The 115,343-nt window shown below is 46.7% G+C and carries 99 protein-coding genes and 1 tRNA gene (1 of these 100 only partly in view); 46 read left to right on the forward strand and 54 right to left on the reverse strand.

Going from position 1 to position 115,343, the window contains the following annotated elements; translation table 11 throughout:
- Positions 1-209 carry the end of a hypothetical protein gene (locus P3C17_RS10610; protein WP_300929417.1) on the forward strand. The gene continues 331 nt to the left of window position 1, outside the view, so only the last 209 of its 540 coding nucleotides appear in the window; its start codon lies off the left edge, out of view; its stop codon occupies positions 207-209.
- Positions 210-323: 114 nt separating this feature from the next.
- Complete coding sequence (locus P3C17_RS10615; RefSeq protein WP_300929418.1) at positions 324-929, forward strand: outer membrane beta-barrel protein; 606 nt, start codon at positions 324-326, stop codon at positions 927-929.
- Positions 930-1,000: 71 nt separating this feature from the next.
- On the opposite strand, the gene bktB is transcribed toward P3C17_RS10615, so the two are convergent.
- Positions 1,001-2,185, reverse strand: coding sequence for a beta-ketothiolase BktB (gene bktB, locus P3C17_RS10620; RefSeq protein WP_300929419.1), 1,185 nt, complete (start codon positions 2,183-2,185; stop codon positions 1,001-1,003).
- A 163-nt stretch (positions 2,186-2,348) separates the two neighbouring features.
- On the opposite strand from bktB, the gene P3C17_RS10625 reads away from it, so the two are divergent.
- Complete coding sequence (locus tag P3C17_RS10625) at positions 2,349-2,768, forward strand: hypothetical protein (protein ID WP_300929420.1); 420 nt, start codon at positions 2,349-2,351, stop codon at positions 2,766-2,768.
- A 13-nt stretch (positions 2,769-2,781) separates the two neighbouring features.
- On the opposite strand, the gene P3C17_RS10630 is transcribed toward P3C17_RS10625, so the two are convergent.
- Both P3C17_RS10630 and P3C17_RS10635 read right to left on the reverse strand, forming a co-directional pair.
- Positions 2,782-3,231 (reverse strand): hypothetical protein, encoded by a 450-nt coding sequence (locus P3C17_RS10630; protein ID WP_300929421.1) that lies wholly within the window; start codon positions 3,229-3,231, stop codon positions 2,782-2,784.
- Between the two features lie 356 nt (positions 3,232-3,587).
- Positions 3,588-6,566 carry an ExeM/NucH family extracellular endonuclease gene (locus P3C17_RS10635; RefSeq protein ID WP_300929422.1) on the reverse strand — a complete coding sequence of 993 codons (2,979 nt, stop codon included), beginning with the start codon at positions 6,564-6,566 and terminating at the stop codon, positions 3,588-3,590.
- Between the two features lie 288 nt (positions 6,567-6,854).
- Between P3C17_RS10635 and P3C17_RS10640 the strand changes: the two genes are divergently transcribed.
- From P3C17_RS10640 to P3C17_RS10650, 3 genes are all read left to right on the forward strand, one after another.
- Positions 6,855-7,088 carry a hypothetical protein gene (locus P3C17_RS10640; protein WP_300929423.1) on the forward strand — a complete coding sequence of 78 codons (234 nt, stop codon included), beginning with the start codon at positions 6,855-6,857 and terminating at the stop codon, positions 7,086-7,088.
- Positions 7,089-7,356: 268 nt separating this feature from the next.
- Positions 7,357-8,037: a response regulator transcription factor gene (locus P3C17_RS10645; RefSeq protein ID WP_300929424.1), complete on the forward strand. Its 681-nt coding sequence runs from the start codon at positions 7,357-7,359 to the stop codon at positions 8,035-8,037.
- Positions 8,012-9,361, forward strand: coding sequence for an ATP-binding protein (locus tag P3C17_RS10650; RefSeq protein WP_300929425.1), 1,350 nt, complete (start codon positions 8,012-8,014; stop codon positions 9,359-9,361). Before P3C17_RS10645 ends, P3C17_RS10650 begins: the two co-directional genes overlap by 26 nt.
- A 1-nt stretch (position 9,362) precedes the next feature.
- Here P3C17_RS10650 and P3C17_RS10655 read toward each other — a convergent pair whose 3' ends face one another.
- A complete protein-coding gene (locus P3C17_RS10655; protein ID WP_300929426.1) occupies positions 9,363-10,100 on the reverse strand; it encodes a hypothetical protein in 738 nt (245 codons plus the stop codon).
- A 184-nt stretch (positions 10,101-10,284) separates the two neighbouring features.
- On the opposite strand from P3C17_RS10655, the gene P3C17_RS10660 reads away from it, so the two are divergent.
- The 5 genes from P3C17_RS10660 (at position 10,285) to P3C17_RS10680 (ending at position 21,399) form a co-directional block, all read left to right on the forward strand.
- Positions 10,285-11,250 (forward strand): ATP-binding cassette domain-containing protein, encoded by a 966-nt coding sequence (locus tag P3C17_RS10660; protein WP_300929427.1) that lies wholly within the window; start codon positions 10,285-10,287, stop codon positions 11,248-11,250.
- A complete protein-coding gene (locus P3C17_RS10665; protein WP_300929428.1) occupies positions 11,247-12,416 on the forward strand; it encodes an ABC transporter permease in 1,170 nt (389 codons plus the stop codon). The genes P3C17_RS10660 and P3C17_RS10665 overlap by 4 nt, the downstream gene beginning before the upstream one ends.
- A 113-nt stretch (positions 12,417-12,529) precedes the next feature.
- The gene (locus tag P3C17_RS10670; RefSeq protein WP_300929429.1) at positions 12,530-14,239 is read left to right on the forward strand and encodes an autotransporter assembly complex family protein; all 1,710 of its coding nucleotides are present in this window, start codon (positions 12,530-12,532) and stop codon (positions 14,237-14,239) included.
- Positions 14,236-17,997: a translocation/assembly module TamB domain-containing protein gene (locus P3C17_RS10675; protein ID WP_300929430.1), complete on the forward strand. Its 3,762-nt coding sequence runs from the start codon at positions 14,236-14,238 to the stop codon at positions 17,995-17,997. Before P3C17_RS10670 ends, P3C17_RS10675 begins: the two co-directional genes overlap by 4 nt.
- 153 nt (positions 17,998-18,150) lie before the next feature.
- On the forward strand, positions 18,151-21,399 hold the full coding sequence (locus P3C17_RS10680; RefSeq protein ID WP_300929431.1) for a S41 family peptidase: 3,249 nt from the start codon (positions 18,151-18,153) through the stop codon (positions 21,397-21,399).
- A gap of 440 nt (positions 21,400-21,839) precedes the next feature.
- Here P3C17_RS10680 and P3C17_RS10685 read toward each other — a convergent pair whose 3' ends face one another.
- From P3C17_RS10685 to P3C17_RS10695, 3 genes are read right to left on the reverse strand one after another with little or no spacing between them, the layout of a single operon-like run.
- Complete coding sequence (locus P3C17_RS10685) at positions 21,840-22,613, reverse strand: methyltransferase domain-containing protein (RefSeq protein ID WP_300929432.1); 774 nt, start codon at positions 22,611-22,613, stop codon at positions 21,840-21,842.
- Between the two features lie 26 nt (positions 22,614-22,639).
- The gene (locus P3C17_RS10690; RefSeq protein ID WP_300929433.1) at positions 22,640-23,404 is read right to left on the reverse strand and encodes a Nif3-like dinuclear metal center hexameric protein; all 765 of its coding nucleotides are present in this window, start codon (positions 23,402-23,404) and stop codon (positions 22,640-22,642) included.
- Positions 23,397-24,674, reverse strand: coding sequence for a glycosyltransferase (locus P3C17_RS10695; RefSeq protein WP_300929434.1), 1,278 nt, complete (start codon positions 24,672-24,674; stop codon positions 23,397-23,399). The genes P3C17_RS10690 and P3C17_RS10695 overlap by 8 nt, the downstream gene beginning before the upstream one ends.
- Before the next feature lie 137 nt (positions 24,675-24,811).
- Here P3C17_RS10695 and P3C17_RS10700 point away from each other — a divergent pair, with 137 nt between their 5' ends.
- A complete protein-coding gene (locus P3C17_RS10700; RefSeq protein WP_300929435.1) occupies positions 24,812-25,465 on the forward strand; it encodes a hemolysin III family protein in 654 nt (217 codons plus the stop codon).
- On the opposite strand, the gene P3C17_RS10705 is transcribed toward P3C17_RS10700, so the two are convergent.
- Positions 25,462-28,671, reverse strand: a complete 3,210-nt coding sequence (locus P3C17_RS10705; protein WP_300929436.1) for a sensor histidine kinase — start codon at positions 28,669-28,671, stop codon at positions 25,462-25,464. The two genes, P3C17_RS10700 and P3C17_RS10705, sit on opposite strands and share 4 nt — an antisense overlap.
- Positions 28,672-28,963: 292 nt before the next feature.
- Here P3C17_RS10705 and trxB point away from each other — a divergent pair, with 292 nt between their 5' ends.
- From trxB to infA, 4 genes are all read left to right on the forward strand, one after another.
- A complete protein-coding gene (gene trxB, locus P3C17_RS10710) occupies positions 28,964-29,920 on the forward strand; it encodes a thioredoxin-disulfide reductase (protein WP_008899359.1) in 957 nt (318 codons plus the stop codon).
- Positions 29,921-29,946: 26 nt separating this feature from the next.
- Positions 29,947-30,660, forward strand: a complete 714-nt coding sequence (gene aat, locus P3C17_RS10715; protein WP_300929437.1) for a leucyl/phenylalanyl-tRNA--protein transferase — start codon at positions 29,947-29,949, stop codon at positions 30,658-30,660.
- A 1-nt stretch (position 30,661) separates the two neighbouring features.
- On the forward strand, positions 30,662-31,375 hold the full coding sequence (locus P3C17_RS10720) for an arginyltransferase (RefSeq protein WP_300929438.1): 714 nt from the start codon (positions 30,662-30,664) through the stop codon (positions 31,373-31,375).
- A 95-nt stretch (positions 31,376-31,470) separates the two neighbouring features.
- A complete protein-coding gene (gene infA / locus P3C17_RS10725) occupies positions 31,471-31,689 on the forward strand; it encodes a translation initiation factor IF-1 (protein ID WP_008610216.1) in 219 nt (72 codons plus the stop codon).
- A 100-nt stretch (positions 31,690-31,789) separates the two neighbouring features.
- Here infA and clpA read toward each other — a convergent pair whose 3' ends face one another.
- Both clpA and clpS read right to left on the reverse strand, forming a co-directional pair.
- Positions 31,790-34,045 carry an ATP-dependent Clp protease ATP-binding subunit ClpA gene (gene clpA, locus P3C17_RS10730; protein ID WP_300929439.1) on the reverse strand — a complete coding sequence of 752 codons (2,256 nt, stop codon included), beginning with the start codon at positions 34,043-34,045 and terminating at the stop codon, positions 31,790-31,792.
- Between the two features lie 48 nt (positions 34,046-34,093).
- Positions 34,094-34,414, reverse strand: coding sequence for an ATP-dependent Clp protease adapter ClpS (clpS, locus tag P3C17_RS10735; RefSeq protein ID WP_233006877.1), 321 nt, complete (start codon positions 34,412-34,414; stop codon positions 34,094-34,096).
- Positions 34,415-34,668: 254 nt separating this feature from the next.
- Here clpS and cspD point away from each other — a divergent pair, with 254 nt between their 5' ends.
- On the forward strand, positions 34,669-34,890 hold the full coding sequence (gene cspD / locus P3C17_RS10740) for a cold shock domain-containing protein CspD (RefSeq protein ID WP_300929440.1): 222 nt from the start codon (positions 34,669-34,671) through the stop codon (positions 34,888-34,890).
- Between the two features lie 189 nt (positions 34,891-35,079).
- Here the strand turns inward: cspD and P3C17_RS10745 are convergent, their stop codons facing one another.
- Positions 35,080-37,302, reverse strand: a complete 2,223-nt coding sequence (locus P3C17_RS10745; protein ID WP_300929441.1) for an NADP-dependent isocitrate dehydrogenase — start codon at positions 37,300-37,302, stop codon at positions 35,080-35,082.
- Between the two features lie 385 nt (positions 37,303-37,687).
- On the opposite strand from P3C17_RS10745, the gene P3C17_RS10750 reads away from it, so the two are divergent.
- The 5 genes from P3C17_RS10750 to P3C17_RS10770 all read left to right on the forward strand — a co-directional run bounded on the left by P3C17_RS10750 (position 37,688) and on the right by P3C17_RS10770 (position 42,601).
- A complete protein-coding gene (locus P3C17_RS10750; RefSeq protein WP_300929442.1) occupies positions 37,688-38,155 on the forward strand; it encodes an NUDIX domain-containing protein in 468 nt (155 codons plus the stop codon).
- 100 nt (positions 38,156-38,255) lie between these two features.
- Complete coding sequence (gene mnmA / locus P3C17_RS10755) at positions 38,256-39,356, forward strand: tRNA 2-thiouridine(34) synthase MnmA (RefSeq protein WP_264346505.1); 1,101 nt, start codon at positions 38,256-38,258, stop codon at positions 39,354-39,356.
- A 3-nt stretch (positions 39,357-39,359) separates the two neighbouring features.
- Positions 39,360-39,998, forward strand: coding sequence for a high frequency lysogenization protein HflD (gene hflD, locus P3C17_RS10760; protein ID WP_300929443.1), 639 nt, complete (start codon positions 39,360-39,362; stop codon positions 39,996-39,998).
- 9 nt (positions 39,999-40,007) lie between these two features.
- The gene (gene purB / locus P3C17_RS10765; protein WP_300929444.1) at positions 40,008-41,378 is read left to right on the forward strand and encodes an adenylosuccinate lyase; all 1,371 of its coding nucleotides are present in this window, start codon (positions 40,008-40,010) and stop codon (positions 41,376-41,378) included.
- A 68-nt stretch (positions 41,379-41,446) separates the two neighbouring features.
- Positions 41,447-42,601: a cupin domain-containing protein gene (locus P3C17_RS10770; RefSeq protein ID WP_300929445.1), complete on the forward strand. Its 1,155-nt coding sequence runs from the start codon at positions 41,447-41,449 to the stop codon at positions 42,599-42,601.
- A 97-nt stretch (positions 42,602-42,698) separates the two neighbouring features.
- On the opposite strand, the gene P3C17_RS10775 is transcribed toward P3C17_RS10770, so the two are convergent.
- Positions 42,699-43,121, reverse strand: coding sequence for a DUF4826 family protein (locus tag P3C17_RS10775; protein WP_300929446.1), 423 nt, complete (start codon positions 43,119-43,121; stop codon positions 42,699-42,701).
- 70 nt (positions 43,122-43,191) lie between these two features.
- On the opposite strand from P3C17_RS10775, the gene P3C17_RS10780 reads away from it, so the two are divergent.
- Positions 43,192-44,376: a Glu/Leu/Phe/Val dehydrogenase gene (locus P3C17_RS10780; RefSeq protein WP_300929447.1), complete on the forward strand. Its 1,185-nt coding sequence runs from the start codon at positions 43,192-43,194 to the stop codon at positions 44,374-44,376.
- Positions 44,377-44,499: 123 nt separating this feature from the next.
- Here the strand turns inward: P3C17_RS10780 and P3C17_RS10785 are convergent, their stop codons facing one another.
- Positions 44,500-45,213, reverse strand: coding sequence for a hypothetical protein (locus P3C17_RS10785; protein ID WP_300929448.1), 714 nt, complete (start codon positions 45,211-45,213; stop codon positions 44,500-44,502).
- 196 nt (positions 45,214-45,409) lie between these two features.
- Between P3C17_RS10785 and wecC the strand changes: the two genes are divergently transcribed.
- A complete protein-coding gene (gene wecC, locus P3C17_RS10790) occupies positions 45,410-46,642 on the forward strand; it encodes a UDP-N-acetyl-D-mannosamine dehydrogenase (RefSeq protein WP_300929449.1) in 1,233 nt (410 codons plus the stop codon).
- A gap of 87 nt (positions 46,643-46,729) precedes the next feature.
- Here wecC and P3C17_RS10795 read toward each other — a convergent pair whose 3' ends face one another.
- The 7 genes from P3C17_RS10795 to P3C17_RS10825 form a co-directional block, all read right to left on the reverse strand.
- Positions 46,730-47,584 carry a hypothetical protein gene (locus tag P3C17_RS10795; protein ID WP_300929450.1) on the reverse strand — a complete coding sequence of 285 codons (855 nt, stop codon included), beginning with the start codon at positions 47,582-47,584 and terminating at the stop codon, positions 46,730-46,732.
- A 61-nt stretch (positions 47,585-47,645) separates the two neighbouring features.
- Complete coding sequence (locus P3C17_RS10800; protein WP_300929451.1) at positions 47,646-48,911, reverse strand: hypothetical protein; 1,266 nt, start codon at positions 48,909-48,911, stop codon at positions 47,646-47,648.
- Complete coding sequence (locus P3C17_RS10805) at positions 48,898-50,190, reverse strand: O-antigen ligase family protein (RefSeq protein WP_300929452.1); 1,293 nt, start codon at positions 50,188-50,190, stop codon at positions 48,898-48,900. The genes P3C17_RS10800 and P3C17_RS10805 overlap by 14 nt, the downstream gene beginning before the upstream one ends.
- Positions 50,190-50,900, reverse strand: coding sequence for a hypothetical protein (locus tag P3C17_RS10810; RefSeq protein WP_300929453.1), 711 nt, complete (start codon positions 50,898-50,900; stop codon positions 50,190-50,192). Before P3C17_RS10810 ends, P3C17_RS10805 begins: the two co-directional genes overlap by 1 nt.
- Positions 50,897-51,802 carry a glycosyltransferase gene (locus P3C17_RS10815; protein ID WP_300929454.1) on the reverse strand — a complete coding sequence of 302 codons (906 nt, stop codon included), beginning with the start codon at positions 51,800-51,802 and terminating at the stop codon, positions 50,897-50,899. The genes P3C17_RS10810 and P3C17_RS10815 overlap by 4 nt, the downstream gene beginning before the upstream one ends.
- Before the next feature lie 30 nt (positions 51,803-51,832).
- The gene (locus P3C17_RS10820; RefSeq protein ID WP_300929455.1) at positions 51,833-52,558 is read right to left on the reverse strand and encodes a WecB/TagA/CpsF family glycosyltransferase; all 726 of its coding nucleotides are present in this window, start codon (positions 52,556-52,558) and stop codon (positions 51,833-51,835) included.
- Positions 52,559-52,590: 32 nt separating this feature from the next.
- The gene (locus P3C17_RS10825) at positions 52,591-53,634 is read right to left on the reverse strand and encodes a glycosyltransferase family 4 protein (protein ID WP_300929456.1); all 1,044 of its coding nucleotides are present in this window, start codon (positions 53,632-53,634) and stop codon (positions 52,591-52,593) included.
- 305 nt (positions 53,635-53,939) lie between these two features.
- Here P3C17_RS10825 and wecA point away from each other — a divergent pair, with 305 nt between their 5' ends.
- Genes wecA through P3C17_RS10845 form a run of 4 tightly spaced genes read left to right on the forward strand, consistent with a single transcriptional unit; the run spans position 53,940 to position 58,521 of the window.
- Complete coding sequence (wecA, locus tag P3C17_RS10830) at positions 53,940-55,007, forward strand: UDP-N-acetylglucosamine--undecaprenyl-phosphate N-acetylglucosaminephosphotransferase (protein ID WP_300929457.1); 1,068 nt, start codon at positions 53,940-53,942, stop codon at positions 55,005-55,007.
- Positions 55,000-56,316 (forward strand): flippase, encoded by a 1,317-nt coding sequence (locus P3C17_RS10835; RefSeq protein ID WP_300929458.1) that lies wholly within the window; start codon positions 55,000-55,002, stop codon positions 56,314-56,316. The genes wecA and P3C17_RS10835 overlap by 8 nt, the downstream gene beginning before the upstream one ends.
- Complete coding sequence (locus P3C17_RS10840) at positions 56,313-57,350, forward strand: nitroreductase family protein (RefSeq protein WP_300929459.1); 1,038 nt, start codon at positions 56,313-56,315, stop codon at positions 57,348-57,350. The genes P3C17_RS10835 and P3C17_RS10840 overlap by 4 nt, the downstream gene beginning before the upstream one ends.
- Positions 57,343-58,521 (forward strand): polysaccharide pyruvyl transferase family protein, encoded by a 1,179-nt coding sequence (locus tag P3C17_RS10845; protein WP_300929460.1) that lies wholly within the window; start codon positions 57,343-57,345, stop codon positions 58,519-58,521. Before P3C17_RS10840 ends, P3C17_RS10845 begins: the two co-directional genes overlap by 8 nt.
- Before the next feature lie 66 nt (positions 58,522-58,587).
- Here P3C17_RS10845 and recD read toward each other — a convergent pair whose 3' ends face one another.
- The 8 genes from recD to P3C17_RS10885 form a co-directional block, all read right to left on the reverse strand.
- Complete coding sequence (gene recD, locus P3C17_RS10850) at positions 58,588-60,513, reverse strand: exodeoxyribonuclease V subunit alpha (RefSeq protein WP_300929461.1); 1,926 nt, start codon at positions 60,511-60,513, stop codon at positions 58,588-58,590.
- Positions 60,506-64,204 carry an exodeoxyribonuclease V subunit beta gene (gene recB / locus P3C17_RS10855; RefSeq protein WP_300929462.1) on the reverse strand — a complete coding sequence of 1,233 codons (3,699 nt, stop codon included), beginning with the start codon at positions 64,202-64,204 and terminating at the stop codon, positions 60,506-60,508. The genes recD and recB overlap by 8 nt, the downstream gene beginning before the upstream one ends.
- A complete protein-coding gene (recC, locus tag P3C17_RS10860; protein ID WP_300929463.1) occupies positions 64,201-67,683 on the reverse strand; it encodes an exodeoxyribonuclease V subunit gamma in 3,483 nt (1,160 codons plus the stop codon). The genes recB and recC overlap by 4 nt, the downstream gene beginning before the upstream one ends.
- 405 nt (positions 67,684-68,088) lie before the next feature.
- Positions 68,089-68,700, reverse strand: a complete 612-nt coding sequence (locus P3C17_RS10865) for a hypothetical protein (protein ID WP_300929464.1) — start codon at positions 68,698-68,700, stop codon at positions 68,089-68,091.
- Positions 68,701-68,887: 187 nt separating this feature from the next.
- Entirely contained in the window at positions 68,888-69,322 is a 435-nt protein-coding gene (locus P3C17_RS10870; protein ID WP_300929465.1) for a hypothetical protein, read from the reverse strand.
- A 179-nt stretch (positions 69,323-69,501) separates the two neighbouring features.
- Positions 69,502-70,323 (reverse strand): methyltransferase, encoded by an 822-nt coding sequence (locus tag P3C17_RS10875; RefSeq protein WP_300929466.1) that lies wholly within the window; start codon positions 70,321-70,323, stop codon positions 69,502-69,504.
- A gap of 196 nt (positions 70,324-70,519) precedes the next feature.
- Entirely contained in the window at positions 70,520-71,881 is a 1,362-nt protein-coding gene (locus tag P3C17_RS10880) for a hypothetical protein (RefSeq protein WP_300929467.1), read from the reverse strand.
- A 131-nt stretch (positions 71,882-72,012) separates the two neighbouring features.
- The gene (locus P3C17_RS10885; protein ID WP_300929468.1) at positions 72,013-74,337 is read right to left on the reverse strand and encodes a TonB-dependent receptor; all 2,325 of its coding nucleotides are present in this window, start codon (positions 74,335-74,337) and stop codon (positions 72,013-72,015) included.
- Positions 74,338-74,659: 322 nt separating this feature from the next.
- Here P3C17_RS10885 and P3C17_RS10890 point away from each other — a divergent pair, with 322 nt between their 5' ends.
- Complete coding sequence (locus P3C17_RS10890) at positions 74,660-75,463, forward strand: transporter substrate-binding domain-containing protein (protein WP_300929469.1); 804 nt, start codon at positions 74,660-74,662, stop codon at positions 75,461-75,463.
- 99 nt (positions 75,464-75,562) lie between these two features.
- On the opposite strand, the gene P3C17_RS10895 is transcribed toward P3C17_RS10890, so the two are convergent.
- The 3 genes from P3C17_RS10895 to P3C17_RS10905 all read right to left on the reverse strand — a co-directional run bounded on the left by P3C17_RS10895 (position 75,563) and on the right by P3C17_RS10905 (position 78,501).
- Positions 75,563-75,862: a YciI family protein gene (locus P3C17_RS10895; protein WP_233006836.1), complete on the reverse strand. Its 300-nt coding sequence runs from the start codon at positions 75,860-75,862 to the stop codon at positions 75,563-75,565.
- Positions 75,863-75,949: 87 nt separating this feature from the next.
- Positions 75,950-76,660, reverse strand: coding sequence for a DUF3581 family protein (locus P3C17_RS10900; RefSeq protein WP_300929470.1), 711 nt, complete (start codon positions 76,658-76,660; stop codon positions 75,950-75,952).
- Between the two features lie 74 nt (positions 76,661-76,734).
- The gene (locus P3C17_RS10905; protein ID WP_300929471.1) at positions 76,735-78,501 is read right to left on the reverse strand and encodes an EAL domain-containing protein; all 1,767 of its coding nucleotides are present in this window, start codon (positions 78,499-78,501) and stop codon (positions 76,735-76,737) included.
- 371 nt (positions 78,502-78,872) lie between these two features.
- Here P3C17_RS10905 and P3C17_RS10910 point away from each other — a divergent pair, with 371 nt between their 5' ends.
- The 3 genes from P3C17_RS10910 to P3C17_RS10920 all read left to right on the forward strand — a co-directional run bounded on the left by P3C17_RS10910 (position 78,873) and on the right by P3C17_RS10920 (position 80,646).
- Positions 78,873-79,385, forward strand: a complete 513-nt coding sequence (locus P3C17_RS10910) for a hypothetical protein (protein WP_300929472.1) — start codon at positions 78,873-78,875, stop codon at positions 79,383-79,385.
- 125 nt (positions 79,386-79,510) lie between these two features.
- A complete protein-coding gene (locus P3C17_RS10915) occupies positions 79,511-79,981 on the forward strand; it encodes a SulA-like leucine-rich domain-containing protein (RefSeq protein ID WP_300929473.1) in 471 nt (156 codons plus the stop codon).
- Between the two features lie 164 nt (positions 79,982-80,145).
- Complete coding sequence (locus tag P3C17_RS10920; RefSeq protein ID WP_300929474.1) at positions 80,146-80,646, forward strand: YchJ family metal-binding protein; 501 nt, start codon at positions 80,146-80,148, stop codon at positions 80,644-80,646.
- A gap of 7 nt (positions 80,647-80,653) precedes the next feature.
- Here the strand turns inward: P3C17_RS10920 and P3C17_RS10925 are convergent, their stop codons facing one another.
- Entirely contained in the window at positions 80,654-81,112 is a 459-nt protein-coding gene (locus P3C17_RS10925; RefSeq protein ID WP_300929475.1) for a VC2046/SO_2500 family protein, read from the reverse strand.
- 111 nt (positions 81,113-81,223) lie between these two features.
- On the opposite strand from P3C17_RS10925, the gene P3C17_RS10930 reads away from it, so the two are divergent.
- Both P3C17_RS10930 and P3C17_RS10935 read left to right on the forward strand, forming a co-directional pair.
- Positions 81,224-81,308, forward strand: a tRNA-Tyr gene (locus P3C17_RS10930).
- A gap of 103 nt (positions 81,309-81,411) precedes the next feature.
- On the forward strand, positions 81,412-83,100 hold the full coding sequence (locus P3C17_RS10935) for a tetratricopeptide repeat-containing response regulator (protein ID WP_300929476.1): 1,689 nt from the start codon (positions 81,412-81,414) through the stop codon (positions 83,098-83,100).
- A 32-nt stretch (positions 83,101-83,132) separates the two neighbouring features.
- Here the strand turns inward: P3C17_RS10935 and deoC are convergent, their stop codons facing one another.
- Together deoC and P3C17_RS10945 are read right to left on the reverse strand one after the other, a co-directional pair.
- On the reverse strand, positions 83,133-83,867 hold the full coding sequence (deoC, locus tag P3C17_RS10940) for a deoxyribose-phosphate aldolase (RefSeq protein ID WP_300929477.1): 735 nt from the start codon (positions 83,865-83,867) through the stop codon (positions 83,133-83,135).
- Positions 83,868-84,194: 327 nt separating this feature from the next.
- Positions 84,195-84,884 carry a SprT family zinc-dependent metalloprotease gene (locus P3C17_RS10945; RefSeq protein ID WP_300929478.1) on the reverse strand — a complete coding sequence of 230 codons (690 nt, stop codon included), beginning with the start codon at positions 84,882-84,884 and terminating at the stop codon, positions 84,195-84,197.
- Positions 84,885-85,021: 137 nt separating this feature from the next.
- Between P3C17_RS10945 and xthA the strand changes: the two genes are divergently transcribed.
- Together xthA and P3C17_RS10955 are read left to right on the forward strand one after the other, a co-directional pair.
- The gene (gene xthA, locus P3C17_RS10950) at positions 85,022-85,834 is read left to right on the forward strand and encodes an exodeoxyribonuclease III (RefSeq protein WP_008898205.1); all 813 of its coding nucleotides are present in this window, start codon (positions 85,022-85,024) and stop codon (positions 85,832-85,834) included.
- Positions 85,835-85,837: 3 nt separating this feature from the next.
- The gene (locus P3C17_RS10955; RefSeq protein WP_300929479.1) at positions 85,838-86,458 is read left to right on the forward strand and encodes an energy-coupling factor ABC transporter permease; all 621 of its coding nucleotides are present in this window, start codon (positions 85,838-85,840) and stop codon (positions 86,456-86,458) included.
- Positions 86,459-86,472: 14 nt separating this feature from the next.
- Here P3C17_RS10955 and yfbV read toward each other — a convergent pair whose 3' ends face one another.
- Complete coding sequence (gene yfbV / locus P3C17_RS10960) at positions 86,473-86,916, reverse strand: terminus macrodomain insulation protein YfbV (protein ID WP_008898203.1); 444 nt, start codon at positions 86,914-86,916, stop codon at positions 86,473-86,475.
- Positions 86,917-87,536: 620 nt separating this feature from the next.
- Between yfbV and P3C17_RS10965 the strand changes: the two genes are divergently transcribed.
- The 5 genes from P3C17_RS10965 to P3C17_RS10985 are packed head-to-tail and all read left to right on the forward strand — an operon-like array spanning position 87,537 to position 90,480.
- Complete coding sequence (locus P3C17_RS10965; protein ID WP_300929480.1) at positions 87,537-88,052, forward strand: PTS glucose transporter subunit IIA; 516 nt, start codon at positions 87,537-87,539, stop codon at positions 88,050-88,052.
- Positions 88,053-88,065: 13 nt separating this feature from the next.
- On the forward strand, positions 88,066-88,419 hold the full coding sequence (locus P3C17_RS10970) for an ArsC family reductase (RefSeq protein WP_300929481.1): 354 nt from the start codon (positions 88,066-88,068) through the stop codon (positions 88,417-88,419).
- Complete coding sequence (dapE, locus tag P3C17_RS10975) at positions 88,416-89,549, forward strand: succinyl-diaminopimelate desuccinylase (RefSeq protein WP_300929482.1); 1,134 nt, start codon at positions 88,416-88,418, stop codon at positions 89,547-89,549. Before P3C17_RS10970 ends, dapE begins: the two co-directional genes overlap by 4 nt.
- On the forward strand, positions 89,546-90,220 hold the full coding sequence (locus P3C17_RS10980; RefSeq protein WP_300929483.1) for a M15 family metallopeptidase: 675 nt from the start codon (positions 89,546-89,548) through the stop codon (positions 90,218-90,220). The genes dapE and P3C17_RS10980 overlap by 4 nt, the downstream gene beginning before the upstream one ends.
- 2 nt (positions 90,221-90,222) lie before the next feature.
- Positions 90,223-90,480, forward strand: coding sequence for a hypothetical protein (locus P3C17_RS10985; protein WP_300929484.1), 258 nt, complete (start codon positions 90,223-90,225; stop codon positions 90,478-90,480).
- Between the two features lie 18 nt (positions 90,481-90,498).
- Here P3C17_RS10985 and yejK read toward each other — a convergent pair whose 3' ends face one another.
- Positions 90,499-91,533: a nucleoid-associated protein YejK gene (yejK, locus tag P3C17_RS10990; RefSeq protein WP_300929485.1), complete on the reverse strand. Its 1,035-nt coding sequence runs from the start codon at positions 91,531-91,533 to the stop codon at positions 90,499-90,501.
- A gap of 71 nt (positions 91,534-91,604) precedes the next feature.
- Here yejK and P3C17_RS10995 point away from each other — a divergent pair, with 71 nt between their 5' ends.
- Both P3C17_RS10995 and P3C17_RS11000 read left to right on the forward strand, forming a co-directional pair.
- Positions 91,605-91,829 carry a DUF1414 domain-containing protein gene (locus tag P3C17_RS10995; protein ID WP_127021904.1) on the forward strand — a complete coding sequence of 75 codons (225 nt, stop codon included), beginning with the start codon at positions 91,605-91,607 and terminating at the stop codon, positions 91,827-91,829.
- Between the two features lie 4 nt (positions 91,830-91,833).
- Positions 91,834-93,342, forward strand: a complete 1,509-nt coding sequence (locus P3C17_RS11000; protein ID WP_300929486.1) for a DUF3413 domain-containing protein — start codon at positions 91,834-91,836, stop codon at positions 93,340-93,342.
- Positions 93,343-93,396: 54 nt separating this feature from the next.
- On the opposite strand, the gene P3C17_RS11005 is transcribed toward P3C17_RS11000, so the two are convergent.
- Complete coding sequence (locus P3C17_RS11005) at positions 93,397-93,696, reverse strand: hypothetical protein (protein WP_008898194.1); 300 nt, start codon at positions 93,694-93,696, stop codon at positions 93,397-93,399.
- Positions 93,696-94,064, reverse strand: a complete 369-nt coding sequence (locus tag P3C17_RS11010) for a DUF393 domain-containing protein (RefSeq protein ID WP_300929487.1) — start codon at positions 94,062-94,064, stop codon at positions 93,696-93,698. Before P3C17_RS11010 ends, P3C17_RS11005 begins: the two co-directional genes overlap by 1 nt.
- A 152-nt stretch (positions 94,065-94,216) precedes the next feature.
- Between P3C17_RS11010 and P3C17_RS11015 the strand changes: the two genes are divergently transcribed.
- From P3C17_RS11015 to P3C17_RS11025, 3 genes are all read left to right on the forward strand, one after another.
- Entirely contained in the window at positions 94,217-94,417 is a 201-nt protein-coding gene (locus P3C17_RS11015; RefSeq protein ID WP_127684533.1) for a DUF2061 domain-containing protein, read from the forward strand.
- Between the two features lie 91 nt (positions 94,418-94,508).
- On the forward strand, positions 94,509-95,075 hold the full coding sequence (locus P3C17_RS11020) for a YaeQ family protein (RefSeq protein ID WP_300929488.1): 567 nt from the start codon (positions 94,509-94,511) through the stop codon (positions 95,073-95,075).
- 4 nt (positions 95,076-95,079) lie between these two features.
- Positions 95,080-95,913, forward strand: a complete 834-nt coding sequence (locus tag P3C17_RS11025; RefSeq protein WP_300929489.1) for a S1-like domain-containing RNA-binding protein — start codon at positions 95,080-95,082, stop codon at positions 95,911-95,913.
- A gap of 161 nt (positions 95,914-96,074) precedes the next feature.
- On the opposite strand, the gene P3C17_RS11030 is transcribed toward P3C17_RS11025, so the two are convergent.
- From P3C17_RS11030 to dapA, 16 genes are all read right to left on the reverse strand, one after another.
- Positions 96,075-98,474: an EAL domain-containing protein gene (locus P3C17_RS11030; protein ID WP_300929490.1), complete on the reverse strand. Its 2,400-nt coding sequence runs from the start codon at positions 98,472-98,474 to the stop codon at positions 96,075-96,077.
- 65 nt (positions 98,475-98,539) lie between these two features.
- Positions 98,540-99,784 (reverse strand): cyclopropane-fatty-acyl-phospholipid synthase family protein, encoded by a 1,245-nt coding sequence (locus P3C17_RS11035; protein ID WP_300929491.1) that lies wholly within the window; start codon positions 99,782-99,784, stop codon positions 98,540-98,542.
- Entirely contained in the window at positions 99,781-100,530 is a 750-nt protein-coding gene (locus tag P3C17_RS11040; RefSeq protein ID WP_300929492.1) for a DUF1365 domain-containing protein, read from the reverse strand. Before P3C17_RS11040 ends, P3C17_RS11035 begins: the two co-directional genes overlap by 4 nt.
- Complete coding sequence (locus P3C17_RS11045) at positions 100,527-101,780, reverse strand: FAD-dependent oxidoreductase (protein ID WP_300929493.1); 1,254 nt, start codon at positions 101,778-101,780, stop codon at positions 100,527-100,529. The genes P3C17_RS11040 and P3C17_RS11045 overlap by 4 nt, the downstream gene beginning before the upstream one ends.
- The gene (locus P3C17_RS11050) at positions 101,781-102,230 is read right to left on the reverse strand and encodes a nuclear transport factor 2 family protein (RefSeq protein ID WP_300929494.1); all 450 of its coding nucleotides are present in this window, start codon (positions 102,228-102,230) and stop codon (positions 101,781-101,783) included. It lies immediately after the preceding gene.
- Positions 102,223-103,656 carry a deoxyribodipyrimidine photo-lyase gene (gene phrB, locus P3C17_RS11055; RefSeq protein WP_300929495.1) on the reverse strand — a complete coding sequence of 478 codons (1,434 nt, stop codon included), beginning with the start codon at positions 103,654-103,656 and terminating at the stop codon, positions 102,223-102,225. Before phrB ends, P3C17_RS11050 begins: the two co-directional genes overlap by 8 nt.
- Positions 103,656-104,597 carry a DUF523 and DUF1722 domain-containing protein gene (locus P3C17_RS11060; protein WP_300929496.1) on the reverse strand — a complete coding sequence of 314 codons (942 nt, stop codon included), beginning with the start codon at positions 104,595-104,597 and terminating at the stop codon, positions 103,656-103,658. Before P3C17_RS11060 ends, phrB begins: the two co-directional genes overlap by 1 nt.
- 197 nt (positions 104,598-104,794) lie before the next feature.
- Complete coding sequence (locus tag P3C17_RS11065; protein ID WP_300929497.1) at positions 104,795-106,381, reverse strand: S8 family serine peptidase; 1,587 nt, start codon at positions 106,379-106,381, stop codon at positions 104,795-104,797.
- A gap of 327 nt (positions 106,382-106,708) precedes the next feature.
- On the reverse strand, positions 106,709-107,005 hold the full coding sequence (gene ihfA, locus P3C17_RS11070) for an integration host factor subunit alpha (RefSeq protein ID WP_008898181.1): 297 nt from the start codon (positions 107,003-107,005) through the stop codon (positions 106,709-106,711).
- A gap of 2 nt (positions 107,006-107,007) precedes the next feature.
- Positions 107,008-109,395 (reverse strand): phenylalanine--tRNA ligase subunit beta, encoded by a 2,388-nt coding sequence (gene pheT, locus P3C17_RS11075; RefSeq protein ID WP_300929498.1) that lies wholly within the window; start codon positions 109,393-109,395, stop codon positions 107,008-107,010.
- Positions 109,396-109,408: 13 nt separating this feature from the next.
- A complete protein-coding gene (gene pheS, locus P3C17_RS11080) occupies positions 109,409-110,389 on the reverse strand; it encodes a phenylalanine--tRNA ligase subunit alpha (protein ID WP_127026486.1) in 981 nt (326 codons plus the stop codon).
- A gap of 172 nt (positions 110,390-110,561) precedes the next feature.
- A complete protein-coding gene (hda, locus tag P3C17_RS11085) occupies positions 110,562-111,260 on the reverse strand; it encodes a DnaA regulatory inactivator Hda (RefSeq protein WP_300929499.1) in 699 nt (232 codons plus the stop codon).
- An 8-nt stretch (positions 111,261-111,268) separates the two neighbouring features.
- Complete coding sequence (locus tag P3C17_RS11090) at positions 111,269-112,390, reverse strand: DUF2066 domain-containing protein (RefSeq protein ID WP_300929500.1); 1,122 nt, start codon at positions 112,388-112,390, stop codon at positions 111,269-111,271.
- A gap of 26 nt (positions 112,391-112,416) precedes the next feature.
- Positions 112,417-113,052 carry a YchE family NAAT transporter gene (locus P3C17_RS11095; protein WP_300929501.1) on the reverse strand — a complete coding sequence of 212 codons (636 nt, stop codon included), beginning with the start codon at positions 113,050-113,052 and terminating at the stop codon, positions 112,417-112,419.
- A 323-nt stretch (positions 113,053-113,375) separates the two neighbouring features.
- Positions 113,376-114,437: an outer membrane protein assembly factor BamC gene (gene bamC / locus P3C17_RS11100; RefSeq protein WP_300929502.1), complete on the reverse strand. Its 1,062-nt coding sequence runs from the start codon at positions 114,435-114,437 to the stop codon at positions 113,376-113,378.
- Between the two features lie 10 nt (positions 114,438-114,447).
- Positions 114,448-115,329, reverse strand: coding sequence for a 4-hydroxy-tetrahydrodipicolinate synthase (dapA, locus tag P3C17_RS11105; RefSeq protein WP_300929503.1), 882 nt, complete (start codon positions 115,327-115,329; stop codon positions 114,448-114,450).
- Between the last annotated feature and the right edge of the window lie 14 nt (positions 115,330-115,343).

Below are 115,343 nucleotides of genomic sequence, written 5' to 3' on the forward strand. Positions count from 1 at the left end.
TGAATGGCGCAGCTTCACGTCAAACCATTTGGTTTATCAGCGAAGGTAAAGCATCGGAAAAGTATTATTTCCAAACCCATATTCCGGTATGGCAAACAGGCCAGATCCTGTCACCTTTAACGGCAAAGGCCTATTGGAGACAAAACAAAAAAGCGTCAGAACAATCTTTAACTGCAGAAACACCAGAGCCACAACAAACGACCAACTAAGGTGGACAAAAAGCTTCAGGCTGCGCTCTGCCTGCCTGTTGCGATATTCATTCGTTTAGAAATACATAATTCAAAGTTCTGTGTAAGTCATTTATCAACAAAATAAGGATATTCATGAAAAGTCTTAGTGCTTTACTGATTGCATTACCATGTATCACGTTATCTCCCTTGGTCGCTGCCCATGCTGATGCATTAAATCTGACTGTCGATGTGGGCTCTGCGAAACAACAAGGCGACAGCTTCTCAGATCACGATACCTCTGTTGGCTTAACTCTGGGTTACGAGTTAACGTCTAACTGGTCACTGAATTTAAGCTATACAGATTTTGGCAAGGTATTTACAGGCCCTGGTACATTGGTCACTGAATCGGGCAACTATGATACTCAGCATTTTATCGATACCAAAGCTTTGGGCTTAACAGCTCAGTATCTGACAGATCCTTTGATGGCTGGTTGGGCTTTTGGTGCTCGTTTTGGCCTGATGCATGTAGACACAAAATTATCCTATGTTGCACCTGAACTCATGGGTGGTTTCAGTCACAGCAGATTAGATTCAGGCACTGCGCCACTAGTAGGAGCTTTGGCAACTTATAATCTTGCAGAAAAGCTGACTCTGATCGTCAGTGCTGATTATATGGCGGCTGACGTAGAAACTTCAGGACTTGGTGATGAAAAGATTAAAACCACACGCTTTGCTGTTGGTCTGAACTATCACTTCTGATGAGCCCCTGGAACCCCGGTTCAGAGCTTTTAGTCCCTTTGCGGACAAAAACTAAACCGGGGTTTCTTTTATCAGAGTCGTTCAATCAATAAAGCAATGCCCTGCCCGCCCCCTATACACATGGTGATCAGGCCATAACGCCCTGCCGTTCTTTGTAATTCAGCCAAAGCTTTTACCACTAAAATAGCCCCCGTAGCTCCAACCGGATGCCCAAGTGCTATAGCGCCCCCGTTTGGATTTACTTTAGTGCTGTCAAACCCCAAAGTCTGACAGACCGCCATCGCCTGTGAGGCAAAAGCTTCGTTGGATTCAATCACGTCCATCTGTTGCAGTGAAAGCCCGGTCTGACTCAATAACTTTTGCACTGCGGGTATAGGCCCAAGCCCCATCAGCGCAGGTTCCACGCCGGCAAAACTATAACCAATTAATCGGGCTGCGGCTTTTACACCAAGACGATTCGCTTCACTGGCACTGGTTAACACCAAAGCGGCCGCACCATCATTTAAACCTGAGGCATTACCCGCTGTGACCAGACCGTCCTTTTTAAATGCAGCTTTAAGGCGGCTTAAACTCTCCACTGTGGTATCAGGCCTGATATGTTCATCCTGTTTTACCCAGAGTTCGTTCTGACGGGACTGAACCACTACAGGCGCAATTTGTTCATCGAAGTAGCCTTGCTGCTGCGCATAAGCCGCACGGCGCTGACTTTCGCAGGCATAAGCATCCAGTTCACTGCGGCTAAAGCCGTATTGAGTCGCTATAGTTTCAGCAGTCAGGCCCATATGACCAGTGCCAAAAGGGTCGGACAAAATCCCTAAGGTTAAATCTGTCACTGCTGCATGACCAAGGCGTAAACCTCTGCGCACCGCAGGCAATAGATAAGCGCCATTGCTCATACTTTCAGCGCCACCGGCCAGAGCAATCTGGCTTTGGCCTAGTTGGATCAACTGAGCTGCAGAAATCACAGCTTGCAAGGCTGAGCCACATAACCTGTTGACATTAAATGCAGCACTGGTCACAGACAACCCAGAGTTCAGCGCTATATGACGGGCTAAATAAGCATCTGCTGTTGCTGTGGTAATAATATGGCCAAAAACCGCATGGTCAATTTGCTCTGCCACCACACCACTGCGATTGATGGTGGCTTTAGCTGCCACAGTCCCCAACTCTGCAGGACTTAACGAAGACAAAGCGCCGGCAAAACTGCCAATAGCAGTGCGTGCACCGCTAAGAATAACCACATCAGAAAGCTGCATACGGATCCCATACTAAACAGATAATTCACTAGCATTCATAGCAGCTTATCTTAGTTCTGTGTATTTCTGCCAGTTGCGACTGCCCTTTGCCTTGTGAGAACACTAAGGCTGTACCATAGTTATCTGCCTTACTGCACATCTGAAGACGGATCAGGAACAGAGCATGAGCTATCACGGACACTTTAAACTTTGGCAGGAAAATCAGCTGGTACTGGCCGAAATTTACGGCGCCTGGAGTATGGATACAGCACTGGATTACACAGCTCAGCTCAAACAGCTGGTTCAGTCAATGAATGGCCAGCCCTGGGCCAGAATAGTTTATTTAGATCAGTGGCAGTTAGGCACGCCGGATTTTGAGAACGTCATGAAAGAACTGGTGAGATGGTGTGTTTTGCATCAACTGCGCTATACAGCTTATGTGTTTCATTCAAACCTGCTGAAAGAGCATCAACTGGATAAATTTATCAACTCAGCTGACTACACTAACCAGAAAAAAATATTCACCCGGCCAAATGACGCCTTCGACTGGCTGGACAGTGTCGGCTTTCCCGCTGTTAGCCGCTCTTTTCAAAAGTGTTCCTGAGGCACGGCCTCTGCTATAACCTGTCCGCAGGGCCACATAGAGCCAGCGTTTTCATTTCCTGATCAGTGGCGCTGTCATTACATTCACCAATAATTCGCTCGTAACCATGTTCAAAATGACTGTCGAGTTCAAAGTAACCTTCTTTACAAAACTGTTTTGTTTCCATTAACTCAGCCAGTTCATCATACAAAGGACCTTCCCCCAGTTCTTTATCATAACGGTTGGCATTAGAAGGACGGCCTGGGCGTCTTTGCCTTTGTTGCTCTTCCGCTATGCGCTGCATCATCACTTTCTGCTCCATTTGCATAGGACGCCCTTTGCGATAGCTGAATTGCTTACTCTGATCCGGATGCACACAAGCTGTAAAAATCGCAGGAGCTGTTGAACGTCTGTGATCGGTTGACGAACATCCCACCAGCAAGCCCGCTGTGCTGATAAACACTATCCAATACTTTGCTTTCACCTGACTATCTTCCTTATATAAAGCCTGCTCACTCAGACAGAGGGTAAATGATGAGGTTCTTTGTAGCATAAAACTTTACTGACAGGCAGCACCATCAGCCGAATAGCCAAAAACCGCTTTTGAGTAGCACAAAATGTAAAACAATGGTCGGGAACCATTGTTAACAGCGGAGCGCAGCAACGCTGGCCTGAACAGGCATTTTGCAGGACAGCAAAATGTAAAACAATGGTCGGGAACCATTGTTAACAGCGGAGCGCAGCGACGCTGGCCTGAACAGGCATTTTGCAGGACAGCAAAATGTAAAACAGCCACCTGGTGGTGGCTGTTACTTTAGTTTAGTTCAGGGCTAAAATTCATTAACCAAATAACCAACCTAACACTTTGTTGATCACCGAAATCACCCATTGCAGCACAGTATTACTTTTGCCATCTTTCACTTCAATGACATAACTGACACTGGTGCTGACACCCAAAGAGTCTGTTGCTTTAATGCTGAAACGCAACTCCGGCTGATGTTTGGCATTCAGCTTCTTTTTCAGCGTTAACTGGCCATTTTTCAGCACCAGATACTTATCACCTTCAACCAGCTGGATTTTTTCAATCACAGCATTATTGCCTGTCGCTTGTGCCGTGACTGTCGCAAGCACAGTACCAGGCTTACTCTGATCAGAGATCACTGTAGCTAAGCCCTCAAGCGTAACCACTGGCAACTCAGGTAAATCATTCAGCTGTACTTCAATAGTGGCGGGTTCAGACACTAAACCAGATTCAGTTTGCACTGTTAAATCAAACCGCAGCACCTGACGGCTTTCAAAGTCTAAATCAGCACCAGCAGCCACCATCAACTGACCTGTAGAGCTGATGTTAAACCATGCAGCTTGTTCACCCGACAACTGATAATGGGCAATAGCCACTGCAGAACTGGTGACAATTTGCCCTACGACAGTGCCGGCTGCAGCCTGCTCGTCCAGCATAAACAACTGGTCCTGCACCACAGGTTTTGCAAAATGAACCGACATCACCATAGGGTCATGATCAGAGGAGCGGAACGGACCTGGCGCATAGAAGTTGGCTTTCGCTATGTCCGATTTATACTCTTCGTTGTAATCCAGAATGGCAGGTTCGTCGGCATTGATTGCCCATTCTGTCACTTCGGCCACCCGGCTTCTGATATCACCAGCGGCAAACACATGATCCAGACTGCCCGACTCACCATTAAACTGGTAAGAGCTGACTTTGTTGCCATGAGCCTGCTGGCTTAACTGCACATAACCGGCATCATTCATTGCCCGGATAGGGTCTTCCAGCATATAGGCATTAAAATCACCTACGATCACACTGTTGTCGGTTTCGACACCTGTAGGGTGACCTGCTAACCAGTTGTGCATGGCTTGTACAGCCTGCAGACGCACCGCATTCCAGCAGCCTTGTCCATCGCCTGAGTCCAGATTGGCCAGGTCGGATTTATTACTTGGACAACTGCCTTTGGAGCGTAAATGCACCACAGTGAAATTCAACAATTCAGCAGATTGCTCTACTTTAAAGCTTTGACTGATCAGCGCCCTGTTGCCGTAATCAAAAGGCACAGCAGTAGTTACAGCAGCCAGACCAGCCTGAGTCACTTTGTCTTTGCGATAGATAATTGCCGAGGTAATAGCGTCGGTTCCTACCTGTGGCATGGCAAAATCAACAAAAGCCCAGACATCAGCCCCCGCTTCTTCATTTAAACCACGGACTAAATCTGCAAGGGCGCTTTGTTCGGAAAAACCGTCGTTTTCCATTTCCAGCAAACCGATTAAATCGGCGTTCATGGCCGCAATAGCGGCGATAATTTTGCTGCGCTGTTTGGCAAATTCAACAGCAGTGGAAGCACCACGGGATGTAGGGAAACCGATACCTGTGCCGTCACCGTTAAAATAGTTCAGTACATTAATACTGGCGATACGGTAATCACCTTTGCTGATGGCAGGTTGTTCTGTGCGGGGATTACTGCTGATAAATACAGGTTCAGTCAGAGGATGCACCCGGTATTTACTGAAGCCATAACCAAGCACTGCATCAAAAGGCAGCACTTCATCACCCACCCTCAAGGTATTGCTGGCCGATAAACCTGGCGCAGGGTAAACCTGATCTTTATTCTGCAGATTAGAACCATCATCCAGCACCAGCTTGTTCAGGCTATTGGCTGCCATCACAGCTTTTGCTGCATCGCCTGGTAATGCAATTTGTGTTGGCTGATACAAACGTTCAGAAGATAAGGTCAGCTCGTTGTAACGACCTAAACCGTAGTTATCAGTGACCGTCAGACGTTCGGTTAAACGAACTTTCATGCCTTCCAGTGCTTCGAGCTGGCTTAAACTGCTGACCGGCAACGTCACAGCAACAGCTGCTATGTCCTCGCCTTCGCCACAGTCGGTTAAGTCCAGCAGTTTTGCCAATTGAGTCTGACCAAAAGACTCCTCCACCACGGCGCTGACACGAACTTTGTCACCCACTGATGCTGCTTTACCAAACAGATTGTCGTAAACAAACACCCCTTCAGAGGTCAGAGGGTTTTGATCCTGATCGGCCATTTCTTCCTGAATAAAAAAGCCTTTTAAACCACTGTTGTCCTGATAGCTGGCAGTGACGACGGCTTCAACAGAAAGGGTCTGCCCTTTCAGTGGCGATTCATCTGTCTCGCCCTGAATAGCGGAAATAAAGGTGGCTACATCACCACACTGGCCATGCACATAAACTGGTTCTTCCGGCTCAGGCTCTTCCGGATCAGTAGGGCCTGAGCCGTTATAAAAACCTATATCGCTGAAATCATCCTGAGCAAACTGCTCGTATTCCAAAGAAGGATCAAACAGGTCCGCAGGGTTGCTATCTCCCTGAGTAATTGACGCTTTACGTCTTAAGGTTTTATCTAGGGTAGAGACGCCACCTGAATTCCAGGCACTGCCCGGGTCAAAGCCAACCTGACCAAAAGAATCAATGACCAGTTCGCCTTTAGAAAGTACCAACGCATCATCACCGTTGTACCAGGATGAACTATTCAGCAACTGAGCTTTGTCTTTTAACGCCGCTACAGCATTGTTATTGGCAATCACATAGACAGCGCCTGGTGCCAAAGTACCGGTTAAATTAATGGTTGCTGCTGCTGTGGTATTGCCATTAAAAAACATCTGCAGTTTGTACTGAGACAAATCAAGGCTCTGAGAGCCCAGATTCACCAGTTCAATCGCTTTGTTATTGGAAGACCCTTCAAGGTATTCGGAGATCAGCAGTTCAGCCTGAAGCTGCTGGCTAAGCGCCAGTGCAACAGCGACAGCACATAGATTTTTTATGCTCATGGAGTTCACTTTTGAGTTGTTTATAATTTTAACGGCTAAATATTAGAAGTTAACAATGTTACAAACACATTAATAAACCAACACTTTTATTTAATCAATCGCAAAATACCAGCGACTAAACGGAGTTCAGGCTGCATTCATCGTAATTTTTCTGCTTTTTATCCAGCCAAAGGAACAAAGTCATCTTAATTTTTGTCAGAGCCTGTGCATGAGAACTCCTCCCGGAGTGAGAGAAGCAGTTCACCACCAGGGATTATTATTAAAAAGCGCTACACCGGAGCTCAACCCATGATGACAAGTATCCGTACCCGTATTTTGGCTTTTTTAGATCTGGCGCACTGCCAGTACAAAGTAGAAGGCAATACCATCACTACGTCCACTGCAGTGCTGGCCTTTACCGCTGATCATTTATCTATTTTACGTGAGGGAAAACCTGAACGTTTAATGCCTTATGAAAAGCTGAATATGGATAAAATTCTGTTTTTACTGACAGCTCAGTCGGATAAAAACCCGCAGCACTAAAGCAGCAACTAATAATTTCCAGTGACTTCACTGTTGGTAAGTAAAGCGTAAGAAAACAGCGGCTATGCTTGCACCTGCAGGAATCAATCAGATGGAGTCACTTGATGAATTTTCGTTCCCCGGCGTTGTGGGCACTTCTTGTGTCACTGCTTTGTTTTATCTTTCCGTTTCGCCCTGCTACCGTTACACAGCATGATGCAAACACAGAAAGCAGTTTAGCTTCCCCTATTTTTTCTTTAAATAAATTGTACGGCTTCTGAGGAGCACTATGAGCAGAATACTGCTGGTCGAAGATCATGAACGGCTTAGTGAGTTGGTCTGCACAGCGCTACAAAGAGCTGGCATAGCAGTTGACGCCTTTTCAGACGCAAAATCAGCACTGCAAGCGATGCAAATTCAGCCCTATGAATTGTTGATTCTGGACAGAGGTTTACCTGATGGAGATGGCCTGGATCTGCTTCGGCAACTCAGGATAAACCAGCAAAACCTGCCTTGCCTGGTATTGACTGCCCGAAACGCTTTACATGACCGGATTGACGGACTGGAAAGCGGCGCAGATGACTACCTGACTAAACCTTTTGCCATGGACGAACTGGTCGCCCGGGTCAGAGCCCTATTGCGTCGTCCAAACCAACTACTGCTGAATGATCCTGAATTCTGCGACACCCGTTTATGTCTGCATTCAGCGTCTGTGCATCATGGCTTACAAAGCACTCTGTTAGCGCCTGCTGAATTACAAATACTGCAAACATTGATGCAAGAACAAGGTAAAACAGTACGCAGACAAAAGCTGGAGCAAACTGCATGGGGGCTGACCGACGCAGTCACTCCTAATGCATTAGACGTAGCGCTGCATAGGATAAGAAAAAAACTCAATGCTATAGGCTCTCCCCTTGTGATCATCAATATCAGAGGTTTAGGTTATGCTCTCAGCCAATCGCAAACGTAATCTGACCTTTCGTTTAATCATCACTTTTGTTGCTGCTTTAGCCCTGACATTGGCAAGCATCTTTTTCTATATTTTTGTGCTGAACCCTAATCTGATACTGCAGCGCACTTTGGATAAACAGCTCCACTATTTAAGTGAAGAACTGATTCCAGACGCTGAAGGCCGCCCTTCCGGCAAACGCTACGACGAAAAGTATGACTGGGTGTACAAAGTACTAAGTACAGAGTTGCTGTATCAGATCACAGACAACCAAGGTCGCGCCATCATGCAATCTTCACCTGATGCAGACGCAATTTTTAATCAGGTTAATCCACAATTCTCAACTGAAAAACGCTTGTTCTCAGTGACATATCAGGGCCTGCTGTATCATGTGAACAGTGCCCATTTAGCCAATTATCCGGGATATTACGTGCAAGTTGCCGGCAGTGATCGACTGTTGAGTATATTCCAGTTGACCAACCTCAAACCTTTGTCTGTGGTGGCTGTGCTGGTTTCTCTTATCTGTTTACTGCTGATCAGTCTGGTGGTCTGGTTAACTATAGGCTATATGCTCAGACCTCTGAAAAAGGCTTCAGCCACAGCTGCGAAGATTGAACCCCATAGCCTGACACAACGATTGGATACTCATAAGCTGCCAGAAGAAGTATTACCGCTGATTAACGCTTTTAATCAAACTCTTGATCGGCTGGAAAAAGGGTTCAAAGTACAGCAGGAATTGCTGGCAACCACTGCACACGAATTAAAAACCCCTCTGTCCCTGCTCAGGGGCGAAATTGAAATGGCTGAGCACTTTCCTAAACGTGAGTTACTGCTGCGTGATGTTGACCAAATGGCCCGGTTAATTCACCAGTTATTGCACTGGGCAGAATCCAGAGAATGCCAGAACTACCAGTATCAATCCTTGTACTTAAGCGATGTGGCTGAAGAAGTTGTGTTGTACCTAAACCGGCTGGCAGTGATCAATCAGGTGCACATTGTAGTATCAGGACAGTCTGAAGCTATGCTGTTGCATGCGGACCGTAGCACCTGTTTTGTGTTAATGAAAAACCTGCTGGAAAACGCCATTCATCACGCGCCCAGTCATTCAGTGATTGAGCTGACGATCACAAGCCGTGGTATCACAGTGCGGGATTATGGCGCAGGCATAGCGCCTGAGCATCTGCCATGGCTTTTTACCCGATTTTGGCGTGGTCCACACCGACGTAATGAGGGCGCAGGTCTTGGACTTGCTATTTGCGCTGAAATTGCCACTACCCATGGCTGGCAATTAAAAGCGTCAAACAGTTCGCCTGGAGCCTGTTTTTCACTACAAACAAGCCCCTGATTTAGCCTGTAAAAGCCTCCGGCTGTGGTAATTCTAAGCTCAGATGCTGCTGAATAAAAAGTTTGAGTTGCCATGCCGCCTGCTCTGGTATGGCCTGAAGTAAGAAATGTGGAGCATCTAATCTGACAAGCTGCATATCAGGTTGCAGCTGCTTTAAGGTATTGGCATTAAAAGCCCAGATCAGCCGGTCATGCCGCGCTTGCAAATACATTAAGGGTAAAGTCAAAGTAGCAAACTCGGCCAGTACATCTACCTGCAAGGTTTGCTTAGCCCGATGTTTAATCACCGGCTCAGGCACCATAGTCAGAGCATTTCCCATCAAAGCAGATAACTGCGGACTGGCATAACGCCCTTGCAACCATAATGCAGTCCAGTGATGCACCAGCTCATTCCATGGCAGTTTATCCACAGCACTTGCCAGACCTTTAATCGCAGGTAACGGATTCCGGCCAAAGGTACAACACAATACCAGAGCTTTTAAGTGAAGAGGTTTTTCTGCAGCCAGCATTATGCCTAAAGGGCCGGAAAATGATTCAGCCAGCAGCAGATAAGGGCTTTGCGGCAATTGAGGCCGAATATAGTCCAATAACTCACTATAACCCCATAGCTGATCCAAAGGATATGCAATCACCTGAAGATCAAAGTCCGGTGCCAGTTGCTGTGCCAATTGCTGATATAAAGTGCCTGTACCATCCAGACCTGGCAGCACTACTATGGTCATTTGGCTTTTGATGATCATTAATCCATTCCTGCTTCGACAAGTCGAAAACTCATTCTAACCAAAACAGATGACAAAGCGCTGACACTAGTGTAACCGATGATATCAAGTTAATAATTTGTCACATTTTTCTAGTGTTGTTAAAGCTTAAGCATTGATATGCTTGGGATCAATCATCCCTTTTATCAGCCTGTAAGGACACATCATGCTCAGGATTTCTGCAGATCACATAGAAAAAAGCTACAGTACAGTCAAAGCCGTCAACGGCATTAGCTTTGAGGTTCAGTCAGGCCAGATTTTTGCTCTGCTTGGCCCTAACGGCGCAGGGAAATCATCACTGATCCGTATGCTGGTGGGATTAACCCGGCCCGATGCAGGCACGATCCGTATTGAGTACAAAGGAGAAGAACTCAATGCATTACCCCAGCGTTGCTACGGTTATTTGCCGGAAGACAGAGGCTTGTATCAGGATAAAACGGTACGACAAAACCTGACTTATATTGGAAAATTGCGTGGCATGGCTGCGGCTGATATTGAAGCAGCATTGATTTTATGGTGCACCCGCCTCGATTTGCTGGAAAAAATGGATGACAACTTAAATAAACTCTCCAAAGGCAATCAGCAAAAAGTGCAGCTGATTAGCTGTGTGTTGCACACGCCAGATCTGTTGATTTTGGACGAACCTTTTTCTGGTCTGGATCCGGTCAATCAGGAACATGTGCTGTCCATCCTGACTGAATTAAAACAAAGCGGCACTACTGTTATTTTAAGTGCCCATCAGATGGCGTTGGTTGAGCGCCTGGCCGATCAGATGTTACTGCTGAATAAAGGTGAGCTAGTGGCTCAAGGCAGCCTGGCACAAGTCAGCCAGCAATTGGATCCTAAACAGTGGTTTGAAATCAGCTTTGAGCAGCAGATCAACTCACAAGCGCTGGAGCAATTAAGCGCAGTGGCTGACTTCAAAACCTGTGACTCAGACAAAATTCAGTTGACCTTAACTACAGGCTATAACGTCAGTCAGTTGCTGCAGCAACTGACCAGTGTAGCGGAACTGGCTGATTTCAGTCGTATTCAACCCAGTTTGCATCAGTTGTATCTCACCGCTGTGCAGCAACACAATCAGCAAAAACCAGCAAACCCGATAAACAATGCAGAAGGAGATGCAGCATGAATTTATGGACCATAGCCGTTTTTGAGTTTCAACGTTATTTCAAATGGAAACAGGAGATCATCAGTATTGGCCTGATGCTGCTGTCTTTGGTACTGATGAGTGCCTGGCCACTGGTCAAAACCTGGCTGGACAATGATTATAAAGTGGCCCTGGTCAGCAGCGTTTCCGCCCCTAAAATCAGTGGTTTTACCATCAGCCAGATTCCGGCCGATTCCGCAGAAACGGCGCTTGCGGGTATAGGTGATATCTGGGATTTAGTGGTTCAGGTGCAGGACGATAAGCTGGTGATGACAGCAGAGTCCAGTGCAAGCTGGCAGGATAAAATAACGCCAGAACTAAAAAACTGGCTGCAGAAACAACGCATCAGTCAGCTCCCATTGAGTGTTGAACAAAAAGAGATCGTGAACAATCTGCCCGAAACTCAGCTGGTTTTTCTGAAAAAAGACTCTGCTAAACAAAACAAAGAACAACAAATGGTCAGTGGCGGTTTGCTGATCCTGTTGGGTATTGGGGTATTTTCAGGCTTTGGCTTTATGTTTACCGCTATTACCACAGAAAAGCAGCAACGAGTGACAGAACAACTGCTGACACTGATCAGCACCAAAGAATGGATTGACGGCAAAATTCTGGGGATTTCATTGTTTTGTTTAAAAAGTATGGTGACTACAGGTTTGTTTTTATATCTGATGCTGCAGGCGGTTTCACTGGTAAAGGGCAAAGGAATGTTTGTTTTACCTATTACGGCCTTAGAACTGACCAGTGCCTTACTTTTTGTCAGTTTAGGTTTGTTATTGATCAACAGCTTTATGGCAGGTTTTGCTGCCACTATTGACGACCCAAACCATTCCAGCCGCTCAATCATCATGTTTTTGCCTACCGTACCTTTGGGCATAGTGTTCAGTGCTATGGATAACGCAGAGGGTACATTGATGCATATATTGAGTTTATTTCCGCTGACCTCTTTTGCCGCTATGCCGATGCGTATGGCCTCTGTTTCTGTACCCTGGTGGGAGTGGGTTTTATCTCTGATCTTGCTGATTGCTTGTTTGTTCTGGTTAAAAAATGCGGCCAGCAGAGTCTTTGAACTCGGGATCCGGATGTATGGCAAAGAACCCGAATGGTCCCAGCTGCTAAAAACCTTTTTATTTGCGCGGGTTAAAGATTAAATAACTGGTCTGCTAAGCGTTTGAAAACGTACTGAACTCTTTGTGGCTGTTATACTCTTAGAGCAAAACCGGACCTTGCTGGTCCGGTATTAACACAAAGGATAGTTCGCATTTTGTTGTACAGGACTCTGGCCATTCTGGCGCTGCTTGCCGCCTCTGCCGCCGCAGCGCATCCCCAAATAGAACTCAAGGGCGTTTCAGGCCCCCTTGCTGAGAACATTGAACTTTATCTGGACCGGCTGCCGGCTAAAAACAATCTGGGTTCCAGGCGTTTTCAAAACAAAGTGATTGAAGATGTCAAACTTGCGGGCCGGGCTGTAGGTTATTACCGCATGAACATTGAGCCCAGCCTGGTGGGTAAAGATAAAAAACAAAAATTGCGATTAACCATTAAGCCTGGCGAAGCTTTGCGGCTGAAATCTGTCAAAGTAGAAATCTCAGGTGAAGCCTCCACAGACCCTGAATTTACCAAACTGGTAAAACAAGTTGGCCCAAAAGTGAACCACAGGGTGCATCATGGCCGCTATGAAGAAATCAAAAATCAGCTGAACTCTTTGGCTTTGCGCCGTGGCTATTTTCAGGCGAAATTTGTCAAACAGGAACTGTCAGTGGCTCCCCGCTTGTTACAGGGTTTTATTCATATTCAGTTTGATTCAGGCCCACGTTATCACTTTGGGGAAGTCGCTTTTGAGGGCAGTCAAATTCGTGATGAACGCCTTCGTTCTTTACTTCCTTTTAAACCCGGCGAACCTTATCTGTCGAGTCAGTTGGGCGAACTGAATCAACGACTGGCAGAAAGCAACTGGTTTCGCAGTATAGATGTCACTGTAGATGAACCGGAAAACGCCGAACAGCAACTGGCTGTCACTATAAAAGTAGAACCACAAGTTCGTAACACAGTGGAAACTGGTGTGGGTTACTCCACTGATTTAGGTCCACGCGTCAAGCTGAACTGGAACAGACCCTGGCTGAATGACAGAGGCCATAGTTTTAACAGCAAAATGGCATTATCCGGCCCTGAGCAAACGGTTGAAGCTGGCTATAAATGGCCAAAGAAAAACGTCAGTAACGACTTTTATAAATTAAGCTTTGGTATAAAAAACAAAGATATAGAAGATACCCGCAGTCAGGAATACAACACAGCACTGGAGCGGCACTGGTTGCTGGCAGACGACTGGTACAGAACAGTATCTCTGCGCTGGCTGTATGAAGACTACGAGCAAGGACTGGATTCTGGCAGCGCCAATCTGATTATGCCAGGTGTCAGTTTTAGCCGCAGTTGGGACAGTGGCGGCAGCATGCCATCCGAAGCTAGCCGCTATTTAATTGGCACTGAGATATCAGACCCAGCCTGGGGTTCAGACAGCAGCTTTGTGCGGATACGCAGCCGGGTTGGTTGGATAGGATCTTTTTCTGAAGACCATCGTTATCTGGTACGTTTTGACGCAGGGGCCATACTCAGGGAAGCTATTACCGAACTGCCTCCTTCACTACGCTTTTTTGCCGGGGGTGATAACAGCATCCGAGGTTATTCCTACGAGTCCATCTCACCTCTGGCCGAAGATGGCAGCCTGATGGGTGCCCGTTACCTGGCCACTACGGCACTGGAATACCAGTACAGAGTGTCTGGCAACTGGTGGGCCGCCGCTTTTTTTGACGCAGGCAGCGCCTGGAATGATAAAGCTGAGATTTACCGGGGTGTAGGTTTAGGTGTGCGTTGGGCCTCCCCTGTTGGCCCTATTCGTATTGATGTGGCCTGGGGATTGGATGTGCCCTCCGATCAGGCCTTGCAGTTGCATTTTAGTTTGGGGCCAGAGTTATGAGTGTAGAGAACAATACAATACCTGATGTACAAAACGTCAGTTCAGCGTTTAGTTTCAAAAAATTCTTTTTAGCCTGTAGTTTAGTGCTGTTGTTGTGTCTTATTGCGTTATTTTACACCAACAAACCTTTGCAACTCCTGCTCAAACTTATACCAGAGCATAGCCCGGTACAACTAGGCCAGATCAGTGGCACTCTGGCAGAAGGTTTGACGCTGACCGATGTGCACTTTGCACAAAACGGCATTGAACTCAGGGTTAATACCCTGACGGCGAAAGTGGGCTGGTATTGTTTAGGCCGCCTTGAGATTTGTGTAGATGCAGCAACAGCTCAAGGTGTGCATCTTGTGTTCAGTCCGGCAACTGAACCTGCAGCTCCATCGGAAGATTCAGTACTGGAATTGCCCAAAGTCAGTATTAACCAGTTGCACGTCAGTGATCTGACCTTGCTGCAAGGCGATCTGCAACTCAGCCTGAAGAACTTAAGCACAGAGCTGAACTTTGGTGGCCAGCAACTGCTGCTTGGGGACACCCTGCTGGACCAATTACAACTGCAGTTGCCAGAAACATCAGAACCCAAAAGCACAACAGCCAGTGCAGAAGCCTGGTGGCATTATCAGGTGCCAGAACTTCAGCGTATTGAATTGCCCTTATGGCTCAGTGTAAAAAAACTTACTCTGTTGCAAGCTGAAATCACAGGTGCACAGCAATTCTCAGTACAGCAGCTTAGTTTTTCATTGGAAGCCAACCCGGATCAGTTTGACTTAACAGCGCTGCAACTGACCGGACTGGAAACCAGCCAGCCCGACTTGCAAGGCCATGTGTTCAATGCCGAAGCACAACTCAGCCTGACCAACTCCACTCCTTTTGCGCTGCAGGGTTTTATCAAAGCAGACAGTGGCTCATTCGTGCTGGACAGCAGCATTGCTGGTTCACTTGAAGAGTTACAACTCAAGTTGGAGTTAACTGGCGCTCAACAAGCCACAGCACAGATAGAAATTGCGCCGCTGAGCGCCGGATTACCTCTGTCATTGCAACTGAACGCCAGCAATTTGCAGTGGCCACTGCAAGGCGAAGCCTTATACAAATTGCACTCAGTAGCTGTGGATGCAAAAGGCGCATTGGCAGATCTGCAGCTTTCAGTACAAAGCCAGCAGCAATTGCCACAACTGCCAGACAGCCAGCTACAACTGACAGCACTATGGCAAGCGCCATTATTAAGCTGGTCAACACTGAACCTGACCTCCTCTTTGGGCTCAGTCAGCAGTGCCGGAACTTTAGATTTAACCAAAGACTTAGCCCTTGATGCCACGCTGGCGCTGGACAAACTGCAACTGGAGCCATGGCTAAAAGAGTATCCTGGCCAGTTAAGTGGTGATGTCAGGCTTAAAGCCAGTTACCACCAGCAGCAATGGCAACTGGAATTACCCACTTTAGCTATTCAGGGTCAGGTGCGTCAGCAGCCATTGTCCTTGTCCGGTCAACTGGCCGCTAAAGGCAAAGCCTTGAATGTAGAAAAATTAAGCAGCAAAACCTTGATACTGCAGCATGGCAACAACAGCATCAAAGCCGAAGGAGAAGTGACAGATCAATGGCAAATGCTACTCTTGGTCACAGCACCGGATCTGGCCAGTTCTGTTGTTGGCGCTCAAGGCAGCCTGAGTGCTGAAGCGAAAGTTACAGGGCCACAACAGTATCCGGCTGTAGATCTAACATTACAGGCACAAAAGCTACGCTATAAAAAATTACTGCGTTTGCAGAGCATGAGCCTGAATGCACAAATCAACAGCAATAACCTGGATCATCAACTCGAACTGATCCTGGGTAAAGGCATGCTGTCGGGCCAGACGTTAAATTCAGCCCAACTCTTAATGACAGGCAACAAAAACAGCAGTGATCTGGTACTGCAACTGGACGCTACTGACTACAAAGCCCAGCTACAGGCAGCAGCCGCTGCTAAACCTAAACAGCAATGGCAGATCAGCGTACAGCAAGCTCAGCTGCAAACTCCTGTCGGTCATTGGGCTTTGGCAGAGTCCCTGCCGATAGCGCTCGATTGGCCCAAGCAACAACTGGCGTTGCCTGCGCATTGCTGGACTTCTGAACCTGGCCAGCTTTGCCTGGAAAAACCCAGCACTGTCAGCAGCAGTCAGGGCGATTTATCCGTGACGCTGCAGCAGTTTCAACTGGCGCTGCTGGAACCTTTTATCGGCGAATCCCAACGACTGACAGGTGAGGCGACTGCAGATCTGCAACTGAATTGGGGTAAAAAACAAGGATTAAATGCAGCAGTTAAGTTGACAGGCACAGCAGGCCGGTGGCAACAAACCGATGTAAATCCGTTGCAACTGCCATGGCAAAGTTGGAATGCAGCAGTGCAGCTAACGCCAAAGCAGCTATCCAGCAACTGGCAAATGCAGTTTAGTGAAGACCGATCTCTGACAGGCTCAGCTTCCCTGCCGGATTTAAGCGCGGAGGATAAAAAACTTGAAGCAGAGCTCACCCTAAGTCGGCTGGATTTAAGCTTTTTACGCACGTTATTACCGGAACAAAGCGAATTTGTCGCCACCTTAAATGGTCAGGTTCGTGCCAGCGGAACGCTGAACAGACCTTTGTTGTCCGGTCAGCTCGCTGTTTCTGAGGTCAAACTGCACGGTACCAATGCACCACTGGATATTGAACAAGGCAGTATGCAGTTGGATTTTTTACAGCAAAAAGCCATATTGACTGCTGATATTCAAAGTGGAGAAGGCAAAGCCCAGTTGTCAGGCTATGCCGACTGGTTTGACTTAAAAAACTATCAGGCCCGACTGGCTTTAAGCGGCCAGGAATTACCACTGAACTTGTCACAAGGCATGGTGTATATCAATCCTGAAATTACAGTGCTGGCGCAAAATCAGGTAGTGGCAGTGCAAGGCACAGTACAAATTCCACGTGCTGAGCTGGCCATCGATGACTTGCCACAAAACGCTGTGCAGATCTCAGATGACGAAATTTTGCTGAATAAAGAGTTGGAAGTGCGCCGTGGTGCTGTCACTAGTTCCATTAAATTAGTCACTGAAATGCGTTTGATTTTAGGGGATGAAGTAAGGCTGCAAGCTTTTGGTTTAAAAAGCCGGTTAAAAGGTCAATTACTCTTTAGTCAGAATGAGCAGCAACAACGCTTAAGAGGTGAAGTGAATATTCTGGACGGTACTTTCCGTTCTTACGGCCAGGATTTACTGATCCGCAAAGGCAAGCTGATCTTTAATGGCCCTGTTGATCAGCCGTTTTTAAATATCGAAGCCATTCGTAACCCTTCTTCCACTGAGGATGACGTCATAGCTGGGATCAGAGTCAACGGCCCTGCCGATCAAGCCTCTGTGGTGATTTTTTCCGAGCCGTCAAAACCTCAGGCCAACGCTTTGTCTTACTTGCTGATGGGGCGGGATCTATCGGGCAGCGGCGACAGCAAAAGTAACCCACTGACCAGCGGTTTAATTGGCCTCGGCATTGCCAACAGCAACGGCATGGTCAGCCAGTTAGGCCAGGCATTAGGTTTTGAACAATTTACGCTCGATACTGCAGGCTCGGGGGACGACTCACAAGTGACAGTCAGCGGCTATTTATCACCCAAACTGCAACTGAAATACGGTGTAGGTATTTTTAACTCTTTGGGCGAATTTACCTTACGCTACGAGCTGATGAAAAACTTCTACCTGGAAGCAGTGCAAGGCATAGACAGCGCCGTAGATGTACTTTACAAGTTTGAGTTTGATTAGATGCGGGTTTGTTGGATTACAAGCCCGCAGTAACACTTGCTCTGTGCTGTCTGACGGCCCCTTTATTCATCTCTTGTTACAAGCTTAGGTTTTGCCGGACGCGCCTGATGTGGTTTACTTGTCAGTGAATCAGAACCACACCAAGGACAGACTATGTTTAAACCTCGTTACCTTGCGCTATTTTGTGCACTCGCCAGCACCTCTGCATTGGCATCTGAAGGCACAGCTTTGCTGCGCCAGCCAGATATTTCGGCAGAAGCCCTGACTTTTGTTTATGGTGGCGACATCTGGATCAGCGATAAAAATGGGCAAAACCCACGTCAGTTGACCAGCCATCCGGCCAGCGAATTTGCGCCTAAATTTTCACCTGACGGCAAGTGGATCGCATTCTCTGCCAGTTACGATAACAACACTGATGTATATCTGATGCCTGCAAGCGGCGGAGCGGCCACCCGACTCACCTTCCATCCGGGCGTGGACACAGTGAATGGCTGGAGCCCTGATGGCAAAAGTGTCATTTTTGCGTCCAACCGCGAGATAGCCAACAGCCGCAGCAATCAGCTGTATAGTGTGCCTGTCACAGGTGGTTTTGAACACAAGCTGATGGAAGCCGTTGCCTTTGAAGGTGACTTAAATGCCGCAGGTAATAAACTGGTCTACAGACCCAACAATATGGCATACAGTGGACCTAGTGGCTGGCGTTTGCATCGTGGTGGCAGCACGCCTCCGGTCTGGATCATCGATTTAGAAAAACAGCAGCTGGAAAAAATCCCGCATCCTAATGCCAATGAATTTAGCCCGTTTTGGCTCGGCGACGACGTGTATTTCCTGTCTGATCGCGACAACACTGCGGTGAATCTGTTTCGCTACAGTGATAAAAAAGTGGAACAGCTGACGAAGAATACCGATTGGGACCTGCGCAGTGCCGCAGGCTACAACAACCAAATCGTCTATGAAGCTGGCGGCTTTTTACATAGCTATGACATCAGCAGCGGTCAAAGCACCCCCATCCCGGTTCATATTCAAAGCCAATCCGTGCAAAAACGTCCGCAGTGGAAAGATGCCAGCAAAACGCTGACGAATGCCCGCCTGTCTGCCACAGGTCAACGTGTTGTCATCAGCGCCCGTGGTGATGTGTTTACAGTGCCAGTGAAAGACGGCAGCACCCGCAATCTGACCCAAAGCAGCGGTATCAGAGAATTCGACGGTTTATGGAGCCCGGATGGTCGTTTTGTGGCTTTTATTTCAGATGTAACTAACAAACATCATTTGGTGCTGCAGGCTCAGGATGGTTTAAGTAAAGCTGAATCCTTTGCGTTGTCTGATACAGGTTATTTTAACCTGCTGAGCTTTTCACCTGACGGTAAGTTGATTGCCTACCATGACAATCACCTGAACCTTTATGTTTTTGATCTGAACACCAAACGCAGCAGAAAAGTGGATAACTCTGAACGCCGTGCAGAGTTTAAAGTCTCTTTTTCACCCGACAGTCGTTATCTGGCCTATACAGTGTCAGGTGCAAATTATTTTAGCCAAATCAAACTTTTTGATTTTCAAAACAACAAAAGCACGTTGATCACCGACGGCATGAGTCAGGCTGATGATCCTGTATTCACTCAGGATTATCTGTATTTTACCGCCTCGGTCAATACAGGCCCTGCTCAGGTTGGATTGGATTTATCCACCCGTGAGCGCCCTGTACGTAAAGCCCTTTATGCTTATGTTCTGTCCGCTGAGGGCAAATCCCCGTTGTTAGCAAAAACAGGGGATGAACCACTAAAGAGCCCTGAGAAAGACGACACCAAAGATAAAAAAGACGATAAAGCCGTAAAAGCAGTTCGTATTGATCTGGACTCACTGCAAAACCGCATTGTCGCCCTGCCCCTGCCTGAGCGTAACTACGACAGCTTAGGCGTAGCAAGCGATGGCGCTTTGTTTTATCTGGAGCGACCGCAAGCAGGAGCCAGCAATGAACTGCCTGGCAGCAACGGCCAGAACAACGGCACTTTGTATCGTTTTGACTTTGAAGAAAAAAAGGCAGCAAGCATCAAAGAGGGGATAGCCGGCTATAACCTGAGTAACGATGGTAAAAAGCTGCTGCTAATCAGCATGCCAAACACCTTACAAGTGGCTGATGCCAAAGAGAAACTGGATACAAAACCCGTCAATCTGGCGGATGTACGCAGTTTTGTTGACCCACAGCAGGAATGGCAGCAAATATTCAACGATGCCTGGCGTATGCAAAAAGACTATTTCTATGACGCAAAACTGCATGGCATGGATTGGCAGGCTGTTTATGCTAAATACCAGCCTCTACTGAAAGATGTGCAACGCCGTGAAGATTTAAACGAGCTGCTGGTGGAGATGATTGCAGAGTTGCAGGTGGGCCATAACAGGATTGGTGGTGGTGATGTTCATCAGGAAACCCCAAGTAAAGCCGGTTTGTTAGGTGCTGATTTTGTCATTGATGACGGCAAGTATCAGTTTAAAACTGTGTTTCAGGGCGATCGCTGGAGTCCATTTTTAAAGGCACCATTAAATGTACCGGGAGCGAGCGCCAAAGCTGGTGATTACTTGCTGGCCATCAATGGTCGTGAATTGACTGAACAGCAGAATATTTACGCCTTTCTGGATAACACGCTGGGCAAACAAGTGGTGTTAACCATTGCAGACAATGCCAGTGGTAAAAATCGCCGTTCTGTGACCGTTGAACCCGTAGCCAACGAAAGTCAGCTGCGGTTGTGGCATTGGGTAGAACAAAACCGGCAACTCGTTGAAAAACAAAGTGATGGAAAAATCGCTTATGTATATTTGCCGAATACGGCAGACGGTGGATTTTATTTCTTTAACCGTATGTTCTTTGCTCAAACTGACAAACCCGCCGTCATCATTGATGAACGCAAAAACGGTGGCGGTCAGGCGGCAAACTATATCACTGAAATTTTAGGCCGCCCTTTCCTGTCCGGCTGGAAAGACCGGGATGGTTTAGTCTTTACCACACCTGGTGCTGGTATTTATGGACCAAAAACCATGCTGATTGATCAGGACGCAGGTTCAGGAGGGGACTTCCTGCCATGGGCTTTTAAACGTCTGGGTTTAGGTAAAACCATCGGAACCCGCACCTGGGGTGGCTTAATCGGTATCTCCGCCAATCCGGATATGATTGACGGTGGCTTCCACGTCGTTCCTTTTTTCCGTTTTTATACAGCTGATGGCGAATGGCGTGTAGAAAACGAAGGCGTTGCTCCAGATATCGAAGTGGAGTTAGACCCTATAGCAGTGAACAAAGGCCGTGACGTGCAGCTGGAGCGGGCTATAGCTCACACTTTAGCTGAACTCAAAGCCAATCCGCCTGAAGATCATAGTCAGGCTCCGGCTGTGCCCACTCAGTTAGGAAAATAACCGCCTGTCTGTAATTTATAGAAGGCTTTAAAAATCGCTGCTTGTCAGCGGTTTTTTTTATCTACAACAAAAACTCACCATGACGGATCTGGTACACAAAAAAATGCCCGGCTGATAAGGCCGGGCCAGAACGTGGTCTTTGGATGGGCAAAGACTTCGGAGTCTGACAACAACAGCAGAACAGTTGTTGTCATAGGGTCACAACATGTAACAGAGCGTTTATCCGCCTACGAAATCAAGGTGCCTTCCTGGCAGGGTGCAGACTTCCCACTTGATTGCATATTTTGCAAATGATAACCGTTCGCATTACGGAATTAATCATAACAGCTTTATTCAGCACTGCAACTGTTTTTTCACATTTAATTTCAGCTGGATTCGCCGCTGCAAAACCCTTCAGTCGTTAAGCCATAAATTGACGATCAAAGGCAGAGCTCCGATCGTTACAGAGCGCGGAGTAACAGATGCTGATAACGCCCTATAGAGGCATAAGGCTCTTGTCTGTTGTATTGCAGTTCAAGGTGCAGCAACTTATCAAATTCAGTTTCCTGCTCTGAGCGGTCACGCAGATAATCATGGAAACAACGCACTCCGGTTTTGCCTTCAATCGCAAAACCAGCCTCTTTGCACCAGCGATACACCTCTTCAGGTTGTAATGGATTTTGCGGGCTTAAACTGACTTTTTTCTTAAACGCCAAATCACGCAGCACATAGTTAAAATTGCCATAAATAATATTGCTCAGGCGTTTGGCATCTTTGTTGTAAAACATCAACGACACTAATCCGCCGGTTTGTACTAAAGTACGCAACTGCTTGATAGCCTCTGCCGGTTCATGCAGCCATTCCAACACCGCATGACATAACACCACAGGAAACGGCTGCCATTTTTGCTCAGACAACTGCTGCAAGGCCAGAGCATGGCATTGGATCTGCGCTTCTATTCCGCGCTCTTTGGCATCCTGTAACGCCATATCCAGCATATCCTGCGACAGGTCAGTTAACGTAACCTGATGGCCTTGCTCTGCTAAAGCCAGCGCCAGTTGGCCCTGCCCTGCGCCTACATCCAGAATTCGGCTGGGCTGCTGTAAATCGGCACATTCAGCAAAGTCACGTAACAGCACGGCCTGGCGCACACGGCCTTTAGTGGTCTGGTAAATATTTTTCTGAAACTTGCCCGCTATACCGTCAAAACTGCGGTCCTGCTGCTTTTTAGTCACTGTTGATTACTCACTTGGTAAAACCCCTAAGCCGGATTGTCGATATCAATAAATTCACAAACCACACCGGTTTTTTGCTGCACAAATTCCGCCAAAGCTTTGATGCCATACCGCTCAGTGGCATGATGACCAGCAGAAATAAAATCGATACCCAGCTCACGGGAGCTGTGAATAGTTTGTTCCGACACTTCACCGCTGATAAAAACTTCTGCGCCTGCTGCATAAGCCTGATCAATATAAGACTGACCACCGCCCGTGCACCAGGCCAGTTGTGTCACAGGCTTATCCAGCACTGCATGCAGCAGTGGAGCACGATTGAGCTCATAATGTAGCCTATCCGCGATTTGCTGGCTGGTCATCGCCTTAGCTAAAGTGCCGCGCATCAGGACGCCTGCCGGGCTGACACCGGGCACTGCCTGCCACTGGGTTAAGCCCAGCTTTAATGCCAGTTGGGCATTGTTACCCAGCAGCGGGTGCACATCCAGCGGCAGATGGTAAGCCATCAGGCTGATATCGTGTTTTAGCAGGGTTTGTAAACGACGTTTTTTGATGCCGGTGATCACATAGTCTTCGTTTTTCCAAAAATAACCATGGTGCACCATAATGGCATCAGCGCCAGCTGCTACAGCCGCATCCAGCAAAGCCTGAGAAGCCGTCACTCCAGCCACTATTTTTTTAATCTGGCTTTTGCCTTCAACCTGTAAACCATTGGGGCAATAGTCTTTGATCAGGCTGCTTTGTAATTCCTGATCCAACAGCTGAACTAAAGCCTGACGGCTGATTTCACTCATGTGTTGTCTCCTGTGCAAGGCTGTGTTTCAGCTCTGCCAATTTTGTTTTTGCTTCAATCCACTGCGCCATAAACTGCGTGCTGCGATGCTGATGATGTCTGAGCATAGCGCCAGTGAAGTTTGTTAATCTGTGCTGTGACAGCTGTTGCTGCACGTCCATCAGTTGCTGCCAGACCCTGGGCTGATGTTGATCTTGTGCAAAACGCTCCACCAGAATGCAAAAGCCTTGCTGCTGCTTTTGCTGCCATAGAGCCTGGTCCTGATACAAAAGCACAGCGGCCTCTGCGATTTGTTCTGCGGTTTCACCAATAAGCCCGCTCCATAATCCCTGATGCACCATGCCTTCAGCCCCTATGGCCGTAGTGACATTGGGAGTGCCCTGCAGCATGGCGTCAATAAATTTGCCTTTAAGGCCAGCACCAAAAGCCAAAGGAGCCAATAAAACACGGCCATTTTTAACCACTTCAGCTGCACTTTCAGCCCAGCCTTTGACCAGAAAACCCTCTTTAGGCTGATGCAACTGCGTGGCTTTAGGCGGCGGATAAGCGCCATAAATATGCAGTTCGGCTTTGGGCAGTTGCTTACGGATCAAAGGCCAGATCTGCTGCTTCAGCCACAGCACAGCCTGCCAATTGGGTTCATGCCGAAAATTACCAATAGAGACAAAATGCTGACGCTGCTCAAACAGCGGCAAATCAGCCGGGAGTTCTGCGTCTGCTGATGTTTCAAGCCAAAAAGGGCTGTAACACAATAGCTCTTTCGGTATTTTAAAGTGTTCGGTCAGCAACTGCATTTCTGCTTCTGAAATAATCAACGTCAGATCAGAGCGGTAAATAGCAGCTATTTCACGCTGCGCCTGCTCACTGTGTAAATCATCCAATGTCACGGCCCTGCCCGCTTTAAACGCCTGTTGACGGGCTAAACGTAAAAAGTGCAGATCTTCAGTATCTAATAACCGCAGCGCATCAGGGCATTGCTGCTCAACACGCCAGCCAAACTGCTCTTCAAGCATAAAGCGGTCGAACATCACCATAGCGGGTTGCCACTGTTTTAATTGCTCGTCAAAACTGCTGTCGTTTAACTGAATGTGATGTTCAGCAATTTGCCACTGGCTTAAATCAAAACGGTGTGGGCTTTTTTCGGCCGGACTGGCAAAAATAACAGTCCAGTTCTGCTCGCGAAACATTGCCAGCAAAGACAACATTCGACTACCGGCAGCAGAAGAATTTGGTTCAGGCCAGACATAACCGACCACAAGAAGCACAGACATAAAAGGCTACTGTTCAGTGTATAAAACAAAGGTCGTTAGTTTACCTCTATCTGCCGAAAATAACGAATCAGGCTGGTTGCTTTTATCCTGCCAGTGTTAACATGGTGTTTTCAACTACTTAGAACGCCATACAGAACATGAAAGCAGCGACCAGTTACAGTGCATCAGAAGAACTAAGCCATGCCATCAGCCACGGTTTGGGGGTGTTCGCCAGTATCATTGGCTTGTACCTGATGCTCCAGCTCAGTGCTGATACTGATTTCTGGCGTCAATTAAGCAGTTGGGTCTTTGGCCTGAGTTTGATTTTATTGTACGGCAGCTCTACGTTGTATCATGCCATTGGCAACCTGCAGCATAAGCTCTGGCTCAGAAAACTGGATCACTCGGCTATTTTTATTTTAATTGCCGGCACCTATACCCCTTTTACACTGGTTAGTTTAAGAGACAACTGGGGCTGGTGGTTATTTGCCCTGGTCTGGAGTATTGCGCTGGCTGGCGTACTGTTAAAACTCTTTACCGGTGCTAAATATCAGAAATTATCTTTGGCTATGTATCTGATGATGGGCTGGATAGTGATAGTAGCTATCGATCCTATGCTGACCTATGTGCCAGCAGCAGGCATGTGGTGGTTGTTGGCGGGTGGCTTGTTTTACTCAGGTGGTGTGCTGTTTTATGTGCAAAAAACCTTGTTTATGCATCATTTGATCTGGCACTTATTTGTATTGGCCGGCAGTGTTTGCCATTTTCTGGCTGTGTACTTTTATGTCTTGCCGCCGTCAGTGGCGGCTTAAACAGCCTCTGGCTGCTCCTCTTGCGTCAGCGGTAATTCAAACCAAAACAACGCACCTTGGCCTGGTTCACTGTCAAAACCAATAGTGCCATGATGAGCCGCAATAATAGTTTTGCAAATGTTCAAGCCTAACCCTGTCCCCTCCGCTTTGCGGCTGCTGGAGCCATCGGCCTGAGAGAATTTTTCAAAGATACGGCTGCGGAAATTATCCGGAATACCAGAGCCCTGATCCTGCACTGCAAAACGTATAAAACCGGCGTTTTGGTTTAACTGCACCATGACTGTCTGGCCTGAGCTGGAAAATTTAATCGCATTAGACAATAAATTATCCACCACTTGCCTTAATCTGGTTTGATCAGCAACCAGCCGACAGTCTTCCAGCTTCACCTGAAAACTCACCTGATACTTGGCAGCATAAGGCGCAATACTATCCAGCGCCTGAAGCACAAGCTGTTTCATATCAAAGGTCGCAAAAGACAAACTAAAGTTACCAGACTCAAACTTTTGCAAATCCAGTAAGTCGTTAATCAGCTGCGATAGTCGTTCACTGTTCCCCAAAGCAGTGTGCAGCAATTGCTGGTAATGCTCTGAGTTCTGGTCCACAGCCTTACTGGCGATTAATCCGACCGCACCACGAATAGAAGTTAAAGGTGTGCGTAGTTCATGGCTGACCGTAGAGATAAACTCATCTTTTAAGTTATTCAGCCGTTTGAGCTCTTTGTTATTTTCGGCCAGTTGCGACAAACTCAGTTCCAGCTGTCGTGAGCGCAGAGACAAAGTTGCTGTACTGTCCTGCAAGGCTTTAGTGCGCTCTTTTACCATAGTTTCCAGTACCGTCTGGTTATTGGCTCTCTCCTGCACCGAATGCTGCAGCAGCTTGTTAATTTGCCGCATATGCCGCAGCCGGTAAGCGTGTCCGCCCAGCAGCAGCAACAACAAGACCAGACCAATACCTGTAACGACCCAACCTCGCTGCCACCATAAAGGCAGCACTTCGATACTCAGTGTCTGAGCCTTATCAGCAAATAAGCCATGCTGGTTTGAACCCAATACCTTAAACTGGTAAGTTCCTGGCTCCAACTGGCTGTAATTCACTTTGGTATAGCCGGTATTGTGTTGCCAGCTGTTATCCACCCCTTCGAGCTGATAAATAAACTGATTACGTTTTGGGTCGTGGAAATCGAGGCTGGCCAGCTCCAGACTAATACCTTCACCAGGTTTTAATTCAATATGAGACCATGGCCCTTGCATAATGCCGGGCTTAAGCTTCTTTTGATCAATCCAAATAGCAGAAATGCGGGTATTGGCTTTGTGATGATTCAGCCAGAGTCGCCCGGCGTTCACTATAGCCAGGCCCCCTGCGGTGCCCAGATACAAGTTGTCGCGTTTGGATACCGAAAACGCTTTGAATATCATTTCTTTACTGTTAAGGCCGTCTTGTTCTGTGAAGGTCGTTAAGCGCTCTTGCTGGTAAGGTTTTAAGGTTAAACCATAAGCCGAAAACAGCCAGATATTGTTTTGTTTATCAGTGTACGCCCCCAATAATTCAGTGCTTGGAAGTTTTACCGCTTCGACCAGCACAGAGACTATGCGATTTTGCAGATCCAGACTTAACAAGCCACTTCTGCTGCAAATTAATACCGTATTCTCCGGACCTGGTGCAAGACACTGAATATCTGCTGCCTGATCAGCAAGGAACAGTTGCGTCAGTGACTGTAATTGTCCTGTGCCAGGATCCAGCACAAACACACCTGAATAGCGGGTGCCCAGCCAGATTTTCCCCTGGATTTGTTGCACCACCTGCACAGCATCCCCTACTTTCTGCTGCGCAATATCTTGCAACCAGTGCTGATGCTCTCCAGATGGATCCCAACGCATCAACCCATTTTGCCATAAGCCCAGCCATACACTGCCATCAGGCAAGCCAATGAGATCCCTCACATTTTGCCATTGAGTGCTGTTGGGCCTTTGCCCAGAATCAAGCTGTACCAGTTGCTGCTTTTTCTCATCAAACTGCCATAAGCCGTTGTCCAGGCCAAGGTATAATTTTCCCTGACTGGTTCTGGTGATCGCATTGACCCGGGCTGAGGTTGCAAAAGAGACAGCAGCGCCTGTACGTCGGTTAAGCTGATGAAACTGATCCGCTGTACCTAACCATAAAAAATCATCTTCCACTTTGACCGCAGTGAATTGCTCAGTAGCCAAAGCAGCGGCTTGTTCGCCCCATTCTGTCAGATCAGTAAAAGCAGACGGCTGGTGCCTGCCATAGAACAAGCCCCTTTCTCTGCTGCCGACCCATAACAAACCACTGCGGTCTACCAACAAAGAACGCACATTTATACCAGGTAATAATCTAGGCTGATCACCAAATGGTTCAAACCGACCTGAAGCCAAAGATAGTTTATAGACACCATCAAAAGTACCGACCAACATATTCCCTTGTTGATCACTGACCAACACATTGATGATAGGGCCAACGGCATCAGCATAAAAAGGTACGGCATGAAATTCCGACGACGCAGGGTCAAACTGAAACAAAGCACTGCGCCCACCTACCCACAACTTGTCGCCATAAGCAAACAAAGTGCGCATTTCATTGTTGACGTTTTGTGGACCAAAAGCCTGATAGGCAGCACTAAGCCCATCTTCTGCTGTCCATTGATGTAAACCATTGCTGGTCGCAATCCAGATCCTGCCATCTTCGCTTTGTTCCAGCGCCCAGATCCGCTGATGTATAAGAGGCTGAACACTGCCTTCGGCACCTAAAGTTTGTAATTTTCCATCAGATGACAAGCGCTGCAGGCCCTTGTTCGTGCCTATCCATAAGGCTCCTGATTGGTCCATCAATAAACTTTGAATGTAGTTGCTGGCAAGAGGCAAGGCACTGTCTGCGTGATCGGAGTAGTGTGTGATCTCCCCGGTGCGGATATTCACCTTGCTTAGCCCCATACCCCAACTGCCCACCCAGAGTTGATCGTTCTGATCAATCAACAATGCATCTATGTCAGGCACCAGCATATTTTCGCTGACGGAGGCTGGTAACACATCAAAAGCTTCCAGCTCGTAACCGTTGTAGCGTAATAAACCAGTATTGGTCGACCCAAGCCAGATATAGCCATCATCATCCTGCAGTATTTTGTAAATGCTGGCATTAGGCAAACCATCATCCACACTAATACGGGTAAAGTTAGCGTTAGCAGACAGCATAAAGCTGCAGCTCAATAGCCACAAATACAGAAAATAATGGACCTGCCTGAATTTCATCAATTCAGACCTCTTGAGTAAAAAAAGCGGCACAGAAGATAGTGCAATTTAAACCTCTGCGGAGGATCAACAGCAAATTAGGTGTAAACAAACAATACCATAGCATGAGATCCTTGCCAGAGCCTGAATTGGAAAAAATGCAGTTGTGCTTTATCTCGCTGTTGCAATGCCATAAAATCGGCCCCATTAACAAATCACTGATTAAATCACTGAATTAAAAATGCCGGAGTAATGCATGTCGACGATAAAACACAGCCGTTTATTGATTTTAGGTTCAGGCCCAGCGGGCTACACTGCGGCTGTTTATGCTGCGCGCGCCAATTTAAATCCGGTGCTGCTGACCGGTATGCAGGCTGGCGGCCAATTAACCACCACCACTGAAGTAGAAAACTGGCCGGGTGACCCGCATGGTTTAACAGGCCCTGCGCTGATGGATCGTATGAAAGCTCATGCTGAAACCTTCAACACTGAAATATTGTTTGATCATATCCACACTGTGGATTTCCAGCAGCGTCCATTTATTCTGACCGGTGACAACGGCCAGTACAGCTGTGATGCTCTGATTATCGCTACAGGCGCTTCAGCCAAGTATTTAGGCTTACCTTCAGAAGAAACCTATAACGGCCGTGGCGTGTCAGCCTGTGCCACTTGTGATGGTTTCTTTTACCGTAATCAAAAAGTTGCAGTGGTAGGTGGTGGCAATACGGCGGTAGAAGAAGCGCTGTATTTAGCCAATATCGCCTCAGAAGTGCATTTGGTGCATCGTCGCGATACCTTTAAAGCGGAAAAAATTCTGGTTGACCGCTTAATGGCGAAAGTCGCTGCGGGCAACATTATTCTGCATACGCACCGTGAACTGGAAGAAATTCTGGGTGATGATATGGGTGTCAACGGCATGCGCTTAAAATCAACCAACGGTCAGCCGACTGAAGATGTGGCTGTAGCTGGTGTATTTATCGCCATTGGTCATAAACCAAATACTGACATTTTTGCTGGTCAGCTGGAAATGAACGGCGGTTACCTGAAAGTGCAAAGTGGCACTGAAGGCAACGCCACTCAAACCAGTATTGAAGGTGTATTTGCTGCCGGTGACGTGTCGGATCATATCTACCGTCAGGCCATTACCTCAGCAGGCACAGGCTGTATGGCGGCTTTAGATGCTGAGCGTTATTTAGACGCTTTAGCTAAATAAAATTTCTGGACTTTAAAGGGTAAATAGTGGTGATTTATTTACCCGAATTATCAAAAGCATCGCTTGAATTCCCTCCGGTCAGTCAGGCTCTGACTGAACCGGATGGTTTATTGGCGATGGGTGGTGATTTATCGCCAGAGCGTTTATTAAAAGCCTATCAAAGTGGTATTTTCCCCTGGTTTAGCCCAGGCGATCCGCTGCTGTGGTGGAGTCCGTCACAACGCGCCATTTTTAAACCCGGCGTATTAAAACCTAACCGCTCTTTGCGTAAGTTCTTACACCATTCCAGCTTTCAAATCAGTATCAACAAGGCGTTTTCGCAGGTCATTCGAGCCTGCAGTGCACCACGCGCTTCGCAACAAGGCACCTGGATAGTCCCCGACATTCAACAGGCCTATATTGCTTTGCATCGGCAAGGTCATGCTCACAGCATTGAAGTCTGGTCTGATGGCGAACTGGTCGGTGGTTGTTATGGTGTGATGGTTGGCCAGCTGTTTTGTGGTGAGTCTATGTTTAATACCTTACCCAATACCGCAAAAATTGCGCTGGCGGCCTTACAGCAGCATTTATCTTCTTTTGCCACAGGCTATATTGATTGTCAGATGATGAATCCTTTTTTACAGCAGTTAGGAGCAGAGCCTTTGTCTCGAAGAACGTACCTGACCTTACTGGCCAATCATAAATCCCTGCTTTGCCCCGCTGATAGTTGGCGTGTGCAGGATATTGTGTTGGAGCTTTAGGATGTCAGGCTTAAAACTTGGAGTCAGCCAGCAACAGCCATGCAATTACCTGCCCGACCGCCAGGAGCGTTTATTATTTACTCTGCCGGATGAGCCCCTGGACGCGACCTTTTACCAGCAACTCTTAACGCTGAATTTCAGACGCAGCGGTGAGCAGATTTATACCACCTACTGTGAAGGTTGCCAGCAATGTCAGTCGGTGCGACTCGAAGCTACGGCATTTCAATTGAACAGCAACCAACGAAGGCTCTGGAATAAAGCCAAACGCACGAGCTGGCGATATCAGTTGGTACAACACAGCAAGACAAAGGATTGCACAGAAAAATACTATGCCTTGTACCAATCCTATATAGACACTAAACATGCCGACAGTTCGATGTCGCCGACCAGTCCAGAGCAAATGTCGTATTTATGGCAAGCTGACTGGCTGAAAATACAGTTTTTAGAACAATATGTAGGCGAAAATCTAGTGGCTGTGACCGTAGTCGACACCACTGCCGATGCCTTTTCCGCTGTCTACACTTTTTACCAGACTGGTCATGCTTTGGCTTTTGGCACCCTGGCGATTCTGGCGCTGATTGAACAAGCCAAAACAGAAAACGTCCATTTTGTTTATCTGGGTTATTACATCCAACACTGTCAAAAGATGAGTTACAAGGCAAAATTTTTACCACAACAACGCTTTATAGCCGGAGAATGGCTCTCATTTCGCTAAATCTGTCTATCTTGCTTTACTTATCTGCCCTTTTTCGGCAAAATCTGCGGCAGTTTTTTGAACTAATGAATTTAAATAAGAGGCTGGCACGCTGAATGGCGAAAGAAGATGTAATTGAAATGCAAGGGACTATCTTAGATACCCTGCCAAATACCATGTTTAAGGTCGAGTTAGAAAACGGCCACGTAGTTATTGCCCATATTTCAGGCAAAATGCGTAAAAACTACATTCGCATTCTGACAGGTGACAAAGTCACTGTTGAATTAACTCCTTACGATCTGACCAAAGGTCGCATCGTGTTCCGTCAACGTTAAGATTTGACGGAACCAAATAGCGCTAACGCTATTTGCTTTAAAGAAAAACCCGGCCAGGCCGGGTTTTTTCGTATTCGAAGAATTTAACTAAGCTTTATACTTATACCAAAGCTTCTTCTTCGTTGTAGTCAAATTCTAATTCATCGCCTTTCAGATCAATCCGCACATCACCGCCGTGCGCCAGTCGTCCAAACAAAATTTCGTTGGCCAAAGGCTTTTTCAGTTGCTCCTGGATCACCCGAGCCATAGGACGAGCACCCATTGCCTGATCGTAACCTTTGTCGGCCAGCCATTGACGGGCTGCACCACTTAACTCCATCGAGACTTGTTTTTTGTCCAGCTGCACCTGCAGGTCGCAAACAAACTTGTCGACAATTTGCAGAATAATGTCGCGGGATAAATGTTTAAACCAGATGATGCCATCCAAACGGTTTCTGAATTCAGGGCTAAAAGTCCGGTTAATTTCAGCTAACGCATCGTGGCTGTGATCCTGCTGCTTAAAGCCGATGGTTTTACGCACCGTCTCTTGCACACCCGCGTTGGTCGTCATCACCAAAATCACATTACGGAAATCCACTTTACGCCCGCTGTTGTCGGTTAACGTACCATGATCCATCACCTGCAACAGAATGTTGTAGATGTCAGAGTGCGCTTTTTCGATTTCATCCAAAAGCACCACTGAGTACGGATGTTTTGATACCGCATCGGTCAGTAAACCGCCCTGATCAAAACCAACATAACCAGGAGGCGCGCCAATAAGGCGGCTGACCGCGTGGCGCTCCATATATTCGGACATATCAAAACGCAGCAGCTCTACGCCCATAATTTTGGCCAGTTGTTTGGTGACTTCAGTTTTACCCACCCCTGTTGGGCCTGCAAATAAGAAGTTACCAATAGGCTTTTCTTCGTTGCCCAATCCAGAGCGGGATAAACGAATGGCCGACGTTAAGACCTCAATAGGTTCGTCCTGACCAAAGACCACCATTTTCAGGTTACGGTCTAAGTTCGCCAGCGTATCTTTATCGGACGCTGACACTGACTTTTCAGGAATACGCGCCATCTTGGCAATAATATGCTCAATTTCCGGCACATTAATCACTTTTTTACGTTTGGATACAGGCAATAACCGCTGACTGGCACCTGCTTCGTCAATCACATCTATGGCTTTATCCGGTAAATGCCTCTCATTGATGTACTTGGCCGACAACTCAGCGGCAGCACGCAGCGCTTTTTGGGTATAACGCACGCCATGGTGCGCTTCGTAACGCTCTTTTAAGCCTTGCAGAATTTGGGTGGTGTCATCCACGCTGGGTTCAACCACATCAATTTTCTGGAAACGACGCACCAGCGCTGTATCTTTTTCAAAGATGTTTTTAAATTCCTGATAAGTGGTTGAGCCGATGCAACGTAAACGACCACTGGATAACAGCGGTTTAATCAGATTGGATGCATCCATCACACCACCGGACGCTGCTCCTGCGCCAATGACAGTGTGTATTTCATCAATAAACAGCACTGCATCTTTTTCGTTTTCGATTTCTTTTAGCAAGGACTTTAAGCGCTTTTCAAAATCGCCACGGTATTTTGTACCGGCCAGCAAGGAGCCCATATCCAGTGAATAAATAGTGGCATTGGCAATGACTTCAGGCACCTGGTTATTGACGATGCGATAAGCCAGACCTTCGGCAATAGCGGTTTTACCTACCCCTGCTTCACCGACTAATAAGGGGTTGTTTTTCTTGCGGCGGCACAACACCTGAATCGTACGTTCCAGCTCCATATCGCGGCCAACCAATGGATCAATCTGGCCATTTTTCGCCAGAATATTCAGGTTCGCTGTGAAGCTTTCCAGGTATTTGTTTTCTTCAATCTGCACATCACCGTTTTCATCTTGCTGCTCGTCCTGCTGCTCGATTTTTTCGGTTTTGATTACGCCATGAGAAATGTAGTTGACGATATCCAAGCGGCTGATATCGATTTTTTTCAGCAAATAAACAGCCTGAGATTCCTGCTCACTAAAAATAGCGACTAATACGTTGGCCCCTGTGACTTCAGATTTACCTGAGGACTGCACATGAAACACTGCACGTTGCAGTACACGCTGAAATCCGAGCGTAGGCTGCGTGTCGCGGTCTGCGTCATCCTCTGGTAACAAAGGGGTGGTTGAATCGATAAAATGCGACAGATCAAGCCGCAGGCGGTCTATATTAGCACCGCAAGACTTTAATGCCTCACCAGCTGCCGGGTTATCCAATAAAGCTAATAATAAATGTTCCACCGTCATGTACTCATGACGCTTTTCCCGCGCAAACCGAAACGCCAGATTTAAGGTTAACTCAAGATCTTTGTTCAACATACAACATCACTCCTAATCCACCTGAGTTACAACAGCAGTTGTTTGGCGTTAAGCCCGTTCCATAGTGCATAACAATGGATGTTCGTGCTCTTTCGCATAAATGGACACTTGCTGAACTTTGGTCTCCGCTACCTCGGCCGTGAACACTCCACAGACCGCCATCCCCTCGTAATGCACCTGCAACATAATTTCACTGGCTTTTTCATATTGCATATTAAAAAACCGGGTTAACACATCAATGACAAAATCCATAGGAGTATAGTCATCATTGTGAAGTATCACTTTATACATGGAAGGAGGTTTCACCTGTTGCCGGGTTTTCTCCACCACTCCGTGATCTGTTCCATTATTTTCTTTATAACCGCTCATAAACTATAGCCACGCCTGTTCAAAGCATCAAAATTGCATTGATGTATTTTTTTGCCGGACCTAAAGCCACTACAGGCTTTGCGGCCACTTTGTATCCCTACCTTATAGATAGTACCTGCAACCTCTGTTTACAAGTCTGCAAAAAACTTGACTAGTTGCACAAATTATCTACAGTAAATGGTGGAGTCTGCCCGCAGCTCCCTGTTGCACCGTCTTAGAATACAGAATTTAGCTAACTTAGAGAAGGAAGTAGTATGGCTACCGGTAAAGTGAAATGGTTCAATAATGCCAAAGGATTTGGGTTTATTCGTGAAGATGGTCGTGACGAAGACATTTTCGCCCATTATTCAACCATTAACATGGATGGCTACCGTACGCTGAAGGCCGGCCAGGATGTGGTGTTTGACCTGTCTGAGGGCCCGAAAGGTTTACATGCAGTAAATATCGCACTGCCAGAGGGCGAAAAGCCTGAATAACCACCTGAAGCTCAGAATATCCATATGAAATGCCGGCTAAAGCCGGCATTTTTCTTTGGTCTCAATTGAACTATGGTTCGTCTTAAAATTAGACACAGTGGGTCTTAGGGGCCGCGGCTTGTCCCGGCCCGTCCATGAGCACCGAGGTATCATTAGACGGGAGAGGACAAGCCTCTCCCCTACAGTTAATTACAGTGCTGCTAATGCCTGATTAAAGGTATCGCTTGGGCGCATCGCTTTGGACGCTAACGCATCGTCTGGTTTGTAATAACCACCGATATCCACTGCTTTGCCCTGGACAGAATTTAATTCCTGCACAATTTTGGCTTCGTTTTCAGCTAAAGCTTTAGCCAAAGGAGCAAACTGAGCAGCTAAAGCTGCATCTTTGCTTTGTGCGGCCAGAGCTTCAGCCCAGTAGAAGGCCAGATAAAAATGGCTGCCACGGTTATCCAGCTGGCCCAGTTTACGGGTTGGCGACTTATCGTTATCAAGGAACTTAGCCGTCGCCTGATCCAACGCATCAGCCAGAACCTGAGCTTTAGCATTGCCAGTCACCTGACTTAAATGCTCCAGAGATGCAGCCAAAGCCAGGAATTCACCTAATGAATCCCAACGTAAGTGGTTTTCTTCAACAAATTGTTCAACGTGCTTAGGCGCAGAACCACCAGCACCAGTTTCAAACAAACCACCACCGTTCATCAGAGGCACAATAGACAGCATCTTCGCGCTGGTGCCTAATTCCAGAATTGGGAATAAGTCAGTTAAGTAGTCACGTAATACGTTACCTGTGACAGAAATAGTATCCAGACCCTCTTTGATGCGCTTTAAGGTATGACGGGTGGCGTCTTCCGGCGACATGATCTGAATATCTAACCCTGTGGTGTCATGATCTTTTAAGTAACGTTCTACTTTAGCAATCAGCTGAGCATCGTGAGCACGGTTTTTATCTAACCAGAATACCGCAGGCGTTTTGCTTAAACGGGCACGGTTGACCGCCAGTTTCACCCAATCCTGGATTGGAGCATCTTTGGCCTGACACATACGCCAGATATCGCCTTGCTCAACATTGTGTTGAATCAGCACAGTACCAGCAGCATCTACGACACGCACCTGACCAGCAGCTTTGATTTCAAAGGTCTTATCGTGTGAGCCGTATTCTTCCGCTTTTTGCGCCATTAAACCTACGTTAGGCACTGAGCCCATAGTACGAGGGTCAAAAGCACCGTGTTCACGGCAGAAATTGATGGTTTCCTGATACACACCGGCGTAGCAACGGTCTGGGATAATAGCTTTGGTGTCTTTTAACTTGCCGTCCGGGCCCCACATTTGACCAGAGGAACGGATAGCAGCAGGCATAGAAGCGTCGATAATCACATCGCTTGGCACATGCAGGTTGGTGATGCCTTTATCTGAGTTCACCATAGCCAGAGCAGGTTGCTTGGCATAGACAGCTTTGATATCGGCTTCAATTTCAGCTTTTTTATCGGCTGGCAGCTTCGCGATTTTTGCGTAGACATCACCTAAACCGTTGTTAGCATCCACACCTAATTCAGCAAAAGTGGCGGCGTGTTTTTCAAACACTTCTTTGAAGAATACAGTGACCACATGACCAAACATAATAGGGTCAGACACTTTCATCATGGTGGCTTTTAAATGCACAGACAGCAGCACATCTTTGGCTTTCGCATCAGCAATTTCTGCAGCGATAAAATCACGCAGTGCTTTTTTGCTCATGGCTGAAGCATCAATGATTTCACCAGCTTTTACTGCGGTTTTTTCTTTCAGTACTGTCACACTGCCATCAGCTGCTACATGCTCAATACGCACTTGGCCTGCTTCAGCAATAGTGACTGACTGTTCGCTACCGTAGAAATCACCTGCGCTCATATGAGCCACATGAGATTTCGACTCTTTGCTCCATGCGCCCATAGAATGTGGGTTTTTACGGGCATATTGTTTAACAGAAGCAGGAGCACGGCGGTCTGAGTTACCTTCACGCAGTACAGGGTTTACCGCGCTGCCTTTGACTTTATCGTAACGGCTGCGGGCTTCTTTCTCTTCAGCAGTTTTTGGATCTTCTGAGTAATCAGGCAGTTTGTAACCTTTAGCCTGCAGCTCTTTAATAGCAGCCACTAATTGTGGAATAGAAGCACTGATATTTGGCAGCTTGATGATATTGGCTTCTGGCGTATTCGCCAGCTCGCCTAAACCTGTTAAGGCATCAGGTTGACGCTGCGCTTCGGTCAGAAATTCAGGGAACAAGGCAACAATACGGCCAGCCAGAGAAATATCCTGAGTTTCAATTTCGATATCCGCAGTTTTGGCAAAAGCTTCCACTACAGGTAAAAAAGAATAAGTGGCCAATGCCGGGGCTTCGTCCGTAATAGTGTAGATAATTTTTGAGGTGGTCATATCGTTTCCTGGATTTACAGCAAAATTGAGTCGTTTGATAGGCAAACCTCTATGTCGAAGTGCCTATGCTGTTTAAAACGTTACAGTTACTCGCGGTGTGCGAGTATAACAGCGCTATTCGCAAGAACCTAGTCAGGGACTGTGCTTTACGACAGAAGTAGTAGAGGCCCAAACCCTGTCGCGCTTTATCCTACCTAATTGTCAGGCGAAAAAGCACTAGCCTGCGGCCCGACCACTGTGGCAACTTTAACGATTTATGGGCGTTTTGCGTCAATTACAACAAAAGATCGGTTTTTTTGTTCATATATGGCATAAATAGGTTGTCTTGTTGTTTTTCCGTCACTTTCTTTTTATTCGAAGCCCTCATTTAAGGAGCCTGTTGTTTATGTCCCGTCCTTTATTGCATTTAACTGTCGCCGCTGTACTGTATTTTCAAGGCCGTTATTTACTGGTGGAAGAAAAAGATAAAAACTCTGGCCGTCTGGTGCTGAATCAGCCTGCAGGTCATGTTGAGGAGAATGAGGATGTCGTCAGTGCCATCAAACGGGAACTACAAGAAGAAACAGGCCTGAGCTTAGAGCCTGATGCCTGGCTGGGTATTTCCCAGCTCAAAGCCGCCAATAGTCATTTTTATGTGCGGGTGAATTTTGTCTTTACCCCTACCGAATTACCAGCGCAGTATCAGCCACAGGATGACGATATTCTGGCGCTACACTGGTTGAGTTTGGCTGAGTTACGCACTCATGCCCTGCCTGTGCGTAGTCAACTAGTGCTGGATGCCATCACACAGTTTGAGCAAAAGCAGTTACTGCCGCTCCATCAGATTAAAGACGCAGTCATTCACAGCTATTGAAAACAAGTCTGCAGATCCGCTGTTATTAACATTTTTTGGCAAACAATTTGGTGGTATAATCCGCGCCCGTTCCCATCCAGCCAGTAAAAAGTGCGGTGTAATGTCAGATAACAGCAGCAAAAAAGTCATTGTCGGTATGTCCGGTGGTGTTGATTCCTCAGTGTCCGCCTACCTGCTGATGCAGCAAGGGTATCAGGTCGAAGGCCTGTTTATGAAGAACTGGGAAGAAGATGACGACAGCGAATACTGCGCTGCTGCTGATGACTTAAGAGATGCTCAGGCGGTCTGTGACAAGCTGGGTATCAAGCTGCATAAAGTCAACTTTGCCGCTGAGTACTGGGATAATGTGTTTGAATATTTCCTTGAGGAGTATAAAGCTGGCCGCACGCCGAACCCGGATATTATGTGCAACAAGGAAATTAAGTTTAAAGCTTTCCTTGAATTTGCTGCCGAAGCTTTAGGTGCCGACTACATCGCCACAGGCCATTATGTGCAGCGCCGTGAAGTCGAAGGCCACTGGCAGTTATTGCGGGGTCTGGATACCAATAAAGATCAGAGTTATTTCCTTTACACCATAGGTGAAGAACATGTGGCGCAAACCCTGTTCCCTGTCGGTCATCTGGAAAAGCCTCTGGTACGGGCTATTGCCGAAGAACAAGGTTTAATTACACACGATAAAAAAGACAGCACAGGCATTTGTTTTATCGGCGAGCGTAAATTTAAAGATTTCCTGCAAAAGTATCTGCCAGCCCAGCCTGGTGATATTTACACAGTAGACGGCGATAAAATTGGCCAGCACGATGGCCTGATGTATCACACTTTAGGTCAGCGTAAAGGTTTACGTATTGGTGGCTTAAAAGATGGTGATGATCAGCCCTGGTATGTGGTGGCAAAAGACTTGATCAATAACCGTCTTATTGTCGCTCAGGGTCATGACCATCCAAGTATGTTCTCCAAAGGTTTAGTGGCGAACCAATTGCACTGGGTCGATCGTACAGGCCCACAACAGGCGCTTCGCTGCACAGTCAAAACCCGTTATCGTCAAACCGATATTCCATGCACCCTGACCCCTATGCCAGATGGCACTGTGGTTGTGGTATTTGATCAGCCTCAAAAAGCCGTGACCCCAGGTCAGTCTGCTGTGTTTTACAGCGACGAGATTTGTTTGGGTGGTGGCATTATTAATTCGGCCATACAGTAAACTATGCAACACAGTATTCAGACTCAAACCCTTGCTCTGGCCGGTATGTGCCAGGCACTTAAGCTTTTACAGCAAGTCACCCGCACTAACGATGTGGCATTGACTGATTTACAGCTGTGTTTAGCCAGTATCGCCAATTTGTCTCCGGCCGAGCCTTTGGATATTTATGGCAAAGATGTGGCGAACCTGCGCGCTGGTTATCAGTGTCTGGTGGATCAGCTAGGTGACAATCAGCGCAAAGATGTGGAACTGACCCGTTATGTGGTGTCCGTCATTGCACTGGAGCGTAAGCTGACAAAAAACCGCGACAATCTGGATAACCTGGGTAAACGTTTATCCCGTTTAGAGCAGCAACTGCAGCATTTTTCTATTACCGATGAAAACATCATTGCCAATCTGGCCGATATTTATGTCGAATGCATCAGCTCTTTAGGCACCCGAATTCAGGTCGCTGGTCAGCCAGAACTGCTAAAGCAGCAACTGGTACAGCATAAAGTTCGCGCTTTGTTATTGGCCGCTATCCGCGCCGTGGTGTTATGGCGCCAGTCCGGTGGCAGCCGTCTGCATTTTGTATTCAAACGCAAAGCCCTGCTTAATGAAGCCAAATCCGTTTTACACACTATTGCCCCAACCCATTCATAGGAGCACCTAATGGAATTATCAGCATTAACCGCCATCTCCCCTGTAGATGGCCGCTATGGCTCAAAAGCCAGCGAGCTGCGTGAGTTTTTTAGTGAATATGGTTTAATCAAATTCCGGGTGACTGTGGAAGTGCGTTGGTTGCAAAAATTAGCAGCCACAGCAGCTATCACTGAAGTTCCGGCTTTATCTGACAGCGCTAATGCACTGTTAAACGGAATTGTCGACAATTTCAGCCTTGCTGATGCTCAGCGTGTCAAAGACATTGAGCGCACCACCAACCATGACGTCAAAGCTGTTGAGTATTTACTCAAAGAAAAAGTAGCGGGTCATGCCGAACTAGCAGCAATCAGTGAATTTATTCACTTTGCCTGTACCTCAGAAGATATCAATAACCTGTCCCATGGTTTGATGTTAGGTGCAGCCCGTGATGAAGTGTTGTTGCCTTTGTGCGATCAGTTATTAAACGAAATCAAAACCTTAGCTCAAAAATACAAAGCTATTCCTATGATGGCCCGTACCCACGGTCAGCCAGCCTCTCCTACCACTTTAGGTAAAGAGATGGCGAACGTGTACATGCGTTTAAAGCGTCAGCGTGAGCAAATTGCCAAGGTGGAACTGCTGGGTAAAATCAACGGTGCCGTAGGCAACTACAACGCACATTTGTCCGCCTACCCTAACCTGAACTGGCATCAGTTTGCAGAAGAGTTTGTCACCAGCCTTGGTTTAAGCTGGAACCCTTACACCACTCAGATTGAACCACATGACTACATTGCCGAGCTGTTTGACGCCATTGCGCGTTTTAACACTATTCTGCTCGATTTCGACCGTGATGTCTGGGGTTATATAGCTTTAGGTCACTTTAAGCAGCGCACTATTGCCGGTGAAATTGGCTCTTCGACTATGCCGCATAAAGTGAACCCAATCGACTTTGAAAATTCAGAGGGTAACCTGGGTCTGGCTAACGCCATATTCCAGCATTTATCGTCCAAGTTACCTGTATCACGCTGGCAGCGTGACTTAACAGACTCGACTGTGCTGCGTAACTTAGGTGTAGGTTTTGCGTATACGGTTATTGCTTATCATGCGAGCTTAAAAGGCATCAGCAAACTGGAAGTCAACGAAGCCAACCTGATGAACGAGCTAGATCAAAACTGGGAATTACTGGCAGAGCCGGTACAAACAGTGATGCGTAAATATGGCATTGAACAGCCGTATGAAAAGCTGAAAGAACTGACCCGCGGCAAACGTATCACGCCAGCTGACTTAGCGGTCTTTATCGATAAATTAGAGCTGCCTGCAGAAGTGAAAGCAGAATTAAAAGCACTGCGTCCTGATAACTACTTAGGTGCAGCTATCGAGTTGGTCGATTTACTGGACTAAACTAAGCTTCGGTTAGAGTTTTTATACAGGGCGATTTAATCGCCCTGTTTTTATGGTGAACCAGAACTATGTACCAATTATTTTTAAATGAATTAACCGCCCAGCAGTTTTTAGCAGAGTACTGGCAGAAAAAACCTTTGCTGATCAAAGCGGGCTTTAGAAACTTTGTCGACCCGATCAGCCCGGACGAACTGGCAGGCCTTGCCGGTGAAGAAGAAATTGAATCCCGTATTGTTAGCAATAAAAATGCGGTATGGGATATGGAAACCGGTCCTTTTGAGGATTTCAGCCATTTAGGCGAAGCAGGCTGGACTTTGCTAGTGCAGGCTGTCGATCACTGGCATCCGCACTCTGCTGCTTTGATAGAGCCGTTCCGCTTTATTCCAAACTGGCGTATTGACGATTTGATGGTGAGCTTTTCAACTGCAGGTGGTGGAGTAGGCCCGCATTTGGACCAATACGATGTCTTTATTATTCAAGGCCAGGGCAAACGTCATTGGCGCGTTGGCATGCCGGACAGCAGCTTAAAACAGCACTGCCCTCACCCGCGTTTATTGCAGGTGACTCCTTTTATCGACTGCATTGATGTGATCACTGAACCTGGCGATATTTTATATATTCCACCAGGTTGCCCGCATGATGGCATCTCGTTAGATCCGTCACTGAACTACTCAGTGGGTTTCCGCGCGCCGGCGCAAAAAGATTTACTGACGGGTTTGGCCGATCATCTGATTGATCAGGACATTACGGGTCGTCGTTTCACCGACCCAGAGCGTCAGATACCAGAGTCCGTCGGGGCTATCAGTGAACAAGATCTGAGCCAGGTGCAGGATTTGCTGCGTCAATTAGTAGACGACAAAAACCTTGCTGCTCAGTGGTTTGGCAGTTATATCAGCCATGCCAAACACGAGTTGGATGCAACAGAACCCGATCCACATTACGAAGCTGATGAAATTGCTGAGTATCTGCAAGAAGGGTCAGTGCTAGCCAAATTAGGTGGCCTGCGCACTTTGTATTATCAGGCCAATCCAGCCGAAGATATCCAACTCTTCATCAACGGTGATCGCTTTTTAGTACCTGCGATTGAGCTTGATACAGTGAAAAAACTGACGGATCAGGTTAGCCTGAGTCAGGAAGATTGCCAGCATTTTTCTGCTGATAACGGCCGTTTACAGCTCATAACACTGCTGATTAATAAAGGCTACTGGTACTTTACTGAATAAACCTCATCAGTGCTGATTGCTAAGAAACAAAAAACCGCCGAAGCGGTTTTTTGTTTCTTAAGCGCAGCATGTAAAGATTTATATACTCTCTGGACACTTAACTCTGCTTGCCCCACAACTCTTCTTTATCAAAGAGTTCATATAAACCGTGGGCTCTTCGTACCAATAAATTTGCAAAGTCTACTTTGGTTTGATCCAAAGCGCCGGAATTCATAATCTGCTCGGCTTTTAATTGCCAGTTAAATGAAAAAGCACGTACAGCATCTCTGGCATCTTTTGCCGCCGACAAAGGCAAGTGATCTGTAGGTAAATCACCACTTATTACCCAATATTGTTGACGGTTTTGTGCGGTCATCTTCCAAACAGCCATTATTGGTGTTAAATAACGAGATTCTGACACTGCCACAGTGTCTGGCAATATGCCTTTTTCTGCCAGGTACTGGTTTGCTTTTTGGAACTGAGCCTGAACCCACTCATTGTGCGCCTGCTCTTGTTGTTCCGGGGTTAACTGATCTGTCATTGCGATATTCCTCTCCTGAAGTGGCGTTACTTTATGTGACTCAATCCCGACAATCAAGAGTTGACACAAATTGTCGACAATCACCTGGTCTTACCAGACTATGTTTTTACAGATAGATGGCGAAAGTGTCGCTGAAGTGGTACATTCCGCGGCGCAAAAAAGCCCTTACCCTGCCCTGCAAGGTGCAGTGAGTTATATCAACGGAGAACAAGTCGTGGCTGTATTTAACCATCCTGAATTTGATAACCATGAGCAAGTCGTATTCTGCAGTGATGAAACCACAGGTTTAAAAGCCATTATTGCGATCCACAGCACAGCCTTAGGCCCTGCGACAGGTGGCTGCCGTATGTGGGACTACGTGGCTGATGAAGATGCCTTAGTTGACGTATTGCGTTTATCCCGTGGCATGACGTACAAAAATGCCATGGCAGGTTTGCCATTAGGTGGTGGTAAGGCCGTTATTATTGGTGATGCGAAAAAAATCAAATCTGAAGCCTTGTTCCGCAAATTTGGCAAGTTTGTCCATTCGTTGAGTGGCCGTTATGTCAGCGCTGAAGATGTAAACATCACCACTGGCGACATAATGATCGTCAACAAAGAAACACCTTATGTGGCTGGTTTAGAAGGTTTAAGCGGCAACCCAGGTCCTTTCACTGCACTAGGAACTTACCGTGGCATTAAAGCTGCGGCCAAGCATAAGTTTGGTACAGATGATTTGAATGGCCTGACTGTTGCGGTTCAGGGTTTAGGCAGTGTTGGTTTTTATCTGTGTGAATACCTGCATAAAGAAGGTGCCAAACTGATCGTAACTGATATCAATCAGGACGCTGTCAGCCGCGCCGTAGCGCAGTTTAACGCTACAGCTGTAGGCTTAGATGAAATCTATGCTGTTGACGCTGATATCTACGCTCCTTGTGCTTTAGGTGCCACCATTAACGACATCAGCATCCCTCAACTGAAATGCAAAATCATTGCAGGTTGTGCCAACAACCAGTTGAAAGAAAGCCGTCATGGTGAAATTTTGCGTCAAAAAGGCATTTTGTATGCACCGGACTATGTGATCAACGCAGGTGGCATTATCAATGTGGCCATGGAAATGCGGGCTCAAGGCTACAACGCTGAAGAGTCAACCACTAAGGTGAACCAGATTTACCATACGCTGATCAATATCTTCGAGCGCGCTGATGCTCAGCAAAAACCGACCAATGAAGTGGCCGATTTAATGGCGCAGGAAATTATCCGTAACGCCCGTTAACTGTATGCCACATCGACACCCAAAGTAATTGGAGTTGCAGCGCGACGACAAGCGAGCGAGACCCCAGGAGCATAGTTGTCCTATGTGACTGGGGCGAGTAGCGCAGTCAACAAAGCTGCAGCTTCAAGAACGCGGGGTATACCACTCAGTCCAGTCTTTAGTCAGCCAATACACCTGCAAACTTGCGGTTTCAGCCGCCAGCTTTGAAAACAAATCATAGTTCGACAGGTTCACCGTGAATAAACAGTTCCAGCCACAATTTACCGGCCTGAAAGTAGCGCTGGAAGCTGCATAGACTTGCGCATTCAACTGATGCATTTGCGATAATTTCTTCACTCGAAGCGCATGGTAGTCGCTGCTGATAAACAAATAATTTTTAGTTTTATCCAGCTGTTTATCTAAGGTTGCAAACTCATGATAAGTCGTTGGACCGCCATCAAAACACGAAATAGCGGCATACTCTGTTTTTTGTTTTAACAAGGCCTCGTAAGGCGCGCAGTAAAGCGTAGTCATATAAACATGGACCGGGCGTTGCTGCGCATTAATCATTAAAGACAGCTGATTGATCCTGTTGATAGCACAATCCGGCAAACTATGTTCATTGCCACCACAGCCCAGCAGCACATAATCACCATCAAAGTTGACAGGTAATTCAGCTGTGCTGATCTGCGAGCTGTACCATTCCCGCACCTGATTGGCGACCAGCGTATTACCAGTTAAATAAAACCAAATCAGCAGCAACCACAAGCCTTTGCGGCGGTAGTACAAGCAGGCGAAAAAAAATAACCAAAGAAATATATTCTGCGGATATAAAAAAGGTTCTAAAAAGTCTTTCACTTTGATTCCTTCCACTGAACTGTATCAGCAACTGGTAGCCACGATACCACAGACCTAATCAGTCACCATTCAGCTAACACTGTTATTTTATTAAAAATTTTCTTCAACAGCAGCCATCTGTCATCTAAGCTTTCTGGCGTGCTGTGATAAGATGTCGGCAAATAAAAACCAATAGTGCAGGTTAATGGAGTTCAGTATGTTTAAAACGGTATCGGTGATTGGTTTAGGCTATATAGGCCTGCCTACAGCGGCCATGTTGGCTTCTCGCAAGCTGCGGGTTATTGGTATAGATGTGAATCAACACGCTGTAGATACCATCAATCAGGGTAAAATTCATATTGTGGAACCTGAGCTGGACATGCTGGTGCATGCCGCTGTCACGGGCGGTTATTTATCAGCCCAAACGAACCCTGTAGCTGCTGATGCCTTTATGATTGCAGTGCCTACGCCATTTTTTGATGATCTGTCACCGGATTTAACTTATGTTGAAGCGGCGGTGAAATCTATAGCGCCAGTGCTGGCCAAAGGCAACTTAGTTGTACTGGAATCGACCAGTCCTGTTGGTACCACTGAAAAAATTTGCCAGTGGATAAGTGAAGCCCGCCCTGATTTAACAGTACCGACAGATTCATCTCAGCCTGACATTCACGTCGCTTATTGCCCGGAACGCGTGTTACCTGGTCGTGTTGTATATGAGCTGATTGCCAATGACCGTATAGTCGGTGGTTTAACACCAGCCTGCTCTGAAAAAGCCAAAGCTCTGTATCAAACCTTCGTGACAGGTGAATGCTTGCTCTCTGACGCCCGCACCGCCGAAATGTCAAAACTGACAGAAAACGCCTTCCGTGACGTCAATATAGCCTTTGCTAACGAGTTGTCGGTGATCTGTGACGAGCTGAAGATTAACGTTTGGGAACTGATTAAAATGGCGAACCGCCACCCTCGCGTAAACATTCTGACGCCAGGCGCTGGTGTTGGTGGTCACTGTATCGCTGTTGATCCATGGTTCATCGTGCACTCAGCACCAGAGCAAGCGAAATTGATCCGCACAGCCCGTGAAGTGAACGACTTTAAACCTCAATGGGTACTGCAGAAAATTTTATCTACTGTGGCTAATCACGCGTTGCATAAACCTTCTGTGGCCTGTTTTGGTTTGGCCTTTAAGCCTGATATCGACGATTTACGTGAAAGCCCGGCTTTGCACATCGTCAATGATTTAGCCGCAGCTTATCAGGGTAAAATCTATGCGGTAGAGCCGAACGTGGAACAAACCAACAAGCTGGCTGCAAACGTTGAACTGGTGTCTGTAGCACAAGGTTTAAAAGCCGACATTATTGTGATCCTGGTGAACCACAAAGGTTTCGGCGATTTAGATTTCAGTAAAAACAGCCTGATTAACGTGGTAGGCCCGTTACGCTCAGCTCATTAAGTATCAGCCACTACTGATAAATTAGACAAAAGGCCGGTGAAATCACCGGCCTTTTTAGTTTGTTCCATTGGATGCAGAACCTCTGATTCAGTGTTCAGTTGTTGCCGCTGATTTACGCAGATAATCCTGATAGACCTTTTCTAATCGGTCTGTATTGCTAGCGTCTACCCAACTGAACATCGCCGTTTTGTACGCTGGTGTTAGCCACAACGCCATCAGCGCTTGGTTTATTTCAGTGATCAATTGCTGCCCAGCCGGACTTTTGTTGCAGGTAATATAAGACACCACATAAGGCGACGCATCCACCACTGCCCGGCTTTGGATCTGCAGTTTTTGTGGATAGTGTTTCAGATAAAAGGCCATCCGCTCCGGATATTCCACCACGTAGTCAACTCGTTTTGATAACAGCAGCGCTGCAGCATTCACTTCACTGGTAAACTCATGAGGAATAAAATTAGCGTACTGCGTAGCATCCATTACAGAGGCAGGATAAAAACGGTTAGGCTGATAAGCTCCAAGTAAGGTCTTATCTTGCGCCAGTTGGCGTATGTCGATACTGCCATCAGCTTGCATAGCAGCATGCTGTTGCAGTACTGCTGAAGTCCGAAAATGCACAGCTAAACCAGGTAGTACAGTCACGGCTTTAGAGTACCAACGGGTTTTTGCTCTTTTTTCAGTGAAAATGGAGCCAAAGCTGCAAACACTGTAGTTATTTTGCAAAAAAGCCTGTTCCAGTCGGGGTAAATTTACAACTTTGACCTGGTGTGTCAGATGAGGCAGCTGTGCGATCAACAGTTTGTGCAGCACATCAAAGGTGCCCTGGTCCTGGTAAACTCCAGTGGTGATTTGATGAGGAGGCCAGTCTGTTTTAAGCCAGGTTACCTGCGCTGCGATTAAGCTTTGACAGCAGAACAAAGCCGCAATGATCACAACTTTACACACGACAACCCCGGCTCTATTTAAACTGAACTGAATTTAACCATAGCACAAGGGAAGCCATTGCCTAACCTGCCGTGCTTTTTGTCTGACGCTTTTGCTGCACTCTGATTTGCCACAAACAAGCTATTACCAGCATCGAAGTGATTAACAGGTTTCCAGCTAAAAATAACCAGGCCGTTAATTCCACTGTCAGCTTATAGTTAAACCAGCAATAAGCCAGCGCTGTAAACACCACAGCAAAAGTGACCAACATGGCTTTGTACTGATTGGCACCTAATGAAGTCAGCAGCACTTCAAAGTAAGTTTTCAATAAGGTGATCCACAAGGTCGCTAATACCAGATGCAGCATCAGCAGATGCTCTGGATCCAATGCCTCATTAAAGGAGATCTGATACATCCAGTCACCTATGGGCCACATCAGCAAATATGGCAAAGACAACAGAGGTAAGGTGAACAGGAGAATTTTACGGAAAAACTGCAGCTTAGTGCCAAGATCGGTCAGGCGGCTTAAACGACTTAAAAACACCTGCGAAAAAATCACCGGCAATAATGTGATTGGCATAAACAAGATAAAGAGTTTTCTGAACTGCCCCAATGCCAGCAAAGTACTAAACAAGGCCAGAAAGATAAAAGGAATATTGCTCATAATGATGGCGAATACATCATGCAATGCAAAATGCAGCCGATGCCGTATATCCTGCCAGCCAAAGTAAGTGCTGAAATTGCGCAGATAAGGGCCAACACCAGCTTTCAGTTCAGGCCAGAGCACATTCAGCCCCATAGCCACAGGCAACAAACTCGCGACCAGCACAGCTTCGAGCATCGCATCCAGTTCTGTAATCACTCCACCGAATAACAACCCCACCACCACCAGCAAACTTAAAGCGCCGACAAATTGAGATTTTACTTCGACAAAAAACTGCTGCCGGCCTTTGAGATAACAAAAGATGGCCTGGCTGACAGCCCAAACCAGGCCTATCAGTAAACTCAACAGGTACAGGTAATAAGGCACGCTGTCGTTGATCCAATAATCAATACCGACCACACCAAGACACAACAGCAAAAACACCAGAAAGCTCAGCACCAGACTGTTGAACAACAAACTGATGTGTTGCTGTTTGGCGGAATAGTGGATCAGGTAAAAACTGACACCAAAAGCTATGGTTGGGAAAAACAAGTTCGCCAGCATATAGACATAACTAAAGACACCAAAATCGGTCGCCAGCAGTTGTCGCGCAACCACCAGATTCAGTAACCAGCGGGAGCCAAAGTTCAGACCATGAGCCAGACTGTTATTCAGCAGCTTTTGCGCAAAATCACTGCGTAACATGCGCAAGCTCCGCCTTTTTGCATGTTGTGTCAGCAGAGCAATGGATCAACGCCGCTGCATTTATAAAACCCCAGACCGGCCATAACATACCAGAGCTAATGACATGACCTGCAATACAGGCCACCAACAGCAATAACAGATTTAACAACACTAAAGTTGCAGCTAAATCGCTGGAAAAAAGCCGGATTAACTTTAAATTCTGAGCAATAAAACCTGTAAAAATCCACAAAAAAAACATCAAACCAGCGACACCATAAAAGATAAATAAATCAAAAGGATCCGACTCAGCCCAGTACTTCCACAGATGTTCTGATACGCCAATAAGCCCAACCCCAAAAAACCTGTGGCCTTCGCTGTAATAAAAACTCACCACCTGCCAGATTTCTGCAGCATATTTGTCGCGGTTCGATAACAAGACACCAAGTAAACCTTGTTGCTGATAAATATGCTGTAATTTCTCAGCCAGCCCCAGATGAGTTAACAGTAAAGGCGCCTGCCACATCAGTAGGGCGGCCGTAACCATCAACAGCAGTAACATCAGTGCCAAACGCGACCAGTTCAGACGGATAAGCAGCGGCATCAGTGGGATCAATAACACCAAAATCACAGTGCCAAGCAAACCCGTTTTAGTCAGCATTAAACTGGCGCACCACACAGAGCTGACAGCTACCGCCAAAAAAATTAGCTTTTGCTGATGCCAGTAGTACTGCAATAACCAGGCGGATAACACCAATAGCACTACAGACAACTCATTCGCCGCATTAAAAAAACCTTTGCTACCCAAATCGATCTGAGTCAGATGTTCCTGCGGCATATAAGAGGTGTAGCCATAACCCAGAGCACCCAAAACAAAGTTAACTAATACAATCAGATAATTAACTACAAAAACCTGATGCATGGATTTCAACGCAAAGGCTTTGTCCAACTGGGCCAGACTGAGCAAATAATAAAAGGCGATAAAAGGGGAAATCAGTTTGAGCATCAAACCCATATCTGCAGCTAAAGAACCACCCAATTGCAGCCAGCTATAAAAAGGCCCTGGCATCAGCAGCACAAACAGGGCTGGAAACAGCAAAAAGGCCTTTGCAGTCCGCAGGCTTAAGCTGGTCAGCATAAGATTCAGGATCAGCAGCTTGTAGAGCGCAGACAAACCAAAACTACGGCCAAACTGATTCAGTAAAAAGCCATTAAAAGCATCGACTAATAAATAGCAACTGCACAATAACAGGATCAGTTTATCCAGCGGCAACACTTGCTGGAAACGGACAGATAGCCGCATTAAAGTCGCCATAACATCAACACAATAAAAGCGCAGCTAAAACCAAAAAAACCACCAAAACATAACATCAGCCATAAGGCTGGACTCTTACTCTGTTGTGGTGCTTCAGGGCTTTGTAACTGGTGCAATGCAAAAGGTTGAGCTGTTTTCGCATACGCCAGTTCATATTCTGTACGATCTTTCTGCTGTTGCATCAGATCCGTAACAGGCAGTTGTTGTAAGTTCGTCAGCTGTTGTTGTTTTTGCTGAATAAACTGCTGACGCCAACGCTGATCCCACAGCTTGATCACTAAAGCCAGTTCAGTTTCTGCATTGCTTGCTGAATTGCTGAGCCACTTTAAAGTCACCAGATTACCGCGTCTTTTGTGTTCCACACTCAACTGCTCCGCATTGGCAGAACGTGCCAGTGATTGAAAAAAATCAGGGTCTTTTAACCATAATAAGGCTCTGGATACTGCATCAGCGGAAGCACCTCCCACATTGGCCGGATTTTTGTCATTCGGATCATCACGTCGCGTTAAACGTTCGGTTTGCCAGTCGGTTAAAGTCACCACAGCAGTCGCTTGATAACGTAACGCAGTGCTGAGTTGCACTATATACAAAGCCGCCGCACCTAAGACTGCTGCGGCCAGCAACAGCAACCAGAAGCGTCTGAGTAATACAGCACTCAAACTAACAAAATTGGCATGAGCTAATAAATTCTGACTCATTTTCTCGAAAACAACCCTTTAATGCCTTTGCTCAACAACTGCTGACGGAATTTAATCGCCCATTGTAATTTTTGTTTCAGGTAATAACGGATCTTCGTTGACCACAATCCATAACGGCAGAAAAACAGCAAACGACCAAAAGACAGCTGTTGCTGCTCCATCACCAAACGATAAAATTGCTGGTTTTGTATATTCCGCTCATTCATCAACGGCAGATGTTTTTCAACAAAATAACTTTGTGCAGCCAAGCGTTTAGGTGAAGTGGTAATACGGCCCAGCTCATGCCCGACATGCACCACATAAGTAGCTTCGGCCAAACGTAGGGCTTTGCCGTATGCAGCGACTAAGCGGATCCACATATCATAATCCTGAAAAGCGGCAAGCCCAATATCAAAACCACCTTGCGCCAGCATGCGGCTGCGTTTTACCAGCACCTGATTGGATAAACAATGCACATCCAAAAGTTCGTTCAGACCTACAATGGCCGACTCAGGATAAAGTTGCTTGCGGATAGTGCCGTAATCCCAAAAATAACTGGAACAGACAAAAGCATACTGATCGTCGTAGGCCTGATACAAGGACGTCAGACGATGGGGTAAAAACTCGTCATCATCATCCAGACCAGTGACAAACTCACCTTTGGCTTCAGCTATCGCCAGATTACGGGCCGCACAAGCGCCCTGCCCTTTGTCCTGACGAAACAGACGCACTCTGGGCTCATCAGCATAAACACGGTTTAAAGTCTCCCAGGTACTGTCTGTGGAAGCATCATCCACCACCAGTAACTCCAGATTGGGGTAATCCTGCACCAGCACTGAAGCAATGGCACGTTGCACCATATCTACCCTGTTAAAAGTGGGCATATAGACGCTGATCAAAGGTAAAGCGGACTGTTGCTGCACTATGCTTCTCTCTGTTTCTAATGGTTTTTATCAGAGCTTATTGGTTAAATATAACCAGGCATAAGTCACCAGATTTGACTGACGACCAATACGGGACGGCTGAGATAACAGCCGGTAGGCCCACTCTAAATGTAACTTACACCATAAAGCCGGCGCTCGCTGCACATGGCCTGTGAACACATCATAAGTACCGCCAACGCCCATATAATAGGCATCAGGCAATTGCTGTTGGCATTTACCAATAAAAATCTCTTGCTTGGGCGACCCCATAGCTACAGTGACAATACGGGCACCACTTTGAGCTATACGGCGGATCAGTTCATTTTCATCTTTAAAATAACCGTCTTGCGAGTCCACCACATTGACGCCCATGGCCGTCAGTTTTTCAACTGTTTCCGCCATCACCTGTGGCTTGGCACCCACCAGAAACACCGGCGTTTTAGTCACAGCGGCTTTGGCCATTAACGCCTGCCACAATTCACAACCTGGAATACGTTCGACTTTACGGCCTAATTTACGCCGCATCACTTTCACTACACCCATACCATCGGCATAACGGATATCAGCCTTATTCAGAATGCCCATCAACTCAGGATTTTTACTGGCAGCGATCACCTTCTCCGGGTTCATTGCAATAGCAGAACCTGCAAAGACAGTTCCATCGTCCTGAATAACGTAATTGACCAGCTCAGCCATATCGCTGAATGCCATCACCCCTATGCCACCCACTGGGACTACTTCAGGTTGAATTGCCATGCTTGTATTTACCTTCACTATAGTTATTTGTTTTATAACTCCAGATCCCTGTAGATCTGGTGTATTTTTGCCGCCACATCATTGACCAGACAGTCTTTTGCGTGCTGATGAGCTGACTGCTGCAATGCGGTATAGTCTGAGTCTGACAAACTTAATAGCTGCTGAATTTTTTTCAGCAAGTTCTGTTGCAAAACTTGCTCATCTGCCTGATCTAACACCCAAAATGAGTCAGCACCCAACTGCTCTGCCGAACCATCAGTGAGGGTGGCAATCACCGGTGTATAACAGACCATGGCTTCCGTCATCACCAGGCCAAAAGATTCATTACGCGACAAGCTTAGAAAACATTTGCTGCGCTGATACAAAGCTTTTAATTGTTCTGCACTTTGACCCGCTGCCAGCTGCAAATTTGGGTAATCTTTTTTTAACTGCTCAAATTGCGCCTGATAACCCCCTGTGCCTACCACATAAATGGTTTTATCAGCCAATTGCGGTAACAAAGCAATTAACCTGTCCATGCCTTTGTTTTTATCCAAAGCTCCGACATACAGCAGATCGATGTCTTTTTCTGTTCTGCTGAGTTGTTGTGCATCTGCATAAATTTGCGCAATACCGGCAGATAATACTGCGGCTTTAGGGGCTGCCGTATAGCTTTTCGCCTGCAGTTTTTCACTGGTAAAAATCCACTGATCGACAAAACCACAGCACCAGCGGTATAAAAAACTAAAAGGCTGATAATGGTAAATATCACTGCCATGACAAGTGACGACTATTTTTACCGAAGGTTTGCGCAAATATTTGTAAGCCAGAGCCAGCCAGATGGTTGGGTAAAAAAAATGCACATGAATAATATCGAAGCTTTTAAAACTCAGAATATAAGACCAGAAAAACTGCACAAACAGCACCGGGTATTTCAACAACCTGTTCAGCAGGCTATCGTTATGCCAGCTCATATAAAAATAGGCCAATGTCTGACGCTGCTGTAGTGCCAGTACCTGATTTTTTACAAACTGGCCCTGAAAAGGTGCAGAGGGTTTAGGTCCCATATTGGTGATAATCAATACTGCTTTGGTCACAGCCGGTATCCTGCGTCAACAGCCCAACTCCTGATGGATAAAAACCATAAAGATCGGAGCTCTTCTAAAGAAATAGGGTTCGCCAACGTCTTGATTCACAGCGTAAAAATCTGTCAGGACGTTATAGGGTCACAGCAAGTGTGACAGAAATAGCAATTAGAGCATTATTTTCTGACAAAGTCGTTATTCCTTTCAATTTTATCTCCGGAGTGCCGTAGTCAGTCCCCTGTTCTTCACCTATAATCAGGCCAATTTAGTTTAAGTCAGTTCGCATTATTTCAGGCCAAAAAGCCGATGGAAACCACATGACAGAACATCTGCAACTGTTTGTTACCACCTTTGTTCTTACCTTAGCCGCCATTTTTATTCTGATCCCTTTGTCTGTCAAAGTGGGGCTGGTGGACAAGCCTGCAGGCCGTAAGCAGCACACAGGTTCTGTGCCATTAATAGGTGGCATCTCTATATTCACTGGCGTTGGACTGACTTTAGCCTGGTTTGGGTTGCCAGAAGATGTTCATTATTACTACCTGCTTTGTGGCGGCACTATTGTCATTTTGGGGGTGTTTGATGATTTTATGGACCTGAGCGTCAAATTACGGCTTTGTGTCCAGTTGCTGATTGGCTCAGCCATGGTGTATGGCCTGCAGCTGCATTTGGGTAATCTAGGTAATTTGTTTTCGCTGGGCGATGTCACTTTAGGTTACCTGGGTATTCCCATCACACTGATTGCCGTCATTGCCGCCATTAATGCCTTTAATATGATTGACGGCATCGACGGTCTGGCAGGCATGCTCAGTGGTGTTACTTTTGTCTCTGTCACTTTGATGATGGGGATGGGCGGCCAGCTGGAGCATGCGGTCTTGCCTATGGTGTTGGTCTTTGCGCTTATTCCTTATTTATTGTTTAACCTGGATGTGGTTGGCAAAGGCAAAGGTAAGATTTTTATGGGGGATGCCGGCAGTATGCTGATTGGTTTAACCGTGATTTGGTTACTAATCATCGGCACCCAAAGTGATACCGCCAGCTTTCGCCCTGTCACTGCCCTTTGGGTGATTGCGGTACCGCTGATGGATATGGTGGCTATTATGCTGCGCCGTATTCGTAAAGGTCAGTCGCCCTTTTTAGCCGACCGTGAGCATTTGCATCATATCTTCCTGCGTCTTGGCTTAAATTCCCGCCAGGCGTTAGTGGTGATCAGTAGTTTCTCCTGTATGCTGGCGACTTTGGGCATCATTGGCGAATACCTGATGGTGCCTGATTTAATTATGTTGCTGTTGTTCCTGATAGTATTCAGTGTTTATTCATACACTTTGCAGCATATTTGGCGCATTACCCGTGCTATTAAACGTTACAAAGCGAAACGACGTGGTTAAGTTTTTAGTTAAAGTTGCCAAAGCCAAAGCCGTTGCTCTGTTAGGTGAACGTTTAGTCAAGCTGGCTGCAGGTGCGTTAATCACTATTATTGTGGCGCGCATGCTGGGGCCGGAAGCCACAGGTTATTACGCTATCGTCATGACCTGGAGCGCATTTTTAGCGCCTTTAGCCAATTTAGGGTTAAACAATCTGGTGCAAAAGTCGGTGCAGTCTGCCACTGACCCACGCACAGGCCAGCAGATCTTATTTACTGCCACCTGGCTTCGATTAATAGCAGGATTTGTATTTGCTGCTTTGATGTTTGTCGGTTTTAGCTGGTATCTGCCAACAGAATTTGAACCTTATCAGTTGGGCGCTGCGGTGCTTTTTGTCGGTCAGCTGTTTAATGCTTTTATTTTATTTGAATACCACCAGAATTATTTAGGCCATTTCCGCACCCTCGCCTACAGCAAACTGGCGTTGGGGATTTTGGGTCTGGTCGCCAAGTTGGCAGTGCTTTGGTATGGCTTAGGTATTGGCGCTTTGTTCTGGATTGTAGGTCTGGAGTTTGCCGCTGTCGGCGTATTGCAGTATCAGATTTATAAAGGTCACAACAAAGACTCCGGCCGTTTAACACCGGCCTGGTTTAACTGGCAACATGGCAAGGAGTTATTGCGCCGCTCCAGCTGGTTATGGGTCTCTGGTATTTTATCTGTGGTCTATCTGCGGATTGATCTGATTATGATTGAACGCCTGATTGATATTGAAGCCGCTGGTGTTTACGCCGCTGTCAGCCGCATTTCAGAGCTGTGGTATGTCATACCAGCGACATTAGCAGTGCGTTATTATCCTGAGCTTCTGAAAAGCCATCAGGTCAGCTGGTCAGGTTATTTATTATTGCTGCGTAAATACACTGGTTACTTTTTTGCGATGGCATTGACCATAGCTGTGGTTGTATTTATTGTGGCACCGCCTTTGGTACCACTGATCTTTGGTGAAAAATTTCAGGCAGGTATTTCAGTACTGCAAATTCATATCTGGGCCGGTGTGTTTATTTTTATCCGTTACCTGATAGGACAACATTTAATCATTACCGGCCAGGAGCCTTTATCTCTGGCCAGTCATGGCGTAGGAGCTGTGTTAAACGTGCTGCTGAACTGGTGGTTGATCCCCATTATGGGCATTGATGGTGCAGCCTGGGCAACGCTGATTTCTTATGCCTACGCTTCATTTTTCTTTTTATTTTTTTCCGGCAGAACCCGTCGTCAGTTATGGCAACTGATCAAGGTAAAAAGGTCCGGTGTGGTGGTAGAGAAAGAGACGGTATGAAAAAACAACTCCAACAAATCAGGCAAAAGCTCGATAAGGTGCTATTACCTTACGCAGCCAAAAGCCGTCTGGCGGCAACGCTGTATTACGCATTTTTTAACCCGCATTTTCGCCGTGAGCAACATGCCACTGCGGCGGGTCGGCATCACTATCATCTGCATGAAGAAAGCAGCAGCATAGCGACAGTTATCTTACGCCGTAATATACACAGGCTGGAAAAAGGTTTAAGCATGGTGCCGCGCAAGTCTTTGTTTGCGCTGGATTATATTGACGAAACTTTAACTGCATTGCAAAACCTGTTGGCCGATCATCAGGCCTTGGATTTAGTACTGCTGAAATACTGTCACGATGTGATGGATAGCTACTTCTCTGTCACACAATGGCCAGAAGGTGCCAGTCAACCTGAGACTTTTGCCGCCTTAAAAGCCCAGATCACCCCACGTTTAGCACAAAGCCGTCCTTCTGCACCAGCACCTTACGAACAAAGACCCAGAGCTGACATCAGCTACGAGCAGTTTTTAATTTTGTGTCAGCAGCGCTGTTCAGTCCGTACTTTTTTACCTCAGAGCGTGCCTAAAGCTGCGCTGGAACAAGCGGTTGCCGCTGCAGCTCAGGCACCCAGTGCCTGTAACCGTCAGCCGTTTCGTTATATCGCCGCCACTGAAGGCGAGATGCTGAATAAGTTAGCCAACTTGCCTATGGGCACTGTGGGTTATGCCAATGGCATTCCTGCCCTGCTTGCTGTGGTCGGTGACTTAAGTGCTTATCCTTTTGAGCGTGACCGCCATGTGATTTATATCGACGCCAGCTTAGGTAATATGCAACTGATGCTGGCATTGGAGACTATGGGCCTGGCCTCGTGTTCCATCAACTGGCCTGATATAGAAAACTATGAAGCCAAAATTGGCCGCTTATTAAAATTACAACCTTTCGAACGAGTCGTGATGCTGATTGCTGTGGGTTACCCTGATCCGCAGGCGTTGATCCCTCACTCCGAGAAGAAAACCGCTACGGAGTTATTAACTTATGTCTGAATCAAAAGCCTTATTAGTCGAAATCAAAGGTGTGCAGTTCCGCAATAAAGGCGCTTACCTGATGTTGCTGGCCTGCCTGCAGGGTTTAAAAACCTTAAACAACACAGAGTTGGTATTATCGCCTGGTCCTAACCTGCCCTATCGTGAACGCGCCTTGTTAGGCGCATGGCAAAAGGTGTCATTCCGCCGTAAAGGTCTGGATTTAACCCCATGGTTTGGCAAGCTACCAGGTTCATTACGTAATCTGATGAAACGTTATGGCATGGTGACAGAACGTGATGTTGACGTGATTTTAGAAGCCAGCGGTTTTGCTTATGGCGACCAGTGGCCTTTGAAGTTTCTGCAAAACACAGCCCGTGAAGTCAAACGCTTTAAAGATGCAGGTAAACCTTTTGTCTTTATGCCACAGGCTTTTGGGCCTTTTAGCAGCGACGAAAGCAAAGCAGCGATGCGTGACATTATTCACAGCGCAGCACTGATTTATGTGCGCGACCCAGTGTCCTTCAGCCACCTGCAAAGCTGTGAAGCCAATCTGCCGGATACGGTTAAATTAACTCCTGACTTTACTGTAGGTTTAAAAGGTCACAGCACCACTGCTTTGCCTGAAATTGAAGGCAAATTTGCTGCTTTAATTCCTAACAGCAAAGTGGTGTCTAAGTTTAACCACGCCAATGCTGAAGCCGAACGCACTAACTATGTCGAAGCTTTTGCTGCTGCAGCCAATCAGTTGGTCGAGTTAGGTTATGCAGTAGTACTGGTGAATCACGAAGGCAAAGAAGATCAGCTGCTGTGTCAGGAAATAGCCCGCTTAGCGCCTTGTGAAATTATTCAGATTGAAGACCCATTGGCAGTCAAAGCTTTTATCGGCCAAAGCTCTGTCGCTATCAGCTCGCGTTTCCACGGTGCTATTAATGCGCTGAGTCAGGGCGTACCTTGTATTGCCACCAGTTGGAGCCACAAATACCACGCCATGATGTCTGATTTTGGTATGGCGGATTACTGCCTGGAAAAACTCTCAGCGGTCAGCCTGACACAAAAAGTCAGTCAGCTATTGGCCGAACAGGAAGAAATTGCTCCTCGTCTGGCCGACAACGCAGCCAAACTGAAGCAGAAAAACCAAACCATGTGGCAGGGTTTATACAAAACACTGGATAAATATTTAGGCCGTTAAACTGAATTCGGATCAGAGTAAAGTTAAAGCGAAAGGCTTGAATTTACTCTGATCCGGTTTTCGATATTAAAGCCGCACAGCACCATGACGCTGTACTTTCAGCTCCACAGCTTTGGCTAACAATTCCGCTTTGCCACAAATCAAACTAAAAAGTTTCGCCGCTCTGGTAATACCGGTGTAAATCAACTCACGACTTAACACCGGGCTGAAATTGTCTGGCAATACCAGCACCGCATGGCGGAACTCTGAGCCTTGAGATTTATGCACAGTAATGGCATAAGCGGTTTCGACTTGCTGTAACCGGCTTGGCAACACCCAGCGCACAGTTTTGCTGCTGTCTTCTGATGCAAAAGCCACAGCCAGCATCCATTTGCCCTGATAAGGCCGTAGCAAACAAATACCCACATCGCCATTCATCAGCCCCAGCGCATAATCGTTTTGTGTCACCATCACAGGCCGTCCGGCGTACCAGTGGCTGCTGTGCTGATTGCTTTGCTGTCTGCTCTGCTGAATAAGCCCGGCCTGATGCAGCATCTTCTCTACACTCAGATTGACCTGTTCTACGCCCATAGGCCCTTGCCGCACCGCACACAGCAACTGAAAAGCGGAAAAATCGGCCAGTACTTGTTGCGCCCAGAGATCGATAACCAGCTCTGACGCATCCAAAGCTGGGCCTTGAGCTACTGTGTTTAAATAAAAACTAAAACCAGCTGTTTCTTTTTGCTCTGCCTTTGCCTTGCCTGTTAACACAAACTGTTTTAACTGCTTAAAGTCTGTCGCTTCCAGATACTGTAGATCGGCATAATCAGCGCGGCAAATAGCGTCTACTTCAGCGCTATGACCTGCATTCACCGCATGGGCAAGTTTGGCGATGCCACTTTGTGGATCAAAACGATGGCTGACGCGAAGCATACCTATTTGCTGCTCCAGCGCTTTACCTGTATCGCTGATTAAATCTGTCGGAATAGCGGCAGCAGATAATTGATTGAGCCAGGCTGCGGTTTCCGCTAAATAATGCCCCTGCTCTGCCCACTGACACAGCTCTGCCATTAAAGCGCCGGCTTCCACTGAGGCCAACTGGTCTTTATCGCCTAATAAAATCAACCGGGCATGGGCTGGTAAGGCCGACAGCAAAGCGGCCATCAGCTCGACATCCAGCATGGAGGCTTCGTCCACCACTAATAGATCCAACGCCAAAGGCTCAAAAACATTTTGCTTAAACTGCCTGCTTTGCGCCCGGGCGCCCAAGAGTTTATGCAAGGTAGAAACATCTGTAGGCACCTGGCTTTTCATTTCTGCCGATGCAGGCAGTTTATCCAGCGTAGTGCGGATAGAACTTCGAAGCCGTACTGCCGCTTTGCCTGTAGGGGCAGCCAGTTGAATAGTTAAAGGCGTGGCACCTTGTTGCTGCTGTAATTGCTGTAATACCAACAGCAGTTTCACCACTGTGGTGGTTTTGCCTGTACCAGGCCCGCCAGTGATCACACTAAAACTGCTGCTGGCGGCTATAGCACAGGATAAACGTTGCCAGTCAGGTTCAGCACTTTTTGTTGCCGACACAGGAAACAGCGGGTCCAATAAGTTTTTCAGCAGCGCCGGATTGATAGCCTGGCGTAGCTGCTGGCTACGCTGGCTGCTGTGCTGCAAATAAAGCGCTATCTGCTGCTGATAACTAAAATAACGCCGCATATACAAAGCAGTATTGGCATACACAAAAGGCTGATTACGGTTTTCGCTTAATTCAAACAAATCAGGATAAAGCGCCATCAGCACCAGCCATTCTTGTTGTGAATGCTGCGACATAGATTTAAGTGGTAAACACAAATGGCCTTGCGCCAGCGCAAAGCTGCACTGACCAATCAACAGCGCCAATGCTGGCTCCAGCTGTTGCTGTTCACGGAAAAAAGTCACCAGCGCTTTATCCAAAGCCCGCCATTCTTTGCCCTGCATCTGCAATTCCAGTTGCTTCTCTGCCAATCCAATATCAGACATTTACCAGCTCCTTAGCAACGAGCTGACCTTGCAGCAGAGCGTCAAGCTTGTTCACCAACTCCAGCGGAATATCCACAGCAAGCACACCTTTGTTTGCAGCCTCACCCCCACGCAAAAACCAATACAAAGCGCCACCTAAATGTTCTTGTGGCTTATAGTCCGCCAGACGGCTTTGTAATAAGCGATGGATAGCCACTGCATACAAAGCGGCCTGCACATCATAGCGATGCGCCAGCATCTGTTGTATTAAGGCATGGCTGTCATACTGGCCATCGGCTATATAGTTAGATTTATAATCCAGCACCCAATAGCGGCCCTCCTGCTCTAAGGTTAAGTCGATAAAACCTTTTAGCATGCCTTGCAATTGGGTGGTCCGAAGTGCTGGTCGTGGCAATTCAGGCCACAGATACTGCTGCACCAGGCTATCAAGTTGCGTACTGCTGCAGTGTTGTACTGCTAACCAAAACTCCAGTTCAGCGCGATACGAACCGTCTTTAAGTGTGCTTAAGCTGGCATTGGTATTTCGCCAGAGTGGTGTTTGAATCAACTCCGTCAGCCAGTGTTGCAATGGCACTATCGCTGCGGATAAATTATCAGTTTCAGGATAAGGTGCTTGTTGCTCAGCCCAATAACGGATTTGCCATCTATGCTCTGGCAGTTGCTGCAACAGACCATATTTTTGCATTAAAGGGGTTAGGCCTTGTTGCCATAAATCCGGCTGCCGCGCTAACTCGTCAAAACCCTGGGCTGCGCCCCACTCCAATACATCATGCAAAAATGTACCGGCCTGACTGCCGCGCACAAAACCCTGAGCGATAGTCAAAGCTTCAGGCTCTTGAGGTTCACTATCATCCTGCAATTGCTCTGGTGCCAGTTCCTGAAATAACTCAGCCGCTTTACTGTCATGCTGATGTTGCTCCAGCAAAGCGCTGTAACTGGCTATCCACCACAGCTCTTTGACCGAACGATTCATTTGGGCATAAGGCAGTAGCTCACCGGCCTGATCCTGGAGCAGCACCACAGAGCGCTGTTCTGATAAGTTATCGGCCAGACGAATATGTGGCTGTGAAAGTAATGGTGATAACTGCTCTTGCAAAGCCACTGGCGATAGCAAAGCATCATCGGATAACAAGTAACCTATAGCGCTTTGCTCTTTCACAGGCATCAACCCCACCCAGCAATAATGCCGCGCCCTGGTTAAAGCCACATAGAGCTTTCGCATATCTTCGGCCAAACGCTCACGCTCGGCTTGTTGGGCTTGCTGCTCGTTGGCTTGTAACACGACGGTCAGTTCACCATCCTGATGGTAAGTCACAGGGCCTTTGTTGGCATCCACAGCTCGCGCTAAAGCGATAAAAGGTAAAAATACCAGTGGGTATTCCAGGCCTTTAGATTTATGAATGGTGACAATTTTAATCAGGGCTTCGTCGCTTTCTAACCGCAGTTTTTGCTGCTCAGCCGCTAAATCGCCTTGCCCAGCTAAATGCTCGGCCAAATAACGAATAAGTGCAGCCGGACCTTCCAGCTCCATGGAGCGTTGTTGCAACAGTTCAGCTAAATGCAGAATATCTGTTAACAGCCGCTCGCCTGATGGCTGTTGCTGTAAAAACTCAGCCACAGCAAAATCACGCATCAGCTGCCATAACATCACCAGCACACCTTGCTGTTGCCAAAGCGCCTGATAACTGGCAAAACGCGCCAGTTGCTGCTCCCATAACAGCTCATCCTGCAGCAGTTGCTCAAGCTCGGAATAATTTAACGACAAGCTCCAGCTCGATAAAGCCGAGCGCACTAAGGCTTCACGCTGCGGCTCAGCACAAGCGCGCAACCAGAGTAATAAATCCAAAGCCACCGGGCTTTCAAATACGGCGCCTTTGTCGGATAAATACACAGAGGCCAAATCCCGCTCTGCCAAGGCTTTTTTAATAGCATTGGCTTCCTGCTGATTATTGACTAAAACCGCTATATCGTTGGTTTTAAGCTTCTTGAATGTGTCATCCTGGACAAAGCCAGTGCTACCGCTTAAAAACACTGCTATTTGCTCAGCACAGGCCTGCGCCATCTCCGCTAAACAGGCAGCCTTACTAAACACTTTGCCATCGGGGGATTCTTTAATACAAAACTCCAGCGCTGTGGCCGGGTGTTGCTCCACCACAAAACGCTCTTTACGCCCTGCAGCTTCTACCGGATAAAAACTGAGTAAATCCGGCCGGCCCAACACAAAAGCCCCTAAAGCGCGCTGCTCGGCATAACTAAATAAGTGATTGACCGCGCTGACCATTTCGTTGGTTGAACGGAAGTTCTTCGGTAGTTGAAAGTGCCTTCCTGCTGTGGCTTGTTTGGCCGCTAAATAACTATAAATATCAGCACCACGAAAGGCATAAATGGCTTGTTTTGGGTCGCCTATCAATAAAATGCCGCAATCTGTTCTGTTTTCATTAAGCTGATAAATGGCATCAAAGAGCTGATATTGCACAGGATCGGTGTCCTGAAATTCATCTATCAGCGCCAGCGGAAATTTACGTCGTAAACGCTCGGCCAGTAAACCTCCCTCGTCTTTTTGCAGCGCTTGCTGCAAGCGGCTTAACAGTTCATCAAAACCCAGTTCAGAGCGTTCTAACTGCAGCTGATGGAAGCGCCGCGCAAACCAAAAAGCAGCATGCAGCACTAAATCCTGCTCTGGGTCCGGCAAAGCTGCCAGTTCGTCCGCCAGTTTTGCCATAGCTTCAAAAGCCGGATGATTGGGTGGCGTTTTATCTTTAAAAGCCTCACTCAAACCTTGTGGCGTTAAACGGCTTTGGCCTGTTTGTAAATCCGGATCAACCATGTCTGCATCCGTGATCCAGGCCACTAATTTAGCCAGCCAGCTGTCGAGATAACGCGCCTGCAATTTACGGCCATCCACTTCTTTGCGCTCTATAGCGCCGTGCAACAAAATACGGATTTCACTGATCCAGTTATTCCAGGGTGCTTTGAGCTCTGCCAGCTTTTGCTTACGCAACGCTTTCACTTCAGGCAATAACACAGCTGGTGTGGCAGGTTCTGTAAATAATGCGAGATGACTTATCAGCGGCAGAATTTTTTTACGCAAAGCTTCAGGGTTTTGCAGCTGTTGCCAGACGGTCGCTACATGTTCTTCCGGCAAGGGATAATAAAAATTGCGCCAGTAATCCCGGATCACATCCAGCTGCAACTGCTCGACGTCTGTCACCAGGTTTTGTTCAAACAAATAACCGCTGGACAGCGCAAATTCGGCCAGCACTTTATTACACCAACCATGAATAGTAGAAATGGCAGCTTCATCCAGATACTGCACCGCCAGCTCTAACTGATAGGCACAATGCGGCCACTGCTCTGGAGTAAATTCGCTGCGCAGGCTCTGTAAAAAAGCATCCGCCTGCCCAGCTTTTAAAGAGTCAGATTGCTCACGGAAATAACGGGCGGCGTCTGCTAAACGCTGGCCTATACGTTCAGTCAGCTCCTGGGTTGCAGCTTCGGTAAAAGTCACCACCAGAATATCGGGCGGCAATAAGGCTTTACTGGTGCCATGGCCCAACACCAAACGTAAATACAAAGCCGCTATGGTAAAGGTTTTTCCTGTGCCAGCGCTGGCTTCAATCAGCTGACTGCCGGATAAAGGGAAAGACAGTAAATCCAGATTGGTTATGGCAGGAGTTGTAGCTTCAGTCATGCCGACACCTCGCTGTAGTTAACGGCGAGTAATGGCCCGTATAAAGCCGTGGCATTTTTTTCTAACTGGCCCTCTTGCCAAAGCGCATCAAACTGCGCAAAAGCGCGCTGCAAATAAGGACTACGTTGTAAGGCTCCATTGTTGAAGTCGCCGCCTGTGTATAAACGCTCCAGCTTAGACAGCAGTTTGTCATCCAAAGCTGCGCCTTTTTCCAGCTGTTTCACCAATTCAACACCTACACTAAATTCCAGCGCTAAAGGCTCTGATAGCCCTTGCTGCATTAGCTGTAATATCTGACTCAGTTGTGCCTGTGCTTGTTGTTTTTCAATAGGTTGCAGCACCAACTGGCCCACTCTGGAAAGTACATAAAGCGTAAGCGGCAAACCGTTGGCACAGCATAAAAGTAATTTCAGATAAGGTGCGACCAGATGCCGCCAGACAATACTGCGGTCTTTAATCAAGGCTGTTGGCAATAGCTCGGCGTAAGCTAAACCTCCTTTGTCAGGAGGGCCTTGTCGGAAACCAGTGAGCTGTTCGGCAAGCTCACCCTGCTGACAAACAAAACGCAGCGGATAAAAACCAGCATCGGCTGTTGGGAAAGCGCTTAAAAAATCCTGATAGCCAGCTGCCAGTTCTTCCAGCCCTGCCACCAAATCCTGTTGCATTAACGCAGCACCAGAACCCACAGCCAAACGGCCTTGCAAACGGAATAACTCCAGCTGTTGCTCCGTCTGTTGTTGCCAGTTTTGTTGTCCGTTTTGGCTTTGTTCGACACTGCGCTTGAGCTCTGCAACTAACTGTTGCTGCATTTGCCAGCGTTCCAGCGGATCCAAAGCAAAGACTTCATCGTTAATGCTGGCCAGTTCAGGCAATTCCAGCCGTACTTTTAAACGTTCATTAAAAAAGAACCGCACCGGTTCACGCATAAAATCGCTGGCTTGTTTTAAAGTCCAGTGCAAATCGTTCAGGACTGGCAGCGCTTGTGTCTTCACAGCAGCCCAAGCTTTGTGATGCAAACTGGCCCACTCCTGTTGATAGCTAACAAGGCCTGATCCTGCTTCACGGTAACGGCGGCTAAAAGGCTGTAATGGATGCTCAAAAGTGATTTGCTCTAATAAATCAGTGCCATCTGCCCCATTAACTCCTGCAACCATAGCCCAGCCCGCAGACAAATGATCACGCAGCTGACTGACCAGCACAGAAGGTGCACGGGCGCTGTTATCAAAGACGCTAAAACCTACCCAACTGATATAAAACTGCTGGCGGGCCGACAATAAAGCTTCGAGCAATAAGTAACGGTCATCGTCACGGCGCGAGCGGTCGCCACTGCGATAATCCAGCGCCATTAAGTCGAAGTCCTGCCGTTGCTGCACCCGTGGATAAGCGCCATCGTTCATGCCAAGCAAACAAATCACCGCAAAAGGAATAGATCGCATTGGCAACAAAGTGGCGAAGTTAACACGGCCACTAAAAAACTTCTGCTGCAAGCCACCGGCCTGCATAGGTTCCAGCAAAGCCTGACGGGCAATTTGTAAACTTAATTCTTCTTCAAGTTCAGCGCCTGTGGTGTTGTCGAGCCAGCTTTGCAGTTGCTGTTGTAATTGCTGTACGAGCTGCTGACTTTCCAGCTCGTCGGGTGCAAAGAAGTCCTGCAACAGCTGAGTAAATAACAAATGCCAGTCGGCCGCGCTACGTTTTACCGCCAGTTGTTGCCATAGCTCGTCGATTTTTTGCAGTAAGACCAGCACAGGACCAAGTTCGGCTGCTTCTAAACCCGCTACATCGGCATAAGGCGCTATGCCTTGCCATGGCGCTGTATCGCCCGCCACATAACCCAATAGCATACGGCGAATGCCAAAAAGCCAGCTGTTTTGCTCAAAACCGTGCTGCAACCCCAGTTGCTGACGATGCTTTTGATCCAGCCCCCAGCGAATACCAGCCCCTTCAATCCACTGCTTAATCTTGGGTAAAGCGGCGGCTTTTAAGCCAAAACGTTGCTGCAAGGCGCTGATATCCAGCATATCGAATACAGTACTGGCGTTTAAACGTTGTTGCTCCGGGCTTAACAGCACTTCTAAAGCCTGCAATAACGGCTGCTGCTTTTTGCTGTTTTGATCGGAAATACTGTAAGGGATATAGCGCACATCGCCCATCGGCACTTTGCCAAATACGGCTTCAATGAGAGGCGCATACAAATTAATGTCCGGCACCATCACCATCACATCTTTAGCGCCAAGATCCGGGTATTCAGTAAAAAGCTGCAACAGGTGATCATGCAGAATTTCTACTTCCCGAAGTGGGCTATGCGCCTTTTGAAAGCAGATGCTGCGCGCCGCTTCAGCTGTTAAGGCTGGCCATTGGCTTTGGGTTTCAGTGATGGAGCGCAGCTGCAAAATATCGTCCTGCAACTGGCCTAATAAATGGTTGGTGTTGGGAGCTTCAAATAAATCGACTTTTTGATGGGCAAACAGCTCTTTATGAGCGGCAGTTTCGTCAAACTGGTCCAGCAAGCGAATATAATCCCGCCCCTGTTTACCCCAGGCCGCCAGCAAAGGCTGTGCCTGGCCTGATAATTGCTCAGCACTGGCAAAAGGTAAAAAACCGGCCTTAGTTGGCTGGCGTTTTTGCGCTGCTTTGACTTTGTCTTTTTCGGCAATAATATCGGCCCAATACAACTGACAAGGGTTTAATACCGCCAATAAAATCTGACAATAAGGCGCTAAGGCCGACAAGACTTCCAGCATTTGTTGTGGCAAAGACGAAATACCAAAAATAATCACCCGGCGTGGTAAATTTTTTGGCGCTTTTTTCCAGCTTTTCACTTGTTGTAAAAAAGCCTGATGCAAGGAAAACCGGCTTTGTTGCTGCTGCTCTGCGGGAAGCTCTGCCAAAATCGCCTGCCAAAGTTTGGCCTGCCACAGCTGATCATCCGGCATAGCTTTCGCATCGCCATCCATTTGTGCCAGCCGATACAGCCCTTTGGCCCAATCGGCCAGCCAATCGGCGCGATACACCTGATACTGGTCAAATAAATCCGCCAGTTTCAAAGCCAACTGAGAACGTTTTTGTTGGTCTTTATCCTCACTGATAAAACGGCGCAACAGCTCAAATTCATCCTCTGCGACTAACGCCGGCAATAACCGGAAAATACGCCAGCGCAAACTGTCTTTACTAAACACAGACAAATCAGGCAGTTGCTGCTCTGGCAGCGCCAGCTGATACATGCTCCAGATAAAACGGCCAGGTAGTTGCACCTGCATAGCAGCGGCTATACCTAAACCACGCGCAAAAGGATCGGCTTCATCAGGAGAAGCGGCAAAAGCCAGCTTCAGCCACTGCGCTATACCATTACTTTGCACCAGCACCTGTTCAAGCTCTAAGGGCGAGAGTGGATAACGCTGACAAAACTGCACCAGAAGCGAGCGCAGCTGCTCCAGCTGATTGGAATGGATCACTAAAAAACCAGGCTCAAGTGCCAATGCGACAGTACTCCGTTAATGTTTATTAGTTTGCTGTTTAAGCTAGAAAACCGATTTTGCCACAGTGAGTTGCATACGCCTATTGGGTTTTTCGTGAAACTAGATACAAATCATAACTGCTGGAGTCAGTTCACAACGCTGCTGAGGCGTTATTAAAGGTTGCGCATTAACCACTGCCACAATGCGCCAGTTTGACGAGAGTTATCTGAGCATCCCAAAACCCTCGTAGCCAGCAGATATAAAAGCATTACGTGAGCGCTATAACCTCAGGAAACTCTTATTTACCCGTTATCTGAATACGACAGAGTCAACAGTGCAAAAATGGGAATTCGACAAAAACCAGCCTGAAGCTATAGCCTTAAAACTACTGACAATGGTGGATAAATATATGCTGGAGCTTTTGTACTAAAGGGGGTTGGGCATAGATTGACTTATCATTTGTAAGTGGTGCATTTGTCTTTTTTCTCTTAAATCTTCAATTTTTATTTTTCTAGCCATTAGATGCTCTAAAATTTTATCACTAGTAACGTCCCTTTGAGGCAACTTACTTAAAGCTCTCAGCTTTGATGCCAACTCACTTGCCTTGATTCCTAGTATCGCGTACTGATACTGACGTTCTTCGAACCCTTCTGAATAATCTGGTGGTGTAGCACAGTATTCAAACTCAGCACTAATGGCTGCTTGAGCATTTTCTACTAATAATGGGAAATTTAGTACTTCATACATTATTTTTGTAGGCAGAGATTTCCATTCTACACTTAACTTTTGCGGTTCAAAATCAGGTGCGGAAACTTGGGCACGGTGATAACCATCAGCATCTGGCTGTCCGTGGCATAAACCATCATCACCGACAACTTCAGAACAGCTAGAAACGAATCTATCCAACATAAAAATGACATGAATGCATAAGTATTCAATATCCTTTTGGTTTTTTCTGCGCTGGATTACAAAATCTTTAAAAACTGTCAATAAAAAACCCAATACAACTCCAATGAGTCCGTAGATTGCTTTATCCATTTAATCACCTGCAGTTACTTTGGTTTAGCAATGTAATATCGAAGAGGCAGCCTGCGGAAATAGAAAAGTTAAGTATGCACTTGAGAACACAGCAGAATACTTGTTCAAAAACTTCTACCCCCCCAAAAAAATCTACCTAATGATCTCTTTTATCTTTTGATCTTCCTCGCATCACTGAAACCGAAAGTCAGCTGCGAGTGAAGCGAGTGCGTTGTAATTGTTGGTGTAACGCTCTGACTTCATACTCTGCCTTTTTCACTTGCAACTCTAATAACTTATCTTGCATGGGCTGTATCTTAGTGTGCCAATAATAGAAGCCTGAACTTGTAAATCCAAGACCAAAAATGAGAAAACAACTGCTATAAATCCCCAGCTCAAACTCTTTATTTAACTTAGCTATTTCAGCTTTCTGTTCAAGCAGATAAAGCTCAAGTTTCTCCGCAGCAGTAGGTTTATTTTTAGCCTTCAGAGTCTCTATGGGTACGAGCCTTTCAAAAGCCATCGAATTGTAATATTCATGCCTGATAAAAAACATGATCCCTGTTGTAAGCAAAATCAATAAACCAAACATTGCATAAAACTTGTAAACATTGTCTGTCGGCAAGGGTATTCTAGATTGCACTAAAGTCATCCTTATATATTGAGCTTTCGAGTTTTTGAGTAATGTGATTGAGGTCTGTGAAAACGACCTCAATCACATTACTCTGAGACATCAGCAAACAGAGCCAGTAAACGTTACTTAACTCTATTGTTAACTCAACAGCATTTAGCTGTATTTTTATAACACTGGCAACAACAGCCCTACTCCCCCGGCTTTCTAAACTTCAGCACCATTTGGTTTACTTCGCCAATAGCCTGATGCCTGGCTTTTTCTTCTTCAGTACCAGCCATAGTAGGTGGTAAAGACCAGATGCCTGATGGGTGATCGGCGGTGTCTTTTGGGTTGAGCAACATATCGCTGCTTGCTTCAAAACTAAATCCGGCTTCTTTGGCCAGTTTTAACCATAACGGCTCTGGCACATAACCGGTTTTTTTCCAGTCTGTATTGATTAAATTGTCTGGCAGACGCGGCGCCACTACCCCTAATACACCACCTGGTTTCAGCGCTTTGTAAAAGTTGGCCAAGGCATGTTTTAACGAGGTTTCGCCATCAAATAGATAGAGCTGATTACGGATAGACAGCACCACATCAACGCTGCCTGCTGGCGCTATGTCGATGTCAGCCAAAGGCGCAAAGTTGGTCACAGTGACATTTTTATAGATGGGGTGGGATGCAAGTTTTGCTTTAAATTCTGCGCGGCCTTTTTGCATATAGTCAGCGCTTAAAAAGGTGAACTTATCGGAATAATGGGCGGCGTAGAGTTTGCCTTTTTCTGCCAGTAGCGGCGCCAGAATTTCGGTATACCAACCAGAACCAGGCCAGACTTCGACCACTGTGCTTTGTGGTGTCACTTCAAAAAATGCCATTGTTTGTTCTGGCTTACGTGCAGCGTCACGTTTTTTATTTTCAGCACTGCGAGCTTCATGCTGCAAAGCCTGACTGATACCAGCATCCGCAGTGGCGGAAAAACTGCTTTGACTGAGCAGCAGAAACACGCTCAAACCTAATACTTTAGCTAACATATCCAATTCCTTTTACAGTTTATTTTTGTCAACAAGCTCTGAATAAAAGGTAAAGGTATTTCATTGTTTTTGAAAGCGATTTAACTGCAAAAGCATAACAAAGCTCAGCATTAATCTGTCGAGGCACGGCAGCCCCCCCTGTTGCCTCGACAGATTTGAACATCCTGTTGCACTGCCGCTTTGCGACCAGTGCAAGCTACTTTTGCAACTGATACTGCCAGGACAAGCCAGTGTCATAACGTGCAGGAAAACCTAACCAACCGCTGCTGTTTTCCGTTGCTTTAGCTGCGGCATCGGTGGGAGTTGGTGCTAATTTCAAATACTCACATTGCGCGCTGATGGCTTTGACATGGCAGTCCAGCATCGCCAACGCAAAATGTTTATTGATGTCGTTGATGCTTTGCGCCGACCAGCTGGCATCGTGGTAATGACCAAAATCCATTTTGTTTTGCCGTGCTATAGCAGGCGCCGGATGAGGGGCAATATTGTGGCGGGCATTGTGATAGGTCAGCATGTATTTACTGTTGCTGTCTTGGCGGCCAGTTTGGTTATACAGCCACTGCATGCCTTCATAACCCGACACATCATCCTGATCTCCAGCAAAGTAAAGCAGTGGTACTTTGATTGCCGCCAGCGTTTCGGCTGAAAACAGCTTATGCTGGCCTCCCCATGGCGCTATGGCTATAGCGGCTTTCCAGGCTGAGTCGACTTTTAACTCTGCAGCTGTTTTCGGGTATTGCCCACCAGCACAGCTATTCAGCAATTGTTTTAATGCCGCATTAGTCGCTTGATCTTTGTTACCAGTAAAAGCCTGCACACTTTGCTCGGTAAAGTTAAAGCAGCCACCCACTGTATTGATGGCGCCATAACCGCCCATTGAATAACCAATCACAGCGGCTGCATCAGTATTGATCACACCTTCTAACGCCTTTGGATGCTCGCGAAAGTAAGACAAGACAAACTGCTGATCACGGGATCGATGGTACAAAGTAGCAGGAAAACCAGCATAAGGCGCTTTGATGGCATCCACTTCGGCATTGGTCGATTGTGGGTGATCAATAGCGGCCACCACATAACCATGCGAAGCTAAATGCTCGGCCAGATAAAACATCAAAGTTCTGTAGCCAACATAACCATGAGACAACACCACCAGCGGGTATTTCTGGTTTGTTTTTGCTTTGGCGTCCCGCAGTGCATTGGCCTGAATACGAAAAGGCTGGTGGCTTTTGGTCACATTGTCATACGTCGCTGGCTGCGCTAAAGCACCCGTTGGCAGAGTTTTTTCCGCCGGGTACCAGAGCTCCAGCAGTAGTTCACGGTCTTGTTTTTTTTGGGTCAACAGGTTTAATTGCGCCGGGTTGGTGATACGTAAACTAGTCACACCCACTTGCTGTGTTCCTGTCGCAGCCAGTTGCGGTTGCATTTCCAAAGGGCGTGGCTGATACAACTGCTCTGCGGCTGTGGTAGCAAGAGTATTCGCAGTGGCATAAGTAGAAAACAAGCTGCCGCCTGTTATGGATAAAGTGAAGGTTAAAAAAGACAGGGTAAAGAGACGCATCAATGGCTCCTTCAAAAATGGGAAATGGCCTGATTGGAAAACAATGAAAGCTGCGGCAGGGAAAACCTAATCTTTATGGTCCTCTCCCACTGCAGCTTTTTGTCTACAAGCCGCTATTACACAAAGCGCTGTTACATAAAGCTTTTGGTAAACTCAATACCAAAGAACGCTGGCGCACCCGGAATAAAGCTTGGGAAACCAAAAGCGCCGCCTGTGTTGCCCGCATCCACCAGATATTCTTTATCAAATAAGTTGCTGGAATACAGAGTCACAGACCAATGCTGCTGAGTGTTCTCGAGCCCTACACGCAAGCTGGTTAACTGCACAGCGCCCTGGCTGATATCAAAACCTGCCACAGGAGCGTTGGCTTCTTCAAAGAAAATATCGCTGCGGAAACTGTAGATCAACGAGCTGTTCAGCTGATATTCGCCGCCCAGTTCATAGCTATGCATCAGGCCTGTACCTGCAGTGTATTCAGGCTGCAGGCGGAATCTGTTGCCCGCTAAGTTACCGTTGCTGCTGTCATCATCAATTTTTGCGTCAATCCAGGCCAGGTTGGCAAACCAGTCCAGATTGTCTGTTAAGGTGACACTCAGCTCGGTTTCTATACCAATATTTTTGGCGTTGCCTGCGTTGGCTGTATAGGTGTTACCGGCATCATCACGCAGGCTAACCTGGAAGTTCTGATAATCCTGATAGAACATCGATACCGCATAACGCAGCGCGTTGTTTGCCGTGCTGCCTTTGATACCCGCCTCGTAGTTCCAGATATACTCAGCCGGAATTTCGGTCACTCTTGGTACTACGCCAGCAGCACTAGTGGCAGAACCTACATCCATCACCTCCGAACGACGGCCTTTTGAAACAGTAGCGTAGACGTTTAGTTGTTCGTTCAAACGATACAGCGCATTAAAACGTGGTAACCAGGCATCAAAGCTGCCTTCGGCACTAAAAATTTGACCATTGGTTGAAACTACGGGCAATAGCGGTGCTTTTGTCAGGAATGAATTGGCAAAGTTGGAAGCGTAACGGCTGGTTTTATCTTCATCGACATAACGTAAACCTGCAGTCAGCTCCAGTTCTTTTGTCACTGCATAACTGAAATCAGCAAACACCGAAAAGGCTTTATTTTCACCAAAATTCTGATAGCTGCCTTGATAAGGCAATACCTGCAACTGGCCTTGAGTCAGCAGTGGCGTCAAAATATTCACTGTGCCGTCAGGGTTAATACAAGGCTGATTATAAGCGGCCAAAACTCCGACACAGTTCAGATAAATGGATTCCTCTGTACTAAAAGGCACCAACTGAGAGCCGTCCTCGTCAAAGTAACTGACGCCAAAGAAGCTATTGAGTTTGTCGCCGCTGTAATTCAGGCGTAATTCCTGGCTGAATTGATCGCCAACCGCATCTTCGGCAAATTCTAAAAACCAGGCCTGGGTGCCATCTGCATCAAAGACTTCCAATGAATCAAAACTACGTTTGGCGCTGATGCTGGTTAACTGCCACTGCTCGTTTAAATCCCAGTTCACTGTCATATTTAAGTCTTTGACTGTGCGCTCTACGCCCAAATCAGATTTGCCAAATACTTGCTGGGCTAAAGGGCTGCCACTGGCCTCTACAAAGCTATATGGGCTGGTATCGCCACCTGTTGGCGCAAAACGACGACTTTTAAAGGCTGTGCCTGTGTCGTTATTTTTTTCATAGTTGTACACCAGATCGACAGTTAAATCCTCATTCGGGGTAATACGCAGTGAAGGGCGAATGCCGGTACGTTCAATGCCATGTAAATCCGGCTGGTTTTGCGCAATGTTGTCGACATAACCATCACGCTCTTTATAAGTAAAAGCAAGGCGGCCTTGTACTTTTTGCTCGCCGCCCGTGATAAAACCATTCACATTTTTTGCAGAAAAATTGCCTGCACCTAAAGTCACGGCAGCTTCAAATTCTTCCTGAGGTTTACGGGTGGTGACACTTAAAGCCCCCACAGAAGCCGCAGTACCAAATAAAGTCGCCTGTGGGCCTTTGACGACTTCAACCCGTTCAATATCAAAGAGTTCGAAGTAAGAACCCCGTGAGCGGGAGATATCAGTGCCGTTGTAATAGACAGAAACCCGAGGAGAAGCCTGAGCTGAGCCACTGTCTGAGGTTATACCTCGAATGACAAAACCAGGGTTGTTTGGGCTTTGTTCCTGAATAACTAAACCCGGAGTGATGTCAGACAACACATCTAAATCAGCAATACCTAAGTGTTCCAGCATTTCACCGGTAAAAGCCGCTACAGTGACAGGCACATCCTGAATCGACTGCACGCGCTTTTGCGTGGTCACTGTCATACGTTCTATGGCGGCTTCATCGCCTTCCGCCGCCATAACGGTAAATGCGCCACTGGCCAAGCTCGCCAACACTAACGAGCTTAACATCTTCTTTTTAAATTGTTTTTGTCTGGAATACATCATTACTAAAATCCATCTGAGTGAGGGGAACAGCGGATTAAAGTAATGACTCTAAATGACAGGCCAACTACATTTGGCTTACAAGTTGGTTACAGTAGAAAAATAGTGATGGTATATAACCGATTAATTTATATGGTTTTTCTAATCTTGAAACATCTAAAGTTCGGCGCCGTCTACTGAATTCGACACCCCCTGCTCTGGCTCTTTAGCCTGGCTTTATCGCGGCAATCTGCCCGTCTTTCGCAAAAATGTTAGAGTCCAAAGGCAAGCTTACGCCGCTGAGTATATAGTTGGGTTATCTGTTCGCTGCGTTCACAAGGGCTTTATGAAGCTTTTTCTTGCCGCCATAGTCTGTTTACTGCTGAGCTTCCGCTCACAAAGCTGCACCTTACGTATGGGTATTGAAACCAGCTTTGCGCCTTATATTATTCAGCACGATGATAGCTGGCGTGGCCTGAATGTTGAGTTGCTGACCCGTCTGGCAAAGGAGGTGGGGTGTAAACTGGAGTTTATTCACAGCCCTTGGTTACGCTCGTTAAAGTTGATCGAACAAGGCGAACTGGATGTGTTAAGCCACTTAAGTTACAACGCCGATCGCAGCAAACACTTTGTGTTTATTGGCCCACATCAGCAAGAAGTCATCTATCTGGTGGGAATAGCTCAGGCTTTTCCGGGGTTAACCAATCTGACACAACTCAAACGCAGCGGCACATCGGGCATTATTGCGTTGCTTAATGGCGCTTATTACGGTGATGAGTTGGACAATATTTTAAACGATGCAAAAAATCGCACCCGTTTTGTGTTTATTCGAGGCAATGAGGATAAACAGGCGCTGCTGCTTAATGGTCGTGTACATGGCGTGCTGGAAGATATTGTGGCTTATCATTACTGGAAAAAGCAGGCTGGCTTGCCTACTGTGGGTTTAGAACCCTTGTTTGAGGTATATCAAAGCCCGGTGTATTTTGGCTTTAATCGCCACACACTTAGCCCGGAGCAATTAGAGCAACTGGCCAAAGCCTGGCAACGCTTATATAACAATGGCGAGCTTGGTCTCATAGTTCAGCGCTATCAAACGGCGGAGTATCAATTTAGTTTGCCTGCGCCCGCCTCCCTTTTACCGTCTTTATAGCTGCAGAATAAGCAACAAAGACCCTGAAGCAAAAAAATCCCCGAACATGGTCGGGGATTTCTGGGAGCTATTTGGCTAAGCAGTCAGCACTTTCAGAGCTTAAGGCAACACCTTTTTAAATGGCTTCACTACTGAGTTTGCATAAACACCTGCAGCTATGTATGGATCTGCTGCTGCCCAGGCTTTGGCCTGTTCTAAAGATTCAAACTGCGCCACTACTAAAGAACCGGTAAAACCTGCTTCGGCCGGGTCTTCCAGATCCACTGCCGGCAGAGGGCCAGCAATTAATAAACGGTCCTGAGCTTTTAATTCCTGCAAACGGGCTAAATGCTGTTCACGCACTTGCTTACGTAATGGCAGGCTATTTGGCACATCTTCCGAACAAATCATGTAATACATCAGCGACCTCAACTAAAAGGGGTTATTTCGCGGCACCTTAGCAGAAGCGCTGATGCGATCCAAGCCAGCTGCGCCAGAATCACAGGCTTAAACCGCGTGCTGAAACTGAGTTTTACGCTCGTTGTAAAAGTCGACCATTTGCTGCATCACTGTTTCCTCATAAGGCTGCAGGCTGCTTAAAATCATGCGTTTTTCGCCACGGCCTATCACTTCACCCTTTTCTACCAACTCAAAACCTAAACGGGCTAAACCCCTTTTGCCTTCTACTGTTAAGCCATTGTGGGCTAAACGTAATTCAGGCGATTGTGCTGAAAAACGGTCAAATTCCAGTGTCATGCTTTCGTAAATCACCAGCGGACGCTGTGGGTTAATCATCACCTGATGCTGCTGCATTAAAGGCTGCAAAATATGCGGGAAGTTTTGGCCTGAGAACCGCACATAGTCTTTGACTAAGGATTCGATGTAGCCCAACTCATGATGAATTTCACCTTGCTGGCGCAAAATCAAATAATTCTTTTGCTGCTGATCACATAAACGCCATTCATCACCTTGCTGCTCTGAGTGCAACAGCACATCTGAGCTGACCATACCGGCGAAGGTGCAATGTAATTTTTGCGCTAAACCGTGTTTGCTGACCATATGAGCAAACAACAAATCACCAGGCACACAGAATCTTTTACTGTCGGCGTCGTGGATAGGGTTAAAATCTGTGGCCACTTCCTTGGCAAAACGGCAGGCCTGCTGGCGGCTAAAACTGACTTCGTGGTTATGCTCACTAATAAACTGCTGTAAAAACATGGATCCCCGTCCTGACGACTATCGAAGTGGTGCAGTGTACCTCAGCAGGCGTGTTGAATTGGTCTAGCCAGTCATTAGTTGACTAAAGCATTCTGGCCAGGCCCACGTCGGCGTGAGATAAACAAAAAGTTGCCCTGTGGTTTTTTTGCCTGTGTTTTGGCATCACTGGCCAAAGCGGCCACATCATGGTGACAAACACATAACCTTGGGTCGGGAGACACTACCCCAACTGCCAGACTGAGTAAAGGATAAAACACCTGCTCGCCACTGCGGCTCTGGCTACGAATACCACCCGCCTGCACATGAGCAGTTTCATAATAAAACAGCACACGTTCAGCAAACTCATTCAGTACCTGCTGACATAACTCCTGCCAGTTTTCACTGGTGAAGATAACGACAAAATCATCTCCACCCACATGCCCAACAAAATGCCCACCAGCCCCTGCTATGCTGGTCAGCAATTCAGCCACCAGTTGGATCACTAAATCGCCTCTGCTGTAACCATAGGTATCGTTGTAGGGTTTAAAGTCGTTTAAATCAAAATAGGCGATATGAAAGCTTTTACGCCGCTGCAATAAACCATCGATTTCACGATAAATGGGTACGTTGCCAGGCAATAAGGTAAGAGGATTAGCGTAGCGCGCATTTTGTAATTTGCTTTCGGTGATACGTTTTAATAAAGCCCGCACCGAACCTAACCCCAGATACTTTTGATCGCGGGTAACAATAAAATACCAGCTGCCTTCATCATCCTGATCGGTTACCTGCTGACTCAACTGATCCAGGCTGCAATGCTCGTCTACGATCACCGCATCCTGATCCATCAGCGCTTTGACCGTTTTCTTTTCATACAAAGCACGGCCATAAGGGCTTGAGAACAGCTCAAACAACACAGACTTCTGAATAATACCTACAGGCTGCTCGTCTTCAACCACGGCCAGACTGGACCACTGTGGGTTTTTACTGAAGATATCAAACAGCTGCGCCACAGTGGTCATACTGGCGACCGCAGGCACTGTTAATAATAAAGCCCCGACCTGCTCAGTTGAATTAGTTGGCGTACTGCCCTGATTAGGATTGAGCTGATAGCTGCCGGTGACTACAGAACTCATCACCGCATGAGGGCGGCCTAATAAATAGCCCTGCCCATAATCGGCCCCCAGTTCCTGGCACAGCAGCAACTCTTCGCGGGTTTCAATACCTTCGGCTACCACAGCCGAGCCTGTACTTTTTGCCAAAGCAATAATACTGCGGACAAATTCTTTTTTGGTCGGGTCGGCATGCACCTGACTGATAAAGTAGCGGTCAATTTTAATCAGATCGGGTTTAAGCTCAGACCAGAGTTTTAAACCGGAAAAGCCACTGCCTAAATCGTCAATAGCAATACGGAAACCCAGTTCGCGGTAATGATGCACTGCATTCACCAGCACAGAGGAGTCATCTACCTGATATTGCTCCGACAGTTCAATCACCACCCGGCTAGGATCCAGTTGATACTGTTTCAGCAGAGCCAGGGTTAAACCGGATGGATGATCATTCGACAATAATAACAGCGGGTTGACGTTTAAATACAAATCGCCCGGCACAGCAGCTGCGGCAAAAGCCGCAATACTCAGTTCACGACAAAGCATTTCCAGTTCAGGCAAGAGCTGGCATTGATGCGCCACTTTAAATAACACCAGAGGAGAATGCAGCGGGCTGTCAGAAGGCCCGCGGATCAGCGCTTCATAGCCCTGAATATGGCCGGTATTAAAATCCAGTACAGGCTGAAACAGCGGCTGCAACTTACGCTGCTGTAAAATACTGACCAGTTCTTGCCTGTAACTTTCATCTGTCCACATGGTACTGCGCTCATACAACCTTAATATGTGAAGTGTAAGAAGCCTGTGTGACAACCATATGACTATGGCCTTCTTACTTGAAACCGCTGCTGCTTTGACTGTACTCACCAACCCCAATCACATAGGACTACTATGCTCATGAGGATTGATTCGCTTGTCGCCTTGCCGCAATTCCAATTAATTTGTCCATGGCCTTTTCCTGCGACAAGATACAAACCGCGGATTTGGCGCGATTCTGGCAAGGCAATGGGTTGCAGCTGGCTTTATCGTCAGAAAGTTGACAGAAGGCAGCATAAAGCAGACTCAATAACTTGACCCTGCCCTGTGCCTTGGGTCTAATAGCGCGCTTTTTAAAACCGGATTTTGTATTTATGACAACACCACAGCTTTTAAGCCCAGAATTTACAGGTATTGATGATTTAACTTTGGCTGAAGTGGACGCCAAGCTAAAAGAACATCAACAGCTACTGCAGGTTTTGTTGCAATCACCTGGCAGCATGTTGTCGTATTTACCGCAAAATGACTCGGCTTTGGTCGCTCAGGCAGACGCTCAACAAGACGCAGAACAACTTTTTCAACAGGCTGTCGCTTTATCACAACAACAGCATGGGCATCAGGCAGCTACTTTCTATTGTCGTGCTGCTTATGCCGGTCATTTACAGGCACAGGTTCAGTTAGGTCACTGTTACTTAAAAGGGGCTGGTGTGCCTAAGTCTGCCGTATTGGCTTACAGCTGGTTTATTTTGGCGGCTTTACAGCAAGACAAGACAGCTGAACAGGCCTGTACAGTACTGTGTAAACACTTAACTGCAGTGGACCAACAGCAAGCTCAGCAATTAGCTGCTGAACGATTTGAAAAAATTACGTTACAAAACAACAAGTAACAAGGAACCTTTTCAAAGAGAGTAAAAAAACAGCAAAAACTTTATAAAAAGAGCTTGCTTTTTAAACAACAGAAAACTACTGTATATCCATACACTGTAAATGCAAACAGTACTGGAGCGTCACTATGTTGAATTTAAATAAAGCAGTTCAGGCCTACTCTTCACTGAACCCAAATCAGTCGCAGCATAAAACCGGTCAAACGGCTTTTTATCAAAAATTGCAGGTGACTGCGGGACAGCTTGCCTTGCCTGAATTGCTGTTTATTATTCAGCAGCATCAACAACACTCAGGCTGGGTGTTGTTACTGGCACCCAATCAGTTACCGGATAAATCGACCTTCAGTGGTTTTGAGCTAGATATGTCCAAAGTACTGGTGATCCAGCAAAAACAAATCAGCAATATTCATACAGTCCTGAGTGACGCCTTAAGCAGTAGTACTTGTAGTGCAGTAGTGGTATGGCAGGATCAGTTCAGCGAAAGCTCATTGCAGCATTATCAGCAACTGGCAGAACAACACCAAACCTGTTTTTACCAGTTAAGCAGCGACGCCACACAAGCTCAGAGCATGAATCAGCGTATTGCTGTCAGTCATTAATACAGGCCTGAAGCCGGATATAAGTAATAACCGGCTTGGCCCTGACAACCGTTTTGCTTACACTAAGCTCTGATGAAAGTGATTCATTGATGTATTTCATTGAAGCTGTTTGTTGAGGCTTTGTTGAAGTATCAGAAGCAGAGTGAGTAAACAAAGTGACGGTTGTGTTGTCTTTTCCATGTTATTGCGGTTCAGGTAAGAAGTTTTCCACCTGCTGTGAGCCGCTGATCTGTGGCCAAGCTGCGGCACAAAACCCGGAGCAACTGATGCGTTCGCGGTACAGCGCCTATTGTCATCATGCCAAAGATCCGCAGTGCTACAGCTATATAGTGCAGACTTACCATTCCAAAGCCCGCTCGTTACACAGTGAGGCAGATATTGCCGACTTCGCCAACGCAGTGCATTTTATTGGGCTGAAAATTCTTTCTGATTCACCACGACCCGAGCAGACATTAACAAGCAACCAGGTGCATTTTATTGCCTCTTATCTGGCAGGCGATAAATTAGAACTGCTGGATGAAGTATCGGATTTCGAGCTGGAACAAGGCCGCTGGATGTATTGCAGTGGAGTATTAACAGAACATCCTGCAGTCAGAGTATCTCGCAACGATCCTTGCCCTTGTGGCAGTGGCCTTAAATTTAAGAAATGCCAACATCGGATTTAACTGAGTATCAGGCGTGCAGCTGATTTAAAATCTCATACAAAGCGGTAGGATCGGCCTGCATCATCTCTGGTTTTTGCTGCACTAAATGACGTCTTGCATGCAAACTTAAACCTGATTTCACCTCATCCGGCAGCTTGTGTTTATTGTCTTCCATCACCAAAGGTGCACCTTGTAACGAGTGCATTAAACGCAAAGCGACAGCTCCCCCTTGCTGGAAGGCTGTAGCCTGTTGTTTTAAATGCTGTTCGTCTTGTGGTTGAAAACTAAAAGGCCTGGCCTGCTGTATACCCAGTTGCTGGTACAGATCTGGTTGGAACCTGGCACTTTCTGTATCCGGAGTATAAAACTGAGCTGATTCATCGACCGCAGGCGACAGAAAAGCCAGCCACAGCGAAAAATCACTGAATCGGTGTTGCTGTATCGCCTCATTTAACCGAATACCGGTTTGCCACTCATTTATCAGCATAAAATCTGCACAAAAACATCATATTGTTTGCTTTATCGGCAGTCAGACAAAAAAGTTGAGTAATTTTCTTTACATCAAAATGTTTTTTGATAAGATGCGCACCACACTTGTGGAGGGGTTCCCGAGTGGCCAAAGGGATCAGACTGTAAATCTGCCGGCACTGCCTTCGAAGGTTCGAATCCTTCCCCCTCCACCATTTTCCTTCTGCATTACAGTTCAAAAATAAGTCTCTAAATTTTCCTTGCTAAAATCAAACATATTATCAACACTTGCGATAATTGAATCGATAGGTTTGCTGAATGTCGTACAAAACTCTCGAAAATCTTCGAGTCCTGATTGTTGATGACCAACGCCCCTTCCAGCTATTGCTCAAAGGCATACTGTATTCGATGGGTGCAACCAATATTGCCTTTGTTCTGACCGGCGAACAGGCCTTGTGGAAGTGCATGCATGGCTCTTACGACGTGTTATTTGTTGACTACAACTTAGGTTCAGGCAAAAACGGCCGTCAGTTACTAGAAGATTTGCGCGAGAAAAAACTGCTGCACCCTGCTGCTGTCTATATGCTGGTCACAGGTGAAAATCAGGTGCCTATGGTCGTAGGCGCTGTTGAAGCAGAACCAGACGACTACATCATCAAACCCTTTTCGCAAAGTGTATTACGCACTCGTCTGGTTAAAATTCAAAATAAGAAAAAGCAGCTTGCACCTATTTATCAGGCCATGTTTGATGAACAACCCGAACTGGTGATCGAAGCCTGTAAGCAAGAACGTGAACAAGCCAGCCGTTATCATTCTTTGTGTGGTCGTATTCAGGCCGAAACGCACTTGAAACTCAAACAGTATCAAGAAGCAGAAGCTTTGCTTTCAGAAACGCTGGCCTTTAGTCGCACGAATTGGGCTTTATTGCTGCAGGCTCGTTTGTGTTTTGAACAAGAACGTTATGAAGAAAGCCTGGAGCTTTGTAATGAGGCTATTGATACCAACAGATACTTTGCCGAAGCTTATGATCTGAAAGCCCGCAATTTAATAGCTCAGGGTTTGATGGAAGAGGCCATGGTGGTGATCACTCAGGCTATCGTTATTTCGCCTTTTTCTGTCAGTCGGCAAAATTTGCTGATGGACATCGCCAGGGAAATGGACGATTTGGCCAATCTGGTACAGGCCAGTAAACAAATTTACGAAATTACCAGACGTTCTGCCCGTCAGGAAGTGGTGCATCTGCTGAACTACATCCGCACTGTGATTGATGCGGCTTCGCGGTCTGAAGAGCTGAATCAACGCAACAAGTACCAGCAAGAAGCGCTGATGGCCATTCACAGAGCAAAACGTGAAGATACCGTCATTCGTGACTTTGACTTTGATTTGTTTGAAACCTTATGTCAGGCTCGTTTAGAGTCTTTAAGCGGTCAGCAATATCTGGCGAAAAAAACCTTCGCCACAGTGTCTGATCGCGTTTCCGCACAAATGAACCCTGAAATCGATCCGGAAAAACCGGATGAAATGCCACCTATACCGCACTGTGCTGCAGATGCCGTACTGTTGCTGAACCAAATTGGTGAGTTTGAACAGGCATCAGCCTTGACGCAGAAGCTACAAAACTTGTCCGGTGCTATTGATCCTATACTGGAAAAACTGTTCAGCGAACAACAAAGCCGCTCATTGAGCCGTCAGGCCAGCTTTAACGAACTCAATAAACAAGGTATTCAGTTCTACAAAGAAAGCAATTACGAGCAGGCTTTGATCCGTTTTGAACAAGCACTGGAAGTTGCCCCAATGAACACAGGCAGTGCGCTGAACTATATTCAGACCGCGATACAGATGATGGCGGATCCAAAACGGAAAAAACCGCTGGAACTGGCGGAAAAATGCCGGAAAACCTTCAGAATTGTAGACAATATGCCGCTACCGGAACACCATAGAGTGCGCCATCAGGAGTTATTGCAACAGTTTAATAAACTCAAAGAAGAAAAACGTTACAGCCGCTAAAAGGCCTTTCAGCGGCTGAAAACAAGCAGATTTTAATAATCCAATTGCTGACTTAAATCATTCAGCAACGCACTGGCGCCTAAACGCATATACGCTGGGGTGGCCAGGTTACCTGTCAACTCTTCAAACAACCCCACCAGCTTTAAAGCAAACTCCACAGAACGCACACCACCAGAGGCTTTGAAACCGACAGGACGGTCAGCGGCAGCAATAACAGCCAACATAATACGGGCCGCTTCTTCAGTAACCCCAACTTTGACTTTGCCAGTCGAGGTTTTAACAAAATCGGCCCCAGACTCCACCACCAGCTCAGTGGCTTTGCTGATTTGCTGACAAGTGACTAATTCACCGGATTCAATAATGATTTTTAAACAAACACCAGCTGTAGCTTGACGTATTTCAGTTAAAAAACTACGAACCTGCTCTGTCTGACCAGACAATAAAGTCTGGTAAGGCAATACGCAGTCAATTTCATCAGCCCCAGCCGCCAGAGCCTGTTGAATTTGTTCCAGCACCTCTGTTAAAGGCAAAGTACCGGAGGGGAAATTAACCACAGTAGCCAGCTGTACAGCAAACTGACGCTGCTGCAAAAAGCTTTTTACCTGTGCCAGATAAGCCGGATAGACACAAACAGCTGCTGGCAGAACTGCTGCACCAGCCAAATCCTGTTCCAGCCATTGCTGCATAGCATCAGCATTATCCTGCTCCGTTAAACGGGTTAAATCGACCAGCTTCATCAGCTGTTGTATACGCAGAGGGTTCGTCATGTTGTGGTCCTGAAAAGAAAATATCGGCTCTGACCGGCCAATTTGCTGTTGATTGGTTGCGCTGCGAATTAAAACAGAAAACACGGGTTGCTGGAAAGCTTCTGTTGGGCATTAAAGCCAACAAACTGCAAAGAAAAGCACAAAGATCAAAAAAACGAAAATAAAATGGAATCTTTTGTAACGGCCGGAGTCTGACCTGGTGAATCATCCCATTCTATTCTCCCAAGATGTAAACTTTGCCGGCCTTATGGGTCGGCTTTCTTTTTTGTACGCTCACTACAGTACTTTTCGTACATTATTTTGGCTAACACTGCGCTGATTTGAGCCTTACAACTGCATCCAGTGTTGATTTTGTTTTAACCAAAGCCGGGCTTTGGCCGCGTCCTGGTTAAATTGGCTAACTAAAGACCAAAAGCTTTTGCTGTGGTTCATATGGACCAGATGTGCCAGTTCATGCACCACCACATACTGAGCCACCCAGGCAGGAGCCATCAGCAAGCGCCAGTTAAAACTCAGTACACCTGATGAATCACAACTGCCCCATTTGGCTTTAAAATTACAAACCCGCACGTCGCGGCAGGAAAGTGACATCCGTTGCTGCTGAAACTGTACCTGCTGCTCAAACCAGAGCTTCGCTTGCTGCAGATAAAATTCAGTCACCAACTTTTCTATCCATTTATGCTGGCTTTGTTTTTTATTACGCGAGGAAAGCTGCAGCCATAAACAATCGCCGTCCAGACTAAACTGGTTCACAGTATCCTGTACAATTTTGAGCTGTAATTTATCGTCGAATAACGGAATTAGCCGCTGTTCAAGCCAGCCCGGTTCTGTAGTGTGTTGCTGCTGACCCAGGTGTTTATCAATCCAGTCTTTTTTCTGCTGAATAAGCTGCTGAATAAATTGAAGATCGCAGCCTGTTGGGGCGGACACCCATAGCTGTCCTGACTGAATTTTCAGTTGAATACTGCGTCTTCTGGCGGAAAACTTTAACTGATAGGCTGGTAATTCAGAACTCACAACATCAGACTCATCAAGGCAAAAGCATAGCTTAAAGTTTGTCGGCGCACTGAGCAAGCAGCGGTTCACGTCAGGGCAGACAAAATGCTAGTATAGAGCTCAAACGCTATTACTCTTATGTGGACCAGAGCATCATCATGAAAATTATCTCTTTTAATATAAATGGCTTACGCGCCAGACCTCACCAAATCGAAGCCTTACTGGCCAAACATTCTCCTGATTTTGTCGGCTTGCAGGAAATTAAAGTGCATGATGATGAATTCCCGCTAGAAGATATGCAGAAATTTGGCTACCACTTGTATTATTTCGGCCAAAAAGGCCATTACGGTGTGGCTATTCTGAGTAAAAAGCCTGCACTGTCGATGCTGTATGGTTTTCCAACAGATGCGCCTGATGCTCAGCGTCGTATGCTGATTGGCACTTTTGCACTGGACAACGGCAAAACCCTGACTTTACTAAATGGCTATTTCCCGCAAGGTGAAAACCGCAGCCATGAAACTAAATTCCCGGCCAAACAAAAGTTTTATGCCGACCTGCAGCAGTATTTAATCAACCACCACAGCCCGGATGATTATGTCGCTGTTATTGGTGACATTAATATCTCCCCTGAAGATCTGGATATCGGCATAGGTGCAGCCAATGCCAAACGCTGGTTAAAAGAAGGCAAATGCTCCTTTTTACCGGAAGAACGTGAAATGCTGGCGACATTAAAAGGCTGGGGTTTAATAGATACCTTCCGTGCTTTGCATCCGGATGCAACTGAAAAATACAGCTGGTTTGATTACCGTTCTAAAGGTTTTGATGACAACAGAGGCCTGCGTATCGATGTGGTGATGGCGACCCCACCTTTAGCCGCTTTGTGTACAGAAAGTGACGTAGATTATGAACTACGCGCTTCAGAGCGGCCCTCTGATCATGCGCCTGTCTGGTCGACTTTTGATCTGAGCTAACTGATGCTGGCGGCATTTTGCCTGTTGTTGTTTGCGGGCTTGGTATTCAGCCGCGACTTCTGGCGCGAGTTGCCGCACAAATCAGTGCCCTGGCCTGTGGCCGGGGCCAGTGTTTGCGTACTTGCCTTGTTATGGCAAACAGACGCCGCCGTGCTGGATGCGTTGCCTATTCATTTTCTGGCACTGACTACTTTGATGTTGTTGTTTGGTTTGCGCTTAAGTTGCCTGCTTTTTGTGCTGGTAATGGCACTGCAATGGCTGATGAGCACACAAAGCCTGGAGCAATTGCTCTGGACTTTAGTTTGTGGTTGGCTCGTGCTGGCGCTGAATTATGGCGTCTACCTTTTCTGTTTCCACTATGTGCAGCGACATCTGTTTATCTATTTATTTATCGGGGCCTTTTTAAACAGCGCCTTGGGTTTAGTGGTCTTTATGCTGCTGCAGGCCTGGTATCAGGCTGATCAGTACAGTGCACATCAGCTCTACGACAGTTACTTAATTTTTATTCCACTGGCAGCTTTGCCGGAAGCCTTGCTCAATGGCATGGCCATGACCTTACTGGTCATTTACAAACCAGAGTGGGTTTATACCTACTATCAGCGGATTTATTTGTCCGGGAAATGAAGCAGACGACTGGCTTAAAGCCAGTCGCGAAGAAAGGTTTTGTCTAGTTGACCAAATGCCTGTTTTAGCAACAATGCCAAATCAGCATAACGTAACTTGTGTTGAGGATTTTGGGTTTGCAGCCCTTGCGCCTGCATCTTTTGTTTAATTTCGCCATACCAGCTACTCAGGCCAGGCGGTAATTCGGTCTGAGCTCTTTTCCCCAACCAATACCAGCCCTGAAACGGCATAGATAAAATAAACAGCATCATGGTCAGGATCAGCGGCAATTGGCTTGAGCCAAGCTGATTAAACTGCACTACAGCGCCAAGCACAGCTATAACAGGTAGTGTTTTTTGTGCAAATACAGTCATACGGATAATTTTGTTTTCCGGAAAAACTGCATTTAATTGAGGTACTACAGGCCAGTCACGACTGTACTGCATCCCCGCTTTGAGTGTCGAAAACGTAGCTGACATCGCAGGCACTCCTCTTGATGATCGGTGTATTTACCACAAGGTCGTTCGTTCGGAGTCTACCCCCTGTACTTACTATCGTCCAGCTTTGGCTGAAACTAAAGGCAAAATCGACCTGACCTTAAAATATTCTCTGGTTAGGATATAAAGCAGCCCAAAGATCAACATTTTTGAAACAAACAAAGCTCAAATGTTTTACGCGAAAAGTTTCAGATTGAAGATGAAAACTATCACTTTCCTGCCTTTGCTCAACTATTTGCCAAAGGCTAAACTAAACAAATTTTGTGCCATTAGTATTTAATCAATAAATTCAAAAACTTAAAACAGTTAAACATAACAACACACAAAGTTATCCACAGAATCTGTGGACAACCGTAATGAAGAATGCATAAGGCTTACATCGTTTTGTCATTAAAAATGACCTGCACTTATCAGCTTTTCATGACATTTTTATGTTCAAATCAAAGAAACACTCAGTTTTGTTTGACTCCCCTGCTCCGCACAAGTTCTGCCAACTGACTAAAAGCCCGGAAAAATAATTAGATCACCTATTTCAGGAAGTCTTCGCCAAATTCTGTTTTTTTCGTTACTATCAAGCCACGCTCCTTTAAATGTTTTTGCCCATGTTCAGCCCTTTTAGTCTGTTGCACTGGCATACCAGTCTGGACCCACAGTTAAAATTACGGGTCAGAAGTCCGGTCGACGCGTTCAGCCACAATCGTATAGCAAGCCCCGATACCCTGATGGCGTCAGGCTTACAAGGCGACGGACTTTGGCTTGAGTTGCGCGGCACTACTTTATACAGCCCTTTTACCGCTCTATTCAGCCGGAAAAACCATACAGGTCAACATCTGCAGTTTATTCACTCCAGCGGGTTGAAACTGGTACTGGATTTTCCTCTCTACTGTCAGGATAAACAGGGCCTGGGATTTCATTGGCTGGTAGGCGAACAAGCCAATGTTCAGGCAGGACAAGCACTGCTGCATTATGACAAGGCGCTGCTGAGTCAACCTGGCCAGAGCTTTGGATTGTTTTTACGTATTGCACCTCATTCTAAAATTCATAGTATTCATTGCCGTGCAGGTTATCATCAGGCGCTACAAGATGACTTGCTGGCTATTCAATTGGTTAGCGCTTAGGACTTATAGCTTCATGACCCGTATTTATGGCATTAAAAATTGTGACACTATTAAAAAAGCCCGCAAATGGCTGGACCAGCAGCAGCTGTCGCACCAGTATATTGATTACCGTCAGGATGGAATTGATGCGGCACTTTTAGCAGAATTTATGCAGCAGTTGCAGTGGCAACAACTGCTGAACACCAAAGGTACAACCTACAGAGCTTTGCCGGATCAAGACAAACAAGATATGACGGCAGAAAAAGCTGTAGCACTGATGCTGGCGCAACCTGCGCTGATTAAACGACCTGTGCTTGAACACAATGGCCAGTATCATCTTGGTTTTTCAGAACAAAATTATCAGACAATTTTTGGGATCTCCGCATGAGTACAGCAGTCTTAGATCTGACCAAAGACTTGATCAGCCGCCAGTCGGTCACGCCGGAAGACGCAGGTTGCCAGCAATTAATGGCAAAGCGCCTTGAAGCTTTAGGTTTCACTATCGAATCAATGTTCTTTGAAGACACCCTCAATTTATGGGCGCGCAGAGGTCAGGGTAAAGCTTTGTTTTGTTTTGCCGGTCATACCGACGTAGTGCCAACAGGACCACTGGATCAGTGGACCAGCCCGCCATTTGCGCCTGAAATTCGGGATGGCATGCTGTACGGTCGTGGTGCTGCAGATATGAAAGCTAGTCTGGCTGCTATGGTGGTGGCAACAGAGCGTTTTTTAGCGACCAATCCAGAGCTTACAGCTGATATCGCATTTTTAATTACCAGCGATGAAGAAGGCCCATTTATCAATGGCACCAAACGAGTAATCGAAGTGCTGGAAAGCCGTCAGGAAAAAATAACATGGTGTTTAGTGGGTGAGCCATCCAGCAGCCAACAATTGGGCGATGTGATTAAAAATGGCCGTCGGGGCTCTTTAACAGGTTATCTGACTGTTAAAGGTATTCAGGGCCATGTGGCTTATCCACACCTGGTGGACAACCCTATTCATAAAGCCGCTCCTGCGCTGGCAGAATTAGCACAAACAGTCTGGGATCAAGGCAATGCTTATTTCCCTGCCACCAGTTTTCAGATCTCCAATATTCATGCAGGTACAGGTGCAACCAATGTGGTACCGGGAGATGTACAACTAACCTTTAACTTCCGCTACAGCACAGAAGTCACAGCAGAACAGTTACAACAGCGGGTTCTGGCGATTTTGGATCAACATGGCCTGAACTATAGCATCGACTGGGTATTTAATGGCCTGCCCTTCCTGACCGATAGCGGTGAACTGGTGGCTGCTGCTGTGCACGCAGTACAACAAGTCAAAGGCTTTGCGCCATCACTAGAGACAACTGGTGGCACCTCTGATGGTCGTTTTATCGCGCCTACTGGTGCGCAGGTGCTGGAATTAGGGCCCTGCAACGCCACCATTCATAAAATTAACGAATCTGTAGCAGTGGCTGATTTAGAGCCTTTAGCCGATATGTATCAGCATATATTGCAGCAACTGGTTGCCAAATGAGTCTGGCCAAGCTTCTGACAGGTTTTGATGAAACTGCTCTGGTTGAACTGGAGCAGCGACATCGGTTATTGCCGGACGTCAAAGCCGCTTATCAGCAGATGCAACAGGCTGCGGCGTCAGATGGTATCGAGTTGGCATTGGTATCGTCTTATCGCTCTTTTGCTCAACAAGCGCGCATTTGGACAGCAAAATATAGCGGTCAGCGCCCTGTCTATAACAAAGCCCAACAGCACGTTGATATAAGTCAGTTAGATGGCTTTGCCAAAGTAGAAGCTATTTTGTTGTACTCTGCTTTGCCCGGCGCCAGTCGTCATCACTGGGGCACGGATCTGGATGTATTTGACAAGGCAGCAGTAGCAGCTGATTATCAGGTGCAATTACTGGATGCTGAGTATCAACAAGGTGGTCCTTTTTACGCATTGGATCAATGGCTACAGCAACGTGCCGCCGACTTTGGCTTTTTCCGGCCTTATTTATACGATCAAGGCGGCGTGGCAAAAGAAGCCTGGCATTTAAGCTATCGTCCTTTGGCCGAGGGTTATTTAAAGTCCTTTGAGCACAGCATGCTGGCTCAAGCAATCACTCAAAGTGAACTGCCGGATAAAGCATTGTTGCTTGAACATCTGCCGCTGATTTTTCAGCGTTATGTCTGCACTATTTGTAAGGATTAAATATGACCCTAAACCTATGGTGGATGCTGCTTATTATTTTTGGCCTGGTGCTGGGTAATTTGTGGTTGCTGCGCCTGAATAAAAAACGCCAGCAGGTAAAACCAAGAAAAGAAATCAAACAGAAAAAAACCACTGAAGGTGGTGTCACCGGAACTATAGTGGCGGGCAGCGGTACAGAAGTAAACAAGAACAAACAGCTTGATACTGACCACCACAGCTCATCAGAGGGTGGCTCTGATGGCGGTGGTGGCACTGACTAGCATTTTTCGGCTGGCGTTTTAGCCTTTGTTGTCAAAGCTGGAAAAACCTTTTAAAAAGCGTTGCAGCTGATCTTTTAAGTTCGGCGGCACGCCCTGAATAATCAGCAGATCTTTTTCTATATCGTAGCGGATACGATCGCCTAAATGCTTTTGTTCAAAGCTGATACTGACGCCACCACCCGCACCTGAAAACTTCACCAGGGTTTTTAACTCTTTTACATCCACAGGGAATTGGTCTGGTACTTCAATATTCTGCTCTGCACAGTAATCGGTAAAAGCGCGGGCATCACTGCTGTCGATCGTGGCCGACAGTTCCTGTAAATGCACATCCAAGCCTTGTTTGGTTTGCTCTTCACAGTAGTCATAGACTTGCTTACGCACTGCCGACTTTTCGCTGGCATCGTAATCAGAGGCTGATAAATACTCTTCAACAGAAGCCAAAACTACTTTACTTTGCTCTTTGGCGACCATGCCTTCGGCACAACCTAAAAAGTCGAGGAAAAAATCGGCGACTTTACGCCCTGCTCTGCCACGAATAAAGGAAATGTATTTGTTTTGCTCCGGGCTGGTTTGATATTCGGTTAAATCAATACGAGCTGCCAGCTGCATCCGGGCTATATCCAGATGCTGATCGGTGGAAAGTAATAACTCAGGTGTGACACTGAAATGATCTTTGCTGCCTAATAAAGTCACCAGCACATATTCTGTCGCCAGATACCGATAATGACAGAGCATAAAATAACCGGTTTCCTGGATTTGATGCTGCACCAGTTGCACCACCAACTGACTGGTGGCTTGTTCTGCCAGCTGCAGAAAACTGCGTTCCTGAGCTTGCCACTGCGCTAAAGGCAGCGCCATTCTGTCCTGTAAGTCGTCGGCAAAAGTGGCATAACCTTTGGCTGGTTTGCCGTTATAGGCTAAATGCAGTTGCTCAATTAAATGCGCCACAGATTGCGATACCGGCACCAACTCCTGACGAAATTGCGCCTGCAACTGCTCACTTTCAGTACTTTCGATAAAATTTATTGCCAGATGCAACACATCGACGGACATATATTTTCCTGTTCTCAGCTAATTCTGCTAGTATTCCCCGCTGTTCCATTTTATTTCGAGCAGAGACCTTCATGCCTATTGTATCAAAGTATTCGACCGACCAAATTGAAAAGATCGTTAACACTCTGCTAGAGCAATTACGCTCAGAGGATGCGACAACGGAATTAAGCCTGATGTGTTTAGGCAATACCATCAGTCATATTATCAATACCAGTGTTCCTGCTGCTCAGCGTATGGATGTGGTGACTCATTTTGGTCAGGCGCTCAAAGACGCCGTCAACAGCAAGAAACAATAACTTTATGGTGCTGGAACAAAACCTGTCATTGGTCAATAAAGTAAACCGCCTGCTGAACTGGGGTCACTGGTTTACTTTTTTTAATATCCTGCTGGCGCTGGTGATCACATCAGCCTACTGGTGGGCAGAACCTTTGCCACAAAGTATCACAGGCTGGTTGTATCTGGTGACCAACTGGCTGGGCCACACCGCCTTTTTGTGTTTTTTGTTTTTTATTCTGACGATATTCCCTGTCACTCTGATTTTTCCGTACCAGCGCCATGTGCGCGGTATAGCAGCAGCTTTAGCCACCTTAGGCCTGGTAGCGCTCATTTTTGATGCTTATGTGTATCACGCCCTTGGCTACCATGTCGGCAGCGCATCCAGCGAACAAACCATAGATTTATTACGTCAGCAGGTGGTGACCAATCTACGTAATTTTATTCTAATCACTTCTGTAGTCGCGGCTTTGTTATTAGCCATAGAACTGGTGCTGAGTAACTTATGCTGGAAAAAGGTGCCACGACTGCAAGCGTCTGGTATAGGTCAACCCGCACTTTATCTGTTTTTAGGTTGTTTTGTGACTAGCCACAGCTTGCATATCTGGGCCGATGCCCAGCTGGATCTGGATGTGCTGAAACAGGACAATGTGTTGCCTTTTACCTATCCGGCGACTGCCAATACTTTTTTAGCCAAATACAAAGTGCTGGATTTATCCCGCTTACAAGAAAATAAAGCAGAGCAGTTGCAGCGCCCGACCAACTGGCGTGAACCTGAAGCTTTGCAGTGCACAAATCAACAAAGGGACGCGGTCACAGTGCTGATTGTGCCCGCTTTATCTGCTGCTGACATTGCACTTTTAGAGCAACAGAACTTTAAAGCACATCAACAACATTTTGCGCCAGTCGAAGCACCCAGTGCATTGTTGAATTTACTTTATGGCAGCATGCAGCTGAATAAAGACATGATAAGCGTTTTACAACAAGCTCCAGCCTGGATGGCGCAAGTGCCAGCTGGACAACTGAGTATCAGTGCCAGTGACGCACAATTCCAACAACGACTGCCTTGGTTAGCTTTAACCTCAGATGCAGCTGCTCCAGTACAGATAAAATTCAGCAGCGATTTAGCAACAGACTTAGTTCAGTCCGATCAAGGGCAACATCTGTTAGTGCTGACTCAACAAGCAGCAGATTCACAATTTGATCTGGCACCCGCTCAGCTTTACAGCCGTTGGCCTGCTTTACATCGGGCTATATCCAATACAGTGACCCAACACCTGGATTTGATCCCTACTCTGTTGGCTCAACTTGGCTGCCACAGCAACTGGCCAGGGGATAACTGGTTCAAACCTTCTGCTTATCCAAAGCTGAATTTATTACCTCATCAGATGGTCAGTTTTAAAAAGGACAAAATGATTTTAGTGCGGGATGATGGCAGTTACAGTGTTTGGTCTGCAGGTACTCTGGTACCCCTGAATGAAAAACTGGATATCCCTCAGTTGACCGACGCATTAAAACGGGTGCAACAGCAGTAGCTGCAAAACAAGACAATAAAAAACCACCGGACGGTGGTTTTTTATTGTCTACATCTATTGCAGCCTTTTTGGCGCTTTGATCAATCGATCACGTTTGCCCTGCAACTCAAGCTCAGCCAAATGAAATAAATTAGTAAAAACCAAAGCCGGAGCCTCGCGCTGGAACGTCTCCACAAAGGCGATGCTGGCTTCAGCAATCAGCTGATTCACTTTTTGATCATACAAAGAATAACCATCATAACTGTATGGTTCGTTCAATTCAGCCAACTGGTGCTGCTTTTGTTGACGCATAAACCAGTTGATTAAAAACTCATACTCTTTGACATCCAAAAGTTCACGACAATCTAACCCCATCAGGGTTTCTCCTGTTTTTGCACCCAGCTCTGGAGGTGAGGCCTTAGTTTCAAAAACAAGCTATACAGCCGGTTAGCGCACCAGGTGACGGGTGGTACTTTGAGCAAGAGTCCAAGCATACGCCAATAAGCAAATTGCGACCAGAGCATAGCAAAAGCGGCAGCGCCTTTGTGATAGACCTGGCCGTTTACCCGTACATGCATACGAGCCAGCGCACTGCATCGGTCCAGCTCTGGTGGCAGCTGTGCATTTAAATCGGTTAAATCCAGCCAGATAATAGGCACCCTACTTTTCAGTGCACGAAAGTAATTAATCTCGCGCCGGCACAAGGGACAACCTCCGTCATAAAAAACTTCCAGTGAATTCATTTTATGCTCCTGTTAGCTCACACAATACGTTCGCATATCACTTCAGGATCGGCTGAACATAAAAAACGATAGCGGCGATTGGATTAATTCGTTTTCGATGAATAACACAGCAGGCTAAGCTAATTACATATTCAGGCATCTGGAGCCACATCATGTTAAAAACTATGACCTTTGCTGTATTGCATTTTAGCGTCGCTTTTAGCGTCACCTATTTACTAACCGGAGATCTGCTGGTGGGTGGTTTAGTAGCGACCATAGAGCCAGCTATCAATACGGTCGCTTACTTTTTTCACGAGAAAGCATGGAATCGCATCGCACTGCGGCAAAAGCAGCATCATCAACTACAAGCCTGAGTCGCTCAATCTAAGGCTTATTCACACAAGCTGCATTATTCCAACGAACAAGGTACACTAGCGCCCTTTTGATTTGTTCCGCGGATTTGTTATGGCCTTAAAGGCAACCATTTTTAAAGCAAGCCTTGCTGTGGCCGACATGTCGCGCCATCATTATCAGGACTATAACCTGACGTTAGCCCAGCACCCTTCTGAAACCACAGAGCGTATGATGTTACGTCTGCTGGCTTTTGCTTTGTGTGCCCATGAAGATTTAACCTTCGGTAAAGGTATTTCCGATGACGATGAAGCTGCTGTTTATCGTCAAAACCTGACAGGTGATTATCAGTTGTGGATTGAACTGGGTTTGCCGGAAGAAAAACGTTTACGTCGCGCCAGCCATAAAACAGAGCAGTTGCTTTTAGTCGCTTACGGCGGCACTGCAGTGGATAAATGGTACAGCTCTGAACAAAAAGCCCTGAGTCAGTTAAAAAACCTGACCATAGTAGCCGTCTCCCCGGCAGATACGGCAGAGCTGGCAAAATTATGCGACCGCACTATGCAGTTACAATGCACTATTAATGAAGGCCAGGTCTGGTTTGGCAACTCAGCCCAGAGCGTGCAGGTTCAATTACAATTTATTCAACAGTCAAACCCAGCTTTGCTGGCATCGGAGTAATCACATGACCCAACTCGCTTTAGGCAAACTGAACAAACTGGCCGTCAAAAAGCAGGTCGAATTTGGCGTGTACTTAGATGGCTTAAGCTGGGGTGATATTTTATTACCTAAACGTTATGTACCTGCCGGCACAGAGATTGGTACAGTGCTTGAAGTACTGTTGTATCTGGATTCTGAAGATCAGCTGATTGCCACTACAGAAAAACCTTATGTGATGGTCGGTCAGGTGGCGCAGCTCAAAGCTGTGGCTATCACCAAAGTAGGCGCCTTTTTAAACTGGGGCCTGAAAAAAGATCTGCTGGTGCCTTTTAGCGAACAACAAATTCCGATGCAGCTGGATAAATATTATCTGGTGTACTGTTATGTTGATAAAAGTAACCGCATTGTCGCCTCAGCCAAGCTGGACAGATACATAGGCAAAGACACGCCGGATTATCAACCAGGCGATGAAGTACAGTTTTATGTCGCATCTCAGACTGACCTTGGCTACAAAGTAGTAGTGGATCATCAGCACTGGGGCTTATTGTATAAAAATCAGGTCTTTAAACCACTGCGTATCGGCTACAAAGGCACAGCTTATGTGCAAAAAATGCGCGACGACTTCCGTATTGATTTGATGCTGGATAAACCTGGTTATGAAAAAGCTCAGGCTTTTACTGATGTGATTTTAGAACGCTTAAAGCACAAAGGCGGCAGCTTGCCACTATCAGATAAAAGCACGCCGGAGCAGATTTACGGTGAGTTTGGTGTCAGTAAAAAAATGTTCAAACAAGCCATAGGCGCTTTATACAAAGCAGGCAAAATCGTGATTGAAGCAGACGCAATCCGCCTGGTTTAATCACACTCATCTGAGACGGGCCATTCGTAGGGGCCGCGGCTTGTCCCGGCCCGTCCATAGGCACCGCGGTGTCATTAAACGGGCGGGGATAAACCCAATAAAGATTTGTTTGGAATTCGAGACGGGCGGGTACAAGACCCGCCCCTACATTTAGGCGTGGTTTAACGTAGCCATTTGATGGCATCTGCGGCTGGCAACGCCTTAGCAAACCAATAGCCCTGTCCGGCGTCACATCCCAGTTCTTTCAGCAATTGCCGTTGTAAACTGGTTTCCACCCCTTCTGCTACTACCTTTAAATTCAGAGTTTTAGCCAAAGCAATCACAGTATTCACCACAGGGTTATCCTGAATTCGGGGTTTCATATTGGCAATAAAAGAACGGTCGATTTTCAGCACGTCCAGCTTAAATTCGTTCAGATAACTTAAACTTGAGTAGCCAGTACCAAAATCATCCAACAACACTTTGACCCCATGCTGGCGCAACTGTTTTAAACACAAACGCGCTTGTTCTATGTTCTCAATCAGTGCCCGCTCTGTAATTTCTATCGCCAGATAACGGGCTGGAACATCAGCCTCGGCCAGTTTCTGGATCACAGCTGTTGCGAAATCAGGCTCTGAGAATGCCAAGCCTGATACATTGACGCTGACATAAAAAGGCGTAGCGTAATTTTCTTTCCACAGACGGATCTGTTCGATACTTTGCCTAAGCACATAATGATCAATCAGACCTATCAAGCCATTTTTTTCCGCAAAAGGAATAAATTGATCCGGCGTGATCACGCCCTGAGTCTGGTGTGTCCAGCGAATTAAAGCTTCAAATCCCAGAGTGTCATCGGTTTCAAGACTGATAATGGGCTGATAATGCAGCACAAAATGCTGCTGCGCCAAAGCGGCTTTGATTTCCAGTCCTAGCCTGAACTCCTGGCTCTCCTGTGCCTGCATATCCGCAGAATAAATACGGTACACACCACGACCATCCTGTTTGGCCTGATACATGGCAATATCAGCGCGGCGAATCAGCTCGTCCGCAGACTGCAGTTGATCTCCGGAATTGGCCAGTGCTATACCAATACTGCAGGAGGTCAGCAACGTATGTTCCCCCACCAGCAAAGGTTGCTGCAACGCCTGGATAATACGTTGAGCCACATCTGTGACATCACAAAGCCCTGCCACATCCTCCAAAACTACTGCAAATTCATCGCCGCCTAAACGGGCCAGCGTATCGGTCTGACGCATACATTGTTTCAGCACCCGTCCAACCTGGATAAGAAAATCATCGCCGACCTGATGACCTAAAGTATCATTCACCGTTTTAAAGCGATCTAAATCCAGATACATCACCGCCAGATGATTGGCTGGAAAACGTTGCATACGTTTAAAGGCCTGACCAATTCTGTCCATCAGCAGACTGCGGTTCGGCAAAGCGGTTAACGCATCATGCAGCGCCTGATGCTGTAATCGTTTTTCGGAAAAGACCCGCTCCAGCGCATTGGAGATATGTTGGGAGACAAAATTCATTAATTCCAGATCACGTTCAGTGTACTGAATATTGGCGACATAGCTTTGCACTACCACCACACCACGCACAGTGTCACTGGACTGAAAAGGCACACCCAACCAGGCCTCAGGCTCAGAACCATACGCATTGACATCATACTCTCGTTCAAAGTCGGCTATTTGTTCACGCAGGATCAGCAGAGGTTTATTGGTCCGAAATACATGCCCGGTCAGACTGTGTTCCAATACATCTTTGCCAAACACCTGATCCGGATGCAAGGTGTCTTCGGTGTCGGCAAAGTAAGGAAACTGCAATAATTCGGTTTCATCATCAAACAAAGCAATAAAGAAGTTGGGGGCATAAATCAGCGAATTAACAATCTGATGCATTCTTTTGTAGAAGCTGGAGAAGTCGTTGGCAAAATAAGAGAAAGAGGCAATTTCGTATAAGGCTTTTTGTAATCGTTCTGCGTATTCAAGTTTACTGACCGACGACTCTAAGGTGTCCAGCATCTGCGACTTTCGGAGTTTACTGGCCAGAATGGAGGCCACCACTTCAAGAACTTGCTGATGTTCAACGGTAAAATAATTAATGTGAGAATGCTCACAGTCAATCACGCCTAGTAACTCATCCCCATCCAGGATAGGCACCACCAGCTCAGATAAACTGGGAACTAAGTCCGCTATATAGTGTGGATCATTCCGGGTATCAGAGACCAATACAGAGGTTTTTGTACTGGCAGCATACCCCACCAAACCATGGCCTACTTTCAGTTCAGCAATACCTAAATGGGAGGGTAAGTCGCGGGTCCCGGTACCGGCTCTGCGCACCAGAGTTTGCCGATCAGTAGCCAGAATAAAAATGGCACAATCGACAAAACCTAAGCCTGCCACGACATGCTTCGCAGCATAATTAAGAATGTCATCCGCGCCCGTCAACTCATGCAGATCAATGGCAAACTGATTAATTAAGCTTAGTCTGGCATTTTCCTGCTGTAACAGCTGAAGTTGAGCGTGAAGGACACTGATATCAGTTTGGGGCTGGGGAGTGGTCACGGTCGTCATACAGACTCTACTACATTAATCCGTAGAAAGTTATAAACGACCGTGCTTTATTAAGCAACGAAAAGTTAGATTTTGTTCCTGTTCATTGGTTTAGTGAAGACTAAATGTACTGCACTTGTGGCTCTTTCCAAAAAGCCACCTTCGCAGTAACACAAGTAAAAGTGCCAGAGCCGGATAAACTGATCGTCATAACCCAATTGGTGTAATTTATCACGTGACGCCATAAAATTATGGCACCAGTCCTGCAAAGTACGGGCGTAATCCAGGCCAATATCCTGCACCTGGCGCAGCACTAAATCAGTGTAGTTTGCCACTGCATTGCTCATGCGCTGAATGGACGGCAAACAACCACCAGGGAAAATATAGCGCTTAATAAAGTCGACTTCTTTGACATAGTGACTGTAACGCTGATCGGCTATGGTGATGGCCTGCAATACCATCAAACCATCTTCTTTTAATAAGCTGGAGCATTTAGCAAAGTATTGATCTAAAAACTCATCACCTACAGCTTCAATCATCTCAATGGATACCAGTTTGTCGTAAGTGCCTGTTAAATCGCGGTAATCCTGAAATAACAACGTAATTTGCGACTCCAGCCCAGCTTCACGGATTTGTTGTGCTGCATAGTCATGCTGTTCACGCGAAATGGTGGTGGTGGTGACTTTGCAACCGTAGTTACGAGCGGCAAAAATGGCCATACTGCCCCAGCCGGTGCCAATTTCAATCAGATGATCTGACTCTTTTAACTGCAGCTTGTCACAAATAGATTTCAGTTTATTCAGCTGAGCTTGCTCTAGTGTACAGCTTTCAGTTTCATAAACCGCACTGGAATACATCATGCTTGGGTCTAGAAACAGCTGATACATGGCATTGCCTAAATCGTAATGCGCAGAGATATTTTTGCGTGATTGCTCTTTGGTATTACGATTGCGCCAGTCCAGTAATTTTAGTGCCGGTTTACTTAAACGAGCCCATGCTGATTCCAGTTTATCCAACAAAGAGGCATTACGGGCAATCAGTTGCACCAGCACTGTTAAATTGTCACAGCGCCACTGCCCTAACGTATAAGATTCACCTGCCCCGACAGAACCTGCAAACATCATCTTCTGATAAAAATCCGGGTCTAACACTGTCAGTGTGCATTGCAATTCACCTTTGGCATCACCCAGCAGGGTTTTTTCCTGGCCTTCGACCAATAAAATAGCACCATGGTGCAACTGGTTTAAATGCGTCAGCACCAGCTTGCGGCAGGTTTTATCAAACCAGCGTAAATTCTGAAAAGGGCATTGTTCGGTGATCAAAACCGTCATCTTGGTGTTTCCTTTGACTTAGGGTGGCCATACACAGGTACTGCTTTGATTAGCAGTTTTACTGCATGCCAATAAATTCGTGTCATCACTTGTACGTTTTGCCATGGACGGCGGATCAGTAAGCTCTTAAGCTCGTTCCGACTAAAAGGCTGCGCTACCAAATGAAACCAAGCACTGAATACTTTCTGCCCTGCTTTAAAATTGCTGATACTCAATTCCAGTTGATCAGCAGCAGCGAGCACAGTCCAGCGATACTGCATATCCATAGGATTAAAAGGCGACACATGAAAGGCTTTATCATGCTGATAATGCGACTTTTCTGCGTCGTCTACAGGCACCAGATAATAATGCCGTTCATTCCAGGGCGTATTGCTAACTTCAGCCAACAAAGCTACCAGCTGCTTTGCAGCATTAAAACAGTAGTACAAGGTCAGCGGACTAAAATAATAGCCCCAGTTTGCCAACGGACTCATCATGCAGACTTTAGCTACAGTGTCTGTATAACCTAAATCCCGTACCTTTTGCCGCACAGCTTCGGTTAAATCTGCGGCGCCAGGCAAATAGTCGGTGCGGCGATAACTACAGGCCGCAAATCGTGCTTGTGACCATAACCAACCTTTAACCGGGATATCTTCAAGCTCATCCAGATCCAACCAGAAATAGTGCACCTGATAGTCAAAGCCATGTACTTTGGGCAGATAGCGCTTATGCCCTACCTCACCCGTTAATAACGCATGACCGATCAAAATTCCACTCCCATGGCACGAGCTATATCAACTGCACTTCGTACGCCATCTTCATGAAAACCGTTGTACCAGTAAGCGCCGCAGAACCAACTATTGTTCAGGCCATTAATTTCACTGCGCCGTTGCTGCGCTGCAATAGTGCAGTGATTAAACACCGGATGGTCATACTGAAACCGTTTTAAAATCCGGCTCTGATCAATGGCATGGCTGTGATTCAGCGTCACCACAAAAGTGACTGGCGCTTCAATGCCCTGCAGAATATTCATGTTATAACTTAAAGTCGCATGGCTGGATGCGTTATCGGTCAGATGGTAATTCCAGGCAGCCCACGCCGCTTTACGTTTGGGTAAAATGCGTTGGTCTGTATGCAGAATCACTTCGTTCTTTTGATATGCAATACCGCCTAAAACCTGACGCTCAGCTTCTGTTGGGTCTTTTAACAGCGCCAACGCCTGATCGCTATGGCAAGCAAAGATCACTTGATCAAAGCGTTCACTGCGCCCATCGGTAAATTCCAAAGTAACCCCTTCGGCATCACGGCTGACCGACGTCACCGGACTATTAAGCTTTACCTGCTCTGAATCCAGAGTATTTAATAAAGCACGCACATATTGGCGCGATCCACCTTTAATGACCGACCACTGCGGCCGGTCTGCCACATTCAGTAACCCATGATTTTTGAAAAACTGCAGAAAAAACCGCAGTGGAAAAGACGGCATATCGGCCAAACCTGACGACCAAATGGCTGCGCCCATAGGTAACAAATAGTCGTTACGTAGCTCTTTGCCTAAGTTATGTTTAGCCAGAAACTCGTCAATCAGTAAATCCAGATCCGGATGATTTTGCTCCAGCAACTCCTTACCCAGCTTATTAAACTTGACTATATCCAACAGCATACGCCAAAACGACGGGCGAAGCAGATTGCGGCGCTGGGCAAACAAAGTGGCCAGTGTATGGCCATTGTATTCCAAACCTGTGTCGGCTTTTTTCACCGAAAAACTCATTTGGGTAGGCTGTGATTCCACCTTCAGTTCGGCTAAAAACTTATTAAACAGCGGATATGTCCAGTTATTAAACACAATAAAACCTGTGTCTACAGCATAGTCTTTCCCTTCAACTGTAACATCTACAGTTGCGGTATGACCACCGAGGTAAGATCCAGCTTCAAACACAGTGACATTATGCTGGCGCTGCAACAAATACCAGCTGATCATGCCGGAAATACCGCCACCTATTACTGCAATTTTCATCTACGCTTCCTTTGCCATTTTTTGTTTGATTTTTTTAGTGACCCAACCCAGCAGCGGAATATGCTCCAGCACCATCTCATTTAAATCGTAATAATCTCTGTGGTAGGCGATTTTACCTTCGCTATTCCAGTGCAACACAGAACATCCATGCACAGAAATCGCTTTCCCATTACCAATAGCATCGTGGGTAAAGGTCATAACCCAGCTCAGGCACCCCTGACTTTCATTGGCAATTTTTGAGGTAGCGATAAAATGACAGCTGCTTAAACGCGCATAAGCATGAGAGAAATACTGCTCTAACTGCTCTAACCCCAGCATATGATGCACAGGGTCAATAAACTCAACATTACCAGCATACAACTCAGCCAGTGAATTTAAGTTGTTCTGGCTCAGGTTATTGTAAAAGCTCAAAAAATTATCCAGCCGTTCTGCTGTTTGGTGCTCATTCATGATCAGGCATATCCTGCGGTTTTTTAACTGTATGAAACAACTCTAAGGTGCGAAGCCGCGCTTTGCTGTGATCCACTATAGGTTTGACATAATCGCTCCACAGTGGCAACGGATGTGGCCAATGAATTTGTTTTTTTGGTACATCAGCAAGCTCCGGCAACATACGTTTTATAAATACGCCATCCGGGTCAAAACGTTCACTTTGAGTGACAGGATTAAAAATGCGGAAATAAGGTGCGGCATCTGTGCCTGTAGAAGCGGCCCACTGCCAGCCACCGTTATTGGCTGCAAAGTCGCCATCAATCAGCTTGGACATAAAATACTGCTCACCCCAGCGCCAGTCGATATGTAAATCTTTGACCAAAAAACTGGCCACTATCATGCGCAGTCTGTTATGCATCCAGCCAGTTTGATTCAACTGACGCATCGCAGCATCCACTATAGGGTAACCGGTTTTGCCTTCACACCAGGCTTGAAACAGCTGTGGATTGTTTGGCCAGACAATACCATCGGTGTCCTTTTGAAACGCTTTGTGTTTAATCAGATCAGGAAAGGCCATCAGAATATGATGATAAAAGTCCCGCCACACCAGCTCAGAGAGCCAGACGGCAGCACCTGATTTTTCCTTGTCCCACTCTGCAGCGGCTTCCAGTTGCAAACGGCTAATGCACTGCTGCGCTGAAATAACCCCTATAGCCAGATAAGCCGACAAAGACGAAGTACCATCCAAGGCCGGAAAGTCGCGTTCTGTTTGATAAAAAGCAGCTTTGTCCCGGCAGAACTGGCGCATCTGTTCAAGAACCTGCAGCTCATCTACTGTATAAGCCAGCGAACTGCCATCTCCTAGTTTCATTGGAGGTAATTCAGGCAGGTGAAGCTTTGTTTCTGGTAAAGCTTTAGGCTTAGGGAAACAGCGCACACCAATTTCACGTAAACGCGCCAGCCAGGTTTTCTTAAAAGGTGTAAAGATCTGATAAATGCCGCCGGTTTTGCTGAGTATGGACCCCGGCGGCATCACGGCTTTGCGGTCAAACCAATAACAGGCTTTACCCGCATTAGCGAAAGTAGCACTGACCTTGCGGTCACGCGCAAGCTCACGCAGTTCGTACTCAGTGTGGCCGTATAAAGCTTCTGCGCCCGCGTCTATCAACTGCTGCATCAGCTCTGGTAGAGCAGCGTAATGGCTGCCTTCAATGGCTAACAATGGGATATTCAGCGCAGCCAATTCAGTTTGTAACTGCAAAACGCGGCGACGAATAAAATCTTGTTTCATCGGTGCCATAACATGCTGCTGCCAGCTATCAGGTGTTGTCACGAAAAGCGCAACTACAGGCAAGCCGGACTGACAGGCTTCATATAAGGCCTGATTGTCATAGACACGTAAGTCATTACGCAACCAGACAAGAGAAAATGCGGTGTTACTCATCAGGCGCGTAATCCTAACTCATCTGGAAACGGCTGCAGATACTGCTGAGCCGCCACGTAATGATGGGGATGCTGCGCCAAATGGTGGCGCAACAAGGTCAATGGCGCCAATAAAGGCAGATGGCCCTGACGGTATTTATGGATTAGCTTCAGCAGCTCCTGCTTGGCTTCGCTGCTTAGCATTTTCTTAAAAAAGCCCTGCAAGTGCATCAGCACATTGGCCTGCTGTTTGCGGGTGGCTTGTTGTTTTAAAGCCTGCATTAAATCCAGCAAATAACGCTGTGCCAGCTCATCCGGAGCAAAGAGTTTCGCCTGAGCCACTAAGCGACCCAATTCGCGGTACGCTGTTGGGCTATGCGCCATCACTAAAAACTTATAACGACTATGAAAAGCCACTAACTTGCCGACAGTAAAACCCGATTGCAGCATTTGCTGATAGTCGTGACAGGCAAAAATACGGGTAACAAAGTTCTCCCGTAAATTGCTGTCGAGCAAACGGCCATCTTCTTCTACTGGTAACCAGGGATAGCTATGCATCAATTGCTGTGTAAAAACCCCTACTCCAACCTTGCCCAGCTGATGACCATTTTGATCATTTAAACGCACCCGCTCCATGCCGCAGCTGGGTGACTTGGCACAGACAATATAACCGGAGAGTTGCTTCAACTCTGGCAACAGCTTTTGGGTAAACTGAAGCATTGTATCGGTATGATCAATGCTACTGTCTTTGCTGTTCAGCAATCTCACTTGCTGATCAGCATTTAACTGCAAACGAATAGCGGGACGAGGCACACCTAAACCTATGGCCTGTTCAGGGCAAACCGGGACATAAGATACAAAAGGAGCAAGGGTGCTGTTGCAGAACTCTGACGCTTTATGTCCGGCATCAAAACGTACTTTTTGCCCAAGCACACAAGCACTGACACCGATTTGGATATTCATAATAAGAACTCACAGAAAAAACCACGGAGATGACTAGAATTGTTTACAGATCAGCAGGTTCATTGGATCACTGCAAGAGAAAATTTTTGATAATAAAACATCGGGCGAAAAGACGATGGCCTGAACAGGCCTTTTGCAGTACAGCAAAAGCTGCGCCTGATGACGCAGCTTTTATAGTTACTTAAAAAGCTGTTCTATCAATAAGAATAGCTCATAGTCACACCACTAAAGGTTGTATAAGCCCGGATCCCCACATGCCAGGTACCAGCTTGCGGATTAGTGATAGTGCACTGCTCAGCATTGCCATTTAAGTAAGGACGGCAATTGTATTGGCTTGTTGTAGGCTGACTGTTGTAGCGCACATACAAGTCAGCATCACCAGTTCCCCCTGATATGGTAAAGGTTAAGCTACTGACCCCAGCTGGGATCACGTAAGAGCCCCGCAACCAGTTGCCAGTGCTGGCACTCAAGTTAGTGAAGGTCTCGCCACCTGTGGGCGGAGGATTACCGCCACCACCGCCGCTACAGCCATTGGCTGTCAGATAATCTACAGCAGCTTTGGCCTGCACTATACCAAAACCAAAAGAGTTATCACGACCTGCTGTGCCTCTGTCCTGTGCTGTGACTTGCAAAGCACTGCGGATTTGTGGCGCTGTACATTGTGGATGGTTGCTCCAGACTAAAGCCGCCACGCCAGCAACATGTGGAGATGCCATAGAGGTACCGCTGATACTGTTGTAGCCACCATTGTTCCAGGTTGAATTCACAGCGACCCCAGGACCTGCTAATTCCACCTGAGCGTTACGCTGGGAGAAACTGGCCAGATTGCGGTTTGAATCCACAGCCGCCACTGAAACCACTGCATTGTAAGACGCAGGATAAGACAAACTGGTATTACCGGCGTTACCCGCAGCAGCAATCAGCAACATACCATCATTGTAGAAATTCGTCATGGCGGTTTGTTCAGTCTGGCTGGAACTGCCGCCGCCTAAACTCATATTCACCACTTTAGCGCCTGCATCCTGACAAGACTGAATGCCATCAATCAAATCAGAAGCAAAAGTCCAGTTGCCAGAGTCGTTAAATATTTTGACGATGTGAACACCAGCCTGACCTGAAGGTAACACCCCCACTACACCATCATTGTTATTCAGCGCCACCATAGTACCCGCCACATGGGTACCGTGACCGTTCCCATCAGTGGACCAACTGCCATGACCAGAGAAAGCAAAACCTGTCACGCCTGAACTCGGTAAATCGACATGATTTAAACGATAACCCGTGTCAATAACACAAACCGGAGTGTTAGCCGCATTGTTATCACTGACCTGATTGGCCTGAACCATTGGAATACCATAAGGCGTGCTTTGCGCCATTGGCGTGATCAGGTCAAACAAATAACGTTTTTGATCCACTTCGATGTACTGCACTTCAGGGTCGGACACCATAGCTTTTAACTGGCGTGGATTTAATTCCAGCACGCTGGATTTGACTGAACTTAAGTGCCGGATCACTTTGCCTTTGTACTTACGCGCAAAGGTTTCCGCTCTTTGCACTGAAAATGCAGGAGCGGACTGAGCGCCATTTTGCAATGTGCCTGTGGTGCCATCTTTATATTTGACGATGTAACGGGTGGTACTGTCGTCACTTGGGTCAATTACAGCAACACTGGCAGCAGTGACAAACTCTGGTCCCTCTACTGCAGCAGCAACAGCCACTGAAGTTAAGGATAAAGCAAAACAACCAGCAGTTCCCAGTAACAGTACTTTGTTTCTATTTTTCATATGTGTACCTTGTAAGAATTTTGAAGTCCATGATGTGAAGTTGCATCCTGCGGCTCCAAACTTAGCAAGGCATGAAGTTTATTCTTTATATTAAAGTTATATATTTATTATAAATTTTTTACAATTTATTGAATTTATTAAAACTTGTGATTTTCTGTGCAAAAACTCTGTAGTGATAGCACAAAGAAATGGTCGAAGAGTTCGCTGCAGGACAGAATTGTTGCTCTGACCACTCTGGTTAGACTAAACATGGGTAAGCCGGGGTTTTTACAATGAAAAAAGGAGTGCCCGCAAGGTACACTCCTTTTTTAACGACAAAATAAGACATTACTTCTTGGCGGTGCCTACTTCGACTCTGCTTTTTAACTTCTGGCCTGGTCTGAAGGTCACCACACAACGGGCAGAGATTGGAATATCTTCACCTGTTTTTGGGTTACGGCCTGGCCTTTGGTTTTTCACTCGCAGGTCAAAATTACCAAAACCTGACAGTTTTACCTGGTCGCCTGCTTCCAAAGCAATGCGGATCTCTTCAAAAAAAGATTCGACTATTAATTTTGCATCGCGCTTGCTGATGCCAAACTTGGTAAATAAACGTTCTGCTAAATCGGCTTTGGTAAGCGCCATTCTTAATCCCTCAACGTTGCGTTGAACTCTTTGCTCAGCACCTCGACCACAGAAGAGATAACCTGTTGGATATCTTTATCTTCAAGCGTTCGCGCCTTGTCCTGCAAGGTTAAAGCTATTGCTAATGACTTATAGCCCTCAGCGACACCCTGCCCTGTGTAGACGTCAAACAATTTTAGGTCAACTAATTGATTTCCGCCAACTTTTCTAATAGTAGCAAGGATATCTGAAAAACGCACATCAGATTTCACAACAATAGCTAAATCGCGACGGTTTGCAGGGTATTTTGAAGTTTCCTGAGCTAAAACAATGTGTTTATCACCAAATGCTTCAAGTTCTACTTCAAATAAAAAGGCTTTGCCTTTAATACCCAATTTACGTTCCGCTTCCGGATGCAAGGCGCCAAGCACACCTACAGCTTTGCCATCCCGGTTTAACTGAGCCGTTTGACCCGGATGTAAGGCGCTGTGTTGACCTGTAGCGAAAGTAAAACACTCTGTAGCTGAAGTGCAGCTTAACAGCGCTTCCACATCACCTTTAATATCATAAAAATCAACGGCCCGCTCTGCGATGGTCCAGTGTTCGTTGCCATAACTGCCAACAATAACACCACCTAAAACCGGTACCTGACGCACACCACCTTCAGCATTTGCATCCGGAATAAACTTCAGGCCATATTCAAACAAACGAATACGGGTCTGCTGACGATTCTGATTGTACTGCACAGCTTGCAATAAACCTGGCCACAGGTTTAATCTCATCGCTGACATATCCACCGAAATTGGATTTGGCAGCACCAGAGCAGTCTGACCCGGGAACAAAGTTTCCTGCACTTTCGGATCAACAAAACTGTAAGTAATAGCTTCCTGATAACCACGGGCCACTAACAAATCGCGTAAGCTGTGCACAGAAATACGGCTTTCCTGATGTTTGCTCATCGCAAGCGCTGCTTGTGGTGCTACATTAGGAATATTGTTGTAGCCATAAACCCGAGCTACTTCTTCGATTAAATCTTCAGGAATAGAGATATCAAAACGGTAGCTTGGTACTGTCACCTGCCACTCGTCACCTGATACCTGAACCTGCATCCCTAAACGCTGGAAAATTTCAGTGACTGTCTCGGTTGCAATAGAAATGCCTAAAATACGGTCCAGCTTAGTGCGGGTTAACGCAATTTGAGCTGCTTTTGGCACGTGCGCTTCTGACACAGCTTCCACCACAGGGCCAGCTTCACCACCAACAATAGCGAGCAGCAATGCTGTTGCTCTTTCCATCGCAGTACGTTGCAATTCTGGGTCAACACCACGCTCGTAGCGGTGTGAAGCATCAGTGTGCAAACCGTATTGACGAGCTACACCTGCCATTTCAACCGGAGAGAAAAATGCGCTCTCAAGGAAAATGTCGTTGCTGTCTTTGGTTACACCACTGTGCAAACCACCAAAGATACCGGCCATAGCCAGTGCTTTTTGGCTATCGGCAATCACCAGCGTATTGGCTTTTAACGTGACTTCGTTGCTGTCCAACAGAGTTAGCTTTTCACCTTCTTTGGCCATACGCACATCGATATCACCTTCGATTTTTGCTAAATCAAAAGCATGCATTGGATGACCTAGCTCCAGCAAGACGAAGTTGGTGACATCCACCACCGCATCAATAGAACGGATACCAGAGCGGCGTAATTTTTCCACCATCCAAAGTGGCGTAACCGCAGCTGTGTTGATGTTGCGAATAACACGGCCTAAATAACGTGGACAAGCCTGTGGAGCAGATAACTGAATAGCTTTCACATCGCTGATTGTTGCGGCAACAGCGGCAATGTCAGGTTGTTTGACGTCTAAGTTATTCAACACGCCTACTTCACGGGCTAAACCTTTTAAGCCTAAACAATCAGCACGGTTTGGCGTTAAATCCACTTCAATGGCATTGTCGTCTAACGTCAGGTACTGACGAATGTTCTGGCCCAGCGGCGCATCCGCAGGCAGTTCAATAATACCTTCTGAACTTTCCGCCATACCCAGCTCAGATAAAGAACACAACATACCGTTCGATGGCTGACCACGTAACTTAGCAGCTTTAATTTTAAAATCGCCAGGCAATACAGCGCCTACTGTCGCAACCACAACCTTTAAGCCCTGACGGCAGTTGGCTGCACCACAGACGATATCTAATAGTTCACCAGTGCCGATATCGACTTTGGTGATTTGTAACTTGTCGGCTTCCGGGTGACGACCACATTCAACCACGTGGCCCACTACTACACCGCTAAACTCACCGGCAACAGGCTCGACACCGTCGACTTCCAGACCGGCCATCGAAATTTGTTCTGCTAACTCATTGGTCGATAACTGCGGGTTGACCCACTCACGTAACCAGGATTCACTGAATTTCATTATCTGCTCCCGCTTATCTGAATTGCTTTAGAAAACGCAGATCGTTTTCGAAGAATGAACGAAGGTCTGTTACGCCATAACGCAACATGGTCAGACGCTCAACGCCCATACCAAAAGCAAAACCGCTGTAGATTTCAGGGTCGATGCCAACAGAACGTAATACATTTGGATGCACCATGCCGCAGCCTAATACTTCCAGCCATTTGCCGTTTTTGCCCATCACGTCCACTTCAGCTGAAGGTTCAGTAAAAGGGAAAAAGGACGGACGGAAACGGATTTGCAGGTCTTCTTCAAAATAGTTATTCAGGAAGTCGTGCAAAATACCTTTGAGTTCAGTAAAGCTGACGTTTTTATCGACCATCAAACCTTCCACCTGATGGAACATAGGGGTGTGGGTTTGATCGTAGTCATTACGATACACACGGCCAGGGGAAATGATCCGCAGCGGTGGCTGTTCTGTTTCCATAGTCCGAATTTGCACACCAGAGGTCTGAGTACGCAGCATCAGCTTAGGATTAAAATAAAAGGTGTCGTGATCAGCACGGGCCGGGTGATGCGTTGGAATATTCAGTGCATCAAAGTTATGGAAATCATCTTCGATTTCCGGGCCATGTTTAACTTCAAAACCCAATTCACCAAAAAAGCTTTCAATACGGCGAATGGTGCGGGTTACAGGGTGCAGACCACCGGCTTCTAAAGCACGGCCTGGCAACGTCACATCAATCTGCTCTTTTGACAGTTTTTGTGCCAGTTCAGCCTGTTGCATCTGGTCACGTTTAGTGTTTAACGCATCCTGCACTTGTTGTTTTAAGTCATTGATCTGTTGACCGGCAGTTTTGCGGGTCTCCGGATCCATGGCGCCTAAAGATTTCAGCAACTCAGTGATGCTGCCTTTTTTGCCCATAAAGGCCACACGCACGTCTTCCAGTGCATTGATATCGTTCGCTACAGCGACTGCCTGTAAGGCTTCTTCTAAAATGGCGGTTAAGTTCATCGCTATCCTCAGACCAGCGTTAATCCCCTTGGTACCTGAAGCGGCAGCTTTGTCGGCTGCAGCAGCATTTACTTCGGGTAGATAAGTCGTATAAAAAGGTGGCAATAATACACCAGATTTACGCTCAGAGCTTGCGTAAAATAAGGCTTTTTTTAGTTCAAAGGACGAAAAATCAGTGAGATAAGCTCAGCATATCTTTGACAAAAGGGATGGTCAGCTTACGCTGATGCACTATCGAGGCTTTATCCAGTAAATCGAGAATTTGCACCAGTTCACGAATATCACGTTGCTGACGGTTCAGTAAAAACCGTGCCACTTCATCCGGCAGTTCCATGCCACGTAAACGGGCTTTTTGTTGCAACAATTTTTGTTTGTCTTCATCACCTAATAAACGCAGCTGAAAACTGGTACAGGCCTGCAAGCGAGACACCAAATCAGGCAAGGTGATACCCAATTCAGTCGGAGCCTGATCAGCGACAATAATCAAAGCTTTACCCTGCTCTGTCATGCGATTGTATAAATCAAACACCGCCACTTGCCAGCTAAGATCCCCTGCTATGGCCTGAATATTATCCAGGCAAACCAGATCCAGCTCTTCCAGTTGATCCAAAATCCTTGGACTCCAGGCCTTAAAATCTTCCAGACTCAACAACTGGCTAGTCAAGCCCAGCTCCTGCGCCTGCACGCAAGCGGCGTACAACAAGTGCGATTTACCGCTGCCACTGGCACCGAATAAATACACAGGCAGGCGGTGTTCAAAAGGAGTGGTTAGAAAGTGTTTGATGTAACCCACTACAGGGCTGGTTTCAGCCCCATAGAAGGTATCAAGGGTTTCGTCTTCCGGCAGAGTCACGGCCAGAGTGTATTGCATTGGAATCATTAGTTCGGAACATACCTGTAACGTAATACAGCAGGCAGAGCTTCTTGCTGCGGTTCTGCAACTTCTGTCGCCATTTCCGCAGCCATTTCAGAAAACAGCTCGTCCGCTGCATCTGTTGTTTCAATTGGGGTTGTTTGCTCAGCCTGGGTTTGCAGCGATTGGAAACGACGTTCCAGCGATAAAGAGTTAATAAAAGCACTGCGGTCTGCCGCCAGTTGCACTTTAAACTTCAATAAATCGGCTTTACGCTCCTGCACTGTCACTTGTTTTACCGACAACATGGCGCTCAGTAGCTGTTGGACCTTGACCTGATCCACGAAATTAGTGAGGCCTTCGATATCCAGTTCCAGTTCGGTTTGGCCCTGTTGGCTGCCTAGTTGAACGGCAAATTTGCCAGCAAGTTGCGCCGTTAAATCGGTTAAAAACTGACTGGCTAATTCCTGTTGTGAGCTCGCCAGTAACTCATTGCTGACCAATTGGCCTGCTTCATAACCTTGCCAGGTCAATCGGTATTGAGCTGCGGAAGGCTGGTCAAACAACAAGATCAGTGTTTGATCGGCATTAAATGGCAAACTAGCTTGCTCAATCAGCAACCAATTACCAGCCCAAACTTCGTCTTGAGATAAAGGTGGCACATAAGTGTCGCTTGCTGTTGGTAGATCCAATGGCAAAGCAATGGCCGATGCCTGTTGCTGTAAATGAGCCAGTACCGGATGAACTGCGCCTTGCATAAATACCCGGCTTTCAGAGGTTTGCTCCACTGCCCAGAGTACTATGGCTGGCCGTCGGCTGCCCCAAATCGCGATCTGATGCTGACTTAACAACTGTTGCACTTTTTGCTCGTCCAGTCCTACTTTTAATGCAGGTCCCTGCTCTGAGCTGACAGCAGCAAAGGTTTTAATATAGTTACCGGCATTTTTCAGCTCGGCTTTGATAGAAGCCTGTTCAATCACTTGAGGATTGACTGTCACTTTCACCAAGACCTGCGCCAGAGCCTGTTGTTGCCAGGCACTTTGGCTTTGACCTGCTGGCACTACGGCCTGATACAAATCAGTTAATTGTTTTGCGTGCGCAACATTCAGGCACGATATAAAACATAACACAGCACTAAGTAATCTCATCTTTTACCCTTAACCTGCTAATACTCTTAACCAGCTAAAACAGGGAAAATACCCTTTAAGCCAAGACTGATAAACTCAATGGAAATAGCCGCCAAAATGAGCCCCATCACCCGGGTGATAATATTCATCCCGGTTTGCCCTAATCTGCGCGCTATTTTACCTGATAAGCGCATCAGGATCGCCAACAGAATACCAACAACTAGTATTTCTGCTGAAATTATCAGGTAATGAAGCCAACCGTCAGCTCTGTTGGCATACAAAATAACAGAGCTGATAGCGCCCGGACCTGCCAGCATTGGCATCGCCAGCGGCACCACCGCAATAGAGGACTTTTGTGCTGCTTCCAGTCGCTCCGCTTCGGTACTTTTGGCACCACTGGTCTGAGCGTTCAGCATCGAAATTGCCATCAGCAGAATTAAAATACCACCGCCAACCCTGAATGAATTGACCGAAATACCAAAAAAACCAAGGATAAACTCACCGAAAAACAGCGTGACCAATAAAATCACAGTAGCAGCTTTGGCTGCTGTCATCGCTACCTGTTTTTTGTCCTGCTCACTGTGATCCGCAGTTAAAGACAAATACATCGGCAAAGCACCCAAAGGATTTAAGATAGCAATGATGCCGATAAAAATTTTCAGGTAATCCTGCACATCAAGCATTTGCTGTCCTTTATTTGCTTATGAAAGTGATTAAATTCAGCCTAATCATAGCGTTATTTTATTCTTCCTGCATGGCTTGGGCAGGTCAGCTTTATTTGCTTGCTGTGCGACTAGAGTTAAGGAAGGCATCACTAGTCGCAACACTGTGGCCGACATTTGCGACATACAGTCCTTCCATCTACATAAAAAAACCACCCGCAGGTGGTTTTTTGGACTCTGTTTCAGGCTTCGATCTCACACAGATCCGTCACTTTTTCTGCACTGTGACCTGGTGCAAATAAAAACAGCCGTCAGTGCGATCACCTTTTGCCTGTCCAGAGCTGTTACAGGTCTATATTATCTTTTCTAATAATTTGCACCAGAGTCTGATGCAAGGCCGTGACTTGGTCTGCTGTAAATGCTTTTCCTGAACTGTCACGCCAGCTCAGACTGGTTCCAACCTGAGTCTTTGACAACACTAACTGATAGTCACCTGGTGTTAAAGGCACTGCTATAGTTTCTTGACTGCCCCACAAGGAGTCCCAGAAACCAGCTTCAGGCTGCTGATAAGTCAGGAAGAAAGTGTAATTGGTTCTGTCCAGATCGTTCACCAAAAAACCGTTCTGTTCAAACATCAGTTCTAATTGTGACCAGGCAGAATCAATAGGCTGGCCTGTCAACATAGCAGCGTTACCTTCAGCATCAAATCCTGTAGTCAGGGTGATCTGACGGGATTGAGCTTTCTTCAGTCTGATCTGTGCCAGTTCTACCGTCGCAACTTTATCCACCAAACGATTGAGGAAGTACACTTCTTCACGTTTTTGCGCTAGCGCAGACAATTTAGTGTCATTGTCAATAAAGCGATGCTCCAGCAACTGTACCCGAAGGCCTACAGAACGACCGTGACTTTTAGGTTCAAGAACCACCAGAAAACGGCTTTGCTCTTTTTCCACCATATCTTTCCACAGCCAAAAACCTTCTTCTTCAAAACGGCTGACCCAACCTGTTTCAAAAACTAAAGCGTCCTGATCTTTCTGTGTGATTTCGATTTGTTTCTCTGTACCAAAATCCTGAACATTCTTTCTCAGATAAGGTAATAACTCGCCGGTAAACTCCGAACGTTCAAACCAAATCCGGGCTTCTTTCTCTTCTTCCTCTACCCTGCTATTGGTCGCAAGTGCCAGCACCTGCATAGGTGATTTCAGTTCCACTTCCGTCACAGGGGCGTTTGGAGCAGCAGGAATATCGAACTGTGCAGGTTTTTTCGCTGCAACCAATCCGGTTGGTACTTTTAACTCAGCCACTGGTTTCGCCTCTGTAGCTTGCTCAGCAACATCTTCAGGGAACAAAGAACAACCAGATATAAACAAAGAGGCAACTAAGCTTGCCGGGATCCAATACTGCACTATAAAACTCCTACACATTAATCTGGGCTTGTTTCAGCGCTTGTTCGATTACGCTTTGATGAATTGGTTCCAATCGGGTTAAAGGTAATCTTGCCATGTCATCAGCAATTAACCCCATCTTCAGCAGCGCCCACTTACTCGGAATAGGATTGGCTTCAATAAACAACTGATGATGTAAGCCTTGAAGCTTATGATCGAGCTGCTGAGCCAATTCTGTATTTTTTTCTATCGCTGCTTTTGACATCTGAGCCATTAAAGCTGGCGCTATATTGGTGGTCACCGAAATGACGCCATGACCACCTTTTAACATAAATTCACAGCAACTGGCATCGTCGCCGCTGAATAATAAAAAATCTGCCGGACACAAAGCCTGCAATTGAGCCAGACGTTGCATAGAGCCAGTAGCTTCTTTAATACCAACAATGTTCGGGGTTTTCGCCAGTTCGGCCACAGTTTCCGGCAACAAATCCACGCCGGTACGGCCAGGCACGTTATATAAAATAACAGGCTTGTCTGTAGATGCAGCAACAGCCTGATAATGCGCCAGCATACCTTTTTGCATCGGCTTGTTGTAATAAGGTGTGACTGTTAAAAAACCTGCTACTGGTAATGTGGATAAGATTTTTGTCTTCTCCACCGCATCAGCAGTGGAGTTCGAGCCATTGCCCGCGATCACAGGAATGCGACCATCGACCTGAGCCAAAACCGCCTTGAGCACTGCTAATTGTTCGGAAAAACTTAAAGTCACGGATTCGCCAGTGGTGCCCATAATCACCAAAGCGTCGGTCTGATTGTTCAGATGGAAGTCTACCAGCCGCTTCAGGCTGCCATAGTCCACAGCACCATCAGGATCCATAGGGGTGATCAAAGCAACAATACTTCCGCTAAACATGCTAAAGGCTCCAT

Origin of the sequence: Rheinheimera sp. 1928-s (assembly GCF_029269265.1) — a bacterium.
GTDB lineage: Bacteria > Pseudomonadota > Gammaproteobacteria > Enterobacterales > Alteromonadaceae > Pararheinheimera.

Coding starts and splice junctions, on each gene's coding strand:
- P3C17_RS10615 (WP_300929418.1), top strand. CDS start 324: ATGAAAAGTCTTAGTGCTTTACTGATTGCATTACCATGTATCACGTTA.
- bktB (WP_300929419.1), bottom strand. CDS start 2,185: ATGCAGCTTTCTGATGTGGTTATTCTTAGCGGTGCACGCACTGCTATT.
- P3C17_RS10625 (WP_300929420.1), top strand. CDS start 2,349: ATGAGCTATCACGGACACTTTAAACTTTGGCAGGAAAATCAGCTGGTA.
- P3C17_RS10635 (WP_300929422.1), bottom strand. CDS start 6,566: ATGAGCATAAAAAATCTATGTGCTGTCGCTGTTGCACTGGCGCTTAGC.
- P3C17_RS10640 (WP_300929423.1), top strand. CDS start 6,855: ATGATGACAAGTATCCGTACCCGTATTTTGGCTTTTTTAGATCTGGCG.
- P3C17_RS10645 (WP_300929424.1), top strand. CDS start 7,357: ATGAGCAGAATACTGCTGGTCGAAGATCATGAACGGCTTAGTGAGTTG.
- P3C17_RS10650 (WP_300929425.1), top strand. CDS start 8,012: ATGCTCTCAGCCAATCGCAAACGTAATCTGACCTTTCGTTTAATCATC.
- P3C17_RS10655 (WP_300929426.1), bottom strand. CDS start 10,100: ATGATCATCAAAAGCCAAATGACCATAGTAGTGCTGCCAGGTCTGGAT.
- P3C17_RS10660 (WP_300929427.1), top strand. CDS start 10,285: ATGCTCAGGATTTCTGCAGATCACATAGAAAAAAGCTACAGTACAGTC.
- P3C17_RS10665 (WP_300929428.1), top strand. CDS start 11,247: ATGAATTTATGGACCATAGCCGTTTTTGAGTTTCAACGTTATTTCAAA.
- P3C17_RS10675 (WP_300929430.1), top strand. CDS start 14,236: ATGAGTGTAGAGAACAATACAATACCTGATGTACAAAACGTCAGTTCA.
- P3C17_RS10680 (WP_300929431.1), top strand. CDS start 18,151: ATGTTTAAACCTCGTTACCTTGCGCTATTTTGTGCACTCGCCAGCACC.
- P3C17_RS10690 (WP_300929433.1), bottom strand. CDS start 23,404: ATGAGTGAAATCAGCCGTCAGGCTTTAGTTCAGCTGTTGGATCAGGAA.
- P3C17_RS10695 (WP_300929434.1), bottom strand. CDS start 24,674: ATGTCTGTGCTTCTTGTGGTCGGTTATGTCTGGCCTGAACCAAATTCT.
- P3C17_RS10700 (WP_300929435.1), top strand. CDS start 24,812: ATGAAAGCAGCGACCAGTTACAGTGCATCAGAAGAACTAAGCCATGCC.
- P3C17_RS10705 (WP_300929436.1), bottom strand. CDS start 28,671: ATGCTGTCTGCTAACGCTAACTTTACCCGTATTAGTGTGGATGATGGT.
- trxB (WP_008899359.1), top strand. CDS start 28,964: ATGTCGACGATAAAACACAGCCGTTTATTGATTTTAGGTTCAGGCCCA.
- P3C17_RS10720 (WP_300929438.1), top strand. CDS start 30,662: ATGTCAGGCTTAAAACTTGGAGTCAGCCAGCAACAGCCATGCAATTAC.
- infA (WP_008610216.1), top strand. CDS start 31,471: ATGGCGAAAGAAGATGTAATTGAAATGCAAGGGACTATCTTAGATACC.
- clpA (WP_300929439.1), bottom strand. CDS start 34,045: ATGTTGAACAAAGATCTTGAGTTAACCTTAAATCTGGCGTTTCGGTTT.
- clpS (WP_233006877.1), bottom strand. CDS start 34,414: ATGAGCGGTTATAAAGAAAATAATGGAACAGATCACGGAGTGGTGGAG.
- cspD (WP_300929440.1), top strand. CDS start 34,669: ATGGCTACCGGTAAAGTGAAATGGTTCAATAATGCCAAAGGATTTGGG.
- P3C17_RS10745 (WP_300929441.1), bottom strand. CDS start 37,302: ATGACCACCTCAAAAATTATCTACACTATTACGGACGAAGCCCCGGCA.
- P3C17_RS10750 (WP_300929442.1), top strand. CDS start 37,688: ATGTCCCGTCCTTTATTGCATTTAACTGTCGCCGCTGTACTGTATTTT.
- mnmA (WP_264346505.1), top strand. CDS start 38,256: ATGTCAGATAACAGCAGCAAAAAAGTCATTGTCGGTATGTCCGGTGGT.
- hflD (WP_300929443.1), top strand. CDS start 39,360: ATGCAACACAGTATTCAGACTCAAACCCTTGCTCTGGCCGGTATGTGC.
- purB (WP_300929444.1), top strand. CDS start 40,008: ATGGAATTATCAGCATTAACCGCCATCTCCCCTGTAGATGGCCGCTAT.
- P3C17_RS10770 (WP_300929445.1), top strand. CDS start 41,447: ATGTACCAATTATTTTTAAATGAATTAACCGCCCAGCAGTTTTTAGCA.
- P3C17_RS10775 (WP_300929446.1), bottom strand. CDS start 43,121: ATGACAGATCAGTTAACCCCGGAACAACAAGAGCAGGCGCACAATGAG.
- wecC (WP_300929449.1), top strand. CDS start 45,410: ATGTTTAAAACGGTATCGGTGATTGGTTTAGGCTATATAGGCCTGCCT.
- P3C17_RS10800 (WP_300929451.1), bottom strand. CDS start 48,911: ATGTTACGCAGTGATTTTGCGCAAAAGCTGCTGAATAACAGTCTGGCT.
- P3C17_RS10805 (WP_300929452.1), bottom strand. CDS start 50,190: ATGCGGCTATCTGTCCGTTTCCAGCAAGTGTTGCCGCTGGATAAACTG.
- P3C17_RS10810 (WP_300929453.1), bottom strand. CDS start 50,900: ATGAGTCAGAATTTATTAGCTCATGCCAATTTTGTTAGTTTGAGTGCT.
- P3C17_RS10820 (WP_300929455.1), bottom strand. CDS start 52,558: ATGGCAATTCAACCTGAAGTAGTCCCAGTGGGTGGCATAGGGGTGATG.
- wecA (WP_300929457.1), top strand. CDS start 53,940: ATGACAGAACATCTGCAACTGTTTGTTACCACCTTTGTTCTTACCTTA.
- P3C17_RS10840 (WP_300929459.1), top strand. CDS start 56,313: ATGAAAAAACAACTCCAACAAATCAGGCAAAAGCTCGATAAGGTGCTA.
- P3C17_RS10845 (WP_300929460.1), top strand. CDS start 57,343: ATGTCTGAATCAAAAGCCTTATTAGTCGAAATCAAAGGTGTGCAGTTC.
- recD (WP_300929461.1), bottom strand. CDS start 60,513: ATGTCTGATATTGGATTGGCAGAGAAGCAACTGGAATTGCAGATGCAG.
- recB (WP_300929462.1), bottom strand. CDS start 64,204: ATGACTGAAGCTACAACTCCTGCCATAACCAATCTGGATTTACTGTCT.
- P3C17_RS10865 (WP_300929464.1), bottom strand. CDS start 68,700: ATGGATAAAGCAATCTACGGACTCATTGGAGTTGTATTGGGTTTTTTA.
- P3C17_RS10875 (WP_300929466.1), bottom strand. CDS start 70,323: ATGTTAGCTAAAGTATTAGGTTTGAGCGTGTTTCTGCTGCTCAGTCAA.
- P3C17_RS10880 (WP_300929467.1), bottom strand. CDS start 71,881: ATGCGTCTCTTTACCCTGTCTTTTTTAACCTTCACTTTATCCATAACA.
- P3C17_RS10885 (WP_300929468.1), bottom strand. CDS start 74,337: ATGATGTATTCCAGACAAAAACAATTTAAAAAGAAGATGTTAAGCTCG.
- P3C17_RS10890 (WP_300929469.1), top strand. CDS start 74,660: ATGAAGCTTTTTCTTGCCGCCATAGTCTGTTTACTGCTGAGCTTCCGC.
- P3C17_RS10895 (WP_233006836.1), bottom strand. CDS start 75,862: ATGTATTACATGATTTGTTCGGAAGATGTGCCAAATAGCCTGCCATTA.
- P3C17_RS10900 (WP_300929470.1), bottom strand. CDS start 76,660: ATGTTTTTACAGCAGTTTATTAGTGAGCATAACCACGAAGTCAGTTTT.
- P3C17_RS10905 (WP_300929471.1), bottom strand. CDS start 78,501: ATGTGGACAGATGAAAGTTACAGGCAAGAACTGGTCAGTATTTTACAG.
- P3C17_RS10910 (WP_300929472.1), top strand. CDS start 78,873: ATGACAACACCACAGCTTTTAAGCCCAGAATTTACAGGTATTGATGAT.
- P3C17_RS10915 (WP_300929473.1), top strand. CDS start 79,511: ATGTTGAATTTAAATAAAGCAGTTCAGGCCTACTCTTCACTGAACCCA.
- P3C17_RS10925 (WP_300929475.1), bottom strand. CDS start 81,112: ATGCTGATAAATGAGTGGCAAACCGGTATTCGGTTAAATGAGGCGATA.
- P3C17_RS10935 (WP_300929476.1), top strand. CDS start 81,412: ATGTCGTACAAAACTCTCGAAAATCTTCGAGTCCTGATTGTTGATGAC.
- deoC (WP_300929477.1), bottom strand. CDS start 83,867: ATGACGAACCCTCTGCGTATACAACAGCTGATGAAGCTGGTCGATTTA.
- xthA (WP_008898205.1), top strand. CDS start 85,022: ATGAAAATTATCTCTTTTAATATAAATGGCTTACGCGCCAGACCTCAC.
- P3C17_RS10955 (WP_300929479.1), top strand. CDS start 85,838: ATGCTGGCGGCATTTTGCCTGTTGTTGTTTGCGGGCTTGGTATTCAGC.
- yfbV (WP_008898203.1), bottom strand. CDS start 86,916: ATGTCAGCTACGTTTTCGACACTCAAAGCGGGGATGCAGTACAGTCGT.
- P3C17_RS10965 (WP_300929480.1), top strand. CDS start 87,537: ATGTTCAGCCCTTTTAGTCTGTTGCACTGGCATACCAGTCTGGACCCA.
- P3C17_RS10970 (WP_300929481.1), top strand. CDS start 88,066: ATGACCCGTATTTATGGCATTAAAAATTGTGACACTATTAAAAAAGCC.
- dapE (WP_300929482.1), top strand. CDS start 88,416: ATGAGTACAGCAGTCTTAGATCTGACCAAAGACTTGATCAGCCGCCAG.
- P3C17_RS10980 (WP_300929483.1), top strand. CDS start 89,546: ATGAGTCTGGCCAAGCTTCTGACAGGTTTTGATGAAACTGCTCTGGTT.
- P3C17_RS10985 (WP_300929484.1), top strand. CDS start 90,223: ATGACCCTAAACCTATGGTGGATGCTGCTTATTATTTTTGGCCTGGTG.
- yejK (WP_300929485.1), bottom strand. CDS start 91,533: ATGTCCGTCGATGTGTTGCATCTGGCAATAAATTTTATCGAAAGTACT.
- P3C17_RS10995 (WP_127021904.1), top strand. CDS start 91,605: ATGCCTATTGTATCAAAGTATTCGACCGACCAAATTGAAAAGATCGTT.
- P3C17_RS11000 (WP_300929486.1), top strand. CDS start 91,834: ATGGTGCTGGAACAAAACCTGTCATTGGTCAATAAAGTAAACCGCCTG.
- P3C17_RS11005 (WP_008898194.1), bottom strand. CDS start 93,696: ATGGGGTTAGATTGTCGTGAACTTTTGGATGTCAAAGAGTATGAGTTT.
- P3C17_RS11010 (WP_300929487.1), bottom strand. CDS start 94,064: ATGAATTCACTGGAAGTTTTTTATGACGGAGGTTGTCCCTTGTGCCGG.
- P3C17_RS11015 (WP_127684533.1), top strand. CDS start 94,217: ATGTTAAAAACTATGACCTTTGCTGTATTGCATTTTAGCGTCGCTTTT.
- P3C17_RS11020 (WP_300929488.1), top strand. CDS start 94,509: ATGGCCTTAAAGGCAACCATTTTTAAAGCAAGCCTTGCTGTGGCCGAC.
- P3C17_RS11025 (WP_300929489.1), top strand. CDS start 95,080: ATGACCCAACTCGCTTTAGGCAAACTGAACAAACTGGCCGTCAAAAAG.
- P3C17_RS11030 (WP_300929490.1), bottom strand. CDS start 98,474: ATGACGACCGTGACCACTCCCCAGCCCCAAACTGATATCAGTGTCCTT.
- P3C17_RS11035 (WP_300929491.1), bottom strand. CDS start 99,784: ATGACGGTTTTGATCACCGAACAATGCCCTTTTCAGAATTTACGCTGG.
- P3C17_RS11045 (WP_300929493.1), bottom strand. CDS start 101,780: ATGAAAATTGCAGTAATAGGTGGCGGTATTTCCGGCATGATCAGCTGG.
- P3C17_RS11050 (WP_300929494.1), bottom strand. CDS start 102,230: ATGAATGAGCACCAAACAGCAGAACGGCTGGATAATTTTTTGAGCTTT.
- phrB (WP_300929495.1), bottom strand. CDS start 103,656: ATGAGTAACACCGCATTTTCTCTTGTCTGGTTGCGTAATGACTTACGT.
- P3C17_RS11060 (WP_300929496.1), bottom strand. CDS start 104,597: ATGAATATCCAAATCGGTGTCAGTGCTTGTGTGCTTGGGCAAAAAGTA.
- P3C17_RS11065 (WP_300929497.1), bottom strand. CDS start 106,381: ATGAAAAATAGAAACAAAGTACTGTTACTGGGAACTGCTGGTTGTTTT.
- ihfA (WP_008898181.1), bottom strand. CDS start 107,005: ATGGCGCTTACCAAAGCCGATTTAGCAGAACGTTTATTTACCAAGTTT.
- pheT (WP_300929498.1), bottom strand. CDS start 109,395: ATGAAATTCAGTGAATCCTGGTTACGTGAGTGGGTCAACCCGCAGTTA.
- pheS (WP_127026486.1), bottom strand. CDS start 110,389: ATGAACTTAACCGCCATTTTAGAAGAAGCCTTACAGGCAGTCGCTGTA.
- hda (WP_300929499.1), bottom strand. CDS start 111,260: ATGCAATACACTCTGGCCGTGACTCTGCCGGAAGACGAAACCCTTGAT.
- P3C17_RS11090 (WP_300929500.1), bottom strand. CDS start 112,390: ATGAGATTACTTAGTGCTGTGTTATGTTTTATATCGTGCCTGAATGTT.
- P3C17_RS11095 (WP_300929501.1), bottom strand. CDS start 113,052: ATGCTTGATGTGCAGGATTACCTGAAAATTTTTATCGGCATCATTGCT.
- dapA (WP_300929503.1), bottom strand. CDS start 115,329: ATGTTTAGCGGAAGTATTGTTGCTTTGATCACCCCTATGGATCCTGAT.